The sequence below is a fragment of the Microbacterium saperdae genome (assembly GCF_006716345.1).
In the GTDB taxonomy this organism is placed as follows: domain Bacteria; phylum Actinomycetota; class Actinomycetes; order Actinomycetales; family Microbacteriaceae; genus Microbacterium; species Microbacterium saperdae.
Window position 1 is genome coordinate 392,143 of sequence record NZ_VFOX01000002.1, and the last position, 110,374, is coordinate 502,516.

Annotated in this window: 109 protein-coding genes, 1 tRNA gene and 2 pseudogenes (2 of these 112 running past the window's edge); 53 read left to right on the forward strand and 59 right to left on the reverse strand. The window is 68.0% G+C overall.

Translation table 11 applies throughout. The features are described 5' to 3' along the window. From FB560_RS16500 to FB560_RS16510, 3 genes and pseudogenes are all read right to left on the reverse strand, one after another. On the reverse strand, window positions 1–911 hold the 5' portion of the coding sequence (locus FB560_RS16500; protein ID WP_141873593.1) for an ISL3 family transposase. Its footprint begins 397 nt before the window's first position; only the first 911 of its 1,308 coding nucleotides appear in the window; its start codon is at window positions 909–911; its stop codon lies off the left edge, out of view. Window positions 912–1,328: 417 nt separating this feature from the next. Next, window positions 1,329–2,291, reverse strand: a complete 963-nt coding sequence (locus FB560_RS16505; protein ID WP_141873594.1) for an endonuclease/exonuclease/phosphatase family protein — start codon at window positions 2,289–2,291, stop codon at window positions 1,329–1,331. Between the two features lie 149 nt (window positions 2,292–2,440). After that, window positions 2,441–2,692 (reverse strand): annotated as a pseudogene (locus FB560_RS16510) (transposase family protein); the annotation flags it as partial. Window positions 2,693–3,257: 565 nt separating this feature from the next. Here FB560_RS16510 and FB560_RS16515 point away from each other — a divergent pair. From FB560_RS16515 to FB560_RS16535, 5 genes are all read left to right on the forward strand, one after another. After that, complete coding sequence (locus tag FB560_RS16515; RefSeq protein WP_170198189.1) at window positions 3,258–3,761, forward strand: RNA polymerase sigma factor; 504 nt, start codon at window positions 3,258–3,260, stop codon at window positions 3,759–3,761. A 391-nt stretch (window positions 3,762–4,152) separates the two neighbouring features. Next, on the forward strand, window positions 4,153–4,749 hold the full coding sequence (locus tag FB560_RS16520; protein WP_141873596.1) for a hypothetical protein: 597 nt from the start codon (window positions 4,153–4,155) through the stop codon (window positions 4,747–4,749). A 50-nt stretch (window positions 4,750–4,799) separates the two neighbouring features. Next, entirely contained in the window at window positions 4,800–5,300 is a 501-nt protein-coding gene (locus tag FB560_RS16525; protein WP_141873597.1) for a peptidase inhibitor family I36 protein, read from the forward strand. 183 nt (window positions 5,301–5,483) lie between these two features. Beyond that, window positions 5,484–6,158 carry a DUF6973 domain-containing protein gene (locus FB560_RS16530; RefSeq protein ID WP_141873598.1) on the forward strand — a complete coding sequence of 225 codons (675 nt, stop codon included), beginning with the start codon at window positions 5,484–5,486 and terminating at the stop codon, window positions 6,156–6,158. A gap of 68 nt (window positions 6,159–6,226) precedes the next feature. After that, complete coding sequence (locus FB560_RS16535) at window positions 6,227–6,673, forward strand: hypothetical protein (protein WP_141873599.1); 447 nt, start codon at window positions 6,227–6,229, stop codon at window positions 6,671–6,673. A 493-nt stretch (window positions 6,674–7,166) separates the two neighbouring features. Here FB560_RS16535 and FB560_RS16540 read toward each other — a convergent pair whose 3' ends face one another. Then, window positions 7,167–7,463: a hypothetical protein gene (locus FB560_RS16540; RefSeq protein WP_141873600.1), complete on the reverse strand. Its 297-nt coding sequence runs from the start codon at window positions 7,461–7,463 to the stop codon at window positions 7,167–7,169. Between the two features lie 62 nt (window positions 7,464–7,525). On the opposite strand from FB560_RS16540, the gene FB560_RS16545 reads away from it, so the two are divergent. Beyond that, the gene (locus FB560_RS16545) at window positions 7,526–8,131 is read left to right on the forward strand and encodes a hypothetical protein (protein ID WP_141873601.1); all 606 of its coding nucleotides are present in this window, start codon (window positions 7,526–7,528) and stop codon (window positions 8,129–8,131) included. 19 nt (window positions 8,132–8,150) lie between these two features. Then, entirely contained in the window at window positions 8,151–8,612 is a 462-nt protein-coding gene (locus FB560_RS16550; protein WP_141873602.1) for a hypothetical protein, read from the forward strand. 33 nt (window positions 8,613–8,645) lie between these two features. Here FB560_RS16550 and FB560_RS16555 read toward each other — a convergent pair whose 3' ends face one another. Beyond that, window positions 8,646–9,266, reverse strand: a complete 621-nt coding sequence (locus tag FB560_RS16555; RefSeq protein ID WP_141873603.1) for a hypothetical protein — start codon at window positions 9,264–9,266, stop codon at window positions 8,646–8,648. A 38-nt stretch (window positions 9,267–9,304) separates the two neighbouring features. Continuing rightward, window positions 9,305–10,132: a helix-turn-helix transcriptional regulator gene (locus FB560_RS16560; protein ID WP_141873604.1), complete on the reverse strand. Its 828-nt coding sequence runs from the start codon at window positions 10,130–10,132 to the stop codon at window positions 9,305–9,307. Between the two features lie 77 nt (window positions 10,133–10,209). Between FB560_RS16560 and ilvD the strand changes: the two genes are divergently transcribed. Continuing rightward, complete coding sequence (gene ilvD / locus FB560_RS16565; protein ID WP_141873605.1) at window positions 10,210–12,114, forward strand: dihydroxy-acid dehydratase; 1,905 nt, start codon at window positions 10,210–10,212, stop codon at window positions 12,112–12,114. A gap of 81 nt (window positions 12,115–12,195) precedes the next feature. Here ilvD and FB560_RS16570 read toward each other — a convergent pair whose 3' ends face one another. After that, complete coding sequence (locus FB560_RS16570; RefSeq protein WP_141873606.1) at window positions 12,196–12,774, reverse strand: helix-turn-helix domain-containing protein; 579 nt, start codon at window positions 12,772–12,774, stop codon at window positions 12,196–12,198. Between the two features lie 136 nt (window positions 12,775–12,910). Between FB560_RS16570 and FB560_RS16575 the strand changes: the two genes are divergently transcribed. After that, window positions 12,911–13,810 (forward strand): saccharopine dehydrogenase family protein, encoded by a 900-nt coding sequence (locus tag FB560_RS16575; RefSeq protein WP_141873607.1) that lies wholly within the window; start codon window positions 12,911–12,913, stop codon window positions 13,808–13,810. Window positions 13,811–13,921: 111 nt separating this feature from the next. On the opposite strand, the gene FB560_RS16580 is transcribed toward FB560_RS16575, so the two are convergent. Then, window positions 13,922–14,950: a LacI family DNA-binding transcriptional regulator gene (locus FB560_RS16580; protein WP_170198190.1), complete on the reverse strand. Its 1,029-nt coding sequence runs from the start codon at window positions 14,948–14,950 to the stop codon at window positions 13,922–13,924. 191 nt (window positions 14,951–15,141) lie between these two features. Between FB560_RS16580 and FB560_RS16585 the strand changes: the two genes are divergently transcribed. Next, window positions 15,142–21,165 (forward strand): GH92 family glycosyl hydrolase, encoded by a 6,024-nt coding sequence (locus FB560_RS16585; RefSeq protein WP_141873609.1) that lies wholly within the window; start codon window positions 15,142–15,144, stop codon window positions 21,163–21,165. 152 nt (window positions 21,166–21,317) lie between these two features. On the opposite strand, the gene FB560_RS16590 is transcribed toward FB560_RS16585, so the two are convergent. Next, entirely contained in the window at window positions 21,318–22,433 is a 1,116-nt protein-coding gene (locus tag FB560_RS16590; protein ID WP_141873610.1) for a M24 family metallopeptidase, read from the reverse strand. 62 nt (window positions 22,434–22,495) lie between these two features. Further along, window positions 22,496–22,945, reverse strand: coding sequence for a hypothetical protein (locus FB560_RS16595; RefSeq protein ID WP_141873612.1), 450 nt, complete (start codon window positions 22,943–22,945; stop codon window positions 22,496–22,498). A gap of 113 nt (window positions 22,946–23,058) precedes the next feature. Here FB560_RS16595 and FB560_RS16600 point away from each other — a divergent pair, with 113 nt between their 5' ends. Further along, window positions 23,059–24,651, forward strand: a complete 1,593-nt coding sequence (locus FB560_RS16600) for an amidohydrolase (RefSeq protein ID WP_141873614.1) — start codon at window positions 23,059–23,061, stop codon at window positions 24,649–24,651. Between the two features lie 44 nt (window positions 24,652–24,695). Beyond that, window positions 24,696–25,118: an NUDIX hydrolase gene (locus FB560_RS16605; protein WP_141873616.1), complete on the forward strand. Its 423-nt coding sequence runs from the start codon at window positions 24,696–24,698 to the stop codon at window positions 25,116–25,118. A 4-nt stretch (window positions 25,119–25,122) separates the two neighbouring features. On the opposite strand, the gene FB560_RS16610 is transcribed toward FB560_RS16605, so the two are convergent. After that, complete coding sequence (locus FB560_RS16610; protein WP_407662572.1) at window positions 25,123–25,644, reverse strand: aminoacyl-tRNA deacylase; 522 nt, start codon at window positions 25,642–25,644, stop codon at window positions 25,123–25,125. Beyond that, window positions 25,641–26,141, reverse strand: a complete 501-nt coding sequence (locus FB560_RS16615; RefSeq protein ID WP_141873618.1) for a DNA helicase — start codon at window positions 26,139–26,141, stop codon at window positions 25,641–25,643. The genes FB560_RS16610 and FB560_RS16615 overlap by 4 nt, the downstream gene beginning before the upstream one ends. 173 nt (window positions 26,142–26,314) lie before the next feature. On the opposite strand from FB560_RS16615, the gene FB560_RS16620 reads away from it, so the two are divergent. Beyond that, the gene (locus FB560_RS16620) at window positions 26,315–26,872 is read left to right on the forward strand and encodes a peptidylprolyl isomerase (protein WP_141873620.1); all 558 of its coding nucleotides are present in this window, start codon (window positions 26,315–26,317) and stop codon (window positions 26,870–26,872) included. 21 nt (window positions 26,873–26,893) lie between these two features. Then, window positions 26,894–27,781, forward strand: coding sequence for a rhomboid family intramembrane serine protease (locus FB560_RS16625; RefSeq protein ID WP_141873622.1), 888 nt, complete (start codon window positions 26,894–26,896; stop codon window positions 27,779–27,781). A 188-nt stretch (window positions 27,782–27,969) separates the two neighbouring features. On the opposite strand, the gene FB560_RS16630 is transcribed toward FB560_RS16625, so the two are convergent. Continuing rightward, window positions 27,970–28,209 (reverse strand): cell division protein CrgA, encoded by a 240-nt coding sequence (locus FB560_RS16630; protein WP_029264180.1) that lies wholly within the window; start codon window positions 28,207–28,209, stop codon window positions 27,970–27,972. A gap of 92 nt (window positions 28,210–28,301) precedes the next feature. On the opposite strand from FB560_RS16630, the gene FB560_RS16635 reads away from it, so the two are divergent. From FB560_RS16635 to FB560_RS16645, 3 genes are read left to right on the forward strand one after another with little or no spacing between them, the layout of a single operon-like run. Further along, window positions 28,302–29,096, forward strand: a complete 795-nt coding sequence (locus FB560_RS16635) for a class E sortase (protein WP_141873624.1) — start codon at window positions 28,302–28,304, stop codon at window positions 29,094–29,096. A 29-nt stretch (window positions 29,097–29,125) separates the two neighbouring features. Then, a complete protein-coding gene (locus tag FB560_RS16640) occupies window positions 29,126–29,281 on the forward strand; it encodes a DUF4175 domain-containing protein (RefSeq protein ID WP_141873626.1) in 156 nt (51 codons plus the stop codon). Then, window positions 29,278–29,910 carry an anthranilate synthase component II gene (locus tag FB560_RS16645; RefSeq protein ID WP_141873628.1) on the forward strand — a complete coding sequence of 211 codons (633 nt, stop codon included), beginning with the start codon at window positions 29,278–29,280 and terminating at the stop codon, window positions 29,908–29,910. Before FB560_RS16640 ends, FB560_RS16645 begins: the two co-directional genes overlap by 4 nt. Before the next feature lie 4 nt (window positions 29,911–29,914). Here FB560_RS16645 and pknB read toward each other — a convergent pair whose 3' ends face one another. From pknB to FB560_RS16680, 7 genes are all read right to left on the reverse strand, one after another. Further along, window positions 29,915–31,606 carry a Stk1 family PASTA domain-containing Ser/Thr kinase gene (gene pknB, locus FB560_RS16650; protein ID WP_141873630.1) on the reverse strand — a complete coding sequence of 564 codons (1,692 nt, stop codon included), beginning with the start codon at window positions 31,604–31,606 and terminating at the stop codon, window positions 29,915–29,917. Between the two features lie 41 nt (window positions 31,607–31,647). Beyond that, window positions 31,648–33,432 (reverse strand): protein kinase domain-containing protein, encoded by a 1,785-nt coding sequence (locus FB560_RS16655; RefSeq protein ID WP_229672939.1) that lies wholly within the window; start codon window positions 33,430–33,432, stop codon window positions 31,648–31,650. Then, window positions 33,429–34,883, reverse strand: coding sequence for a peptidoglycan D,D-transpeptidase FtsI family protein (locus tag FB560_RS16660; RefSeq protein ID WP_141873633.1), 1,455 nt, complete (start codon window positions 34,881–34,883; stop codon window positions 33,429–33,431). The genes FB560_RS16655 and FB560_RS16660 overlap by 4 nt, the downstream gene beginning before the upstream one ends. Before the next feature lie 67 nt (window positions 34,884–34,950). Then, on the reverse strand, window positions 34,951–36,336 hold the full coding sequence (locus tag FB560_RS16665) for an FtsW/RodA/SpoVE family cell cycle protein (RefSeq protein ID WP_141873635.1): 1,386 nt from the start codon (window positions 36,334–36,336) through the stop codon (window positions 34,951–34,953). After that, window positions 36,333–37,640, reverse strand: a complete 1,308-nt coding sequence (locus tag FB560_RS16670) for a PP2C family protein-serine/threonine phosphatase (RefSeq protein ID WP_141873637.1) — start codon at window positions 37,638–37,640, stop codon at window positions 36,333–36,335. The genes FB560_RS16665 and FB560_RS16670 overlap by 4 nt, the downstream gene beginning before the upstream one ends. A 7-nt stretch (window positions 37,641–37,647) precedes the next feature. Continuing rightward, window positions 37,648–38,172, reverse strand: a complete 525-nt coding sequence (locus FB560_RS16675) for an FHA domain-containing protein FhaB/FipA (RefSeq protein ID WP_141873639.1) — start codon at window positions 38,170–38,172, stop codon at window positions 37,648–37,650. Beyond that, entirely contained in the window at window positions 38,169–38,885 is a 717-nt protein-coding gene (locus FB560_RS16680; RefSeq protein WP_141873641.1) for an FhaA domain-containing protein, read from the reverse strand. Before FB560_RS16680 ends, FB560_RS16675 begins: the two co-directional genes overlap by 4 nt. Window positions 38,886–39,075: 190 nt before the next feature. Between FB560_RS16680 and FB560_RS16685 the strand changes: the two genes are divergently transcribed. The 5 genes from FB560_RS16685 (at window position 39,076) to FB560_RS16700 (ending at window position 41,204) form a co-directional block, all read left to right on the forward strand. After that, window positions 39,076–39,158, forward strand: a tRNA-Leu gene (locus FB560_RS16685). Between the two features lie 275 nt (window positions 39,159–39,433). Continuing rightward, window positions 39,434–40,024: a hypothetical protein gene (locus FB560_RS16690; RefSeq protein WP_141873644.1), complete on the forward strand. Its 591-nt coding sequence runs from the start codon at window positions 39,434–39,436 to the stop codon at window positions 40,022–40,024. After that, window positions 40,024–40,545 carry an RNA polymerase sigma factor gene (locus FB560_RS16695; protein WP_141873646.1) on the forward strand — a complete coding sequence of 174 codons (522 nt, stop codon included), beginning with the start codon at window positions 40,024–40,026 and terminating at the stop codon, window positions 40,543–40,545. The genes FB560_RS16690 and FB560_RS16695 overlap by 1 nt, the downstream gene beginning before the upstream one ends. After that, window positions 40,542–40,685: a hypothetical protein gene (locus FB560_RS20750; RefSeq protein ID WP_170198165.1), complete on the forward strand. Its 144-nt coding sequence runs from the start codon at window positions 40,542–40,544 to the stop codon at window positions 40,683–40,685. The genes FB560_RS16695 and FB560_RS20750 overlap by 4 nt, the downstream gene beginning before the upstream one ends. A 126-nt stretch (window positions 40,686–40,811) precedes the next feature. Then, the gene (locus FB560_RS16700; protein ID WP_170198191.1) at window positions 40,812–41,204 is read left to right on the forward strand and encodes a GreA/GreB family elongation factor; all 393 of its coding nucleotides are present in this window, start codon (window positions 40,812–40,814) and stop codon (window positions 41,202–41,204) included. A gap of 13 nt (window positions 41,205–41,217) precedes the next feature. On the opposite strand, the gene FB560_RS16705 is transcribed toward FB560_RS16700, so the two are convergent. The 5 genes from FB560_RS16705 to FB560_RS16725 form a co-directional block, all read right to left on the reverse strand. Beyond that, on the reverse strand, window positions 41,218–41,775 hold the full coding sequence (locus tag FB560_RS16705; RefSeq protein ID WP_141873650.1) for a GNAT family N-acetyltransferase: 558 nt from the start codon (window positions 41,773–41,775) through the stop codon (window positions 41,218–41,220). Between the two features lie 128 nt (window positions 41,776–41,903). Next, window positions 41,904–42,185, reverse strand: a complete 282-nt coding sequence (locus tag FB560_RS16710) for a DUF3892 domain-containing protein (protein ID WP_141873651.1) — start codon at window positions 42,183–42,185, stop codon at window positions 41,904–41,906. A 152-nt stretch (window positions 42,186–42,337) separates the two neighbouring features. Next, window positions 42,338–43,324, reverse strand: a complete 987-nt coding sequence (locus tag FB560_RS16715) for a hypothetical protein (RefSeq protein ID WP_141873653.1) — start codon at window positions 43,322–43,324, stop codon at window positions 42,338–42,340. After that, window positions 43,321–43,971 carry an RNA polymerase sigma factor gene (locus tag FB560_RS16720; protein WP_141873655.1) on the reverse strand — a complete coding sequence of 217 codons (651 nt, stop codon included), beginning with the start codon at window positions 43,969–43,971 and terminating at the stop codon, window positions 43,321–43,323. The genes FB560_RS16715 and FB560_RS16720 overlap by 4 nt, the downstream gene beginning before the upstream one ends. A gap of 44 nt (window positions 43,972–44,015) precedes the next feature. Further along, window positions 44,016–44,474: a hypothetical protein gene (locus FB560_RS16725; protein WP_141873657.1), complete on the reverse strand. Its 459-nt coding sequence runs from the start codon at window positions 44,472–44,474 to the stop codon at window positions 44,016–44,018. A gap of 14 nt (window positions 44,475–44,488) precedes the next feature. Between FB560_RS16725 and secA2 the strand changes: the two genes are divergently transcribed. Further along, on the forward strand, window positions 44,489–47,137 hold the full coding sequence (secA2, locus tag FB560_RS16730) for an accessory Sec system translocase SecA2 (protein WP_141873659.1): 2,649 nt from the start codon (window positions 44,489–44,491) through the stop codon (window positions 47,135–47,137). Window positions 47,138–47,313: 176 nt separating this feature from the next. Continuing rightward, entirely contained in the window at window positions 47,314–48,114 is an 801-nt protein-coding gene (locus tag FB560_RS16735; protein ID WP_141873661.1) for a siderophore-interacting protein, read from the forward strand. Between the two features lie 16 nt (window positions 48,115–48,130). Here FB560_RS16735 and FB560_RS16740 read toward each other — a convergent pair whose 3' ends face one another. Further along, window positions 48,131–48,724 (reverse strand): isochorismatase family protein, encoded by a 594-nt coding sequence (locus FB560_RS16740; protein WP_141873663.1) that lies wholly within the window; start codon window positions 48,722–48,724, stop codon window positions 48,131–48,133. A gap of 113 nt (window positions 48,725–48,837) precedes the next feature. Between FB560_RS16740 and FB560_RS16745 the strand changes: the two genes are divergently transcribed. Together FB560_RS16745 and FB560_RS16750 are read left to right on the forward strand one after the other, a co-directional pair. Then, the gene (locus FB560_RS16745; RefSeq protein ID WP_141873664.1) at window positions 48,838–49,791 is read left to right on the forward strand and encodes a GlxA family transcriptional regulator; all 954 of its coding nucleotides are present in this window, start codon (window positions 48,838–48,840) and stop codon (window positions 49,789–49,791) included. A gap of 288 nt (window positions 49,792–50,079) precedes the next feature. After that, window positions 50,080–50,412, forward strand: coding sequence for a hypothetical protein (locus FB560_RS16750; protein ID WP_141873666.1), 333 nt, complete (start codon window positions 50,080–50,082; stop codon window positions 50,410–50,412). A gap of 98 nt (window positions 50,413–50,510) precedes the next feature. Here FB560_RS16750 and FB560_RS16755 read toward each other — a convergent pair whose 3' ends face one another. Further along, entirely contained in the window at window positions 50,511–50,846 is a 336-nt protein-coding gene (locus FB560_RS16755) for a hypothetical protein (RefSeq protein ID WP_141873669.1), read from the reverse strand. A gap of 87 nt (window positions 50,847–50,933) precedes the next feature. Here FB560_RS16755 and FB560_RS16760 point away from each other — a divergent pair, with 87 nt between their 5' ends. From FB560_RS16760 to FB560_RS16785, 6 genes are read left to right on the forward strand one after another with little or no spacing between them, the layout of a single operon-like run. Then, a complete protein-coding gene (locus FB560_RS16760; RefSeq protein ID WP_141873670.1) occupies window positions 50,934–51,974 on the forward strand; it encodes a hypothetical protein in 1,041 nt (346 codons plus the stop codon). Next, window positions 51,971–52,375: a GntR family transcriptional regulator gene (locus tag FB560_RS16765; protein WP_141873672.1), complete on the forward strand. Its 405-nt coding sequence runs from the start codon at window positions 51,971–51,973 to the stop codon at window positions 52,373–52,375. The genes FB560_RS16760 and FB560_RS16765 overlap by 4 nt, the downstream gene beginning before the upstream one ends. Before the next feature lie 46 nt (window positions 52,376–52,421). After that, window positions 52,422–52,667 carry a hypothetical protein gene (locus FB560_RS16770; protein ID WP_141873674.1) on the forward strand — a complete coding sequence of 82 codons (246 nt, stop codon included), beginning with the start codon at window positions 52,422–52,424 and terminating at the stop codon, window positions 52,665–52,667. After that, window positions 52,664–53,644, forward strand: a complete 981-nt coding sequence (locus tag FB560_RS16775) for an SRPBCC family protein (RefSeq protein ID WP_141873676.1) — start codon at window positions 52,664–52,666, stop codon at window positions 53,642–53,644. Before FB560_RS16770 ends, FB560_RS16775 begins: the two co-directional genes overlap by 4 nt. Before the next feature lie 58 nt (window positions 53,645–53,702). Then, complete coding sequence (locus FB560_RS16780; RefSeq protein ID WP_141873678.1) at window positions 53,703–54,026, forward strand: PadR family transcriptional regulator; 324 nt, start codon at window positions 53,703–53,705, stop codon at window positions 54,024–54,026. Beyond that, window positions 54,023–55,027 carry a hypothetical protein gene (locus tag FB560_RS16785; protein ID WP_141873680.1) on the forward strand — a complete coding sequence of 335 codons (1,005 nt, stop codon included), beginning with the start codon at window positions 54,023–54,025 and terminating at the stop codon, window positions 55,025–55,027. The genes FB560_RS16780 and FB560_RS16785 overlap by 4 nt, the downstream gene beginning before the upstream one ends. A 27-nt stretch (window positions 55,028–55,054) precedes the next feature. On the opposite strand, the gene FB560_RS16790 is transcribed toward FB560_RS16785, so the two are convergent. From FB560_RS16790 to FB560_RS16835, 10 genes are all read right to left on the reverse strand, one after another. Beyond that, window positions 55,055–57,097 (reverse strand): iron ABC transporter permease, encoded by a 2,043-nt coding sequence (locus FB560_RS16790; protein WP_141874596.1) that lies wholly within the window; start codon window positions 57,095–57,097, stop codon window positions 55,055–55,057. Between the two features lie 86 nt (window positions 57,098–57,183). Next, window positions 57,184–58,242 carry an iron-siderophore ABC transporter substrate-binding protein gene (locus FB560_RS16795; RefSeq protein ID WP_141873682.1) on the reverse strand — a complete coding sequence of 353 codons (1,059 nt, stop codon included), beginning with the start codon at window positions 58,240–58,242 and terminating at the stop codon, window positions 57,184–57,186. An 11-nt stretch (window positions 58,243–58,253) separates the two neighbouring features. Then, a complete protein-coding gene (locus FB560_RS16800) occupies window positions 58,254–59,174 on the reverse strand; it encodes an ABC transporter ATP-binding protein (RefSeq protein WP_141873684.1) in 921 nt (306 codons plus the stop codon). A gap of 157 nt (window positions 59,175–59,331) precedes the next feature. Further along, the gene (locus FB560_RS16805) at window positions 59,332–60,192 is read right to left on the reverse strand and encodes a helix-turn-helix transcriptional regulator (protein ID WP_141873686.1); all 861 of its coding nucleotides are present in this window, start codon (window positions 60,190–60,192) and stop codon (window positions 59,332–59,334) included. Between the two features lie 25 nt (window positions 60,193–60,217). After that, window positions 60,218–61,171, reverse strand: a complete 954-nt coding sequence (locus tag FB560_RS16810) for a sugar kinase (protein ID WP_141873688.1) — start codon at window positions 61,169–61,171, stop codon at window positions 60,218–60,220. Beyond that, complete coding sequence (locus FB560_RS16815) at window positions 61,168–61,827, reverse strand: bifunctional 4-hydroxy-2-oxoglutarate aldolase/2-dehydro-3-deoxy-phosphogluconate aldolase (protein ID WP_141873689.1); 660 nt, start codon at window positions 61,825–61,827, stop codon at window positions 61,168–61,170. The genes FB560_RS16810 and FB560_RS16815 overlap by 4 nt, the downstream gene beginning before the upstream one ends. Next, window positions 61,817–63,046 carry a D-mannonate dehydratase ManD gene (gene manD / locus FB560_RS16820; protein WP_141873691.1) on the reverse strand — a complete coding sequence of 410 codons (1,230 nt, stop codon included), beginning with the start codon at window positions 63,044–63,046 and terminating at the stop codon, window positions 61,817–61,819. Before manD ends, FB560_RS16815 begins: the two co-directional genes overlap by 11 nt. 81 nt (window positions 63,047–63,127) lie before the next feature. Beyond that, window positions 63,128–64,522 carry an MFS transporter gene (locus FB560_RS16825; RefSeq protein WP_141873693.1) on the reverse strand — a complete coding sequence of 465 codons (1,395 nt, stop codon included), beginning with the start codon at window positions 64,520–64,522 and terminating at the stop codon, window positions 63,128–63,130. A 38-nt stretch (window positions 64,523–64,560) separates the two neighbouring features. Continuing rightward, a complete protein-coding gene (locus tag FB560_RS16830) occupies window positions 64,561–65,565 on the reverse strand; it encodes an L-idonate 5-dehydrogenase (protein ID WP_141873695.1) in 1,005 nt (334 codons plus the stop codon). Then, window positions 65,562–67,076, reverse strand: a complete 1,515-nt coding sequence (locus FB560_RS16835) for a mannitol dehydrogenase family protein (RefSeq protein ID WP_141873697.1) — start codon at window positions 67,074–67,076, stop codon at window positions 65,562–65,564. Before FB560_RS16835 ends, FB560_RS16830 begins: the two co-directional genes overlap by 4 nt. 172 nt (window positions 67,077–67,248) lie before the next feature. Between FB560_RS16835 and FB560_RS16840 the strand changes: the two genes are divergently transcribed. The 4 genes from FB560_RS16840 to FB560_RS16845 all read left to right on the forward strand — a co-directional run bounded on the left by FB560_RS16840 (window position 67,249) and on the right by FB560_RS16845 (window position 69,676). Further along, on the forward strand, window positions 67,249–68,190 hold the full coding sequence (locus FB560_RS16840; RefSeq protein WP_267901918.1) for a LacI family DNA-binding transcriptional regulator: 942 nt from the start codon (window positions 67,249–67,251) through the stop codon (window positions 68,188–68,190). Between the two features lie 96 nt (window positions 68,191–68,286). Beyond that, window positions 68,287–68,412, forward strand: a complete 126-nt coding sequence (locus tag FB560_RS21080) for a hypothetical protein (RefSeq protein WP_267901919.1) — start codon at window positions 68,287–68,289, stop codon at window positions 68,410–68,412. Window positions 68,413–68,522: 110 nt separating this feature from the next. Beyond that, entirely contained in the window at window positions 68,523–68,657 is a 135-nt protein-coding gene (locus FB560_RS21085) for a hypothetical protein (protein ID WP_267901920.1), read from the forward strand. Between the two features lie 173 nt (window positions 68,658–68,830). Continuing rightward, window positions 68,831–69,676, forward strand: a complete 846-nt coding sequence (locus tag FB560_RS16845; RefSeq protein ID WP_170198192.1) for a CPBP family intramembrane glutamic endopeptidase — start codon at window positions 68,831–68,833, stop codon at window positions 69,674–69,676. A gap of 6 nt (window positions 69,677–69,682) precedes the next feature. On the opposite strand, the gene FB560_RS16850 is transcribed toward FB560_RS16845, so the two are convergent. The 7 genes from FB560_RS16850 to FB560_RS16880 all read right to left on the reverse strand — a co-directional run bounded on the left by FB560_RS16850 (window position 69,683) and on the right by FB560_RS16880 (window position 76,612). Further along, window positions 69,683–70,633, reverse strand: coding sequence for a carbohydrate kinase family protein (locus tag FB560_RS16850; protein ID WP_141873703.1), 951 nt, complete (start codon window positions 70,631–70,633; stop codon window positions 69,683–69,685). Then, window positions 70,630–71,727, reverse strand: a complete 1,098-nt coding sequence (locus tag FB560_RS16855; protein WP_141873705.1) for a DUF2961 domain-containing protein — start codon at window positions 71,725–71,727, stop codon at window positions 70,630–70,632. The genes FB560_RS16850 and FB560_RS16855 overlap by 4 nt, the downstream gene beginning before the upstream one ends. 26 nt (window positions 71,728–71,753) lie before the next feature. Beyond that, the gene (locus FB560_RS16860) at window positions 71,754–72,620 is read right to left on the reverse strand and encodes a carbohydrate ABC transporter permease (RefSeq protein WP_141873706.1); all 867 of its coding nucleotides are present in this window, start codon (window positions 72,618–72,620) and stop codon (window positions 71,754–71,756) included. Continuing rightward, window positions 72,620–73,546, reverse strand: coding sequence for a carbohydrate ABC transporter permease (locus FB560_RS16865; protein WP_141873708.1), 927 nt, complete (start codon window positions 73,544–73,546; stop codon window positions 72,620–72,622). Before FB560_RS16865 ends, FB560_RS16860 begins: the two co-directional genes overlap by 1 nt. 50 nt (window positions 73,547–73,596) lie before the next feature. Beyond that, window positions 73,597–74,916 carry an ABC transporter substrate-binding protein gene (locus FB560_RS16870; RefSeq protein WP_141873711.1) on the reverse strand — a complete coding sequence of 440 codons (1,320 nt, stop codon included), beginning with the start codon at window positions 74,914–74,916 and terminating at the stop codon, window positions 73,597–73,599. Between the two features lie 83 nt (window positions 74,917–74,999). After that, window positions 75,000–76,025: a LacI family DNA-binding transcriptional regulator gene (locus FB560_RS16875; protein WP_170198193.1), complete on the reverse strand. Its 1,026-nt coding sequence runs from the start codon at window positions 76,023–76,025 to the stop codon at window positions 75,000–75,002. 137 nt (window positions 76,026–76,162) lie between these two features. Continuing rightward, entirely contained in the window at window positions 76,163–76,612 is a 450-nt protein-coding gene (locus FB560_RS16880) for a MarR family winged helix-turn-helix transcriptional regulator (RefSeq protein ID WP_141873714.1), read from the reverse strand. A gap of 115 nt (window positions 76,613–76,727) precedes the next feature. Here FB560_RS16880 and FB560_RS16885 point away from each other — a divergent pair, with 115 nt between their 5' ends. Both FB560_RS16885 and FB560_RS16890 read left to right on the forward strand, forming a co-directional pair. Then, window positions 76,728–77,918 carry an MFS transporter gene (locus FB560_RS16885; protein WP_141873716.1) on the forward strand — a complete coding sequence of 397 codons (1,191 nt, stop codon included), beginning with the start codon at window positions 76,728–76,730 and terminating at the stop codon, window positions 77,916–77,918. Window positions 77,919–77,950: 32 nt separating this feature from the next. Further along, the gene (locus FB560_RS16890) at window positions 77,951–78,784 is read left to right on the forward strand and encodes an aldo/keto reductase (RefSeq protein ID WP_141873717.1); all 834 of its coding nucleotides are present in this window, start codon (window positions 77,951–77,953) and stop codon (window positions 78,782–78,784) included. A gap of 63 nt (window positions 78,785–78,847) precedes the next feature. Here the strand turns inward: FB560_RS16890 and FB560_RS16895 are convergent, their stop codons facing one another. Then, window positions 78,848–79,666 carry a shikimate 5-dehydrogenase gene (locus FB560_RS16895; RefSeq protein WP_188895018.1) on the reverse strand — a complete coding sequence of 273 codons (819 nt, stop codon included), beginning with the start codon at window positions 79,664–79,666 and terminating at the stop codon, window positions 78,848–78,850. A gap of 1,231 nt (window positions 79,667–80,897) precedes the next feature. Here FB560_RS16895 and FB560_RS16900 point away from each other — a divergent pair. Continuing rightward, window positions 80,898–81,104, forward strand: a complete 207-nt coding sequence (locus FB560_RS16900) for a cold-shock protein (RefSeq protein ID WP_042540947.1) — start codon at window positions 80,898–80,900, stop codon at window positions 81,102–81,104. A gap of 107 nt (window positions 81,105–81,211) precedes the next feature. Here FB560_RS16900 and FB560_RS16905 read toward each other — a convergent pair whose 3' ends face one another. The 3 genes from FB560_RS16905 to FB560_RS16915 all read right to left on the reverse strand — a co-directional run bounded on the left by FB560_RS16905 (window position 81,212) and on the right by FB560_RS16915 (window position 83,959). Further along, window positions 81,212–81,877 (reverse strand): HAD hydrolase-like protein, encoded by a 666-nt coding sequence (locus tag FB560_RS16905; RefSeq protein WP_141873720.1) that lies wholly within the window; start codon window positions 81,875–81,877, stop codon window positions 81,212–81,214. 99 nt (window positions 81,878–81,976) lie between these two features. Next, a complete protein-coding gene (gene nucS, locus FB560_RS16910) occupies window positions 81,977–82,672 on the reverse strand; it encodes an endonuclease NucS (RefSeq protein ID WP_141873722.1) in 696 nt (231 codons plus the stop codon). 51 nt (window positions 82,673–82,723) lie between these two features. Further along, the gene (locus FB560_RS16915; RefSeq protein WP_141873723.1) at window positions 82,724–83,959 is read right to left on the reverse strand and encodes an MFS transporter; all 1,236 of its coding nucleotides are present in this window, start codon (window positions 83,957–83,959) and stop codon (window positions 82,724–82,726) included. 60 nt (window positions 83,960–84,019) lie between these two features. Here FB560_RS16915 and FB560_RS16920 point away from each other — a divergent pair, with 60 nt between their 5' ends. Next, window positions 84,020–85,081 (forward strand): LacI family DNA-binding transcriptional regulator, encoded by a 1,062-nt coding sequence (locus FB560_RS16920; RefSeq protein WP_141873725.1) that lies wholly within the window; start codon window positions 84,020–84,022, stop codon window positions 85,079–85,081. A 33-nt stretch (window positions 85,082–85,114) separates the two neighbouring features. Here the strand turns inward: FB560_RS16920 and FB560_RS16925 are convergent, their stop codons facing one another. After that, complete coding sequence (locus FB560_RS16925) at window positions 85,115–86,608, reverse strand: hypothetical protein (RefSeq protein WP_141873727.1); 1,494 nt, start codon at window positions 86,606–86,608, stop codon at window positions 85,115–85,117. Between the two features lie 211 nt (window positions 86,609–86,819). On the opposite strand from FB560_RS16925, the gene FB560_RS16930 reads away from it, so the two are divergent. The 8 genes and pseudogenes from FB560_RS16930 (at window position 86,820) to FB560_RS16960 (ending at window position 94,339) form a co-directional block, all read left to right on the forward strand. Beyond that, complete coding sequence (locus FB560_RS16930; protein ID WP_141873729.1) at window positions 86,820–89,768, forward strand: Na+/H+ antiporter subunit A; 2,949 nt, start codon at window positions 86,820–86,822, stop codon at window positions 89,766–89,768. Beyond that, a complete protein-coding gene (locus FB560_RS16935) occupies window positions 89,768–90,367 on the forward strand; it encodes a Na(+)/H(+) antiporter subunit C (RefSeq protein WP_229672948.1) in 600 nt (199 codons plus the stop codon). The genes FB560_RS16930 and FB560_RS16935 overlap by 1 nt, the downstream gene beginning before the upstream one ends. Continuing rightward, a complete protein-coding gene (locus FB560_RS16940) occupies window positions 90,364–91,917 on the forward strand; it encodes a Na+/H+ antiporter subunit D (protein WP_141873731.1) in 1,554 nt (517 codons plus the stop codon). The genes FB560_RS16935 and FB560_RS16940 overlap by 4 nt, the downstream gene beginning before the upstream one ends. Continuing rightward, the gene (locus FB560_RS16945) at window positions 91,914–92,498 is read left to right on the forward strand and encodes a Na+/H+ antiporter subunit E (protein WP_141873733.1); all 585 of its coding nucleotides are present in this window, start codon (window positions 91,914–91,916) and stop codon (window positions 92,496–92,498) included. The genes FB560_RS16940 and FB560_RS16945 overlap by 4 nt, the downstream gene beginning before the upstream one ends. Beyond that, window positions 92,495–92,764 (forward strand): monovalent cation/H+ antiporter complex subunit F, encoded by a 270-nt coding sequence (locus FB560_RS16950; RefSeq protein WP_141873735.1) that lies wholly within the window; start codon window positions 92,495–92,497, stop codon window positions 92,762–92,764. The genes FB560_RS16945 and FB560_RS16950 overlap by 4 nt, the downstream gene beginning before the upstream one ends. Next, window positions 92,761–93,150, forward strand: a complete 390-nt coding sequence (mnhG, locus tag FB560_RS16955; protein WP_141873738.1) for a monovalent cation/H(+) antiporter subunit G — start codon at window positions 92,761–92,763, stop codon at window positions 93,148–93,150. The genes FB560_RS16950 and mnhG overlap by 4 nt, the downstream gene beginning before the upstream one ends. Before the next feature lie 340 nt (window positions 93,151–93,490). Then, window positions 93,491–93,556: pseudogene (locus FB560_RS21215) on the forward strand (hypothetical protein); the annotation flags it as partial. A gap of 15 nt (window positions 93,557–93,571) precedes the next feature. Then, on the forward strand, window positions 93,572–94,339 hold the full coding sequence (locus tag FB560_RS16960; RefSeq protein WP_229672949.1) for a hypothetical protein: 768 nt from the start codon (window positions 93,572–93,574) through the stop codon (window positions 94,337–94,339). Window positions 94,340–94,390: 51 nt separating this feature from the next. Here the strand turns inward: FB560_RS16960 and FB560_RS16965 are convergent, their stop codons facing one another. From FB560_RS16965 to FB560_RS16995, 7 genes are all read right to left on the reverse strand, one after another. Then, complete coding sequence (locus tag FB560_RS16965) at window positions 94,391–95,152, reverse strand: alpha/beta fold hydrolase (RefSeq protein WP_141873743.1); 762 nt, start codon at window positions 95,150–95,152, stop codon at window positions 94,391–94,393. A 91-nt stretch (window positions 95,153–95,243) separates the two neighbouring features. After that, entirely contained in the window at window positions 95,244–97,901 is a 2,658-nt protein-coding gene (locus tag FB560_RS16970; protein ID WP_141873745.1) for a penicillin acylase family protein, read from the reverse strand. A gap of 135 nt (window positions 97,902–98,036) precedes the next feature. Beyond that, the gene (locus FB560_RS16975; protein WP_141873747.1) at window positions 98,037–99,872 is read right to left on the reverse strand and encodes a YhgE/Pip family protein; all 1,836 of its coding nucleotides are present in this window, start codon (window positions 99,870–99,872) and stop codon (window positions 98,037–98,039) included. Then, on the reverse strand, window positions 99,869–100,666 hold the full coding sequence (locus tag FB560_RS16980; protein ID WP_188895021.1) for a hypothetical protein: 798 nt from the start codon (window positions 100,664–100,666) through the stop codon (window positions 99,869–99,871). Before FB560_RS16980 ends, FB560_RS16975 begins: the two co-directional genes overlap by 4 nt. Then, window positions 100,663–101,292, reverse strand: coding sequence for a TetR/AcrR family transcriptional regulator (locus FB560_RS16985; RefSeq protein WP_141873749.1), 630 nt, complete (start codon window positions 101,290–101,292; stop codon window positions 100,663–100,665). Before FB560_RS16985 ends, FB560_RS16980 begins: the two co-directional genes overlap by 4 nt. Window positions 101,293–101,426: 134 nt before the next feature. Beyond that, the gene (gene argG / locus FB560_RS16990; protein ID WP_141873751.1) at window positions 101,427–102,860 is read right to left on the reverse strand and encodes an argininosuccinate synthase; all 1,434 of its coding nucleotides are present in this window, start codon (window positions 102,858–102,860) and stop codon (window positions 101,427–101,429) included. Window positions 102,861–102,911: 51 nt separating this feature from the next. Then, on the reverse strand, window positions 102,912–103,325 hold the full coding sequence (locus FB560_RS16995) for a winged helix-turn-helix transcriptional regulator (RefSeq protein WP_141873753.1): 414 nt from the start codon (window positions 103,323–103,325) through the stop codon (window positions 102,912–102,914). A 100-nt stretch (window positions 103,326–103,425) separates the two neighbouring features. Here FB560_RS16995 and FB560_RS17000 point away from each other — a divergent pair, with 100 nt between their 5' ends. The 3 genes from FB560_RS17000 (at window position 103,426) to FB560_RS17010 (ending at window position 106,430) form a co-directional block, all read left to right on the forward strand. Continuing rightward, on the forward strand, window positions 103,426–104,796 hold the full coding sequence (locus FB560_RS17000) for an MFS transporter (RefSeq protein WP_170198194.1): 1,371 nt from the start codon (window positions 103,426–103,428) through the stop codon (window positions 104,794–104,796). A 44-nt stretch (window positions 104,797–104,840) separates the two neighbouring features. Further along, window positions 104,841–105,632, forward strand: a complete 792-nt coding sequence (locus FB560_RS17005) for an NAD(P)H-dependent oxidoreductase (RefSeq protein WP_141873757.1) — start codon at window positions 104,841–104,843, stop codon at window positions 105,630–105,632. A gap of 90 nt (window positions 105,633–105,722) precedes the next feature. Then, window positions 105,723–106,430: a ZIP family metal transporter gene (locus tag FB560_RS17010; RefSeq protein ID WP_141873759.1), complete on the forward strand. Its 708-nt coding sequence runs from the start codon at window positions 105,723–105,725 to the stop codon at window positions 106,428–106,430. A gap of 60 nt (window positions 106,431–106,490) precedes the next feature. Here the strand turns inward: FB560_RS17010 and FB560_RS17015 are convergent, their stop codons facing one another. Beyond that, window positions 106,491–106,898 carry a pyridoxamine 5'-phosphate oxidase family protein gene (locus FB560_RS17015; RefSeq protein ID WP_141873761.1) on the reverse strand — a complete coding sequence of 136 codons (408 nt, stop codon included), beginning with the start codon at window positions 106,896–106,898 and terminating at the stop codon, window positions 106,491–106,493. Between the two features lie 204 nt (window positions 106,899–107,102). Between FB560_RS17015 and FB560_RS17020 the strand changes: the two genes are divergently transcribed. Together FB560_RS17020 and FB560_RS17025 are read left to right on the forward strand one after the other, a co-directional pair. Then, window positions 107,103–108,053, forward strand: coding sequence for an alpha/beta hydrolase (locus FB560_RS17020; protein ID WP_325058567.1), 951 nt, complete (start codon window positions 107,103–107,105; stop codon window positions 108,051–108,053). 84 nt (window positions 108,054–108,137) lie between these two features. Beyond that, on the forward strand, window positions 108,138–109,133 hold the full coding sequence (locus tag FB560_RS17025; RefSeq protein WP_229672951.1) for a hypothetical protein: 996 nt from the start codon (window positions 108,138–108,140) through the stop codon (window positions 109,131–109,133). A 20-nt stretch (window positions 109,134–109,153) separates the two neighbouring features. On the opposite strand, the gene FB560_RS17030 is transcribed toward FB560_RS17025, so the two are convergent. Both FB560_RS17030 and FB560_RS17035 read right to left on the reverse strand, forming a co-directional pair. Continuing rightward, the gene (locus FB560_RS17030; protein WP_141873766.1) at window positions 109,154–110,263 is read right to left on the reverse strand and encodes a hypothetical protein; all 1,110 of its coding nucleotides are present in this window, start codon (window positions 110,261–110,263) and stop codon (window positions 109,154–109,156) included. After that, window positions 110,257–110,374, reverse strand: the final stretch of a protein-coding gene (locus FB560_RS17035) for a hypothetical protein (RefSeq protein WP_141873768.1). 638 nt of this gene lie beyond the right edge of the window; the window shows 118 of its 756 coding nt (coding positions 639–756); the start codon falls outside the window, past its right edge; its stop codon occupies window positions 110,257–110,259. Before FB560_RS17035 ends, FB560_RS17030 begins: the two co-directional genes overlap by 7 nt.

Consider the following 110,374-nt stretch of genomic DNA (forward strand, 5'->3'; position numbering starts at 1 on the left):
TTCTTCCAGAGCGCGTACCGGGCGCCCTTCAAGCCTCGGGCCCGGTCGGACGCCGGTCGTGTCGGAGCGTCGTGGCGGGGCCGGCCGACGCTCCGGGCCGGCTCGGTGCGCGCTTGCCGGCGGGCGTCGTTCCACGCGCCTCGGCGAACCTCGTCCAGTGCCTCGGTGGCCCACTTCACGACGTGGAACGGATCCGCGCAGCGGATCGCGTTCGGGCACTTCTCCTCGACGACGGCACCGATCCAGTCCGCCCCGTCCGCGGACACATGCGTGATCTGCGCGCACCGCCCCTGCCCGGATGCTTCCAGCGCGTCGAAGAAGCCGCCCAGGGTGGCCTTGTCCCGGCCGGGCGCGGCCCAGACCAGCCGTCCGGTGTCGTGATCCACGACGATCGTGAGGTAGCGGTGGCCGCGTTTGTAGCTGATCTCGTCGATCCCGATCCTTCTCAGCCCCGCGAACCGGTCGTGCAGCTTCTCGGTGTCGCCCCAGACCCGGGTGATGATCGATCCGACCGTGCGCCACGCGATCCGCATCAGCTCGCACGCTGCGGTCTTCGAGCATTGCGTGGCCAGCCACGCGACCTGCTCATCGAACGTGATCGTGTGCCCGGCCGCGTGCCGAGCCCACGGCACCGCCCGCACCGTTGCGCCGTGCTCGGAGCAGAACACCCTGGGCGCGTCCGCTTCAAGGTAGACCGGGATCGTGCCCAGATCCAGAGCCCGCCACCGGCGTCGGCCTTCGCCCGGGTCATACCGCGGGCAGCGCCGCAGGCACCGCCCGCACCGACTCGACGCTGACCGTACCGGCCGCACGTGAGCGATCAGCACCCCCTCGTCCTGGTCGAACTCGACCTCTTCAACGACTGTCTTCTCGACGCCCAGTAAGGCGCACCATAGAGTGGCATTCCGCACGCCGTTCTCCGCACTCTGGTTCCTGTTTCTTGACAATCCAGAAACCTAGACGAGAGAACGGTGTGCGCCCGTTTCAGACCCACTCGACCACCCACGGAAGAGTCACAAGAGCCCAAAATCTTGCGGTTTCCACAGCCTTGCCGTCTTGCCATGCCTTCTGCGTGCCACTCGCGACGGAGATCGCTTCGGTCCCGTTGATGGGCACGAGTTGCACTAGGAGCATTTTACTCGTCGCAGCGGCAGAAGAGCTCCTTGCCAGCGATACGGTCTGGGCAAGGGTACCGAGGGAGAGCGCTTGACGACGAGGCCTTCGGTGTTGCTCAGCCGTTCTTCCGACCCCGCGCGTGGTGGCGGCAACGGGAGGAACTTCCAACTCGCGGTCGCCCAGCGCGGATGAGCCCACGCCCTCGTGGCTGGCTAGTTCCGGTCGAGGATCACGAAGATCGGCCTGTGATCAGAGCTCTCAGACCATCGCGTGCCCGGTGCATCGAGGACGCCGAACCAGGTGGGGAGCCAGTCGTCGCCGGCGAAGACGTGGTCGATCTGTGCTCCGAGTTGGGCGGGTAGTAGTGCGGGCCAGGTTCCCGATTCCGGCTGACCGAGCGTCGCCGCGACCTCCGAGCATGATCCGAGCCGGTCGCTTCCGAGATTTGCGAGCGTCGCGTTGAAGTCACCGACTGCTATGGCGTCTCCGCGGTCGCACCGATCCCGTACCCACGCGACATGTTGCCGCCAGAGATCGGCTCCCTCTGTGAGCATGGGGCGTTGCAGGTGGGCAACAGTGAGAAAAGGGGCATCGTGGCGTTCAGGCACGAGATAGATTCCGGCCCACGGAGGTGTGTCACCGTTGTGCATGGTGTATTTCCCCAACCGGTCAGCTATCAGAATCGTGGCCGAGGAGCCGTCCCACCCGTACACGCTCATCTCATTCGCCTCGGCAAAGGTCGCGAATCGACCCTCTGCGGTGCTCGTGAAATACTCCGGGAGCACGATGATGTCTGGGCGCGTTTGCTCCACGAGAACCATCAGGTCGTCGTCGACATCGCGTTGATCGGTGTTCCACGACAGAATCCTCAGTTCATCTTCGGAGTGGGCGGCGGGGACGTCACTGGCCGTACCTCCACCCAAAGTGATCAGGAACGGCAGGACAAGCAGCGCCGTGAGCACCGCGACGATAGCCGCCGCCCTGCGCCCGCTCATAACCAGAAGAGATATCGCGATCAGGGCTACGGCAATTGCCGCGACGAGGAGCGTCAACGACCGAAAAGCCACCAGCGCGAACACGAGGGGTGACGCCGTACCCCTACCTAGGATCGGGAGAGTTAGCGCGGCGAGCACGATGACCCCCGCGACAACGACGCCGGCTGTGGCGATCTTCACTCGTCTGCCTCCCCTTCAACAGCATCCGCAGTTCGGCGATCGGGCGTGTACGCCGACGCATCGCGACTCGTGCCTCATAATGGTAGGGCGCGAACCCTGGCGCTTCCCTGACTGCTGGCAGCGGGTCATCCGGGCCTATCGCCACCGGAGCAGAACACCCTGGGCGCGTCCGCTTCAAGGTAGACCGGGATCGTGCCCAGATCCAGAGCCCGCCACCGGCGTCGGCCTTCGCCCGGGTCATACCGCGGGCAGCGCCGCAGGCACCGCCCGCACCGACTCGACGCTGACCGTACCGGCCGCACGTGAGCGATCAGCACCCCCTCGTCCTGGTCGAACTCGACCTCTTCAACGACTGTCTTCTCGACGCCCAGTAAGGCGCACCATAGAGTGGCATTCCGCACGCCGTTCTCCGCACTCTGGTTCCTGTTTCTTGACAATCCAGAAACCTAGACGAGAGAACGGCGTGCGCCCGTTTCAGACCCACTCGACCACCCACGGAAGAGTCACAAGAGCCGGAAGTTTTGGCCACTTCTGCTCGCGCTTGCGGGCGTAGCACTGATTCTCGCTGGAGCAGGATGGGCAATCTACGAGGGGTACGCATCGGACGCGGAGATGCGGGCTGGCCGTGGCCTTCCTGCATTTGTTATGGGCGCAGTGGGCCTTGCCTGCTTGCTCAGTAGCGTCGTCGCAAGCATCAGAGGCTCACAGAGGCCACCCAAGCCACCTGAGTAAGCGACATGCCCTTCTGTTGCGGACGGAGATGGACGTCGCCTCCGCATAGTCTCCGTGTCTATCCAGACGTGGAAACGAGAGGTTCGCGAGCCGCGGTGGTGACCAACCCACCGTGCGCATAGGTACCGCCGCGGCTCGCGCACCCCTTCGTTGTCACACTTCGCCGTTGCGGGGCAACAGAGAAGATAGAAGACGGTGTCTGGCTGGGAGCTGCATGGAAAGGGAGGAGGTGGCGTGAAGAAGTTCTCGACGTTCTTCCGGGAGAACTACTCCTTTGTCGTCGGTGTTGCCGAACGTCGCCTCGACTCCGTTCAGGATGCGGAGGAGGTTGCGACGGAGGCGTTCCATCTCGCGTGGCAGCGGTACCAGGCGGGCGAGCCGCTGAGTGTGCCGTGGCTGTACGGGGTGGTGCGGAACCTGATCGGAAACGAGTATCGGCGGCGCGGTCGGCGGGCCTCGCTGCAACGCCAACTCAACCAAGATTTCGCGTTGAGTATCCCGGTCTCCGAAGACCTGTATGCGGATGTGCGGGACGCGGTCGAACGTCTCCCACGGATGCACCGGGAGGTGTTGAAAATGACCTACTGGGAACGCCTCACTGCGCGGGAGATCGCCGCTGTACTCGACGTCAACAGCGCCGTCGTGCGGGCCAGGTTGATGCGAGCCAGGCGTCTCCTGCGCACGGCGCTGAGCGACATCCAAGATCGGACCGATAGGGAGGTGCCCACTCGTGAATGATCTGCTGAGCACTCTGCTGCACGCCGCGGACCCTGGGACGGTGAAGCGCGGTGACCCGCTCTCCGAGCGCGGTCTGCGGGAGCTTGCCGCCTGCGAAGCTCGAGAAGAAGCTACGGCACGCTCGTCACGACGCACGTCGATCTTTTCCGCCCGTCGTTCGGTGCGGTGGCCGGTGCCTTTGGCTGCCGGGGGTGCGTTCCTTGTCCTGCTGTTTGTCGCGGTCTTCGCGGTGACAAGTGTGCTACGTCCCGTTCCGGCGGTCGCGGCGACCCCGCCGTTGCTTGAACTGGCGTCGGTTCCGCAGTCGGCTCCTGAGCTGTTGAAGGAGATGGAGAGTATGCGCCGCGCAGGGGAGCCGCCCGCCCGCACAATCCGGGTACAGAGTTGGGCGTTGAACACCTCGATCGCCGAGGACGGCACGATCGAGTCTTCGGTGGTGGAGCCGCAGTGGAGCGAAACGACCGTCCTCCCCGATGGGAGTATGCATTATCGGCTCATCGCTGCCGAACCGTTCCCCGGGCAGGACGATGACGGTCTGCCCGAGCCGGGCACGGTGCTCGTGGACGAAGTGTTCCTCCCCGGCGACTGGGATTCCCCGGTGGAAGAAGAACCTCCCACCCTTGTTGGTGACGTGGCCGAGTACCTGGTCGCGTTGACCGGCGAGGACACGCTCACCGCGGGGCAGACGATCCGTGAGATCAGCACGATCGTGTCGAACACCCTCCTCACCCCCGGGCAGGAAGCCGCACTCATCGGCTATCTGAGCACGCTGGGTGGCATCCAGGTATCGGGTTCCACGACGGACCGGCTCGGACGGACCGGGATCGTGTTCAGCGCGACCGACCGTGACCCCGGGCAGTTCGAAGACCGGCTGATCATCTCCCCGAGCAGCGGGCGCATCCTCGCCGTCGAAACCCTCTACATCGGCTCCGCCCGTACCGACATCGAATCCCCGGCCGTGATCGACTACACCGCCTGGGAACGCTAACCAACCCGACCCCTCGCTACACCATCATCGATAGAACGGATACCCGATCCATGCACCGTCCCCGCACGCTTCTCGCGACCGCTGCACTCGTCCTCGTTGCGCTGATCAATCCGACCGCCGCGTCGGCCACGACACCACCGGCCACTGCCATGCAGGAGCGTGTGGAGGACATCATCGACGAGTACGGCGGCGTGCAGACTGGATGGAATGAGGTGGCCTGGGACGAAGGCGCGATCATCCTCACCATCGACCCGGACGACAGCACTCTGGCGGGAACGGTGAGCGCGAGGGCGGAAGTTGCGCGGGACAACTGCGCGGCCGGGAAATACTGCGCGTACGGTAAGGCCGGTTACGGCGGAAACAAGCTCACCTACTCCGCTTGCCCTGCAACCCACACCTCCTTCAGCATCATCGGGTCCCCGCGTTCCATCAAGAACAACCGCACCTCCGGCACTGTCAAGGCATACAACGGCAGCACCCTGAAAACCACGCTGACCGCAGGCAACGGCAACTCCAACACCACCGGCGTCACCAAGATCACCTGCACCTAACACCCGACCGGGGTTCCGACTGACATCACACGGGTGGATCGTCGTTCCAACACCACGTGGACCATCGTTGGGACGCCGCTGTGAAGGGAATCGTAATCCGATGTCACATTCGGAACGTTCGCGGAAACAACCAGAGTGAAGAGTCTGCGCACCCAGCAGGCTCCGTCACGAAAGAGGAAAACCATGCGTGTGTCCCGCCTTGTTCGCTCGGCTGCCGGTGTCGTCGCCGCCGCCGCCCTCGTATTCACGGTGGTGTCGCCAGCTGCGGCCGCCGATGACGATCAGCAACAGCTCGTGGAAGAGGTCTTCGCCTCCGATGTCCCGCTGGAGACATTCGACGCTCTGAGCTACGACGAGCAGAGCCTGGTCATCGACGCCGTTACCCGCGACGGGCTGCCCGCCGATGTCACCGAAGCTGATGTCTTCGTCGGTGAAAGCACGAGCGTTCAGCCGTTCGCGTCGGGGTACAACGACCTTGTGATGAACGTGGTCGAGATGCTCGCATGCGTCCAGTTCGTCGACCTCGTCTCCTGCAATATCGCCAAGGGCAATGCGGATACGGCCGCCGCGGATGCAGCTAACCGGTTCTCGTCCACCTCGCTGCACAACGGTAAAGGCGACGCCTACCGGCATTGCTACTGGAACGCCCTGATGACCCGCCACATCGGCGCCAACGCGGCGATGAAGATCGCCGCGAACCACGAGTCTCTCAGTTCCGGCCCAGCGAAAGAGAAGACCATGGACACCTACAACAACGCCAAGGGCCGTACCGCAGGCAGCAACGCCAGCAGCGACTCCGCCGCCCGCAGCACCTGCTACACCTGGGCCAACAACGGCACCCTCCGCACCCTGAAGTAGTCGCCGGTGCCGGACCACCGCGACGGACAGTGGTCCGGCACTCTTCCAGAAAGGACTCGGCTGTGAGGATGAAACACGGCACCATGCTGACGGCAACGACAACCATCGCCCTCACTGTCACGCTCACCGGGTGCACCTCAAACGACAGCGACCTCGCCGCGCAGGTGCTAGACGCCATCCCGACGACCTCCGCAACGCAGGTGACGCTTGAGCTTGCCGAGATCCGTCCCGGCGGCTGGGACAGCTACCTGGTTGTCTGTCCCTACGAGACTCTCGAGTCCGTAAATGAACGGCTCGGGTTTACCTGGGACGACGGCCCCGACCTCACCCTCGATGATGCACACCAAATCCTCGTCCTCACCGATGCAGATGCCATCGAGGAATATGCCACGCTTGACCGCAACCGGATCGACCTCTGCACAACAGAACAATGGTCGCTGACCGAAAAAGCGACCCCCATCACTCTGATCGAACAAGATGGCGTATGGACAGGTTCGCCCCGCAACGATCGTTGAAGTTGTTAAGCTGAGACAGTGGCGAACGCCAACAGGCTCAGCTCCACAGTTACGTCTGTTCCAGAACGTCGGTCGAGGCTGTCAACGACTGTCATCGAGTCTTGGCCCAGACCGTACCTCGGTGAACGCCATACTGCTTCGTCAACATGAGCACGCTGACGCCGTCCGCGCGGGCTGTTCGCATAGCGTGCACTTCGCTGTCCGTAAGCCGTGTTCGAGGTCGTTTCTTTGGTTCCGCAGATGCCCCGATCAGGGCGTCATCGGCATCATCCTCGGACTCGGCATCTCCGCGTAGGCCTTGATTCCATGCGGAAACCAGCTTCTGAACCCGTGGTCGCCTGTTCCCGCAGCGTACCATTGCTTCCACACTGTGTTGAGACAGTTTGATCAAGGCTTCGAGCATCGCTCGGGGCCTTTTTCTTTTCCCCGACGCTGTTCCCGATCAGTCATCCACAGGTGTTAACAACTCTGTTAACAACTCGGGAGCCGACGATCAGCGTGACAACGAGCGGATTCTCGCGTTGTGGGCCACGATCGCGACGATCGCGACAGCCGGACCCGCCAACACGACGATGAGCGCCCACCAGCCGGCACTCTGCGCGATCAATGCGGCACCGAAGATCGTCAGAGCGGCCCCGAGTGCGCGCATCGCCACCGACCCGCGCGGCTCGCTCACGGGTCGAGTCCAGTAGGGAATCGGCGCGTCGCGGTTCGCGCGGACGGTGGCGAGCAGAGCTGCCAGGAACAGGATCACCCCGGCGAGAGCGATCGCGATGCCGAAGACGTTCATGCTTTCGACCGTATCAACCTCCGCTCTTGCGTGCCGCGAACGGCCCATGATCTGCTGGCAGCATGACGTTCTTCCCGCCGGACCCAGAGATCACCGAACCCGAGGAGAGCGAGAACCCGCAACCGCGGTGGTGGAGCAGTCCCCAGGGCGAGCTGCCCGCGCTGCTGCCGATCTCGGAGATTCTGGCGGTGACCGACCATCTCGCGATCGCACTGGTCGCCGTGGCGGTGTATAGCGACGGGGTGGAGTTCCGGGTGGATCGCCGCCTTCGCCGCAACGGACTGCCGATGACGGAATGGAACGAGCTGTGCTCGACGTTCATGGAGTACATGCCGTTCGCCGGCCCCTCGGGTCAGGCCGGGCGACTTCGCTACGGCATGGTGCTCGGCAACGGTGAGAAGGTGCTGGCCGACTCGCCGTACTCCGGCGCGGGTGACCCGATGTCAGAGCCGCACGGGTACGTCCTGAACAACCAGGGCCAGGGCGGTGGCGGCGGGGGCAGCACCTACTCCGGCGGCGACCAGCTCTGGCTCTGGCCTGTGCCTCCGGCCGGTCCGATCGAACTCGTGGTGCAGTGGCCCGCGCTCGGCGTCGAAGAGACTCGTGTGATGCTCGACGGTACGGCGATGCGCGAGCTCACCGACCGAGCGAAACCGTACTGGCCGTGAGCGCGGAGGGGAGACGACGATGACCGCGAAGAAGCGTCGAGTCGCTCAGGCCCGCACCGAGGCGGAGTCCGACACGAAGTCGGCAGACTCGTTGCGACAGGGCCAGTTCGCCGTCTGCGACGGGGTGGAGTATCGGCTGGGAACCCGAGGTGGCAGCTGGACGCTGCTGGCCACGAAGCCGTTGCCCGGTTTCACGAAGTTGCGCAGCGGCGTGTTCTTCCGGAAGATCGCGGCGGATGAGCAGATGGAGTGCTTCCGGATCAGTCATCGCGGGACGTATCGAGGGATCGATGTGAGCATCTACGGCAGTGACCGCGGACGAGTCATGGCCGTGACGAACGACATTCGCGCGAGTGGCGACGGTTTCGAACTCTTCGATCGCGACCAGTGGATGAAACTGATCGATCGGGAAGACGGTGACCTGCGCTTCCAGGAGGTTCGCACGTCGATCCCTATGCCGTGGCGGAAGAAGAGCGCCTGACCGGACGGCGCCTGACCAGACGGCGCCTGACCGTCAGCCGGTCACACCACGCTGACGGGCCTTGGCGTCGAGGTCCTTCGCGTCGAAGAAGCGGTCTCCGTCCACACGGAACGGCTCGGCGTCGAGCCAGATCGCATCGCCGTCGACCCGCAGCACGCCTACGTACATGATGCGGTCCTCGTCCGACGCCCAGATCGTCAGCAGCCGGTCGTCGGCCACGGCCTTCTGCATCGCCGAGAGTCCGGCGACGATCGTGTCGCCCTCACTCCGACCCGCGCGGATCGCATCCAACACCGGCTCGAGCGGGAACGCTGCGCTGACGCCGTGGATGACCGGATTCGTGAGCACCCCGCCGCCCTTGATCCGCCAGCGGCGGGCACCGATGAAGATCATCACGATGCTCACGACGAACACGACGGGAGGCAGGGCGAACGCCCCGGCGATCGCCAGACCGCTCCTGACCCGACCGCCGAGGAGATCGACGGTCGCTTCGGGGTTCAGATAGATCAGCAGCGCGAGCACCACCATGAGCCCCGCGATGATCCCCCATGTCATCGTCTTCTTCGGCGATCGCTCCGGCTGGAAGAGATCTCGACGGGTCGCGAACCAGGGGTACAGGTTGCGCGACTTCGAGCGCAGCGGAGTGAACGTCATCCGGCCATCCTCCCTCACCGCGCTGACACTCTCGAGTGTCAACGCACGCGTCGCCCGAACCGCTCTCGTGTCGCCTCGTCGGGCGTGTAGACCACGAGTTGGATCTCGGTCTGATCCGACGGGCGCAGCTGGTGGTGCTCGAAGACCAGGCGGCCGAGCTCGGGATGCTGGAACACGCGCTCGCGGGACTGGAATCCGCGGATGTCGTGGCTCTCCCAGCGCTCGCGGAATTCCGGGCTCGCCTCCACCAGGCGCGAAACGAGATCGCGATAGCGGGGGTCGCCCAGCCGAGGGCCCGCCTCGGCGCGGAACTCGGCCAGGAAGCGGCGGCTGGTGACATCCCAGTCGTCGAGCAGCTCGCGCACGGAGGGATCGGTGAAGATCAACCACAACAGGTTGCGCTGCTCGGGCGGGGTCTGCGCCACGTTCGGGTACAGGGCTTCGTAGGCCGCATTCCACCCGGCGACGCCCCAGTCGGGCGCGAGCGCGTAGGCCGGATGCTCCTCGAGTGCGTCGAGGAACCGCTGCACATGCGCCGGGGCGGTCTCGACGGCTGCTCCGCCCCCCGGTCGTGCCGGAGCGAAGCCTGCGAGCGTCAGCACGTAATCGTGCTCGGTCACCGTGAGGTGCAGCGTGGTGGCGACGGCATCCAGCACCTGGCGGGAAGGGTTGATGTCGCGCCCCTGCTCGAGCCAGGTGTACCAGGTGACGCTGACGCCGGAGAGGTAGGAGATCTCTTCGCGGCGGAGGCCGACGGTCCGGCCACGTCCCGCCGGAGGGAGCCCGAAGGCGGCGCGGTCGAGATGCTCGCGCCGGGCCCGCAGGAAGGCGCCGAGCTCACTCCGCTGCTGTTCGTCGCTCGCCATGGATACAAACCTAGTGCTCTCACTACTAGTGTCAGCGCCGTCTTCCTTCGAGTGCCGTCAGACGCCAGGGTGGAAGAATGCCCACCCCCCTTCGCTCCCGTACCGTCACGCACGGCCGCAACGCCGCAGGAGCCCGTGCCCTGTTCCGCGCCGCCGGCGTCAACCCCGCCGACTTCGGCAAGCCGATGATCGCCGTCGCCAACAGCTTCACCGAGTTCGTCCCCGGCCACACCCATCTGCAGCCCGTCGGGCGCATCGTCTCCGACGCGATCTCCGCTGCCGGCGGCATCCCGCGCGAGTTCAACACCATCGCGGTCGACGACGGCATCGCGATGGGCCACGGAGGGATGCTGTACTCGCTCCCCTCGCGCGACCTGATCGCCGACTCGGTCGAGTACATGGTCAACGCGCACCAGGCGGACGCCCTGGTCTGCATCTCCAACTGCGACAAGATCACCCCCGGTATGCTCATGGCCGCCCTGCGCCTGAACATCCCGACCGTCTTCGTCTCGGGCGGACCGATGGAGGCCGGACGGGCCACGCTCGTCGACGGCTCCGTGCGCACGCTCGACCTGGTCGACGCGATCTCCGAGGCCGCGAACGACACCGTGTCGGATGCCGACATGAAGCGCATCGAGGAGAACGCCTGCCCGACCTGTGGCTCCTGCTCCGGCATGTTCACCGCCAACTCGATGAACTGCCTCGTCGAGGCGCTCGGCCTCGCGCTGCCCGGCAACGGCTCGGTGCTCGCCACCCACACCGCCCGCCGTGCGCTGTACGAGAAAGCCGGCGAGGTCGCGGTCGAGATCACCCGCCGCTTCTACTATGACGACGACACCTCGGTGCTGCCGCGCGAGGTCGCGAGCTTCGCGGCCTTCGAGAACGCCATGGCCCTCGACATCGCGATGGGCGGATCGACCAACACGATCCTGCACCTGCTCGCCGCCGCGCACGAGGCCGGCATCAGCTTCGGGCTCGACGAGATCGATGCGGTCTCGCGCCGCGTGCCCTGCCTCGCGAAGATCGCGCCGAACCCGGCCTACGGCCGCATGTACTACATGGAGGACGTGCACCGCGCCGGCGGCATCCCCGCGGTCCTCGGCGAGCTGCGTCGCGGCAACCTGCTCGACGAGAACGTCAGCACCATCCACTCCCCGTCGTTCGAGGCCTGGTTGGACGACTGGGACATCCGCGGCGGCAAGGCGACGGATGCCGCGAAGGACCTCTGGTACGCAGCCCCTGGCGGGGTGCGCTCCTCGAGCGCGTTCTCACAGTCGGAGCGCTGGGCGGCCCTCGACGAGGATGCGGCGACCGGCTGCATCCGCGACGTCGAGCATGCCTACTCGGTCGACGGCGGTCTCGCGGTGCTCCGCGGCAACCTCGCGGTCGACGGCGCCGTGGTGAAGACCGCCGGCGTCGACCCCTCGATCCTGGTGTTCTCGGGTCCCGCCGTCGTGTGCGAGTCGCAGGAGGAGGCGGTCGCGAAGATCCTCGGCAAGAAGGTGCTGCCGGGCGACGTGGTCGTCATCCGCTACGAAGGCCCCCAGGGCGGACCGGGGATGCAGGAGATGCTGCACCCGACCTCGTTCCTCAAGGGCCGCGGCCTGGGCAAGGTGTGCGCGCTGATCACGGACGGCCGCTTCTCGGGTGGAACATCGGGGCTGTCGATCGGCCACGTCTCCCCGGAGGCCGCCGCGGGTGGTGTGATCGCCCTGGTGCAGGACGGAGACATCATCGACATCGACATCCCTTCGCGCTCGATGTCGCTGCAGGTGAGCGAGGCCGAGCTCGAAGAGCGGCGTGCCCGTCTGCTCGAGGGCCCCGGATACCAGCCCGTCGACCGCGCCCGGCCGGTGTCGCTGGCGCTGCGTGCCTATGCGGCGATGGCGACGTCGGCGGACCGCGGTGCCGTGCGCGACGTCGAGAAGGTCGAGCGCGCCCTGCGGGCGCAGGAGCTGCAGAGCGCCGCCGCCCTCGTGTGACGAGCGCGTACGGCTTCACTCACCGGTGAGGGGTCAGAACACGCCGCGCGTGCGCACGGGCGTACGGCGTGTCTCGACCCCTCACGCGGGCGGGGTCGAGAGCGTGCGGGTGATCGGACGCTCGCCGTCGGGGACGAAGAGGTGCAGGATCTCCACCGCCAGCTGATCGGCCGGGCCGAACCAGTGCGGGGTCGAGGAGTCGAACTCCACGTTCTCCCCCGGTTCGAGCAGGTGCTCCTGACTTCCGAGGATCAGCCGCAGGTGTCCGGCGAGCACATGGATCCAGGCGTGACCCTGGTGGCTCACCAGTGTGGGCTCGCGCGGCCCGAGCACATGCTTGAACGCCTGCACCCGACCGGGATATTGCGTGAGCGGCACGGCCACTCCTCCCGCGCTGAGCCGCTGCGGCTCCAGGTTCACTCGCGGGTCTCCGGTCTCCGGTGCGGCGATGAGCCGGTCGAGCGAGACGGCGAACGCGCGTGCGAGCGGGATCAGTGCGTCGAGTGTCGGCTGTCGGTGGCCGGTCTCGATCCGCGACAACGCGCTCACGGACAGGCCGGAGAGTGCGGCGACTTCGGCCAGGGTCATCCCCCGGGAGGAGCGCAGGCGGCGCAGACGCGGGCCGATGGCCTCCAGCACCGCAGCGGTCTCGGCATCCATGCCTGTCATCTTTGCAGAATCTGCAAACGAGCTGGATGCCGATGAACACGCGGTTCGACGATGGAATCCGCTCGCGGAACACACCGAGCGAGAAGGAGCGCATCATGACCGTACGACGTCCGTCCCCGAGCATCCGATGAGGGCACTGCTGCTGGGCGCCCGCGGCGCCGTCGGTGCCGTGATCCGCCGCGAGCTGGAGCGAGACGAACACACCGTGACCGCGGCCAGTCGCGCCGAGGCGGGCGGGATCCGCATCGATCTGCGCGGAGACCTCGCACCACTGGCCGTCCTCGCCGCCGACCACGACGTCGTGATCAACGCCTCCGGCATCGAGCGCGCCGACCTCGCGACCGCGACGGCGCGCACGCCCCTGGTCGACATCTCGGCCACCGGGAGCTACCTCGCCGCGCTGCGAGACGCCGCACGCGGACCCGTCGTGCTCGGCGCCGGACTCGCCCCCGGCCTGACCACGGTGCTCGCTGCCGCGCTCGACTCTCGTCCGCATGACCAGATCGACGTGCTCGTGATGCTCGGCAGCGGGGAGAAGCACGGGCCGGCCGCGGTCGCCTGGACCGCAGGACTCGTCGGCACCGACGTGCATCTGCCGCCCGAGGCCGGAAGGGTGCGCAACTTCCGCACGAGTCTGCGCGCTGAAGGGCCGGACGGTCGCACCCGCCGCTACCTGCGCGCCGACTTCCCCGACCACATCCTGTTGGCACCGACCGGGGCACCCGTCATCCGGTCGTACCTCACTCTCGGATCGGCGGCGATGACGGCATCCCTCGAGCTCGTGGGGCGTCTGCCCGCACTGCGCGGAGTGCTGTCGATCGCCCCGCACCTCGGCAGCGACGACTGGCATGTCGTGGCGCGCAATCGTCGCACGGGCGAGCGTCGGCAGGCCGCGGGCTCCGGACAGTCCGAGGCGACCGGCCGCCTCACTGCCCTCGCGGCCCTCCGCATCGCGGGCTCGGCACACGGTGCCGTGACGATGGCCGACCTGGTCACGGTCGACGAGGCCGGGGTCCTGCTGGGGTGAGGGGTCAAGACACGCCGTGCCTCGGCATCTGGCCAGGGCGTGTCTTGACCCCTCGGCGAGCTGGTTCGGGCGAGGTCGGTTCGCGGACTGGTTCGGGCGAGTCGCGCGGGCTCAGTCGGTCGATCCCACGGGCGCGACCGTCGAGCGCCGTGCGATGAGTTGCATCGGGATCACGACGCTCTCGTAGGCGCGTGTGCGATCGCTCAGGCGGGCGACGGCGAGGCGGGCGGCCTGGCGGCCCAGCGCCTCGACGTCGCCGGTGACGACGCTGATACCGAGCACCTGTGCCCACTCCGGTTCGTCGAAGCCGATCACGGCGGGTGATGACTGCGGATGATCGGCGATCTCCTCCATCACACCGAGGAGTATGCGGTTGTTCCCCGCGACCACCGCGGTCGGCGGCGTCTCGAGCGCGAGCAGTCCGCGCATGCACTCGCGCGACGAGGGCACGTCGTGGGCGTCGGTGCGCAGCAGCTCACGCCAGTCCGAGCCCTCGCCGTCGAGCACGTCGCCCATGCCGGCGAGGCGCTGGCGATACGTGGGAAGCCAGGCGTAGTCGCCGATGAACGCGATGCGGTGGTGGCCGGCGTCGATCAGGTGGCGGGCTGCCAGGCGTCCACCCTCGCGGTTGTCGAACACGACGGAATCCGCGTCGAGGTTCTCGGCGGGGCGGTCGACGAAGACGACGGGGATGCCGCGGGCCTGGAGCTGGGCGTACTCGGAGTGGTCGGTCATGGCGGAGACCGTGATCACCGCCTTGGTCTGGCGGTCGGCGAGGTCGTGGGCGACGCGCTGCTCCTGCTCGGCGGACTCGCGGGAGTTCGCGACCGAGAGGTGCATGCCGCGCGGACGGATCTCGTCTTCGATGGCCTGCGCGAGTGCGGAGTAGAACGGGTTGGTGAAGTCCCCGGTGATCAGTCCGATCGATTCGGCCAGTCGGCCGCTGGCGAGCAGGCTGGCGGCGGCGTTGCGCTGATAGTCGAGCTCGGCGGCGGCGGCCAGCACGCTCGCGAGGGTCTTCGCGCTCACATAGGACTCGCCGCCGAGGGCTCGCGATGCCGTCTTCAGACTGACGCCCGCGCGTGCGGCGACCTGCGCGAGGGTCGGTCGCGGCGCCGCCTCATCGTCTGTTCGTGTCATGCGTCCCCCTCGCCCGCCGGGGGCGGATAGCTCATTATCGCGGTCGCGCATCGGCAGATGCACCTTCCCTGCACCGCGAGTGCTGTGGTAGCGTCCTCATCGTATGACAGCGATGTCATATCGTCACGCGGTCTCATCGGAAGACCCGCGGCAGACGGACGACACACAGCAGTGGAGTTTGAGGAGCAACCATGAGGGTCCCCAGCCCGAGGAACGCACGACCCGCCCGCCGATCATGGGCGGCAGCAGGCGTCGCGGTGACGGTGAGCCTGGCCATGCTGACGCCGGTCCAGGCGTCCGCCGCGGCAGGCTCGACGTTCGCGTCATCGTTCGAGTCGGCTGATGCCGCACCCGCGCTGATCGGCACCGGCGATGCGGTCAACGTCACCGGCAGCCAGTTCGCCCCCGGCAGCGTGCTCGGCGGCGTCACCGCCGTGACGGCATCCGCCCAGAACACCCCGAACGAGGGCGCGGCCTTCGTCGCCGACGGCAACGCCTCCTCGAAATGGCTGGCCTTCACGAACAAGGCATGGGTGCAGTACCAGCTCGCGCAGCCGCAACCCATGGTGCGCTACACCCTCACCTCCGGCAACGACGAGCCCGATCGCGACCCGAAGGACTTCCGGGTGCAGGGCTCGAACAACGGCACCGACTGGGTGACCGTCGATGAGCGCAGCGGCGAGATGTTCAGCGGGCGCGGCGAGACCCGCTCCTTCACCCTCGCCACACCGAGCGTCGCGTACACCTACTACCGCCTCGACGTGCTCGCCACCAAGACGCCCAGCAAGAACATCGTGCAGCTGGCCGGCTGGGAGCCCATCGCCGTCGACGGCGCGACTCCCGAGCCCGCCGACCTCAAGCTGCAGATCGGCAACGGCCCCACCAGCTCCGACACGGCCAAGACGGGTGTCGGCTTCTCCGGCACCAAGGCCCTGCAGTACACCGGACGCCACCTCGCCGCCGGACCCGCCTCGTCGACGAGCGTCCTCTACGACGACGTCGACCTCGCGGTCGCGGATGACAGCGAGCTGTCGTACCTCGTCTTCCCTGTGCTCGACGGCGAGCAGACGTATGCCGCCACGTTCGTCGCGGTCGACCTGACCTTCGACGACGGCACCTCCCTCTCCACCAGCGGAGCGGTCGACTCCTACGGCTACGGCGCGAACGCGCGGCAGCAGGGGCAGGCGAACGTGCTGTGGCCGAACCAGTGGAACAAGGTGACGGTCGACCTCGGCCAGTTCGCCGGACGCACGGTCGACGACATCCTGTTCACCTACGACCACCCCGGTACCGACGTCAAGGGCGTCGAGGTCCCCACCGGTGAGACGGCCTTCAGCGGATGGCTGGATGACGTCGCGATCGGTGCAGCGGAAGAGATCGACCCCGCCGACGGCCTCGTCTCGTACGTCGACACCCGCCGCGGCACGAACTCGACCGGCGGATTCTCGCGCGGCAACAACCTGCCCGCGACCGCGTGGCCGAACGGCTTCAACTTCATCACCCCGATGACCAACGCCGACAACGTCGGAACGATCTACCAGTACCAGCGGGCCAACAACGCGCAGAACCTGCCGGCGCTGAACGGCATCGGCTTCTCGCACCAGCCGAGCATCTGGATGGGGGACCGCAACCAGATCGCCGTGCTCCCCGCCGCGAATGCGAACCCCACGTCGTCGCTGAACGACCGCAAGCTCACGTTCCACCACGAGAACGAGACCGCCCGGCCGGACATCTACGGCGTCGAGTTCGACAACGGCATCAACACCGAGGTCACCGCGACCGATCACGGCGCCATCTACCGCTTCGAGTTCACCGGCGACGCCAGCTCCGTGCTGATCGACCAGCTCGTGGACAGCTCGAAGCTCACCATCTCGGGCGACACCGTCAGCGGATGGGTCGACGGCGGTTCCGGCTGGCCGGGACGCACCCGCATGTTCGTGTACGGCACGTTCGACCGCGAGCCCACGGCATCCGGTGCCACCACCCGCGGCGACCGCAACGGCACCGCCCGCTACGCGGCATTCGACACCACCACCGACCGCACGGTCGAGCTGCGCCTGTCGTCGTCGTTCATCTCTCAGGACCAGGCCGAGGCCAACCACGGATTCGAGCTCGAGGGCGTCTCGTTCGACCGGGCTCACAAGGCAGTCCGCGATGCGTGGAACGAGCGACTCAGCGTCGTGCACGACGTCAAGGGCGCGAGCGACACCCAGCTGGTGACGCTGTACTCGAGCCTGTACCGCCTGAACCTGTACCCCAACTCGCAGTTCGAGAACACGGGCACCGCGACCAAGCCGGTCTACAAGTACGCCAGCCCGGTCTCCGCGACCAGCGGATCGGCGAGCGACACCCAGACCAATGCCAAGATCGTCGACGGCAAGATCTACGTCAACAACGGCTTCTGGGACACGTATCGCACGGCCTGGCCGCTCTACTCGCTGCTCTACCCCGATGTGACCGAGGAACTGGTCGACGGCTTCGTGCAGCAGTACCGCGACGGTGGATGGGTCGCCCGTTGGTCCTCCCCCGGCTACGCCGACCTCATGACCGGTACGAGCTCCGACGTCGCATTCGCCGACGCCTACCTCGCCGGTGCCCTGAGTACCGACACCGCGCTCGAGGCCTACGACGCCGCCGTCAAGAACGCGACCGTGCTCCCGGCATCCAACGCCGTCGGACGCAAGGGTCTCGGGCAGTCGATCTTCCTCGGCTACACCGAGGCGAGCACCCACGAGAGCGCGTCGTGGGGACTCGAGGGATACATCAACGACTTCGGCATCTCGGAGATGGCGAAGGCCCTCTCCGAGGACCCGAAGACGCCGACCGACCGCGTCGCACAGCTGAAGGAGGAGGCGACCTACTTCGAGGCACGTGCTGAGCACTACGTCGAGATGTACAACCCGGAAGCGGGCACGTTCACCTCGCGCAACGCCGACGGCAGCTGGACCTCCGGTGCCGACTTCGACAAGAAGGCCTGGGGCGGTGCCTTCACCGAGGCCAGTGCCTGGACCTTCGGATTCCACGCGCCGCACGACGTCGACGGACTCGCCGCGCTGTACGGCGGACGTCAGGAGCTGGTCGACGTGATGCACGACTTCCTCACCACTCGCGAGAAGGCCGACTACTCCGGTATCCACGAGGCACGGGAAGCGCGTGATGTGCGACTCGGCATGCTCGGCATGTCGAACCAGATCGCGCACCACATCCCCTACGTGCTCGCCGAGGCGGGCGACCCCTCGGGGGCGCAGGAGCTGATCCGCGACATCCAGGACCGCCTCTTCGTGGGTTCCGACATCGGCCAGGGCTACCCGGGCGATGAGGACAACGGCGAGTTCTCGGCCTGGTACGTGTTCTCGGCCCTCGGCTTCTACCCGCTCGAAGTGGGATCGGGGAACTACACGATCGGCACGCCGCTGTTCGACAGCGCGACCCTCTCGATCGGTGACACCGACCTCGTCATCAACGCTCCCGGAGCGTCGACGGGCAAGGACTACGTCGCCGGAGTCAGCATCAACGGCACGGCCATCGATCAGACCACGTTCGACGGCGACCTGGTGCGTGAGGGAGGAACGCTCGACTTCACGATGAGCGCGACGCCGTCGACGTGGGGCACCAAGGACCTGGGCGAGAAGCTCGAGGTCCCGACCACGCTGGTGGATGCCACCAAGGTCGGCCGCGGCACGCTCACGGCGACCGACGGCACCCCCGTCGGCTCGCTGATCGACGACAACATGAACTCGAAGGTCACCTTCGCGGGAGACTCGACCGAGCTGGTGTGGACCTCGCAGTCCGGACCGGTCTCGATCGGGCAGTACACCCTGACGAGTGCTGCGAAGGCGGATGCCCCGTCGAGCTGGACGCTCGAGGGCTCCATCGACGGCCAGACCTGGACCGAGATCGACAGCCGTGACGGCGAGACGTTCACGTGGGACACCCAGACCCGACCGTTCACGGCCCAGGGCGCGGACGGCTACACGAGCGTGAAGCTCACGTTGACCTCGAAGAGCGAGGCGCTGTCGCTGTCGGAGATCGAGCTGTTCGCGTCCGCATCGGCTGCTGACGGACTCGCGATCTCGGCCGGCGCCCCGCAGCGGGTCAAGGTCGACACCGAGTTCTCCGGTTCGCTCGCGACGATCGTCGGGACCGAGACGGAGGCCTCGGGCTACGCCGTCACGGTCGACTACGGAGACGACACCGAGGTGACCGATGTGAAGCTGGCACGGGATGACCTGGGTGGCTGGAAGGTGAGCGCTCCGCACACCTTCACGGCTCCCGGCACGTACTCGGCTGGGGTCACGGTGCGCGACTCGAGCGGCGCGGTGGCCCAGACCACCGCGACCGTCACGGTCTACCGGGACGAGACGCTGGTCGGCGCCTTCAACAACGTCTGCATCGGCGACCTCGGGGTCACCGCGGCCAACTGCGATTCGCAGGGCCACGGGTACTACCGCGACAAGCTCGCAGCCGACGGCTTCGTGCAGGGCGAGACCCTGACGATCCCCGGCACCGAGCTGACGTACGACCTCCCGGAGGTGGCGGCGGGTGCGCCCGACAACATCACCGGCGAGGGCCAGACCGTGCGCCTGTCGCTCGGCGCGGGTGCCACGCAGCTCTCCTTCATCGGTACGGCGACCGAGAGCAACCGCGACTCGCAGGCCGTGCTGCACTTCACCGACGGCACCACGCAGACGGTGACGATCAGCCTCGGCGACTGGGTCGGGGCATCCGGCAACCCCTACAAGCAGAACACCGTGCTCACGATCTCGGAGGGTCGTCTCTCCGGAACGGGTGCGGAGTCGGGAGGAGCCAAGAACACGGCGATCTACGCGACCGCGCCGATCGCACTCGATGTCGATGACAAGGGGGCCCCGAAGGTCGTCGAGTCGCTGACGATGCCGAAGGAGACGGGTTCGTTGAACGACGGACGCGTGCACGTCTTCGCGATCGGCTCGGACGGCGACCGCTCGGCCGCTGCACCGCTCAACGTCGAGCCCGGCACGGTGCCGGGTCAGATCGCCGGCGAGGCGTTCGACGCGACGCTCGCCACGGTCACCGGAGGCACCGCAGACAACACCGCGATCGTCAATTGGGGTGACGGTTCTCCCGTCGCCGCGGTCGAGATCGAGGACGGCGCCGTCGCCGCCGGCCACACCTACGCCACGGCCGGCACCTTCACGGTGACCGTCACGGCGGATGACGGCGTGCAGTCGGCGGATGCGACCCTCCAGATCGCGGTCGAGGAGCCGGAGCCGGAGTACGCCCCGGAGATCGCGGCACCCGAGGAAGCCCACCCGGGCGATTCGGTCGAGGTCACCGGCACGGGCTTCGCCCCGGGCGAGGACGTATCGATCCGCATCGACGACGAGGAGCCCGTGGTCGTGAAGGCCCGCGACGACGGCTCGATCCGTGGCGACATCGTCGTGCCGGAGGATGCCGTGGACGGCGATCACCCCGTGGTGGCTCTGGGCGACGTGTCGAACGTCGAAGCCCGGACGTCACTCCGGGTCACCGCCGAGACCACGGCGCCGCAGAGCACCGCGGTCACCCTGACCGCGGGCACCGACGATGCGGTCGCCGGCGAATCGGTCGCACTCACCGCGACGGTCACCCCGGCCGACGCGGCCGGCAAGGTCGACTTCTTCGAGGGCGACACCGTGGTCGGCTCGGCCACCGTCACCGCGGGCACGGCGACCGCCGATGTGCTGATCGCGACCTCGGGAACCCACACCTTCGTCGCACGGTTCGTGCCGTCCGACCCGGAGGCCTTCGGTGGCTCCGAGTCGACGCCGCTCACGCTCGAGGTCCGCGGCACCCCGGTGCTCGAGGCCGAGCTCGTGATCGGTGCGAAGAGCGTGGTGCAGGGCGGCAGCGTCGAGGTCATCGGCCGCGGCTTCGCCTCGGGTGAGAAGGTCACCTTCACACTGCACTCCGACCCGATCCGCCTCGGCGAGGTCACGGCAGACGGAACCGGAGCCTTCCGGGTGCAGCTGACGGTGCCGGCATCCGCTCCGGTGGGCGCTCACACGCTCATCGCGGAAGGCGCTGACTCCGGCCTGAGTGCCGAGGGTGCCCTCCGGGTGACCGCGGCGGCCGGTGGCGGCGACGGCCTGGCAGGCACGGGCGGAGCGATCCCCCTGACGCTCATCAGTCTGTTGCTGGCGCTGCTCGCCGCCGGTGGCGTGCTCGTCATCCGCCGGCGTCGCGTGGAGTCCTGACCCCCAGGGACTCCGCACGACGAAGCCGCCCATCCCGTTCCCCGGGGTGGGCGGCTTCTTCGTCGTCCCTGTGGCGGTGAGCGGTCACGACACGCCGCGCCATCGCATCCCGCTACGGCGTGTCTTGACCCCTCGTCGGCGGGATCGGTCGGTCAGACCGAGGTGAGCGTGTGCGGCGCGACGTTCAGGCGCTCGCATCCTTCGGCCGTCACGACCACGATGTCCTCGATGCGCGCACCCCACTCACCGGTGAAGTAGATGCCGGGCTCGATGCTGAACGCCATGCCCTCGCGCAGCACCAGGTCGTTGCCGGGGGCGATGTAGGGCTCCTCGTGCACCGAGACTCCGATGCCGTGGCCGGTGCGGTGCAGGAACGCCTCCCCGAGCCCCGCCGCGGCGAGCACGTCGCGGGCGGCGGCATCGACCTCCGCGGCGGTGGCGCCGGGACGAGCCGCATCGACCGCGGCCTGCTGCGCGCGCACGAGCACGCCGATGCGCTCGGCGGTGGCGGGATCGGGCTCCCCCACGGCGTAGGTGCGCGTGCTGTCGGAGTTGTAACCGCTGGGCACCGCGCCGCCGATGTCGACCACCACGATGTCGCCGGCCTGGATCACGCGGTCCGAGACCTCGTGATGCGGATCCGCACCGTTCGGACCCGAACCCACGATCACGAACTCGACCGTGCGGTGGCCCTCGGCCACGATCGCCTCGGCGATGTCCGCCGCCACCTCGCGCTCGGTGCGACCGGCGCGCAACCACTCCGGCACACGACGGTGCACGGCATCGATGGCCTCACCCGCGCGGCGAAGCTCTGCGATCTCGGCGTCATCCTTGACCATGCGGCTCTCGCGCAGCACGGGGGTGGCGAGTTCGAGCGTCACGCCCAACCGCTCCCCGATCGGGATCACGTGCAGCGCGGGCAGGGCATCCGAGACGCCGACCCGCGTCGCAGTGCCGATCGCATCGGCGACGAGGTCGTAGGGCTTCTCGCCGTCGACCCAGTCCGCAAGGCGCAGTCCGAGTGCGCCGACCGCGGTCGAGCGCACCTTCGCGAGCTCCATCCGCGGGACCACGACGGTCGGCGCGAGCCCGGGGCCGAGCACGAGTGCGGTCAGGCGCTCGATCGTGTCGCCTTCGACGCCCACCAGGTACTGCAGGTCCGGACCGGGACCGACGATGATCGCGTCGAGTCCGGCATCGGCGGCGAGGGCGGCGGCGCGGTCGAGGCGGGCGGCGTACACAGACGAGGAGAAGGGCAGGGTGCTCACGGCGTCCACGCTACTGCGCGGTATCGCCGCTGTCTCCGCCCTTCTCGTGCAGGCCCGTGTCGTCAGCTGATCGCGAGACGAATGCGGTCCGCGAGCAGCTTTCGGTTCGCAGATGTCAACTCGAGCAGGGCGTACGCGGTCGGCCACATCGTGCCGTCGTCGAGGTTCGAGATGGGCTCGAAGCCGAAGGTGCCGTAGCGCACCTTGAACTTGCTGGCCGGCTGGAAGAAGCAGAGCACCTTGCCGTCCTTGCCCCACCCCGGCATCCCGTAATAGGTGCGCGGCATGAGGTCGGGGGCGACCTCCGTGACCAGCTCGTGCAGCGCGGTGGCGAGCTTCTTGTCGTTCTCGTCGGACAGCTTGTCGATGGCGGCCTTCAGGTCGGCCTCGCCCTCGGCGCGCTGCTCCTCCGGGGTCTTCTTCGCGCGCGACCGCCGGGCCTTGGCCTCCTTGGCGGCTGCCTGCATGGCCTCGCGCTCTTCGGCACTGAAGTTCTTCTCGTTGTCGGCCACGGCCGTTCCTTTCGCGATGCGATCTGTGATGACTTCAGAGTACGGACGCCGCCGCTCGCTGTGCTTCTCGATTCGTGATCGATCGGTTCTGGCATCCCTGCCAGACTGACGCCATGACGACTGTCTTCACCGGCCGTATCCGTCCGTTCTCCCCCCTGATCGACACGGAGGTCGAGGCGATGGCCGTCGAGGACGGTCGAGTCGTACGGGTCGGAACGACGGCGGGTCTGACCGCGCGGTACCCGGATGCCGAGACGGTCGCCCTAGCGGGATGGGTCATGCCGGGCCTGATCGAGCCCCACGGGCATCCTTCGTTCTCGGCGATCGTGCTCTCGGATCTCGTCGTCGACATCCGCCCGGTCGTCGTGCCGGATGCGACGGGCGCGCTCGCGACGATCGGACAAGCCGTGGCCGACGCCGAGGGAGCGGTGTTCGTGAACGGCTGGGATGCCCTGCTGCAGCGCGGGCTCCCCGACCCCGACATGCGCTTCCTCGACGAGCTCGCCGGCGCCGTACCGCTGGTCGTGATCCACAACTCGGGTCACTCGGCCTACTTCAACGCGGCTGCCGCGGTCGCCGCGGGCATCGACGCATCCACGCCGGATCCGGTCGGCGCCTCTTTCGGTCGTGCCGACGACGGCGCGCTCACCGGCGTCGCGCTCGAGGCCGCCGCCGTGGAGATGGTCCTCGCTCCCCTGCTCGCCACCGCGCAGCAGCACATGCCGGCGTTGCTCACCGGGCACCTGCGGGATCTCGCCGCGCGCGGGGTCACGACGGTCTCGGACCTGTCGTGGAACGCCGAGCTCAACCCGCTGATCGCGGCGCTCCAGACGCAGGGACAGCTGCCGGTGCGGTTGCGCTGGTACGAGATGTCGCGTCCGGGTGGGGTGGCGGCCGCACGCGGAGCGGACGATCCCCTGTTCCGACAGACCGGGGTGAAGACCTGGTCGGACGGTTCCCCGTGGATCGGCAACATCGCCACGTCGTTCCCCTACCTCGATACGCCGGCCACGCGAGATCTGGGCCTCGAACCCCTGCACGTCGGCGAGGCGAACTACACGGCCGATGAGCTCCTGGCGATCGCCGAGCCCTATGCCGTCGGCGGATGGCAGCTCGCCTGCCACGCGCACGGCGACCGTGCGATCGACGCCACCCTGGACGTGTACGAGCAGATCATCGCGCGCCACGACCTGCGCGACCATCGATTCCGGCTGGAGCACTGCGGGGCGATGACACCAGCGCAGTTCGTGCGCGCGGCGGATCTGGGCGTCACGGTCAGCCTCTTCGTCGACCACATCACCTACTGGGGCGAAGTGCTGGTCGACGACCTGTTCGGTGCGGAGCACGGCGGCGCCTGGGCGGATGCCGGAGCGGCATTCGCGGCCGGACACCGCGCGACCTTCCACAACGACGGGTGGGTGACCCCGAACGAACCGTTCCGCAACATGGCCGTCGCCGAGACACGCACCACGCGCAACGGCTTTCGTATGCCCGGCGGCACGCCGGTCACGCGCGAGCAGGCGCTCCTCGCGCACACGGCGAACGCCGCCTGGCAACTGTTCAGCGAGCACGAGGTCGGAGCGCTGACGCCTGGGCTGTTCGCCGACTTCCTGGTGGTGGACCGGGATCCGGTCGCCGTGTCGGCGGAGGAGCTCGCGCAGACCGTCGTCGTGTCGACCTACCTGGCCGGACACCGGGTGGTCTGACTCACGGACCGTGAGGGGCCGGATCGGGGTCTAGGGTGAAAGCTATGGACCTGCGTGTCGCGGCTTACGCGGTCGTCACCGATGACGACGGCCGGCTCCTGCTCGCGCGCTGGACCGAGGGTCGTCGCGTCGCCTGGACCATGCCCGGTGGCGGACTCGAGCCGGGCGAGCCCCCGGAGGATGCCGTGCGCCGCGAGCTCCGCGAGGAGACGGGGTACAGCGTCAAGGTCGGTGAGCTGCTGGGCGTCCACTCCCGGGTGATCCCGGCGACGCAGCGGGTGCAGAAGGCGGCGGAACCGTTGCACACCCTGCGCATCGTCTACCGGGCGCAGGTCACGGGCGGCAAGCTGCGGTTCGAGACCGACGGCTCCACCGACATGGCCGAGTGGTTCTCGCGTCGCGCGGTCGCCGATCTGCAGCGGGTCAAACTGGTCGACATCGCGATGCGGATGGCCGGAATCTACTGACCGGTCAGTCCCGACGCTCCTCCGGAACGGAGATGTCGGCGACGGTCGCACCGTACGCGGCGATCAGATCGTCGGCATCGACGAACAGGCTGTAACCATGAGCCCCTGCGCCCATCGCGATGCGCTTCCCGACGATCGACTCGTCGGCGTAGATCGGCCAGTCCGTCGTGCTGCCGATGGGCACGATGGTTCCGCGCTCGTATCCGGTGGCGGCGAGGGCGAGTTCGGCTTCGGGCAGGCGCAGCTTGTTCACGCCGACGAGGGCGCGCAGCTTCGGCCACGAGATCGAGCGTCCGCCGGGGATGAGCGCGAACAGGTACGTGTCATCCGCGCGCTTGACGACCAGGGTCTTCACGATGCCGGACGGGGGGATGCCGAGCAGCTCCGCCGCCTCGAACAGGCTGTTCGCCTGCGGACGCTCCCTGATGTCGATCGCCAGGCCGCGTGCCGCAGCGGCATCGCGGACCCGGGCGTGCTGATCGCCCCCGTCACCCGAAGGTGCGGAGGCGAGATCAGTGGAACTCACGCGTCGGGTGCGGACAGCGGGTCATCGGCGACCCAGAGCTCGTCGTCGGCACGAAGGGCCTGCCATGCGGCGTACAGCACGCCGACGGCGGCTGCGGCACCCAGGATGATCGCGACGACCGAGCCGAGACCCGGGCCGCTCTTCTGAGGCTTGGTGGCCTTGCGCACCTGCTTCTCGATGCCGAGGCGCTTCGCGTTCGCGACGTCCCAGGCAGTCAGTGCGCTGCCGACGACTCCGCCGACGATCGGGACGACCCTGTCGTCGACGACGTGCTTGCCGAAACTGACACCACGGTCCACCACCGGGGCGACCCGGCGGTTGTAGGTGTCCTGGACCACGGGCAGCACCTGCTCGCGACCGAGGCTGCCGAGCTGACGGCTGGCCTCGCGGGCGACATCGGCGGCGTGGCCGACCAGAACCTGCTGCGACTCCCAGAGCTGGGTCGCGTCGTTCTGCAGTCGGCGCAGTTCCTTCTTCCGCTTGCGGCTGAGGCTCACGATGTTCTCCTGTCGATTGGAGGTGCGGGTTCCCCATCTTGCCAGAAGAGGCTGGATGCAAGGCGGGAAAACACCTACCCCTTGCCAACTCGCAGACCACGATGTACCTTCAGTCCCCCTGTTCGGGCACGGGAACAAAGCCAACTCATGGGAAGCTCTGCGAGAATGAACGCATGCCTCACGCCTCTCACGTCGCAACCCTGCACACCAACCACGGTGACATCGTCATCAACCTCTTCGGTGACCACGCCCCGAAGACGGTCAAGAACTTCGTCGGCCTCGCCGACGGCACCCAGGAGTGGACGCACCCCGCCACCGGCAAGCCGGGCGAGGGTCCTCTCTACAAGGACGTCGTCTTCCACCGCATCATCCCGAACTTCATGATCCAGGGCGGAGACCCGCTCGGACAGGGCGTCGGCGGCCCCGGCTACAACTTCGACGACGAGATCAACAACGAGCTGAACTTCAACGCTCCCTACATCCTCGCGATGGCCAACGCCGGCCTGCGTCGCAACGCCATCACGGGCAAGCCCGAGGGCACCAACGGTTCGCAGTTCTTCATCACCACCGACCCGACCCCGTGGCTGCAGGGCAAGCACACGATCTTCGGCGAGGTCGCCGATGACGCCTCCAAGGCCGTCGTCGACGCGATCGGCGCCGTCGCCACCGGTGCGGGCGACCGCCCCATCGAGCCGGTCGTGCTGCAGTCGATCGACATCGTCGCGGCCTGACGACACCTTCGGCCGATCCGGATGTCGACGCCTGAGTTCACGAGCAATCGCGACAACTTCTGCTACCGGCATCCGGATCGGCAGAGCTTCGTGCTCTGCCAGCGCTGCCTGCGCACCATCTGCCCGGAGTGCCAGACACCGGCACCCGTCGGGGTCATCTGCCCCGAGTGCATGCAGGAGCAGCGCAAGAACCGCACCCCCGCGCAGAAGCGCGCCGAGCGTCGCTGGGGCGGCGGCGGATCCATCGCCGCGGCTCGCAGCGGCAAGCCGGTCGTCACCTACGCGCTGCTCGCGATCACGTCGTTCATCGGGCTGCTGCAGCTGATTCCGGGGCTCGGTCCTCAGATCACCGATGCGCTCCTCTTCGCGGCGCCTTATCTCTACCCGAGCATCTCGCCGTACCCCTTCGAGCCGTGGCGCCTGCTCACTGCGGTGTTCGTGCACGGCGGGTTCGTCCACCTGGCCTTGAACATGCTCGCGCTGTGGATGCTGGGCCAGAGCCTCGAGCCGATGCTCGGCCGCGCCCGCTACCTCTCGCTGTATCTGATCAGCGGCCTGGGCGGCTCCGTCATGGTCGCGGTCCTCGCCCCCACCACCGCGACCGTCGGTGCCTCCGGCGCCGTCTTCGGCCTCATGGCTGCGCTGTTGATCATCGGTCGCCACATCGGCGCGAACGTCACCGGGATCCTCGTGATCCTCGGGATCAACTTCGCCTTCGGGTTCTTCGTCGGCGGCATCGCCTGGCAGGCGCACCTGGGTGGCGCGATCGTCGGTGCCCTCATCGCCTTCATCTACACCCGCACCAAGCGACGAGAACAGCGCATCTGGCAGATCGTTCTGCTCGCCGTGACCGTGGTCGCGCTGCTCCTCGTCGTGTTCCTCGTCCCCCCGCTGATCCTTCTGTCGTGACCCTTCCGTCCTGATCCCGAGTTGTTAACAGGGTTGTTGACCCCTGTGAATAACACCGGTGTAATTCTCCCCAGGCTGTGGAGAGATCTGTGGATAACTTGTTGAGGGCTTGTGGGGTTCTGGGGAGTGGATACGCGAAGGGCCCCTCGCATCGCGAGGGGCCCTTCGGGAAAGTCGTGGAGTGCGGGTCAGCGCCAACGGGTGGTCATCAGGAAGCCGATCAGGGCGATGCCCAGGCCGATCGCCAGGTTCCAGTTGTCGAGACCGGGAATCGGGAACTGCATCCCTGAGATGTAGAACACGAGGATCCACGCCAGACCCAGCAGCATGAAGCCGATCATCACCGGCTTGAACCAGACGGCGTTCGGAGCCGCCTCGCCCTCGGCGCGCTCGACGACGGGCTCTTCACTCTTGCGCTCTCGTGCCATTCCGTCATTGTACCCAAGAGTGCTGTCTCGAATCGATGTCGGGTCTCCCTCTCCTCGGCATCCGTTCAGCACCGAGCGATAGGATCGCGGCCATGACTGCATCCGTCGCGCCTGGGGGGCGACGCCCGCGTCGTTCCCGGCCACGGTCCCGGGCGACGTTCGCGAGCGTTCTCGGCGAGCTCCTGCTCACCGCCGGCGTTCTCGTGCTGCTGTTCGTCGCCTGGCAGATGTGGATCGGCGACATCATCATCAGCGCCCAGAAGAACGAGGAGGGTGCTGCGGTCTCCGCGGCGTGGGCTGCGGCCCCTGCGCCCGAGCTCCCACCCCTGATCGAGAAGGACGACGGTACGACCGAGTACGAGCCGGTCATCCCCGCCGTGCCCGCCGACACCGAGGAGCTGGGGCGCATGCACGTGCCGCGGTTCGGTGCCGACTACAACTTCGGCATTTACGGCGGTACCAGCCGCGCACGCACGCTCGATGATCTCGGCATCGGCGTCTACACGAACTCGAAGATGCCCGGCGAGGTCGGCAACTTCGCGATGGCCGGTCATCGCACCACGTGGGGCAAGCCCTTCAATCAGCTCGACAAGCTGCAGCTGAACGACGCGATCGTGGTCGAGACGCCCGACGGCTGGTTCACCTACCGATTCCGCACCCTCGAGTACGTGAAGCCGACGCAGACCGACGTGCTCGCCGACGTGCCGCAGGTGCCCGAGGTGCAGACGGGCGAACGCTACATCACCCTCACCGCATGCTCGCCGCTGTACTCGCTCGCCGAGCGCATCGTCGCCTACGGGGTCTTCGAGAGCTTCCAGCCCCGGGCCGAGGGGCCGCCGAAGGCGTTGACCGATCCGCCGCCTCCCCCGGCCGCACCGTCGGTGTAGGTTGTGGAAAGCGACGAGGGAGAAGACTGATGTACGCCGGACTCTGGCGCCTGTTGCCCGGCCCCTGGTGGGTGCGACTGCTGATCGTGCTGATCGTCGTCTCCGCGGTGCTCTACGCCCTGTTCTACTACGTGTTCCCCTGGGTGAGCCCGATCATCTCCCCCGGTGAGATCGACCTCGAATGACCCGTGTGCTCGTGGTCGACAACCACGACAGCTTCGTGCACACCCTGGTCGGTTACCTGCACGAGCTCGGCGCGACGACCACGATGATCGAGTCGGATGCCGTCGACACCCTCGGTCTCACGCGGCTGCTGCCCGACTTCGACGCCCTGATGCTCTCGCCGGGACCGGGTTCTCCGGCTGACGCCGGGGTATCGCTCGAGGCCGTGCGCCTCGCCGCACGCACCCGCATGCCGCTGCTCGGCGTGTGCCTGGGACATCAGGTGATCGGTGCCGCGTTCGGTGCGCCCGTGACCGAGGCACCGGAACTGATGCACGGGATGGTCTCATCCGTGCATCACGACGACTCCACGCTCTTCGCCGGGCTGCCCTCGCCGGTCGACGTCGGGCGCTATCACTCACTCGCGCTTGCCGAGGCGGATCTTCCGGCGGAGCTGAGAGTGACGGCGCGCACGGAGAGCGGCACGGTGATGGGCATCTCCCACACCGACCTGCCGATCCACGGTGTGCAGTTCCACCCGGAGAGCGTGCTCACCGACGGCGGCTACCGACTGCTGGCGAACTGGCTCGATTCGCTCGGAGACTCGTCCGCCGTCGAGCGCGCCGAAGCCCTGCACCCGCTGTCGCGCTGAACCCCTACTCGCCTGTGCAGTAGCGGAGCTCGACCGGTGATCCGATCGGGACGTCGCCCGGCGCCACCGACATCGAGACGACGGTCGGAGGATCCGTCGCCGGGCAGTCGGCCGACTCGACGGGAGTGGCGGTGAGTCCGAGCGACTCCAGGTTCGTGGTCGCCGCAGCGAGGGTCCATCCGGCGAGGTCGGTCAGAGTGACCTTGCCGCTGGCCACGACCAGATTGACCACCGTGCCGGGAGCGACTTCGTCGGCTTCCTGCTCGCTCGCAGAGATCACGGTGTCCGCCGCGATCGATTTGTCATTGCGTTGGATCACCGTGCCCAGTTCGAGCCCGGCGGCGGTCAACGCCTTCTTGGCATCCGTGAGCGACATCCCCTCGAGCTGGGGAACCGTCGACGTCTCGACGCCGGAGGACACGTAGAGAGTGACCGTGTCACCCTCACTGACGGTCTCTCCGGCCTCGGGATCGGTGCGGATCACATTGCCTTCGGTGATGTCGGTACTGGTCTCGACCACCAGCTTGGTCGTGAGGTCGAGGTCCGACAGGTCGGACTGCGCCCGCTCGGATGAGACGTTCACGAGGTTCGGCACGACACGGGACGTGGTGGGCACCTCGGGAGGACGCATGCTGATGGTCCAGACCCAGAAGAGCACGGAGGCGAGGAGCACGGCGAGGAGAGCCACACCGGCCCAGATCCAGGCGACGGGCGGACCCGACTGCGTGCGGGCCATGGTCGTGTCGGTGCTGAGCTGCCGCAGGGAGCGTGCGGTCTCCTGCGCCTGGCGGGGGCTCGGGCCGTACAGCTCGCTGGTGAGGGCGCCGAGCTCCTTGCGGCTCGGCGCGTGGCCGCTGGCCGCGCTGTCGAGAGCGGCGCGGAAGTGTGCGGCATCCGGGTAGCGCTGGTACGGGTCCTTCGCGAGCGCGCGCAGCACCACGGGGTCGAGCGCGCCGGGGGCGTCTTCGTTGACCTCGGTCGGGGGGAGCGGCGTCTCGCTCACGTGCTGGTACGCGACGGCGACCGGCGACTCACCGCGGAAGGGCTGGCGTCCGGTGAGCAGCTCGTAGAGCACCACACCGGTGGAGTAGAGGTCGGCGCGGGCATCGACCGGCTCGCCCTTCGCCTGCTCGGGTGAGAAGTAGGCGGCGGTGCCGATGATCTGCGTGGTCTCGGCGACGGTCGACGATGAATCCGACACCGCGCGGGCGATGCCGAAGTCCATGACCTTGACCTGGCCCTTGTCGGTGACCATGACGTTGCCCGGCTTGATGTCGCGGTGCACGACACCTGCGCGGTGCGAGTAGTCGAGCGCCTCGAGGATGCCGTCGGTGTAGCGGACGGCGTCCTCCACCGGCACGGGGCCTGAGGCGATGATGTCCTTCAACAGCGTGCCGCTGATGAGTTCCATCACGATGTAGGGAGGGTCGTCCGACGAGCTGTCGGTGTTCGAAGGGTCGCCGGCGTCGTACACGCGCACGATCGACGGGTGCGACATCCGTGACGCGGCCTGAGCCTCGAGACGGAACCGGGTGCGGAACGCGGTGTCCTTGGCGAGTTCGGGGTCGAGGATCTTGATCGCGACCTCGCGGCCGAGCGTCAGATCCTGGCCGCGGTAGACCTTGGCCATTCCCCCGCGCCCGATGAGCTCGCCGACGCGGTACCTACCCGCGAGAACGCGTGACTCTGTGGACACGAACTACCCCCTGGCAAAACTGATTCTGAGCTGGAATAAGGCTACCCGTTGCCGTTGCCGTTGCCGTTGCCGTTGCCGTTGCCGTTGCCGTTGCCGCCGTCACCCTCACCCTCGCCGGGGTCGACCACCGGAGCGGTGATCGTGACCGACAGTGGCGGCGATGCGTCAGACGTGCGCTGGTCGCCACCCGAGCACATTCCCTGGTAGCTGGCGATGAGCTGCTTGCCCACAGCGTCACCGACCACGACCTGCGCATTGCGCTGGCTGGCCGGGAAGTTCGGGCCACCGGCGGCGAAGGTGCCGTTGGTGAGCGAGACCACGTAGCCGGAGAGCGTCGTTCCGCTCGGGCAGGTGAATCCGGTTCCCCAGGCGATCGTCACCGTGCTGCCGGCGACCGGGTCACCCGTGATCGTGGGGATGTCGCTCGGCACGGGGAGAGCCGTGCGGGCGGCGTACACCGTCAGCGTGATCGCGCGCGTGACGTCGACATTTCCGGAGGGTTCCACGTTGTACACGCGGCCGACCTCGGCATCGGTGGGTGCCGGGTCGCCGTTCACGCAGGTGATCTCGCTGTTGAAGCCGTTGTCCTTGAGCGTGGCCGTCGCGGTCGCGCAGTCCATGCCCTGGAGGTTGAGCGCGCTCACGTCGACGCGGGTCGGCTCAGGATCCGGTGTGTCGGAAGGAGTCGCCGGTGGCGTCGTCTGCGAGGTCGTCGGCGTACCGGAGGGCTTGTCGTCGCCGTCGCCCTGGTTCATGAGGGCGAAGACCGTGCCACCGAGAACGATGACGAGCAGCGTGATCAGGGCGACGAGCGGCCAGGTCCACGGACTGCGCTTCTTCTTCTCGGTCTCTTCCTCGGTGCCGTCGCCCGTGGGCAGCTGCGCCGTCGTCGGAAGGATGCGCGTGGCACCGTCATCGCCGGTGGCGGTGAGGAGACGCGTGGCGTCGTCGTTCGCCGCGATGCCGCCGGTGGCGATCGCGGGCACGGCGATGGCCGCGGAGTTGAGGTCACCGCGACGCAGCGCCTGTGCGGCGCGCGCGACGGTCGCCGAAGACGACGGGCGGTCGCTCGGCTTCTTGGCGATCATCGCCATCACGAGGTTCTGCACCGGGATCGGCACGGTCGGCGGGAGCGGCGGCGGCTGCTCGTTGATCTGCGCCATCGCGATCGCGACCTGCGATTCACCGGTGAACGGACGCTTGCCCGCCAGGCATTCGTACGCCACGATGCCGAGCGAGTACGTGTCGGTCGCGGGGGAGGCCGGGTGACCGGATGCCTGCTCCGGCGACAGGTACTGCACGGTTCCCATGACCTGACCGGTGGCCGTCAGCGGCACCTGGTCGGCGATGCGCGCGATGCCGAAGTCGGTGATCTTGACGCGGCCATCCGGAGTGATCAGCAGGTTACCCGGCTTGATGTCGCGGTGCACGAGGCCGGCGGCGTGGGCCGCCTGCAGTGCGGATGCCGTCTGGGCCACGATGTCGAGCGTCTTGTCGGCGCTCAGCGCGCCGTCGCGCTCGAGCACGGTCGACAGAGCCTCACCGGGCACGAGCTCCATGACGAGGTACGCGCTGCCGTTCTCCTCGCCGTAGTCGAAGACACTGGCGATGCCCTCATGGTTCACGAGTGCCGCGTGACGTGCTTCCGCACGGAAACGCTCGAGGAACCCGGGGTCCCCCATGTACTCGTCCTTGAGGATCTTGATCGCGACGGTACGTCCGATGACGTGATCCGTCGCTTCCCACACCTCGCCCATGCCGCCGATCGCGATTCGCGACAGCAACTCGTAGCGACCACCGAACGACACACCCTGCGTCGGCCTCATCTGCCCAGCACCGCCTCTATGACCTTCTTCGCAATCGGAGCGGCGATCGTGTCGCCGGATCCTGATTGTCCCTGACCGCCGCCGTCCTCGACGACGACTGCTACTGCGACCGCCGGGTCGTCCGCGGGGGCGAACCCCGTGAACCACAACGTATGCGGCTTGTTTCCGTTCTCGGCTGTACCGGTTTTACCCGCCACGTTGACCCCGTCTATTCTTGCACCCTGCGCCGCGCCCGTAGAGACGCTCGCGACCATGGCGGCAGTGACCTCGTCGGCCGTGTCCGCGTCCATCGCGCGGCCGAACTCGCTGTTGTCGAACGCGCGGATGACCGAGAGGTCGTCTCCGATCACGGCGTCGACCATGTGCGGGTTCATGACGACCCCGTCATTGGCGATTCCCGCTGCGACCATCGCGATCTGCAGGGGGGTCGCGGTGACCTGCCCCTGTCCGAAACCGGTCAACGCGGTCTGCGCATCGTCGAGCCCACGGGGGTAGCTGGACGGCGTCGACGTGAGCGGCGTGTCGAAGCTCTTGTTGAAGCCGAACTTCTCGGCCATCTCGCGGATCGCGTCGTCGCCGAGTTCGACGGCGAGTTCCGCCATCGGGATGTTGCAGCTCAGGCGGATCGCCTCGGCGATCGTCACCGTGGCGCCGGGCCCGCAGGCACTGCCCCAGGCGTTGGACACCTTGCTGGACGAACCGGGGAGTGTGTACGAGGCGGGGTTCGGAAGCGTGGACTCGGGGGTCCAGTCGCCGCTCGCGAACGCGGCAGCGGCGACCACGATCTTGAAGGTGGATCCGGGTGGGTTCAGGTCGCCGGCGATGGCACGGTTGGACAGCGGCTTCGAGGGGTCGGCGGCGAGCTGCGCGTAGGCGGAGTTCGCGGCATCCGCATCGTGGGTCGCGAGCAGGTTCGTGTCGAAACCGGGCGTCGAGACCATGGCCAGGATGCGTCCGGTCTTCGGCTCGATCGCGACGACGGCGCCCGTGAGGCCGTCGAGCGCCTCGTAGGCCGCGCGCTGGGCCGCCGTGTCGAGCGAGAGCTCGACGCTGAAACCGCGCTGCGGCTGACCTGAGATGATGCGCTCGATCTCGGCGAAGAACGCGTTGGAACCGGTGCCGGACAGATCCGTGTTCATGGCCTGCTCGATGCCCGTCCGGGAGTCCAGAGCCGCATTGAAGTAGCCGGTGACCGGTTCCCACATCGCGGCATCCGCATAGACGCGCTGGAACTGGTACTGGTCGTCGCTGGGTACCGAGGTCGCGATCGCGGTGCCGTTGACGATGATCGATCCGCGCTGGATCTCGTAGCTGTCGAGGCGCGTGCGCTTGTTGTTCGGGTTCTGCGCCAACGCATCGGCCTCGACGACCTGGATCCAGCTGGTGGCGGCGAAGAGCGCGATGAACATGAACAGCATCACGATGCTCAGACGGCGGAGTTCACGGGTCATGAGGCGTCACCCCCCGCTGCGCAGAGGATCGAGAAGGAGGGGAGCTGGCCCGGAGCCTGTCGACGGGTCATCCGATCACCACCCGGGGCTGGCGGCGGACGCCGTCGGAGATGCGCAGGAGCAGCGCCACGATGAGCCAGTTGGCCACGAGCGAGGAACCTCCGGCGGCGAGGAACGGGGTCGTCAAGCCGGTCAGCGGGATGACCCGCGTGACGCCGCCGACCATGATGAACACCTGCAGCGCGATCGTGAACGAGAGGCCGGTCGCGAGCAGCTTGCCGAAGTCATCCTGACCCGCGAGGCCGATGCGCACCCCGCGGCTCACGAACACCATGTAGAGGCACAGGATTGCGAAAAGGCCGATCAGGCCGAGTTCTTCGCCGAGGCTGGTGATGATGTAGTCACTGTGCGCGAGGGGGGTGACCTCGGGTCGGCCCTGGCCCCATCCGGTGCCGATCAAGCCGCCGCGCGCCAGGCCGAACAGGCCCTGCATCGGCTGGTAGCCCGCGACGTCGGGGTCGACGTAATTCGGGTCGAACAGGAACAGCCAGTTGATGAAACGGCCGCGCACGTAGCTGAGGATCTGGGTGGCCACGGCGACGCCGGCGACCACGAGACCCAGACCGATCACGACCCAGCTGGTCTTGCCCGTCGCCACGTAGAGCATCGCGACGAACATCCCGAAGATGAGCGTTCCGGTGCCGAGGTCGCGCTGCAGCACGATGATGCCGAGCGAGATGACCCAGACCACGAGCACCGGTCCGAGCTCGCGCATGCGCGGCCATGTCATGCCGAGGAAACGCGTGCCGACCGAGGTGAGGCTCTCGCGCGTGCGCACCAGGTAGCCGGCGAAGAAGATCGCGAGGCAGATCTTCGCGAGCTCGCCGGGCTGGAAGGCGAAGACACCGCCCAGCGACACCCACACCGCCGCGTTCGCATCGGCGATGCGCAGTCCCGGTACGAAGGGCAGCAGCAGGAGCAGGATGCCGGCGAGGCCGAAGATGTAGGTGTAGCGGAAGAGGATGCGGTAGTTGCGCAGCGCGATCACGACCGCGATGGCGCCCGCGAGAGAGATCGCCGTCCACGCCAGCTGCTTGGTGGAATAGGCATCCCAGCCGGTGTTCTTGAACGCGATGTCGATGCGGTAGATCATCGCGATGCCGAGTCCGGTGAGCAGTGTGGCGATCGGGAGCACGAACGGGTCGGCGTCGGAGGCCACGGCCCGCAGCACGAAATGCAGCGCGAACGCCAGCACGGCCAGGCCGCCGCCGATCCCGAGGACCACGGGGTCGATCACACCGAGCGCGCCGAGCTGCACGAGGGTCAGCGATGCCCCGGCGATGGCGCACGCGAACAGCAGCAGCCAGAACTCACGGTTGCGCTGCGTCTGGGGCAGGCGGATGCGCTTGAGCGCCTTGATGACGCTGGTGTCGGCGGAGACGTCGGTACTCATCCGTCACCTCCGGCCGGGGTCTCGGTCGGCATCGGCATGGGCGATGGCGTCGGAGAGGGCGTCGGGAGGGCGTTCGCATCGGCCCCGGCCCGCAGCCGGTCGACGATCGCCATCGCATCCGACAGCGATCGGGCCGAGATCGTGCGCTCCACGGAGGCGCGCTGGTACTCGGGCAGGTTCGCGAGCAGGATGTCGGTGTCCTGCACCGGCGTCGAGAGGGTGATCGGCCCGATGTTCTGCTGCACACCCTGGAAGATCACGACGCTGTCGTCGTCGGCGCCGATGAAGTAGCGCGTCTGCGTCCAGCTGTAGGCGGCGAACGCCGCGAAGCCGAGCATCGCGATGACCACGAGCACGCCGGCGATCCAGCCCAGGCGGCGACGCTTCGCGCGTCGGCGGTCCTCTTCGATGAGCTCCTCGAGGTACTCCGCTGCGGGCTCGAAGTGGCTCGGTTCGTTCGCGGCCTGGCGCACGGGGTGCAGCCAGTTCGAACGGGCGGGACGGGCGGAGGGCACGAGCAGGCCGGAGGGGTTCGAGGCGGCTCCGACGATCGTCGGGGTGCCGGAGGAGAGCGGATGCTGTCCGCCCACGTCGACCAGCACGATCGTGACGTTGTCGGGCGCTCCGCCGTCGAGGGCCTGCTTGAGCAGGTTGTCGGCCGTGCGGCCCGGGGCGAGGCCCAGGCGCATGGCCTTGAGCACACGGGTCTCGTCGACCACGCCGGAGAGGCCGTCGGAGCACAGCAGCCAGCGATCGCCGGGCTGGGTGTGCATCACGAACAGGTCGAGCTCCGGATCGGAGTCCATGTCGCTGAGCACGCGCATCAGCACCGAGCGGCGCGGGTGGTAGCGCGCCTCCTCGGGGGTGATGCGACCGGAGTCGACGAGACGCTGCACGAAAGTGTGGTCAGCCGTGATCTGGGTCAGCGCGTCGTCGCGGTAGAGGTAGATGCGGGAGTCGCCGATGTGGCCGATGACGGCGTAGTCGTCGACCATGATGATCGCGCTGACCGTGGTGCCGAGGCCCGCGAGTTCCGGACGCTCCTTGGCGGCGCGGATGAGGTCTCCGGCGGCGGTGGTGACGGCGGCCTGCAGCGATGCCTGCGCGTCTTCGGTGGACGCGTAACCCTGGTCGAGGGGCTCGAGTCGCTGGATCGCGATGCTCGAGGCGACGTCGCCGCCGGCGTGGCCGCCCATGCCGTCGGCGACGGCGAACAGGTTCGCCCCGGAGTATCCGGAGTCCTGGTTGTTGGAGCGGACCTTCCCGGTATGGGAGATCGCAGAGCTCGAGCCTTCGAAGACCATGCCGGGGTCAGGCTCGCAGCTCGAAGGTCGTGGCGCCCACCTTGATGGGCGTGCCGAGCGAGAGGTTGACGGGGGAGCCCGAGACCCGCTGACCGGCGACGAAGGTGCCGTTGGTGGAGTCCAGGTCCTGGATGGCCCAGCTGTCGCCGCGCAGCATGAGGCGCGCGTGGTGGCTGGAGGTGTAGTCGTCGCGGATCACGAGGGCCGACTCGCTGGAGCGTCCGATCGTGAGGGAGTCGGCGCCGAGAGGGAGCTCCAGCCCGGCCTTGGGGCCGGACGTGATCACGAGGCGCTTCGCGGTGGCGATCGTCGCGGGACCCGTCGAGGGCTTCGCGGATGCCGGCCGCGGAGCCTGCACGGGAGCCGGAGTCGCGCTCGCCGCGGGAGCACCGCCCGCCGTCGCCTCGACGGGGAGCTTGCGCACCTTGACGCCGAACAGGTCGGCGCGCAGCGAGTAGATGACGCCGAAGACGAAGAACCACAGCACGACCAGGAAGCCGATGCGCAGCAGAAGAAGGACGAGTTCACTCATGACAGGGCTCCGAACGCCCGGGTGGAGTCATCCGTCGGGCGCGAAGGCGTCGCGACCGGGACGATCTTGAACACCAGGTCGGTGCGGCCGATCGTGATCGTGGTGTCGGAGGGGAGCGCGGCTTCGCGCAGCTTCTGCCCGTTGACCTTGGTGCCGTTGGTGGAGCCGAGGTCGCGCATCATGGCGCGCTCGCCGTCCCACAGGATCTCGGCGTGCTTGCGGCTGGATCCGGCATCCGCGATCGTGATGTCGGCATCCGTTCCCCGGCCGATGACCGTGCGGGCGCGGGTGATCGAGTGACGGCGTCCGTCGACATCGACCACGGCCTGCCAGCTGACGCGGCCTTCGACCGTGCCGGAGCTGACGCGCACGGTGCCGGTGGCGACCTTGTCATCCGCTTCGAGAGAGATCGCGAGCGGACCGGCGAAGCTGTACCCCTGTGCCTTGGAGTGCTTGGTCAGGAGGGCGTGCAGTTCGTCGGTCAGCGCGCCGCCGAGCCCGCGCATGCGATCCGCGTCGTCGGGGCTGAGACGCACGACATAGCTGTTGGGCGCGATGATGCGGTCGCGGCTCACGACCGCGGCTTTCGTATCGGCCTCACGCCGGAGCGCCGAAGCGATCTCCACCGGCTGGATGCCGCTGCGGAAGGTCTTCGCGAAGGCGCCGTTCACGGCGCGCTCGAGACCCTTCTCAAAGCTGTCAAGTAGTCCCACTGGGCTCCTCTGGCATGCCAACTGGTAGGGACATCGTAGCCAGGTGACCTGGAAGTGCGCCCCGCAGCGGCGTCGTTGAGCGAAATCCGGGCGCGTCCCCGACCCCGAACCGCCGGATGCCGCGCTGATTTCTCGGCGGTCCAGACGCGTGATATCCTCGCAAAGTTGAGTTCTTCGGAACGAGACGCTCGCGCGAGTGGCGGAATGGTAGACGCGCTGGCTTCAGGTGCCAGTGTCCTTATGGACGTGGGGGTTCAAGTCCCCCCTCGCGCACAGCGAGATGAAGGGCCCGGTCCGGTTGGATCGGGCCCTTCATCGTTCTCGGGAGACATCCGTCGCCGGTCGCAGAATCGCCGATTCGCGCTCCTTCAGCTCTTGTTCCCGTCTGCGTCAGGTGTGGGGCCGGCGGAGGCGACCTCGATGCCCGGCCAGTCGCGGAACACGCTGCGACCCTGCTCGCCATCGTCCGATCTCCTGCCGCCGTGGACAATCCTCCGCGCTCGCGACATGTACAGGGTGTAGGTGTTGACGAGCGAAGGGCATGAGCCATGGACGAGAACGACCTGGAAACGCGACTGCGGGCTACGGCCCCCACGGTGACCGGCCCGCTGGGGCTGTCAGCGCATCGGCAGCGCATCCTGACCGACCTTCGATCGCGGCGCCGTCGTGCGACGAGGCTCTGGACCGGTGCCGCCGTGGCCACGGTGGTGATGGTGGGTGCAGGGTCCGTCGCCGTCGCGGGCAACGGCATGGAGACCCCCTGGGGGTGGACCGCTGACAACGTGTTCTCGATCCCCGGCCCCGACGGCAAGACCTGCTTCGCCGGCATCCAGGTCCACGCCGAGGGCGTGCCGGATGACGCGGAGATCGTTCTGACTGCTCGCGACATCGTCGCGTCGATCGAGCTCACCGACCTCGACACGTCGGATCGCGAAGCCGAGCTCGCCGCCGAGATCGGCACGCCCTTCGACGACGGGTCGCCCGGCACGGTGTTCTACACCCCCGAGGAGATGAAGCAGTCAGCGGTCCACGAGGCGGTCGCGGAGATCCTCTGGGCAAAGCTCGATGCCAGGGGACTGACCAGTCCTGAGGAGAACGTCCCCGTGAGCCTGTTCTCCGAGAACCGCGGCTGCAACTGATGCGGAGCAGGGCAGCGCAGACGGACCTGTTCGACGAGCAGATCCGCGCCAACGAGGCCGACCTGTTGGCCTACTTCCAACGCCGAACGCCCAACGGAGCGGATGCCGCGGATGCCTTCGGGGAACTGCTGCTGATCGCTTGGAAGCAACGCGGGAAGATCCCCTCCGAGGCGATCGCGGCGCGCATGTGGTTGTTCGGCGCCGCACGGAACGTCCTCCAGAATCAGCGGCGGTCCACGCAGCGCGCATCCGAGGCGGTGCAGCGTCTCGCCGACACGATGCGCGTGCTCGTGCCCGAGTTCTCCCGCGATGAAGACAGCGTGATACTGCGCGCCGCGATCCAGGACCTGCCGCCGGAAGATGCCGAGCTGATGAAGCTCGTCTACTGGGACGGTTTCCGCTCGCACGAGGCGGCGGCGATCCTCGGGCTCAACCCCTCGACGGCACGCTCCCGGATCGCCAAGTCGCTCGGCGAGCTCCGGCGCGTGTTCGTCGTGGACGTCGTCGGCCCGAAGCAGTGAGCACCGGCAGGCATCCCGTGCCGCAGCGCGACATCGACCCCGCAGACCTCTTCCTTCCTCCGACGGAGCCCATCGACATCACCTGGATGCAGGCGGCGCTCGCCGGCACGCTCCCTGAGGATGTTGACTTCCCGCGGTGACTCGATATGGTCGGTGGTTACGCCTGCTGGCCTCCAGCAGGGAAACCGACGCAGGTCTGTGAGCGACCGGGGCCCGACTTCGCCCCGTGCACCACGCCTGCGTCGCTGTCTATCGAAGGATCTGCCATGACTTCACCCGCCGTGTGGATGCCGCCTGCCACCCTTGCCGCCCTCCAGGCCGAGATCGCGACCCTGGAAGCCCAGGGGAGCGAGGCGACTCTCTCCGACAAGGCTCGTGCGGTGGAGCTGCGCGCGCTCGTGCGGAACGCGGACGTCGCGGTGAAGCCCAACGACGGTCTCGTGGAGCCCGGGATGCTCGTCACCGTCGGGTTCGCCGATGGCAGCACGGACACCTTCCTCCTCGGCGAACGCACCGTGCTGGCCGATGATCGTGCCCTCTCGCCGCGCTCGCCGCTGGGTGCTGCCGTCAACGGCAGATACGTGGGCGACGACGTCACCTACACGGCGCCCAATGGCCCTGCGACCGTCTCGGTGCTCGCGGCGGAACCCGCCGCCTGACCGCGGGAACGCGCTACGCCGGGCCCACGGCCTTGCCGAGGAAATGGTCGGCATACGGCGACGTGCTGAACGGCTCGACCGGCACGTAGCCCGCGCGTTCGTAGAGCCGACGCGCTTCGACGAGATCTTCACGCACGGTGAGCCGCAACCGGTGCAGTCCGCGTTCGGCTGCGATCGTCTCCAGCTCTCCGAGCAGCGCGCGGGCGGCGCCCGATCCGCGAGCGACCGGATCGAGAAAGACCCGGGTGACCTCACCGACGCCAGGGGCGACCACACGAACTCCTGCGCAGCCGAGTACGCCCGCCGGCGATTGCGCGAGGACGAGGTACCCCGTCTCGCCCTGGAGGTCGTCGCTCGGTTCGTCACTCATCGCGCGAGCGACCTCTTCCGACGTCGCCGGTCGACCCCAATACCTGCTCACGATGTCGGCGAAGAACCGGGTCAGCAGCGACGTCGCCTCCGCGGCGCGGGGGTCGACCACCGTGAACGTGAGGCTCGGCCGGTCATCACCGTCGCGCTCGGGGGAGCGTGCGGGATCGTGGGGGATCGGGTCTGCAGAGGAGAACGGCACCCGTCGACTCTAGGCGCGCGCCTTGCGACTGACGGAGATCACGCCGGTGTCTGACTCCGTGACCGGCCGGCATCCCTATCGTGTGAGCGAGGCCTGGTGCAGAGGCCGCACCCGCCCGATGGCTGCGCCTAGAACGTGTCGAGGTTGACGAGGTTGTTGGCGCCCAGACCATCCGCATGGGTGCGCAGGTAGGGGCTCCCTCGGCCCGGTCTGACGACGGCGACTCGCACGCGGTCCGCGCCGGAGCCCACGTGGGCCTCGCCCCCCTTGACCTCGAGCCAGGCGACGAGCGACGGCTTGTCGATCTCGCCGACCTTGCCGGATTCCGGGTTCACCCACCGGTACCGGACGATCTCATCCGCCGTACGGGCCGTGCTGCCGAACCGTACTCTCGTGATCTCGATTGCCATACCTGCCACCCCGTCGCATCGCCGCGGCTGTCGCGGACGCTCTCCAGTCTTCGTGAGGCACGCGACCTCGACGTGCGGGCCGGGTGCAGCTCTTTCGTTGCTCCTGCGGAATCCTTACCGAATTCGCCTCACGGTGCGGGGGCGCATCGAGCTCAGCGCCCGGCATCCCACATCGTGTACGAGATCACGCCCACGGGGAGCGTGTCGAGCGGCTCGGTCAGCTCGCTCTCGGTGCCCACCATGCGGCCCGTCTCGACGGAGAGGAACACGGTCTCGACCCGCTCGGGGATGGTCGACGCGACACGGAGGCCGATGACGTCGCGCCCGAGGCGGTCCGTCGTCTCACCGAGCACCTGCACGTCGCCGGTGTCGGCCAGCAGGCGCAGCAGCGTCGCATGCTGCTCATCGCTCAAGGTCCAGTACTGCATCAGCCCGGTGATCGCGGCGAGCAGCTCGCCGGATGACGAATCCGGGGTGGCGCCGAACACGGCCAGCGCGGCCTCGAGCTCGGCAGGCGAACTTCCGGAGAGGTTCGCCGCTTCGGGGGCCAGTGTGAACTCCTCCGGGGGGATGACGACCTCGTCGATCAGGTCTCCGGGCTGGTACTCGCTCGGTTCGACACCGGCGGGCCGCTCGGCATCCGACCAGTACGGGTCACCGGCGACGATGGTGCTCGTGGCCGTCTCACCCGGGGCCCACACGAAGGTGATGTCCTGAGGGACGACCTCGACGTGGCCCTCCTCCATGTCGACGCTCCAGCCCCAACCGACGGAGTGGACTCGCGACTCCTGTTCGACGTCTGGCGGAGCGAGCAACGCCTGCTCGGCATCATCCACGACCTGGGCGAGCGAGCCGGAGGACCGGTACTCGAGCGGCGGCGGAGTGAGCGCCACTGCCTGCCCGGTCGGAGCGAAGACGTTCGCGGCGACCACGGCTGCCACCGCGACGGTCGCGACAGCGGTCGTGAGTCCGGCCCAGAGGAGCGTCTTGCGCGGGCGCGTCTTCCGGGGGCGCGCGGTTCCCCGGATGATGCCCTCGCGGATCGCGATGTGCGCGGCGGAGAGCCCGGCGGCATCCTGTTTCGGCGCGGGGTTCGCTGCCCGCAGGAGCCGGTCGAGTTCGTCATCGGAGACGTTCATGATCCTTCGCCACCGCTTTCCAGCTGCGCGCGGAGTTTCGTGCGCGCACGGGTGAGCATCGTCCAGACGGCGCTCTGACTCGTCCGCAGCACTTCGGCGACCTCGCCGGCGCTCAGGTCATCCCAATACGTGAGCACGACGATCTGTCGCTCGCGGGCGCTGAGGGTGGTGAGCGCCGTGCGCAGTGCCAGCACCTCCATAGGATCCAGCTCCTCCGACGGGCTTTCGAGCCCACGGACCAGGGCTTCGAGAGCCCGATCACGGGAGCGGTCGCGTCGGGAGCGATCACGCAGCTTGTTGTTCGCAGCGCGGAGGAACCAGGTGAGAGGCATCGGCCGGTCGGCGTCGAGCTTGCGCCAGGCCACCGTGAAGATCTCCGCGGTGATCTCATCGACCTCGTCGTCGTCGTCGATGTAGCACTCGAGGTGTCGGTGCACCCGCGGCCAGTAGTCGTCGAAGAGGCGCCGGAACACGACATCCTTGAGTTCCGTCCCCTGCGGATGCGCGGCGCGGGTCGACTCGCTCTTGTGCCGACGTCGGGAAAGCCGGCGGGCGCCCGTCGACCGGTCGGCGGAGGGGGAGGCGCCGGCGAAGGCGATGCGCAACGTACCGACGACCCCGAACGAGAACATGGGGACCTCACTCACGATGGCTGGCACTGCTCGACCAGGCTATCGGCGCAGGCGCAGCGTCATGGCAGGCAACGCAGGTTCGTGGTGCCACCCGACACGTTCACGGATGCTCCGGCGCCGGCGGATCCGAGCACGGTGCCGGCGGCGTTTCGCGCCTGCACCGTGCCGGATGAGCGAGCGTTGGCGATCGAGCCAACGGTGCTCAGTGCCGCGGTACTCACCGTCGTGCACGAAGTCCAGCTGAGCTTCGTGCCTCCCCTGTTCGCTCCGGCGTATGCACAGTACGATCCGGTGGCGCAGGAGCCGACGGCGCGGGCGTCGGGCGAGGGAACAGAGAGTTCCATGCCCAGATCCGGCCAGACCACGGTGTGCTCATCGACGACGGTGCCCCCCGGCACTGCATCGATGGCGTATTGAACGTCGGGGTGAAGTGCGGGTTCTTCGCTCGCCTGCGCAGGCGTCGCGATCCCCATCGCGAGAACCGTGCCCAGGGCAAGGCTGAGGAGCCTCTTCTTCATGCTCGTCCGTTCGGGTGTCGAGAGATGCTGATGATCCTCTTTCCATCACACCGCTGTGCGGCAGCTGGTTGCGACGGGGAGCACGCACCTTTTCGGATGACGAGCGACTTCCTTACCGACGACTTTCTTGTGGCATCGAGACGTTGCACACTCGGGACTCCGCGAGATTCGACGTTGGATTCGTGAAGGCTGGGACTACTCGTCATTCGGGCTTGTGCAGGCCCAGGGGCGGGGGCTTGATGCCGAGGCCGGCCAATGAGTTGGCGCGGGGGAGGATGTCACCATGTTCATGTTGTCGCGAGTTGAATGACCGGACTGAACCTTGCTCGGTGCCCGAGCGGCGCGGTGCGCGGGGGTCACGCGCGGAGCTGACCTCGAAGAAGGGACCTTGCGTGGAAACGCCGAAATGGCTTCGAAGAGCGCTCGACCTCCCAGGCGCTACATCGTTTGCATCGTTGGAGCCTTTGGCGGATCAGGCGATCTCACTGCGAGAGGAGCTGCGCGATCTCTCGGGAGCGGATCTCATCCAGCGGGCTCAGGTGGGCGATGGAGCTCATGCGCAGGTGCTTGCGGTCGCCGCAGAGGCGTCTCGACGCGCGCTCGGCGTCGTGCCGTTCCGTGAGCAGATGTTGGCCGCTGCGGCGATGCTCGCGGGCTTCGCTGTGGAACTGGACACGGGAGAAGGCAAGACGCTGGCAGGCGCCTTGGCCGCGGCGGGGTTCGCGCTCAAAGGGCGATCGGTTCACGTGATCTCCGTCAACGACTATCTCGCTCGGCGGGATGCTGCGTGGATGGGCCCGCTGTATGCGGCACTGGGCCTTTCGGTGACGGCTGTCGAGGAATCGACGGGCACCGAGCAGCGGCGCGCTGCGTACAGAGGCGATGTCGTCTACGTGAGCGTCAGCGAAGTCGGCTACGACGTGCTGCGTGACCGGTTCTGCATTCATGAAGACGACCGGGTGTCTCCGGCGATGGATGTCGCCATCGTCGACGAAGCCGATGCCGTCATGATCGACGAGGCGATCATCCCTCTCGTCCTCGCGGGCACTGCGGCGATCCCCGAAGGTGATGTGGCTCAGTCTGCATCGCTCGTCCTCGACCTCGAGGACGGTGTCGACTACCTGGTGGACGACGACGGTGCCACGGTGACATTCACCGACAAGGCTCTCGACGAGCTCGAGTCGCAGCTCGGCGGCATCAACCTCTATTCTCCGGAGAACATCCCCACCCTGACCGGTCTCACGCTGGCCCTGCACGCGAAAGTGCTGATGCGTCGTGACGTCGATTACATCGTGGACGGCGACGATCTTCGACTCGTGAACACGACTCGTGGGCGGGTCGCTGAAGGGCAGCGGTGGCCAGACGGGATGCACGCCGCCGTGGAGGCGAAAGAAGGGCTCACCTCGAGCGGAGCGGGCATCGTGCTCGATCAGGTGACCGTGCAAGATCTGCTTGTGACATACCGGACTCTGCTCGGCATGAGCGGGACCGTGCTGGACGTCTCGGAGGACTTGCTGGAGTTCTACAGCCTGCGCTCCGGACGGGTCGAGCGACGGCTGCCACTGGCGAGGTCAGACGAGCCCGACATCATCGTCGACACGGAGGCGGATGTCTTCGAGGCTGTGGTCGATGTGGTGCAGCGCTGCCACGAGGACGCCCGGCCTGTGCTCGTGGGGACGCAGAGTGTCGCCGCGTCTGAGGCCATTGGGAAACTCTTGACGGCCCGCGGCCTCGACGTTCGTGTGCTCAACGCGAAGAACGACGAGGCGGAGGCATACACCGTCTCGCGTGCGGGCGAGCTGGGCGCCATCACGATATCCACCCAGATGTCGGGCAGAGGCACCGACATCGTGCTCGGTGGCGTGGATGGAGCTGACCATGAAGCTGTCGCGTCAGTCGGCGGGCTCATGGTCATCCAGGTCGGGTTGTATCCTTCGCGCCGCTTGGATGCGCAGTTGCGTGGGCGGGCGGGAAGACAAGGCGACCCCGGGGGTTCCCTGCGCATCGCGAGTCTGCAGGATGTTCTGATCGCCACGACGGCGACCAGAACGATCGCCTCGCAGATCGAACGGCCCGCGCGACTCACCCGCAAGCGCAAGGAGTACATACTGGACGTCGCGCAGGACATTTCCGAGGCAGTTCGCGCCGACCAGCACCGGGCCACCTGGGGATATCACCGGGCCATCGCGCTGCAGCGATCTGCGGTATTGAGGGAGCGCGAGGCGCTCATCTCCTCGGACTCGACGTTGTGGGCCCGTCTGGGAAGAGTTCCCAGGGACGAGGACGACGACGACTTCACGACGGCCGTCCGCGAAGTCGCAGTATCCACGATGGATGACCTCTGGTGCGACCATCTTGCGATGCTGCAGGAGACAAGAGACGGGATTCATCTCCGCGCGCTGGGCGGGCAGAACCCACTCGATGAGTTCCATCGCATCGCTTTGATCGCGTTCGACGGCTTCTTCGAACGCGTCTACCAGGCTGTGGATCGACTTCTCTTCGCGACGGGAGAGCTCGATGCGCAGGCCGCCGCGGCAGCTGCGCGGCTGCGACGACCATCGGCGACGTGGACGTACATGATCACGGACAATCCGTTGGGAGACGCGGCGTCCCGAGCAGCCGAGTCTTTGCGCACGATGTGGGCGGACCGGCGGCGACGATGACGTTCCGATGGATCACTTCCGGGGTTTCGTGGTGGGGCACGAGTAAGACACTCGCCACGTCGAATATCTTGTTGGCGCCAACTCGCGTGCAGTGAATGTCTCTGCCGCGCCCGGGCCTGACCCGCCTGGGGACCGGCAGACTGGGGGAGGACCATCCGCAGACTTCCGGAGACGTGATGAATCAAGAGCAGCCCCGCAAAGCGCCCAGCCAGGCCGTCCTCACCGTGCAACAGGTGGAACAGGTGAGCCCTGATCTGATCCGGATCACCGCGGGAGGTGACGGGTTCGCCGATTACAACGACAACCTCTTCACCGACAAGTACGCCAAGGTCCTCTTCGCCGACCCGCGTCACGGGCTGACTCCTCCTTATGACCTGGCACAGTTGCGCGCCGAGGAACCCGAGAAGCTGCCCACTCGACGGACCTACACGATCCGTGCGGCCGACGCCGAGGCGCGGCAGATCGTCATCGACTTCGTCGTGCACGGCGACGAGGGTGTCGCCGGCCCCTGGGCTCGCGCCGCTCGGCCGGGCGACACGATCGTCGTCAGCGGCGCCGGTGGCGGATACCGTCCCGACGCCGCCGCCCCCTGGCACCTGCTCATCGGAGACCACACGGCTCTGCCGGCGATCTCCTCCGCCGTCGAGGAGATGGATGCCGCCGCGCAGGGTCATGTGCTGCTCACCGTCGCCGATCCGGCGGACCGCATCCTTCCCGCCCTCCCGTCGGGTGTGAGCATCCGGTGGACCCAGAACGACGATGAACTCCTCGCCGCGCTCGCGGAGCTGCCCTGGTCAGAGGGAACCCCCGGGGTCTTCGCGCACGGTGAGCGCGGAACGATCAAAGAGGTTCGCGCCCTGCTGAAGCAGCGTGAGGTGCCGCGGGAGTCCCTGTCGATCTCGGCATACTGGGCGCGCGGTCGCGCAGAGGATCAGTTCCAGGCTGAGAAGCGCGAGCCGATCGGGCAGATCGAGTAGCCGACGGCGGGGCCCCTCAGCGCAGGTCGGACACCGTCGCGACCACGGTGGCGTAGAGGTCGGCGATGCCGGCCAGCGCCGAGCGGTGCAGCTGCTCCGCCGACACATCCCCCGCGACCGAGGGCAGGCTGCGGGTGGCCGTCGCGGCGGCGACCACGGTGGGGCGGTTTCCGCGGAGGAAGGCGCCCTCGGTCGTGTACGTCACGCACATGTGGGTCATGAAGCCGGCGATCACGATGTCCTCGTGGCCCGCGGCATCCACGCGGTCGCCCAGGTCGGTGCCGACGAACGAGTTCGGTGCGTGCTTGATCACGACGGCCTCGCCCTCGATCGGGGCGACGCGGTCGTGGATCGCACCGATGTCCTCACGGATGTCGTACGCGGATCCGGCACCGCCGTCGTGCTGCACGTGGATGACGGTGGCTCCCGCCTCCCTGGCCTTCGCGAGCAGTTCCGCCGCCGCGTCGAGAGCGGCATCCCAGCCTTCGAGCTCCATCTCGCCACGGGTGTACGTGTTCTGGAAGTCGACGAGCACGACGGTCGACGTCGCCAGTTCGGCGGGGCTGTCGACGACGCCGCTGAGCGAGCGGAGGGTGGCTGACGTGGTCATGCGGGGTGTCCTTTCGAAGCGGTCGACACTAGTCTGGGTGACCCGAACTGTTCTTGATAGATGGATTCGGGTCACGTGCCGTCGGTTTCGGGGCGACCTGTTCAGGAGGATGCATGAGCGCACCGCGTGTCACGGTGATCGCCGTGGAGGGCATCAGTCCGTTCCACCTCTCGGTGCCGTCGCTGGTCTGGGGCGGTGAGACCCCGGTGGGGGAGATCGAGCCGTGGCCCATCCAGGTCGCCGCGCTGCGCGCCGGCACCCTGCGCACCTCCGCCGATTTCGACATCGACATCAAGCACGGGCTCGAGGCCGTTCGGGGCGCGGATGTCGTCGTGGTCCCCTGGTGGGGGCAGCCCGAGACCGCCGCGCCGGATGAGCTGTCGGCCGCGCTGCGCGATGCGCGGGATGACGGCGCCGAACTGCTCGGCCTCTGCCTCGGCGCCTTTCCCCTCGCCGACAGCGGCGTGCTGGACGGGCACACGGCCACGACGCACTGGAAATGGGCGGATGTCTTCCGGGCCCGCTTCCCGCTGGTGACGCTGGAACCGGATGAGCTGTACGTCGACGAGGGGCGGATCATCACCGGCGCCGGTGCCACGGCAGGGATCGACGCCTGTCTGCACCTGTTGGCGCGGAAGGAAGGGCAGCGCGTCGCGAACCGGGTTGCCCGGCGGATCGTCGCGGCCCCGCATCGCTCCGGCGGGCAGGCGCAGTTCATCGAGCGACCGGTTCCCGAACCGGGCAGTGATCCACTCGCGGAGGCGATGCGCTGGAGTGCGGCGAACCTGGACGCAGACCTGTCGATCGACAGCCTCGCCGCCCATGCGCATCTGAGCCGGAGCTCGTTCACTCGCGCGTTCCGGGCTCGGACCGGCACGACGGTCGCGAAGTGGGTGCTCGGGCAGCGGCTCTCGGCGGCGCGGGAGCTGCTGGAGACCACCGCACTGCCGATCGACGACGTCGCGTCGACCGCCGGCTTCGGTGGTGCCGCGCTGTTCCGCCAGCATTTCGTCACCGCTTTCGGGGCGACGCCGAGTCAGTACCGGGCGGCGTTCCGCTCGCGGTGAGGGGGCCGGCGGTCGATTGCTCCGGTCGCTCTCCGTGGCCGAGAACGCCTGGTCTCAGACGGTCCATGCGATCGTCTTCGCCCACGGGTTCTACGAATGGCCTGGGTAAAAGGGAGACAAGACGTCCCTGGGTCATGTCGACGACGAAGCAGCCCGTGGGCTGGTGATCGCAGTAGGGTGTGCATCCATCACACCCTGCTATCCACAACTCATACACGCAGTATGCGAACTCGGTCGCCGGTTGGATCCAGTACACGCTGACCTCGCAAGACTAGGCCCAGGAGAATCATGAACGACCAGCGCAGCGCACAATCGCAGATCGGTGACAACCTGGCGTGGGTGAGCCTCTTCGTGGCGGTCGTGTCTGCGCTGGTCGTCTTGGCGCGGACCCTCGAGATCGCTGGCTGCTCCAATCAATGTGACTACCCGACACCCGAGACCATAACCCGCGGATTCTGGATCACTGACCTGATCGTCTTCATCCTCACTACAAGCGCGTACTTCTTCACAAGATCGCGACTCCGTTTGGCCTGGCTGCTCCCGGCAGCTGGTATCACGATCACACTGATCGCCTTGCTCATCACGAATCTCGTGATGAATAGCGCGATGCGCCTCGGCTAGTCACCTGCCCTTGAGCGTGGGTGGTCGTCGATGCGGTCCTAGGTGAGCTACGACGCGGTTCTGGTCTGCTGGCGACCATCGCGGTGAGCCAGCCCAGCTCAGCGATCGCGCAGAGCGGCAGCGATCAGCCCGCGCACCTCGGCTGAGGTCGAGTCCGTCGCGTACGGCTCCCAGCGATCGAGCTGCTCGAGGGTCCACTCCCAGTGCGCGGTGCGCAGCACGATCGGCAGCGGATGGCGCTGCGGCGGCCATCCGTACTGATCCCGCTCGCCGTCGAATGCAGCGGACGCGCGCCACCCCGCATCGCGGACGCAGGAGCCGACCATCGTCGTCTCGATCACCGCCTCGACCGCATCGATGGCCATGCTGTTGTCGACGCAGCCATCGACCCGCCACCAGAGGTGGACGGGGATCTCGATCGTCAGATACTCCATGTCTCCATCTTGCCCCGGGGTTCTTGTATCGCGCTTAAAGTACAAGTTGTGGTAGACATATGACACAACTTGGAGATCGGAGACGACATGTCGCAGAGTGATGCCCCCTTGTTCGGCCTGATGGACCTGGTGAGAGCGGCGTTCTCGCTGCCGCTGTTCTCGCTGTTCCTCGCCGCGGTGATCGTCGGCGCGATCCTGATCTTCGCGACACGTCCGCAGGTCGCCCTCCGCCCGGCGCCGGGCGGGAGCGCGGAGGTGATCCGATCCGTCCAGACGCGCTACCGCATCGAGCGTGTGGCGCTCGCGATCACCGCGGTCCTGGTCATCGTCGTCTTCGCCGTCGAGAACGTGCTGCGCGGCTATGTCCTGCACCTGGGGGAGCTGCTGCCGTGGTGGCGCTTCGCGACGGCGATCTTCGTCGCCGCGCTCGGCCTCGGCGTCGTGGCGGCGATCGAGGTGCGTGGTGCCACGCCCGCGGCGGTCCCCTTCCTGTCCGGTGCGCGACGCACGTGGACGAGCTTCGGCCCGCGCGTCGGTCTCATCGGGGGAGTGGTGGTGCTGGTCGCGATCCTGGTGACGTCGATCGCCGCGGGGCTGGCCGCCTATGCCGACAGCCGAGGGGACTCCGCATGGCTGGAGATCCCGATCCCCAACGAGGAGACGATCGATCCTCTGCGACTGCATTTCTACGGGTGGACCTATGGGGCGCCTGTCCTGATCTGCGCCGCCCTTCTGGCGGCGGCCACCTGGGGCGTGCTCCATGCCAACGCCTCGCGGCCCTACATCCGCCCGGAGGCGGTCGCCGCCGAGAAGGACGCGCGTCGTGTCGTGGCGCGGGATGCCGTGCGCATCGCGACCGCGGCGATGCTCTTGGGCCTGGCGGGTGCGTGGCGACTGATCGCCAGCGCCGGCACCGCGTCGGGTCTCGTCATCGACGGGAAGAACGACGGCGCCCCCTACGAGGTGATCTGGCGCTACGCAGAACTCGCAGCCGCGGCGGGCTGGGCTGCGCCGGTCCTCGAAGTCCTCGCTTTCGCCCTGCTGTTGCTGGTCGCGGTGCGGATCCGTGCCCCCAAGGTCCCGGCGGAGGCCGAGGCTGCCGTGGCCGATGCCGAGGTCGCGCGATGACCGCGTCTCCGATCCTGTCCGCGGCGGACGAGGGGAGTCCTACGCAGGACATCTATCGCCAGCTGCGCGGACTCATCGTGTCGGGCCAGCTCGGAGCGAACGAACGCCTCCCGACTGTGCGCCAGATGGCGACCGATCTCGGTGTCGCGGCGGGCACGGTCGCCAAGGCGTACAAGATGCTCGAGCACGACGGCCTCGTGGTCAGCCGCACAGCTGCCGGCACGCGGGTCGCGGAATCGGCGGGGCTGCTGCCGGCATCCGTGCTGAAGCACGTCAGGGATCTCGTGGCTGAGGCGGCATCGACCGGCGCCGGCCAGGATGACGTGATCGACGTGCTGCGCGCGGTCTGGCGGGCCGAGACGGGGCTGGCGACGGAGGGTGAGAGCGTGTCTGACCTTTAAGCAACCAAAGTTGACATTCAGGATCTTAGCAACGTAGGTTGACGACATGGAATCCGTTCAGGTCGCCGACATCGCCGCTGACACATCCGACCCTCGCGCCGGCTTGCGCGCCGTCGCCTCGTTGCGACGTCTCGCTGACACGCTCGAACTGCGGCAGGTCGAAGCGGCGTTGCGCGCGGGGATCAGCTGGCAGGGCATCGCCGACGCGCTCGGGGTCACGAGGCAGGCCGTGCACAAGAAGCATGCGAAACGGATCGATCCCTCGATCGAGATCCCGAGGAGGAACGCATGAGCAAGCTCACCCGTGCCGCCGCGACGAGCCAGACCCTCTCGCTGGCGGCGATGGAGGAGGCGTCCCGGTTCGGCGTGCGGGATGCCGACATCGAGCACCTCTTCCTCGCGCTGACCATCGACGCAGGGATCGGCGGACAGGTGCTGCGCAGCCTCGGGATCACCCTCGATACGACGCGTGCGGCGATCGAGAAGCAGCAGGCCGACCAGCTGGGTTCGCTCGGCGTGCAGGCGGACAGCGCAGGGGGACGCATCGTCTATCAGGAGACCGGCGGCTACGACTGGACCGAACGCGCACTCGCCGTGATGAGGGTCGCCGTCTCGGGAGATCGCGGGGGTGATTCCGCTGCGGTCCTGCGTGCGCTGCTCGCCGAGCCCAGTGGCCTGATGGCGGATCTTCTCGGGCGGTTGGACGTGGAGCCCGATCGCATCGCTGCCGCGCTCGACGACGCCGCACTGCTGATCGCGGAGCATCCGAACGCAGCCGACCAGCCGCCGACCATCCATGGCTCGCACACGGCGTTCGTACCGGCGGATCCGGAAGCAGTGTGGAACCTGCTCGCCGACGGCGGGCGCCTCGCGGAATGGGAGCCGACCATCGGGGAGGTCGTCGCACAGGATGCCGCGACCGGTCGCTGGGAGGCGCGGACGCGCACGGTGGGTTCCGGCGGCAAGCCGCTGAAGATCCGCGACGGCATCCGTCGGCAGTACGCCGAGTCCGTGCGGCGTGAGCGACCGTCGCACGCGACGTGGCACTTCACGTACCCGGATGAGCCGCGGTCGAACGCGCGCGTGGTCGCGATCGACATCGAGCCGGCCGCAGGTGGGGCGCAACTGCGCCTCTCGTTCGGATGGGAGCTGCACGCGAGTCGTCGCCGCCGGAGGGTCATCGGGGCGCTGCTCAAGCCGGCCTTCCGCTTCCTGTGCTTCGTGCAGCTGACCCAGATCGCCGGGGGCATCAGTCGCGCGTTCCGGTGACTTCTCGCGTCGAAACCGTCCCTCGCGCCGCTTGTTCTTTATATATAGAATAAGCAGCATGACGAAGCTGACGCGGGTGACGGCACCCACTCTCGACGTGGTGCAGGTGCTGCTCGGTTCCGCGGACCCGATCTGGGGTCTCGCGCTCGCGAAGGCTGTGGAGCGCGCGCCGGGCACGGTGTACCCGATCCTCTCCCGGCTCGAGGAGCTCGGCTGGATCGTGGGCGACTGGGAGGGCGAGTCTGACCATGCGGGGCCGCGCCGCCGGTACTACCGCCTGACGGATGAGGGGCGCGCAGAAGCTGCCGCACTCGTCGCCGCACGCGCTCGCCGCGTCGTGGCCTCGCCCACGCCGCGACTCGCCTTCGGGGTCTCGGGATGAGCGGTTCCGAGACGCTCATCCGCATCGCCGCAGCCTTCCTGCCTCGGTCGCGGCGGGAGATACGTCGAGAGGAATGGCTCGCCGATCTCGCCGGCGCGGAGGAGCTCGGCATCCCTCGCAGACAGGTGGCACTCGGCGCGCTGCAGGCCGCGCTGTCTGAAGGCGTGAGCTCTCGGCGGGGAACCTTCACGCGGCGACGGATCTTCGCGATCGTGGCGATCGGCGTCGGTGCGGTCGTGGTGGGTGCTCCGGCAGCGGCGATCGCCGTGATGCTCGTCTCCGATGCACGCGGTGTCGTGACGGTGGAGGCCACAGACGACGGCGATCGGGAGGTGTTCTGGCGGGACTACCCCGGGATTCCCGAGCTCGACCCCGAAGAGATCCTCTCCGGACCCACCCTGGAAGAAGGGGAGGCGGAGGGGCGTGCCCTGCTGGAGGAGATCGAGACCGCACTGACCGCGGAGTTCGGTCTCGAATGGGCGGCGCCATCCACCGGGAACGGCGACCAGGTCGCCTTCCCCGCGGAGAACTTCTACGGTGGCCCCTCGATGCTCAGCACCCTCAACGTGTCGGGGCGGCAGTCCACCAGCGTGCCGGCGACCTGGGCTGAGAAGGAACGGGCGCTGGAGATCATCGCCAGTATCGCGGCACGGCACGGCTTCACCGAGCTGACGCTCGATCACGACTCCGACAACATGACGGCGGCCGACCTGAAGCAGGCCTTCGGCGGGGTGACCCCGGAAGAGTCGGTCATCATCTCCGGAATGGTGGAGGGCCCGAAGGGGCAGTGGCTCATGTTCACCATGCAGGATCTGTCGCTCGACCGCGACGGGCGCTTCACCGAGGATGCCGAAGCCTCGGCGGAGTACGGTTCCCTCCCGAACTCGATCTCGGTCATGTACGGCGCGAACGGACTGCTGCCAGGTGCTGACCGCGCGGAGTTCGAGCGCCGGCTCGCGCCCTACGTGGGCCTGGACCGCCCGACGCCGCTGGAGAGCTGAGCGTGACCCCTCGGGGCGCCGGTGACCTCAGTCGCGCATCCGCCGCAGCAGCCACACGAAGTACGGGGCGCCGACGAGCGCGATCATGAGTCCGGCCGGGAGCTGCGACGGCGCGATCAGCGTACGACCCAGGGTGTCGGCCACCAGCACCAACAGCCCGCCGAGCACCATCGCGACCGGGATGACGCGGCCGTGCCTGGCGCCGACCAGGGTGCGTGCGAGGTGCGGTGCCACGAGACCGACGAAGCCCACGGTGCCGACGGCGATGACGGCGACCGCGGCCAGCACGGCGGCGAGGGCGAGCACGCCCAGCCGGGTCCGCTCGGGAGGAACCCCGAGGATGCGCGGAGTGTCCTCATCGATCGCGAGCAGATCGAGCTCGCGGCGCATGCTCAGCAGGATCGGGATCGCGATGAGCAGCACGATCGCGACGGGCAGCACATCGGGCAGCGAGCGGCCGTACGTGGTGCCGGAGAGCCAGGTCAGGATGCGCGGCGTCTCCCAGGGGTCGGAGCGCAGCAGCAGGAAGGCCGTGACGGCACTGATCGCATAGCTGCATCCGATGCCCACCAGCACGAAACGGTCGGGGAGCAATCCACCGCGCCAGGCGAGCAGGGCTATCAGTCCGAACGTGAGCAGGCCGGCGACGATGGCCATCGTGATGAGCGCCGGGCGTCCGCCGCCGCCGAATCCGGTGGTCACGACGATCACGGCGCCCAGCCCCGCTCCGGCGGTGATACCGAGCAGTCCCGGCTCGGCGAGCGGGTTGCGGACAGTGCCTTGCACGGCCACACCGGCGAGGGCGAGAGCGGCGCCGGCGAGCACCGCGGCCGCGATCCGGGGTGCGCGTTCGTCCAGCGCACGCGCCACGAGGTCGGGCGCGCTGTGCTGTATCCAGAGCAGGATGTCGCCCGTGCGCAGCCACAGGCTGCCGGCGAGCAGGGCGATCACGACCGCCGCGAGCAGCAGGGCAGTGGCCACGAGTGCCACCACCAGGAAGCGCCTCCGGGTGCGCAACGTCGAATGGATGGTGCGGATCGCCCGAGCCGCCCCGGCGTCGCGCATCCGCAGCGCGAGGATCACGATGACGATGCCACCGAGAAGGGCGGTCGGGATGCCGGTGGGGATCGAGGTCGCCCCCTCGGCGCCGAGGATCGCGCGCAGGGCGACGTCGGCGAGCAGGATCAGGAGTGCGCCGAGGAGTCCCGCGGTCGGGACGAGGAAGACGTGTCGCCGGAGCGCCGGCACCCGGCGGGCCAGCAGCCGAGCGAGAACGGGAGCGCCCAGACCGACGAACGCGATCGGGCCGGCGAGGGTGACCGCGGTGCTGGTGAGGAGCACGGCGCACAGCACGGCGACCATGCGTGTGGAGCGCACAGGCACCCCGAGCGAGGAGGCGGCGTCATCGCCGAGTCCGAGCACGTCGAGGCGACGGGAGAGCAGGAGGGCGATCAGGAGAACCGCGACGATCATCGGTGCTGCGCGCACGGATGCGTCGATGTTGAGCTGTCCGAGCGAGCCGCTGCCCCAGGCGAACAGTCCCGTCGTGTTCTCCTTGAACAGGATCAGCAGCATCGCGGTGCCGGCGTCGAGCGCCATCGCGATCGCGGAGCCGGCCAGGATCAGGCGCGTGGTGGAGGTGCCGGCCGCGCGTCCGGTCAGTCCGAGCACGAGGGCTGCCGCGAGCAGTCCGCCGACGAAGGCCACCCCGCTCGATGCCCACAGCGGCACGGACAGCCCGAACGCGGCGACGGCGGTGAGGGCGAAGTACGCCCCGGCGGTCACGGCGAGCGTGTCGGGCGAGGCGAGCATGTTGCGGGTGACGGACTGCAGCAGCGCGCCGGCCACGCCGAGCGCGAAGCCGACCGCGACACCCGCGAGCAGTCGCGGCAGCCGGGAGCCGGTGAAGATGTCGTTGACGGACACCCCGCCGACGCTGACCTCCTCGCCGTTCAGCGCGCGGAGCAGGTCTCCCGCGCCGACACCGGACGTGCCCTGGGTCAGATGCCAGAGACCGACGGCCGCGACGGCGACGATCAGTGCGAGAAGGAGGCCGAACCCGCCGAGCATCACCCGGCGGTTCGACACGCTCTCGCCACCGGCCGGCGCCTCCGTGTCGGAGGACCGGCCGGTGGTGGTGAGAAGGGTCGGTGAGGTCACTTCCCGACGATGACGTCGACGAAGGCGTCGATCGCCTGCTCGCCGGAACGCGGTCCGCCGGCGCCCCAGACACCCGGGGGGAACTCGAACGCCCGGCCCTCCTTGACGGCCGGCAGGGAGGTCCAGATCGAGCTCTTCTCGAGCTCGGTGACGTAGCTCTCCGCCGTGCCGTCGTTGGAGTAGATCAGGTTCGCGGAGCCGACAGCAGTGAGACCCTCGATGTCGGTCTGCGCCAGACCGTAGGCGGGATCGACCCCGCCGCTGCCGTAGGAGTCGTTGATCTCATCGGTCCAGGCGCCGGTCAGACCCAGCTCCTCGCCGAGTTCCGTGAACAGCGCACCCTTGCCGTAGGGGCGGATGACGACGTTGCCGCTCTCGATCCAGCCGTCGAAGAACACGAAGTCGGTCGTGGCGAGGTCGGCGTCGGCGACCTCGGCCTTCGCATCGGCGAGGTGCTGGTCGAACTCCGCGAGAACCGCGTCCGCGCGCTCGGTGCGCCCCGTCGCCTCGCCGATCAGCGAGAACACGTTCTTCATGTTGGCGATCTGACCGGTGCCGTCGGCGCCGATCGTCGCCAGCACCGGGATGTCGCGCTCTTCGAGCTTCTTCAGGAGCTCGTCGTCGGCGCTGTACGCCTCGATGATGATCAGGTCGGGGTCGGTGCCGTAGAGGGTGTCGAGGTCGGGCTCGCCGCGCTCTCCCACATCGGTCACGCTGTCCGGAAGCGGCTCGGCGCTGACGTAGGTCGTGTAGTCGGCGGTCGACGCGGCCCCGACCGGCGTCACGCACAGCGAGAGGAGGTCCTCGGTCTGCTGCCACTCCAGCACGACGACCCGCTCGGCGGGCTTGTCGAGCTCGACCGTGCGGCCGAGGCTGTCGGTCACCGAGACCGGGCCGGTCGCCGTGGTCGTCGTGTCGTCGGTGCAGCTCTGCGACGAGACGGCGTCGGTGGTCGTGTCGCTGCCGGCGCTGATGTCGGTGGTGCCGCAGGCGGTCAGCGTGAGCGCGGCGACGCCGGCGACGGCGAGGGCCGCGAGGAGGCGGGGGCGGGGCATGGGTTGTCCTCTCAGGAACGGTCGGTGGAAGGGGAGGCGGGAGGGACGGATTCGTGGAGCCGCGCCGTGTGGCGTCCGACCGGATCGATCCGCAGGCGTCCGGTGCGTGGGTCGAGGTGCACGTCGACGGCCAGTTCGTAGGCCGCGCCGATGTTCTCTGCCGTGAGCACCTCGATCGGGGTCCCGGAGGCGAGGATGCGCCCCGACGTCATCAGGAGCAGGTCGTCGGCGATGCGGGCGGCATGGTCGAGGTCGTGCAGCACGACGCCGACCGCGACGCCGTGCACGTCGGCGAGATCACGGATCAGGTCGAGTGTCTCGACCTGATAGCGGAGGTCGAGGTGGTTGGTGGGCTCGTCGAGCAGCACCACGCCGGTCTCCTGCGCGAGGCATGCGGCGAGCCACACCCGCTGCAGCTCGCCGCCGGAGAGCTCGCCCGCCGCTCGCTCGGCCATGCCGCGGACGCCGGTCGCGTCGAGTGCGGCGTCGACGGCCGCGCGGTCCTGGTCGCTCATGCCCGAGAAGCGGCGGCGGTAGGGGTGGCGTCCGAACGTGACGACCTCGCGCACGCTCAACCCCTGCGGTGCGACCCGTGACTGCGCGAACAGTGTGACCTGTTGGGCGAACTCGCGTGCGCTCAGCGCCGACACCGCACGTTCCTCGGCATCCGTCGCCCCGCCGCCGAGCGCGACATGTCCAGCGGTGACCGCGTGAAGTCGCGCCAGGCCCCGCAACAGCGTCGACTTGCCTGATCCGTTCGGGCCGACGAGGGCCGTCACACGTCCGGGCAGGAGTTCGACCGAGACGCCGTCGACGACCGGCTGCCCGCCGAAGCCCAGAACCAGCGCCGTGCCGGCGAGGCGGGCGGCGACGCGCGCGTCGGCGGGGTCGGGCGTCTGTGCACGGGTGGTCGAACGGGGGGCGTCAGCCATGAGGGAACCCTGCGTCGGGAATCGGGAGGGGTGCAGGTCCCTTCGACCGGACAGCGGAACGCACGACGGAGTCGTTTTTAGGGTTACCTTGCCTAATCAGGCTAAGCCGCGCCTCCGGCGTCCGCAATCGAGGCTCTACGACAGCCGATACGGCGTTTCAGACAATCGCGTCGGATGCGGTCCGCGCGAGATACGCGCCCGGCGTCGTGCCCATCACTCTCTTGAACGATGCGATGAACGTGCTCGACTGCGCGTAGCCCATCAACTCCGACACCTCCTGCACCGCCAGGCCCTCCGCGAGGAGCGACAGCGCATGGTGGACGCGCAGCGCCTGACGCCACTGCAGGAACGACAGCCCGGTGTGCGTGCGGAAGAGGCGGGCGACGGTCCGCTCACTGATCCCGATGCTGTCCGCCCACTCGCCGAGCGTGCGCTCATCCGTGGGATCGTCCAGGAGCGCGGAGACGATGGGCCCGACCCGTTCGGCGTGCGGCACATGCAGGCTCAGCTGCTGCGGCGACGGCAGCAGCACGTCGAAGACCACGGCCTCCGCCCGCATCCGGGCGCTCTCGCTCAGGTCCTTCCGCTCCAGATGGGTGAGCAGCGAGGCCAGCACCGGCGTCACCTCGATCGTCGTCGCGTGCGCGAATTCGACAGCCGAGCGGGCGGGGTCGAAGAGCGCGTCGTAGAGGACGGTGCGCGCCGTCGTGCGGCCGGAGTGCACCGTGCCGGCGGGTATCCACAACCCATGGCCATCGGGAACCGTGACGATCGAATCCGCCAGGCGCACCGTCATGGTTCCTCCGCGGACCCAGACCAGCTCATGGAGCGGATGCGTGTGGGGATCGAACTCCAGCGGCGCCTCGACGAACACGCTCTCCGACAGGATCGCGAACGGCGCGGGGACCACGTGCGGCACCTGGATCTCGTGCAGCACGACGGTCTTGTCCTCGCGACGCCACGCGCCGCGGGACTCCGTCTCCCCGTGCGCGTCGGTCACCGTCTGCGCCTCGTCCATGTGCCGAGTCTACGAAGGCGCGGTCTCAGCGCCGCACCGGATCGGCATCGCCGAGGAGGAACCCTTCGAGCTCGCGCGACGTCGGCGCGGCCTCCCAGTCGCCCGGCACCAGGCAGGCCATCGCCCCGCACGCGTTCGCGCGGCGCAGAGTCGCGTCGTGGTCGAGGCCGGCGAGCAGGGCGCTGAGGTACCCGGCGACGAACGCGTCACCGGCGCCGACCGTGTCGACCACGTCGATCACGAACCCGGGCGACGACACGACGGCATCGCGGGTGTACACGGCCGCGCCGTCGGGACCGAGCTTGACGACGACCGCTTCGCACCCGGCGCTTCTGAGCACGACTGCAGCTTCACCCGGCGCCGCGTCCGGATACAGCACGCCGAACTCCTCGGCCCCGCCGAACACGATGTCGGAGCGCTCGGCGATCTCACGGAGCACAGGACCTGCGACGGCCGCCGCGGCCAGCCTCGACCGGTAGTTGATGTCGAAGCTCACGGTCACCCCCGCGCTCTTCGCGCGGTCGATGGCGGTGTGCACGGCGCCGCGGGCCGACTCCGACAGCAGCGGCGTGATACCGGTGACGTGCAGCAGTGTCGCCTCCTCGACCCAGCCCTCGGGCAGATCGGATGCGCGCACCCGCGAGCCTGCCGATCCGGCCCGGTAGTAGTGGACGGCGGTCGACGACGAGGACGGCTTCTCCTTGACCATGAGGCCGGTGGGAGCATCCGCATCGACGACCGCGCGCACGTCGACGCCCTCGCCGCGGATCTCGCGCAGTACGCGCTCGCCCATCGACTCGTCGCCGATGCGGCCCAACCACGACACGGCCACGCCGAGTCGAGACAGACCGATCGCGACATTGCTCTCCGCCCCGCCGATGCCGAACCGCAGTTCGGACGCGTGGCGCAGCGACCCGATCTCCGTGGTGCGCACGAGCGCCATGGTCTCGCCGAGCGTGACCACCGAGGGTCGGGTCATCGCGCGCAGACCGCGACGAAGGCCTCGGCCCGGTCACGCAGTGCGCCGAGATCGCCGCCGCCGAACGCGTCGCCCAGCAGCGGACCGCCGACGCTCACCGCGACCGCACCCGCGGCCAGCCACGCCTCTGCCCCCGCCAGGTCGACGCCGCCCGAAGGCACCGCGACGATGTCGGGGAACGGGCCGCGCAGATCCTTCAGATACGAGGGGCCGACCTGACCGGCGGGGAACACCTTCACAGCCGAGGCGCCCGCCGACCACGACGCGAAAAGCTCGGTGGGGGTGAGTCCGCCGGGAACGATCGGCACGCCGGCATCCGTCGCCTGCTGCACGAACGACGTCGAGGTGATCGGGGTGACGAGGTAGCGGGCTCCGGCGTCGACCGCGCGGGCGAGGTCCTCGCTGTTCGTCACGGTGCCGACACCGAGGTCGGCCGCTCCGTCGTACCGTGCGAGCAGCTGAGGCAGCCGGTCGAACGTGCCCGGCGTCGTGAGCGTGAGCTCGATGCTGCGGATGCCCGCGTCGATCAGCACGTCGAGCACCGGCTCGTAGTCCTCTGCCCGCTGCGCGCGGGCGACGACGATCAGCCGGGACTCGACCGTGCGCGCGGGCAGCGCGACCCGCGTCCGGGTGGAGGGGCGGAGCTCACCAGTCATGCACGGTCCCGTCGAGCAGACGGTTCACCGGCAGGTAGGCCTTGGTGTACTCGTATCCGGATGCCGCGTCCTCGTCGAGTTCGACACCCAGGCCGGGCTGCTCGCCGGGGTGCAGGAAGCCCTTGTCGAACGTGAACGAGGTCTGGAACACCTCGAGCGTCTTCTCGTTGTGCGGCATGTACTCCTGGATCCCGAAGTTGTGGATCGCGAGGTCCAGATGCAGAGCGGCGGCCATGCCGACGGGGGAGATGTCGGTGGGCCCGTGGATGCCGGACTTGATGCCGTAGATCGCGGCGAAGTCGAGCAGCTTCTTCATCGCCGTGATGCCACCGGTATGCGTGACGGCCGAGCGCACGTAGTCGATCAGGCGCTCGGTGATGAGGGTCTGGTAGTCGTACACCGAGTTGAACACCTCGCCGATCGCCAGCGGCGTGGTGGAGTGCTGGCGCACCAGGCGCAGCGCGGACTGATCCTCACCGGGCGTGCAGTCCTCAAGCCAGAACAGGTCGTAGGGCTCGATGTCCTTCGCGAAGCGTGCGGCCTCGATCGGCGTCATCCGGTGGTGGCCGTCGTGCAGGATGCGCAGGTCGGTGCCGAAGTCCTCGCGGATCTGCGAGAAGATCCCCGGCATGTGGTTGAGGTAGTTGCGGGTGTCCCACCGCTCTTCGCTGGGACGGCCGTTCTCGACGCGCTTGGCGGGCTCGTAGTCGTAGCGCACGCCGGGGCCGGTGGCCGAGACGCCGTAGATCTGGCCGAGGCCGGGAACACCGGTCTGCACGCGCACGGCGGTGTAGCCGAGCTCTTCGTAACCGGTGATCGCGTTCTTTAGCGCGGCGTAGTCCGTGCCGGAGGCGTGGGCGTAGACCCGCACGCCCTCACGGCTCGCGCCGCCGAGCAGCTGGTACAGCGGCATCCCGGCCTTCTTGGCCTTGATGTCCCACAGCGCCATGTCGACCGCGGCGATCGCGGCCATCGTGACGGGTCCGCGGCGCCAGTACGGTCCGCGGTAGAGGTACTGCCAGGTGTCTTCGATCCGGTCCTCGTCGCGGCCGATGAGCATCGAGGCCACGTGATCGGCGAGGTAGGAGGCGACCGCGAGCTCGCGGCCGTTGAGCGTGGCGTCACCCCACCCGACGATGCCGTCGGAGGTCGTGATCTTGAGCGTGACGAAGTTGCGTCCGGGGCTGGTGATGTTGACGTCGACGAGATCGATGGTCATGGCAGAGGTTCCTCAGGAGTGGGGGTGGGATGCGGGGTGCGACCGTTCGGGCGGCCGCACCCCGAGTGGGTGTCGGTGCGATCAGATCGCGTCGCGCGGATCGGTGAGATCGCGGCCGGCGACCTCGGGCATCCAGATCGATGCGATCAGCGCGCTCAGCGTGAAGATGAAGAGCATGATGATGATCGGGATGAACGAGCCGGTGACGGCCGAGACCCACGCGGCGGCGATGACGGGACCCGCACCGGTCGCGATGATGGCGGCGATCTCGCGGGCCATCGCCGTGAACGTGTAGCGGTTCCGGGCGCCGAAGAGCTCCGGGAGCGTGAGGTTCTCGAGCGACGCGAAGCTCATCACCGCGAGGTTGTGCAGCACCACGTAGCCGATGAAGACCTGCAGCGTGACACCGCTGCTGATCATGAGCATCGTCGGGATGATGATGATCAGCGCGATGACCGCCCAGATCATGTACATGCGCTTGCGGCCGAACTTGTCGCCGAGCCAGCCGGACAGCGGCACGGTGATGAACGCGACGAGCGACGAGACGATCACGGCGTTGACGCCGATCGAGCGGTCGAGCAGCAGCACCACCGTGATGTAGCTGATCAGGTACGTCTGGATCATGCCGGAGTTGCCGGCCTGTCCGAAGCGCAGCAGGAGGGCGATCGAGAATGCCTTCCAGGGCTTGCGCTCCATCGCCTCGAGGGTGCGCACGTCGCCAGTCTCGGTGGCGAGCTGGATCGTCTCCTCGCGGGAGAGCGCCTTGCCGTCGACGACGTCATCGCGTTCCTCGAAGACCGGGGTCTCCTTGAGGTTGAAACGCACCCAGATCGCGAAGAGCATGATGATCGCGCTGCCGATGAAGGGGATGCGCCATGCCCAGTCGATGACTTCCTGCTCGCTGTATGCGACGAGGAGGATGGCCCAGATACCGGAGGCGAGCAGGGTTCCGCAGTTGGTGCCGAGGGCCACGAGCGAGGCGATGATGCCGCGACGCTTCGCCGGGGCGTACTCGGCGAGCATGACGCCGGCGCCCGAGATCTCCGCACCGGCGCCGAAGCCCTGCGCGATGCGGAGGAGGACGAGCAGGATCGGCGCGAGGACGCCCACCTGGTTGTACGTCGGCAGGAAGCCGATGAGAGTCGTCGCGAGACCCATCAGCAGGATCGTGTAGAACAGCACCTTCGTGCGTCCGGTCTTGTCACCGAGACGAGCGAAGAAGAACGCGCCGACCGGGCGGGCGACGTAGCCGACGCCGTAGGTCGCCATCGCCGCGACGACCGCCACGGCGGGGTTCTCGGAGGAGAAGAACAGATCGGCGAACACGAGCGCAGCGGCCAGCGAGTAGAGCTGGTAGTCCATGAACTCGAGGGCGGTGCCGAGCCACCCGGAGATGGCGGCGCGGACGAGGTCTTTGACCGACCTCTTCGCGGTGGGATCGTCGACGGCCTGCGCCGTCGTCTGCGGTTCTGACATGGGAGGTACTCCTTTGGACCAGGAACGGGTGGGTATCGCTAGAGGGACAGCAGGACCTTGGCCGAAGCGGACGAGTCGCGAGCGAGCTCGAACGCGCGCACGGCGTCGGATGCGGGGATGATGTGGGAGATGACCGGGTCGAGGGCATCGGACTCGGCGAGCATCGCCACCGCGTCGTCGATCTCGGTCGAGAAGCGGAAGGCGCCGCGGATCGTGAGCTCCTTCGCGAGCAGAGGTGCGAGGTTGACCCCGATCTCCGCGTTCGGGAGCATGCCGACCTGCACGATGGTTCCGGTGCGGCGCGTGGCCCGGACGGCCTGCGTGAGCGCGACGCCGACGCCGGAGCACTCGAAGACCACGTCGTACGACTCGTTCTCGATCGTGTCGCGACCGACCAGCGAGAGCTCGGTCGCGCCGAGTGCCTGCGCGCGGTCGAGGGGTTCGGTGCGCACGTCGCTGGCGCCGACGACGCCTGCTCCGGCGTGCACGGCCGCGGCGACCACGAGCAGACCGATGGGCCCGGCGCCGATGACCAGCACGCGGCGGCCGGTGAGGTCTCCTGCGAGTCCCGCGGCGTGCAGGGCGACCGCCAGCGGCTCGGCGAGGGCGGCCCGCTCCAGCGGCAGGTTGTCGGGGAGCACGCGCACCATGTGGTCCTCGACGATCAGCAGCTCGGCCGCGCCACCCTGGCGGTGCGGAGTGGTCGCCGCGCTGCCGAAGTAGTCGCCACCGGGGCGCAGGTGCGGACGGTCCTCGAGACCGGGCAGGGCGGGGCCGTAGCGGGCGGGGTGCACCGTGACCGGAGTCCCTGGCGCGAGGCGCCCTGACGGGTCGAGGTCGACGACGCCCGAGAGCTCGTGACCGGGGATGAGGGGTTCACGGATCGTGTACTCCCCGTTCGCGCCGTGGAAGTAGTAGTGCAGGTCCGATCCGCAGATGCCGACGAAGCCGACGCGCAGCCGCACCTCACCGTCACCGGGCTGAGGGACCTCGCGGTCCTCCCACTGGATGTCTTCCTTGCCGTGGATGACGAGCGCCTTCATCGTCGCCCCTCCTTCATGATCGTGTGCGATGCCGAGACGGCGTCGGAGATGGCCGCGTCGATGCCAGGACCGCGGATGATGTCGATCAGTTCACCGACGCGGGTGATGAACGCGTCCTGTCCCGCGAGTTCATCACCGAACAGCTGCAGTCCGGCGATCACACGCTCGGCGAGGTCGCGTCCGTGGCGTGCGGTCGCGGCGAGGGCGGCGAGACGCTCGCGCGCGGCATCCGTCATGGCGGCGGCGTGCAGACCGGGGTCGAAGCCGGGCAGAGGTGCGAGGCACGACAGATAGCCGGCGACGGTCAGCGCGATCAGGTGCGGCATCTCGCCCTCGCGCAGAGCGAGCAGGGCGGGCTCGGGAATGCGCTGGCGGAGCTTGACCGAGCCGTCGGTGCCGACCTGACTGGTGCGGTGGCCGAGTGCGGTGTTGCCCCAGCGCTCGAACAGCTGGCTCTCGTACTCGCGGATGTCGACACCGGAGGGGACGTCGACCGACGGCTCGTACTCGCCGCGGAGGATCGTGCGCGCCGCATCCTCGATCTCGTCGAGACGGATGGCTTCGGGGATCGTCGCGACGCCGCGCAGTGCTCCGAGGTAGGCGATGAGGGAGTGGGTGCCGTTGAGGAGCCGCACCTTCATCTGCTCATAGCGTCCGACCTCGTTCGTGAAGACCGCGCCGCCGGCCTCCCACGAGGGGCGGCCGCCGGCGAACCGGTCTTCGATGGCCCACATCGTGAACGGCTCGGCGGGGACCGGAACCTCGTCGCGCACGCCGAGGAGCGTGCTCACCTGTTCGCGCAGCTGCGCCGTGGTGGAGGGCACGATCCGGTCGACCATGCTGGAGGGGAAGCTGACCGACTGATCGAGGAAGGCGAGGGTGTCTGCGCCTTCCCCGCGGGGGAGCGCGTCGAGGAACTCGCGCACGAGCTTCTCGGTGTGGGCGCCGTTGGCAGACAGGTTGTCGCAGCTGAGCACCGACAGGGGGGCGCCACCGGCGGTGGCACGGGCCTGCAGGCCGCGGGCGAGCTGGCCGATCGTGGAGCGTGGTGCCCCACCGCGCAGGTCGGCCTGCACGGTGGGGTCGTCGAGGTCGAGTCGCTGGGTGGCTGCCGAGTAGCTGTAGCCGTTCTCGGTGACGGTGAGCGTCACGATGCGGATGCCGGGATCTGCGAGATGCGCGACGACGCGCTCGGGCTGGGCAGCGCCGACGAACGCGTCGGTGTGCACCCCGGGGACGGTGAGCGAGGTTCCGGACGGGGAGATCGTCGCGACGGAGTAGAGGAAGTCCTGCGCGTGCATCGCATCGACGACAGCGCGAGAACGCGACGCGACGCCGACGATGCCCCAGTCGCCGCCGGTGCTCTGCAGTGCGGCGGCGGTGTAGACCGCCTGGTGCGCGCGGTGGAAGCTGCCGAGTCCGAGGTGCAGGATGCCGGCGCCGGAGGGCGACGCGGGAAGTGATGCCGTGCCGGGCGACATGCGGCCGAGCGTGGGGGCCTGGATGCTCATGGGGTGTTCCCCTCACGGGCTTCGGCGCACCACTGGGGGTGATCGGCGATGATCGTCATGTAAAGAAGTGTGTATGAGTTGTACAAACTTGTCAACCTGTTTTACATCGACGACGGGGATCGTAGGATTGCGGGATAACCGGAAGGCGACAGTGGCAGCGACATTGACGGACGTGGCGAGGCGCGCAGGCGTGTCCATCGCCACGGCATCCCGTGCCTTCGGTGAGCCGGAGCGGCTGGCGGAGGGCACGCTCGAGCGCGTGCTGCAGGCCGCGACCGACCTCGGCTACTCCACGCCGCAGTCGGCCGTCGCCACGCGCACGTTCGGCGTCGTGGTGCCGGACGTCGCGAACCCCGTCTACGCGACACTGCTCAAGGCGATCCAGGGACAGGCGTGGCACGGTCGCCACCGCATCGTGCTCTTCGACGCCGATGAGGACCTGCGGCGCGAGCGCGAGCAGATCGAGCAGGCCCGCAAGCTCGACGGCATGCTGCTGTGTTCGCCCCGACTGCCCGACGCCGAGGTGCTGGCACTCGTCGGCGACACCCCCTACGTCGTCGTCAACCGCCAGATCGACGGCGCGGCCTGCGTGCTGATGGACACCGAGCATGGACCCACGCAGGCGATCGAGCACCTCGTCGCGCTCGGCCACACGCATATCGCCTATGCCGCGGGACCGCGCGGCTCCTGGGCGGATGTGCGCCGCGCCGACACGATCGCTCGCGCCTGTGAGCGCCACGGCATCCGTCTGACCCCTCTGAGCCATCATGCGGCATCGATCCAGGGTGGCCGCGCGGCTGCCGCACCCGCAGCCGCGAGCGGTGCCACGGCGGTCGTCGCCTACAACGACCTCGTCGCACTCGGTCTCGAAGCCGGGATGATCGAGCTCGGTCGGCGCTGCCCCGCCGACATCAGCATCGTCGGGATCGACGACATCGACCTCGCCGGAGCCGTGACCCCGGCCCTCACCACGGTGCGGATGCCGATCGAACGCAGCGGCGCGCTCGCGGTCGACCTGCTGCTGCAGGCGATGTCGGGAGTCGTGATCAGCGACATCGTGACGCTCGGCTCGCAGCTGATCGTGCGTGCGTCGACGGCGGCGCCGTCGGCCTGACGCGCGTCCGAGCCCTCACGACTCGATGGCCCTTCCTTTTCCGGCGCGTCCGTACGACCCTGGAGAGGAGAGACCCGTCGAGGAGTGGAGTGCACGATGTCGAATCCAGATGCTCTGATCAACAGCTACGAGGACTTCTCCGGCCTTCCGGAGGTGCCGGAGGAGCCGGAGGTTCCGGAAGAGGTCGAGGAGCAGATCAAGCTGGCGCGCGAAGACGAGTGAGCGCAGACGATCGGGATTTTTTTCCTGTTCAGCGGTAATTTGACTTCCCCTGGGAAGTGGCTATGGTCGGGAGTGTCAGCCGCCAGCCAACAAGGGGAAGCGAGTTTCAGATGTCCAAGAAGTCACCGCAGGCACGCGACGGCAAGAAGGTTCCGCAGCTCTCTCTGAAGGAGAAGCGCCTCGCGAAGCGCTCGAAGCAGGAGCCTGAGACGTTCATCAAGCCGCGCAAGAGCGCGACCGCCTGATCGGCGCGGGTCGCGGGATCTGACGAGCCCGGCCTTTGCGGCCCGAGGAGCGTCTGGTCCCGCGACGCGGATGCCGACTCGGGGACACGCCGGTATATCGCGTGTGGACACCACCTTCTCCAGCCGTCAGGATGAATCGGACGGTCGCACCGGTGACCGGAGGGGTGGAGAGCATGGCGGACTTCTGGCAGACGCGCGACGGCTTCTGGCATCGGGGCGGATGGTGGCGTGCGCTCCTGGTCACTGCCGCCTATCTCGTCGTCTACCTCGGCGTCGGACAGCTGGTCGGGCTCACTCTCGGTCACCTGATCGTCGACGGCGGCCCCTTCGCGAGTGTCACGAACGTCGCGATCGAGCTGCTTCTCCCGATCGGGGTGGGCGCAGTCGTCATCCTGGCCTTCCTGGCCGTCATCGGCTGGATCAAGCCCGTCTTCGCGCGGCAGCCGATCGACGGACGTCCGTGGATGTGGATCGCCGTCGCCGTGGTCGCGTATCCGATCATCCTCCGCTTCATCGGGATCGACTACGGTGCCTTCCCGGCCGGAGTGGTCGTGGTGTCGCTCATCACGGGCCTGTTCATCGGCATCGCCGAGGAGCTGGTGACCCGTGGAGCCGGCGTGGCGCTGCTGCGCAAGGCCGGCTACAAGGAGCTCGTCGTCGCGGTGCTCTCCTCCGCGCTCTTCGCTCTGATGCACCTCGTCAACGCGATCGGGACCGGCTTCACCCCCACGATCGCCATCCTGCTGGTCTACACGTTCTTCTTCGGCATCTGCATGTACGTCATCATGCGGGTGACCGGGAGCATCGTCTGGGCGATCGTGATGCACGGTCTCACGGACCCGACCCTCTTCCTGTCGACCGGCGGTATCGACACGGCGGCCGAGGGCGCGCAGAACATCTGGTTGGTCATCGCCGCCACCGGCAACTGGGCCGTGATCCTGTTCGGCATCGTGGCGCTGTTCCTCATCCGCGGGCGCGTGCTGCCGGCGGCCGAGAAGGCACCGACGCTGCCCGCGTGACGCGCGTCAGATGAGGCCGCTCCTCGAGCTCGCAGCGGTCATCTCGTCCTGGAAGGGCGGATCTGCCCCCGGCCGAGACACGGTGATCGCCGCAGCATCGGTCGCGAACTCCAGAAGCTCCCGGATCTCTCCTGCGCCGACGGCGCGCAGACGATCCCGAGCTGCTGCGTTCGCATATCCCCTCCTCAGCAGTGCAACGATGAGGGCTCCCATGAAGGCATCGCCCGCGCCGACGGTGTCGACAACGTCCACTCGGCGAGCTTCGCTCGTGACCGTGAACGCGGAAGTCACGGCGGTGGCCCCTTCTCCGCCTCCCGTCACCACAACGAGTGCCGGACCGCGGGCGAGCCATTCCGAGGCGCTGCGCAGCGGTGAGCGCTCGGGGTAGAGCCAGCGCAGGTCGTCATCGCTCGCCTTCACGACGTCGGCGGAGGAAACCATATCCTCCACGTCGCGAACCGCCCCGGCGTGGTCGGGCAGAAGCGCAGGACGCACGTTGGGGTCATATGTCGTGAGCGAATGTGCTCGTGCAGAGGCCAGCATCTCCTGCACCTGAGTGCTCCCGGGTGGCAATATGGCCGCGATCGAACCAGCGTGCACGATACCGGGGTCGATATCGTCGATCGGCGGCTGGGAGAGCTTCCAGCACAGGTCGAACTCGTAGGTAGCCGAACCATCAGGTCCGAGATCAGCAACCGCTGTCCCCGTCCGATCCAACCGGGTGCGGCACGTCTCGACTCCTGCCTCATCTAGCCATTCCCGGATACGTGAGCCGTGGTCATCGTCTCCGAACGCCGTGAGGAGATGAGAGCTGGCGCCGAGTCGCGCCACTGCGAGCGACACGTTCGCAGGACTTCCGCCGGGCGCCTCGTGGATGACGACCCCGTCTCTGCGGACGATGTCCATCAGGGCCTCCCCGATGACGACGACGACCTCCGATAGCCGGGTGCCGGTCATCGTGGAGTGCGTTCCCGTGCGGAAGGGAGTGCCGGAAAGGGCGCTCCCACGGTGTCCTGATACCAGTACGCCGTGGTCGAGATGTCGTCGGCACGCTCGAACAGGCCGTGGTCCCAGGTGCCGATCTGCTGCACAGTGACGGCGAGCCGTTCCTGGAAGAAGATCGGATCGGGGAGGTGCCAGCGGTACATCCCGTGCATCGGCAGCATGGGCGTCCAGAACTCCGAAGCGCGGGTCTCGTCCTTCGCGCTGGCGAACGGGTACCCGAAGTAGGGAGCGCTGAACGTGATGGGTTCGGGCTCCGACTCGGCGCTCAACTCGTTCTGAAAGGCCCACGCGCCGCCGGCGTAGTCCTCGAGACCTGTGCTGCAGAGGGAGGGCAGATCGCCGTCGTCGTCGACGTAGAACTTCACCTCGCCCTCGCCCCACCAGTAGCGCTGCAGGGAGGCTAGGGCGACGTAGGTCCCGACATAGGTACCCGTGCCGCGGATGCCGTCGACGATCACATGGTCCTCGCCGAGCGCAGTGGTGCCGTTACTACGCCGCCACTGCGCGTGGAAGTACCCCGGCCACTCCTCGAACCGGTCGCCTGTGGTGTAGTCGATCTGGAAGAACACGTGGCCGATGTCGCCCTTGTGCTCGCTCGTGATCTCGATGCGTGCGCCGGTGCGGAATGGCATGGGGAAGTAGGAGTTCATCCCGCTCGTCGGCGCCACCACGATCGGCTCGGAGGTCACGAGGGTGCGCGCGCCGAATCCGTTGCAGAAGAAGTCGCCGAGCGGCACCTCGACCTGCGGATGCTCTGCGCCGTCCCAGTAGGCGCGCAGGACGAGATCGCGGAGTACGAACGGCCCCGCCTCGGTGGCGTCGGTGACGGTGATCCAGATGTGGCGGATGACTCCTCCGCCGGAGATGTCGGCCAGGGTAATGCTCTCGCCGGCGGGCAACTCGTACCAGGCGCTTCCTTTGCGGCCGGGGCCGAGTACGGAACTGGCCGCACCGGCTGAACCAGGGGCTCCCGTCGGGTTCTCGGCGTTGATCGTGTGGCTGCGGATCGTGCCGTCGTTGCGCAGGCGATTCCAGGAGTTGGACATCGTGTGGGGTTCCTTTTCGGTGGGTCTTACTTCACTGCTCCCGCGGTCACGCCGCGAGTGATGGTGCGCTGGAAGATGAGGAAGAAGATGAGTGTGGGGATCAGGGAGAGGAGTGAGCCGGCATTGACGACCGTGATGTCGATGGAGTGCTGTCCGCGCAGCGTCGACAGCGCGATCGGCACGGTCTGCGACGCCGGATCGGCGAGCAGGATCAACGGGATGTAGAACTCGTTCCACGACCAGATGAAGATGAACACCACCAGGACCGTAAGAGTGGGACGCACGATCGGGAACACGACGGTCCAGAGGATCCGCCAGCGGTTCGCGCCGTCGATCGCAGCCGCTTCCAGCACCTCACGGGGGAATGTCGACATGACGCTCGAGAGGATGTAGGTGCCGTAGGCCGCCCACAGGATTGTGAACACGATGATGATCGACCAGACGGTGTTCAGGGTCTTCGTGGCCTGTGCCCCGTAGAACAGCGGGTAGATCAGCGCTTCGTGCGGCACCATCGTCGCGATCAAGAGCACCGCAGTCACTGCCGTGCGGGCGCGAATCCGTCCGATCCCGATGGCGTAGGAGGCAAGCAGGGCGAGTCCGGTGCCCGCGAACGCGATGATCGTCGAGCTGAAGATCGAGTTCCACAGCGCCAGCGGAAAGTTCACGCGCGCGAGATAGCTCGTGAACGCGTCGAACGTGAACGTCGTCGGCCACGCCAGAGGACCGTGCGCCGAGTAGTCGGCGCCCGTCTTGAATGCGTTGAGCACGAGCAGGAGGAACGGGGACGCCATCACGATGGCGACGAGGATGGCGACGCTGAGCATGATCCAGTTCGTCCTGGTGCGGCGCGGCCTGTTGGATGCGGTCGGATCGATGAGCGGCAGAGATGACATCAGCTGAGCTCCTTTCTGTTCTCGCGGTGCTGCCAGACGAGCATCACGGTGGCGACGACGAAGATGACGATCGACATCACGGTCGCGATGGTCGATCCGTAGCCCACTCGGGATAGCTCGAAGAAGTTGCGATAGGCGTAGTACGAGGGCACCGTCGTCGACTCCTCGGGGCCGCCTCCGGTGAGGATGAGGATCGGTGCGAAGACCTTGAGGGCAGCGATCGTCGCGGTGAGGACGACGACGAAGATCTCCGGTCGGATCTGTGGGATGGTGATCGCCTGGAAACGTCGCCACCATCCGGCGCCATCGAGTTCGGCCGCCTCATACAGCTCAGGATCGACGCGTTGCAGCGCAGACATGAAGATCACGACGGGATACCCGATCTGCAACCAGATCAGCATCAACATCACGGCGTAGATCGCGATGTCCGGGTTGCCGAGCCAATCCGGCGGGCTCATGATGCCGAGACCCTTCAAAGCCAGGTTGATCGAGCCGTTTTGCGTGTCGAGGATCCAGGCCCAGATGAAGCCGGCGACAGCGATGGGGAGAATCTGCGGGACGTAGTAGGTGGCGCGCAGTACAGCGATCGCCTTGTCGCCGAAGCGCCGACCGAGGTAGTCGAAGAGCAGCGCGGCGAGCAGGATCCCGATGATGGTCGGGACGACGGTGATCGCGACGATCATCGCCAGCGTGTTCTGGAAGGATCGCCAGAAGGTGTCGTCGGAGAACAGGGCGATGTAGTTCTCGAGGCCCGCCCAGCGCATCGGCGCCTGTCCCCCCTTCCAGTGGAAGAGGCTGGTGTAGACGTTCATCACGAACGGCGCGGCGACCACGATGATGAAGCCCGCGGCCAGCGGCAGCAGGTAGAGCCAATACGATGCGCGTCGGTCGATCGGCCTTCGTGTGAGAGCGGTGCTCGACGGCATCGCATCCTCCTTTCAGTGGGGGCCGCCGTCGCCGACGGCCCCCGGTTCGGTCAGCCGGCCAGAGCCGTCTCGCGTCCTTCGTCGTAGAACTTCTGGAGCTTGTCGGTGTACTCGTCTGCATCCTCGTTCCGGTTGGACATGGCCTGCATGTTCGACTGGATGAAGTCCAGGAAGCCCGGTACGGGGTAATCCGGGTAGAACGCCAGCGAGTCGTTGGCGAGCAGCTCGTTGAAGCGTTCGGTGTACTCGCGCGTCAGCTCGTCCTCGATCGTGGAGGCGTCTCCGGCGAGCGGAAGCCCTCCGAGCTGGCCGATCTTGTTCTGCACTTCTTCGCTGAGCGTGATGTCGATCCAGTCGTATGAGAGCTCCTTGTTCTTGGCGTTCGCAGGCACGCCCCACAAGTGACCGCTCGACCCCATCTGCAGGTTCGCGCCCGGAAGGGTGAAGTAGCCCCAGTCAAAAGTGGCCTGCTCACGGATGCGCGCGAACTCGCCCTGGTTCCAGATCAGCATCGCTTTGTCTCCGCTGAGGAAGTTGACTGTGGCCTGCTCGAAGTTGAGGCCGCCCAGCTCTTCGCCGACATAGCCCTTGTCGATCCAAGACTGGAAGCGATCGGCGGCCGTCTTCCAAGGAGCCTTCGAGAAGTCGACCGGTTCGCGGAGGAACATGAAGTCGTCGATGCCTGCGCGATCAGCTTCTGCCGCCACGAGCGAGTACCAGATCCACATCTGGTTGAAGCCCTGACTTGTCGACGCGGATGAAGAGATGGGGGTGATGCCCGCCGCGACGAGAGCATCCATGTTCGCTTCGAATTCTTCGAGCGTGGCCGGTTGCTCGGTGATGCCCGCTTCTGCGAACAGCTCCTTGTTGTAGTAGAACATCACGTACTCGCCGATGTTCGGTACTCCGTACCAGTTGCCGGATCCGGCGAGTCCCTGCTCGTCATACTGAGCGAACGCCTGCATGCCGCCGGTGACCTTCTCGTCCCAGCCGTATTCGGCGACCTGGTCATCCAAGGGTGCGAGGAGTCCCTGCCCGGCGAGCTGTCCGCCGTCCGCATTGCCCTTGTTGAACTCGATCACATCCGGCACCTTGTCGCCGGTGAGGGTGATCTTCGCGTTCTGCCGCATGGCGTCGAAGCTCGTGGTCTGGAAGTCGACCTTCACATCCGGGTGCTTCTTCTGGAAGATCTCGAGCGCGAGCTGCCAACCCTGGCCCTGCGCGCTCTCCGGATTCTCGTACTGCAGGATCGTGAATGTATCGCTTCCGGCGTCGTCGGCGGACGAGCCGCACGCCGCGAGTGACATCGCCACGGCGGCGGCGGCGATGCCTCCGGCCATGCGCAACGTGATGCGCTTTACGGTTGTCATTCTTTCCTCCATGGGTGGGTGGGTGGCGCGAAGGGCGCGCCGAATACCGGCGATGCGGTGCGTCGCCGGAAGTGAGAGGGGGATCAGCTGGTGTGAGGGGTCACCGAGCCGCGGATGATGAGTGGGCACCGGATCTGTGCGGACTGCGGGGGCCCGATAGCCGATCCGTGGATGCGATCGACCGCGCGTTTCGCAGCCCATGCGCCCATCTCGCGGTGGGGGAGCTGCACGGTGGTGAGACCCGGACGCAGCGCTTCGGCGATGAACTCCTGGTCGTCGAAGCCGATCACGGACAGGTCTCCCGGGATGCTCAGACCGAGATCTGCGCACACCTGGTAGGCGGCGAACGCGATCTGATCCGAGAAGCAGAACAGAGCGCTCGGCCTTCTTGCGGAAGACAGAAACTCTCGCAGCGGCTCGACCGCGTTCGCAGTGCTGGGATCTGCGAGTTCGAGTACGAGCTCCGCGTCGTACTCGACGGCGTGCTCCCTGAGCGCGGCCCGATATCCCTCGAAGCGGAGTTTCGATGCAATGAATCGATCGCCCGACACGGTGCAGAACCCGATGCGAGTATGGCCGGCCTCCAGCAGATGGCGCACGGCGGCGGACGCGCCTCCTGCTTCGTCCGGAACCACGGAGTCGGCGGCAGCGGGGTCGTCGGGTATGCCGTTGAGGATCACCACGGGGATCGTGGGAGGGATGGGCGGAAGGGGCACGACCCGGTGATACTCGGCAGCCAGGATCATGGCTTCGATATCGCGCTGCAACAACGACTTCGTGGACTGGGCGACGAGTTCAGGGCGGTTGGCGGTGTCGATGAGCATCGCCAGGTATCCGGCATCCCAGGCGGAGGTCTGCACGCCCTCGAGCATGCGACCGGCGAACGGGATGCTCGCGACGCCGTCGGAGAGCAGGCCGATCGTGTGCGTGCGTCTGGTGCGGAGTCCGCGAGCCAGCACATTGGGGATGTAGCCCATCTCAGCGGCGACCGCGCGGATGCGCCGTGCTGTGTCGGCGTTCACGCGCCCCTCATCGCGATCGTTGAGCACGAGCGAGACTGCTGAGGCGGAGACGCCGACGGCGGCAGCGAGATCCTTCAGCGTGATCATCGAATGCTCCTTTGACATCAATCGTTTGACTGACGACCCGATTAGCGGGGGTCAAACGTTTGATGTGAAGCTATGTGCGTCAAACGCGTTGACGCAAAGCGCGTTATGCGACTGTTACCGAATTACTCTCGCATGGATCAGGTGAGCGCGGGGCTGCCCTGCAGCGCGTGCACGACCGGCGCGAGTTCGGGCTGCGTGATCGCTTCGCCGAGGGTGCGTTCCAGTGCCTCGTCGTGGATGGGATGCGCCTTCTCGTAGAGTGTCCGTCCCGCCGGCGTCAGCTCGGTGTAGATGCCTCGGCGGTCGTCGAGGCACAGGATGCGGGTCAGCAGCCCGCGGTCCTCGAGTCGGGTGACCAGGCGGGTGGTGGCGCTGGGGCTCAGCGCGGTGGCGCGCGCCAGCTGCTGCATCCGCATGTGCCAGCCGTCCTGGCGGCTCAGGGCGTCGAGCACCGTGTACTCGACGACGGAGAGTCCCGCCGACGAGGCGAGAGCGCGTTCCAGCTCGGCCTCGATGATGCCGTGCAGCGCGGCGAGAGTGCGCCATCCGCGCGCGCGGATCTCGACGGCGTCGTCTGAGATGCCCATGAGTGACCTCCAGAGATAGTTGCTTGCGTAAACTACTTGCGCGTGCAATCATTATGTCTCGGACGCAAAATCCCGCGTCTGCAACTACTTTAGCAGAGGATCTCGGAGCACACCCATGCCACTCGGACTCATCGCACTCGCCATCGGCGCCTTCGGAATCGGACTCACCGAGTTCGTCATCATGGGGCTGCTGCCCGAGGTGGCCGCCGACTTCGGCGTCACCGAAGCGACCGCGGGATGGCTGATCTCCGGGTACGCCCTCAGCGTCGTGGTCGGTGCACTGCTGCTGACGGCGGCGACCACACGACTCCCCCGCAAGCCGGTGCTCCTCGGACTGCTGGTGCTGTTCATCGCCGGCAACGTGCTCACCGCGCTCTCGCCGGACTACGGCGTCGCGATGGCGGGACGGATCGTCGCAGCCCTGGCGCACGGCGCCTTCTTCGGAATCGGTTCCGTCGTGGCGGCCGACCTCGTCGCCCCGGAGAAGAAGGCCCGCGCCATCGCGATCATGTTCACCGGGCTGACCGCGGCCAACGTCTTCGGCGTGCCCTTCGGTACCTTCCTCGGCCAGCAGTTCGGCTGGAGGTCGACCTTCTGGGTGATCTCCGTCATCGGCGTCGTCGCTCTCGTCGGCATCGCCGCGCTGGTGCGCGCCCCTCGGAGCAGCGAAGCAGCCGTCAGTCTGCGTCGAGAGCTCTCGGCCTTCCGATCCGGACAGGTCTGGCTCTCGCTGCTGGTCACGATCCTCGCCTACGGCGGCATGTTCGGCGCGTTCACCTACATCGCCTACACGCTCACGAGCGTGACCGGATTCGCGTCCGCGGCCGTGCCGTGGCTGCTCGTGCTGTTCGGCCTCGGCCTCGTGGCGGGCAACGCGATCGGCGGGCGTCTCGCCGACCGTTCGGTCGATCGCACGCTGGTCGGCTTCATCGCCGCGCTCGCCGTGGTGCTCGTCGCCTTCGCGCTCCTCGCCTGGTCGCAGCCGGCGACCATGGTCATCCTCGTGCTCATGGGCGGGTTCGGTTTCGGCACCGTCCCCGGCCTGCAGAGCCGCATCATGCATTACGCCGGAGGCGCCCCGACGCTCGCCTCCGGTGCGAACATCGGCGCATTCAACGTCGGCAACGCGCTCGGCGCCTGGGCCGGAGGCGTCGGCATCTCGGCGGGCCTCGGCTACGTGTCGCCCATCTGGATCGGCGCCGCACTCACGACATCCGCTCTCGGTGTGATGCTCGTCGCCGTCTTCCTCGCCGCACGCACCCGTCCCCGCACCGACACGGCGAGCTTCGCCACTGTCACGGCGTGACCACCCACTTCCCCGAAAGAGAAAGAACGAGCATGACCACTCCCCCCATCCCCACCCTCACCCTCAACAACGGGCTCGAGATGCCCCAGCTCGGCTTCGGCGTCTTCCAGGTGCCCGATGACGAGACCACGGATGCCGTCTCGAGCGCTCTGGAAGCCGGCTACCGCAGCATCGACACCGCAGCGATCTACGGCAACGAGGTGGGTGTCGGTCGCGCGATCGCCCAGTCCGGGCTGCCCCGCGACGAGCTGTTCGTCACCTCGAAGGTCTGGGTCGACGATCACGGCTACGACGCGGCACTGCGTGCCTACGACCAGTCGCTGGTGCGCCTCGGGCTCGACCGTCTCGACCTGTTCCTGATCCACTGGCCGACCCCCGCCCGCGACACCTACGCCGAGACCTGGCGTGCGCTCGAGCGTCTGTACTCCGATGGACGGGTCGGCGCGATCGGCGTCTCGAACTTCGAGCCCGAGCATCTCGCGCGCATCATCGGTGACACGGGCATCGTGCCAGCGGTGAATCAGGTCGAGCTGCATCCCGCTCTGCAGAATCGGGCGGTCGTCGCCGCGAACGAGAGCCGAGGCATCCTCACCGAGGCCTGGAGCCCGCTGGCACAGGGCGCGGTGCTCGGTGAGGCGGCCATCGTCGCGATCGCCGAGCGCCATGGCAAGACGCCCGCGCAGGTGGTGCTGCGGTGGCACCTGCAGCAGGGTCGTGTCGTGATCCCGAAGTCGGTGACCCCTGCGCGGATCGCCGCGAACCTCGACGTCTTCGACTTCGTGCTCTCGCCGGAGGAGCTCGCGGCGATCGACCTGCTCGAGCGCGACGGCCGCACCGGGCCGCATCCCGCACAGTTCAACGGCTGAGCCCTCGACGACGACGGCCCCCACGAGCATGACTGCTCGTGGGGGCCGTGCGTCGTCGGCGCGCTACTGCGCGCGCATGTACTCCTCTGCAGCCCGCACCTGCTCGGCGGACGGACGGATGCCGGTGTAGAGCACGAACTGCTCGAGGGCCTGCAGCGTCGCGACCTCTGCGCCTGTGATGACGGTCTTGCCTGCCGTGCGCCCGGCCTTCACGAGAGGGGTCTCCGCCGGCAGCGCGACGACATCGAACACCACCGACGATGCGGTGATCGCGGCGTCCTCGAACGAGAGGGCGTGCTCGTCGGGCCCGCCCGCCATGCCCAGGGGAGTCACGTTCACCAGGATGTCGGCCTCCAGCCCCGCGGCATCCGCCTGCCATCCGAATCCGTACTGCGCGGCCAGCGCGCGGCCGAGATCCTCGTTCCGGGCGACGATCGTCACCGCGGTGAAGCCGGCGTCCCGGAACGCGGCGGCCGTCGCCTTCGCCATGCCTCCGGAGCCGCGCAGCAGCACGGAGCACGCCGGATCGAGGCCGTTCCGCTCGATCAGCTGCGCGATCGCGGAGTAGTCGGTGTTGTACGCGACCAGAACCCCGTCGTCGTTCACGATCGTGTTGACGGAATCGATCGCGGTCGCCGAGGCGTCCATCCGGTCGACCAGAGCGATCACGTCCTCCTTGTACGGCATGGAGATCGCACACCCGCGGATACCCAGGCCACGCACGCCGGCGATCGCGTTCGCGAGGTCCGTCGGCGCGAACGCCTTGTAGATCCAGTTCAGCTCGAGCGCCTCGTAGAGGTGGTTGTGGAAGCGGGTTCCGTTGTTGCTCGGGCGCGCTGACAACGAGATACAGAGCGTCATGTCCTTGTTGAGCATCGTCACCGCTCCAGGCTACTCGTGGGACCGCGCCGCACACCGGTTCTCGGCACCCCTGCGCGGCCGGATCATCGGGACCGGAAATCGGCGTATCGCCGCAGAATCCCCGGGAATCACCGTGGAGAGCCCGGCGTAACCAAGGCGAGATGACGGCGCTCTTTCCGCTCGCTCGCTGTGTTCCCTAACGTGCTCGGTAGTCAAGGGACGCGATCCGCGGCCGGCCCGACGGCCGCGCGATCCGCTCCCGAAATGATCCGGGGAGACGACATGGACGCACTTATGCGGCGCACGGTGCAGACCGGGAGACGGTCCCCACGCCGTCGTCCCCGAGAGGGTGGCCTCTCCCCGGCCGCCCTCTCACCCGTGCGCTGGCGCATCGCCGGCACGCAGTCATCCCGGTGCGGATGACGTCGCGCCACGCGCGCACCCAGAGCCGGCACCGCCCACGAGGCATTCCAACTCTCCCTCGCCTCGGGGCGGTGCCTACCCTTCAGCGACGGCCGACGCGGCATCGGGCGTGACCGATTCGGTTTGATGGCCGCCGCGCGTCGTCGCCGGACGTCGCCCAGCCGTGCGAGAAATTCGCCCCTGGCGCTGCCGGCGTCCGCGGATTCGGGGGAGACGGGCGAACGGAGGTGCCTCCGTGCTGTAACGCCCTGTCTCCTCCCGAAACCTGCGATCCTCGCGGATCTTCTCCCCGACCTTCGCGGATCTCGCCGCCTGGACGAATCGTCCGTGGCGAGATCGTGCATCCTCCCCTATGGTGAAGGTGCATGCACAAGGGGATTCGATCGTCTCCGTCACCCCCAGATGACGGGCAGCCTTCCCCAGAGGCAGGACGATCCGTGCATGCGATTGGGCCCTCTCGAGTAGTTCAGTCCCCAATGGACTATTCGAGGGGGCCGCTATCGAACATCTTCTCACCTTTTTTGCGATTTGTCCCCCAAAAGGGGGACAAGAGTCTGGAAAAGGGGTTAGGGTTGTTCCTGACGCACCCTCCGGTCGTCTTCGGCCCTCATCGCTCCCCCCGCGGTGAGGGCCACACCATTTTCTGGGGCTCGTGTCGACGCCGACCCGCCCCCATCGAGCACCCTCAGCGGATGTCGGTGAGATTCCGCTCGTGCAACATTTGGGTTACCTTCTGGCCGCGGCTATTCCCTTGGGGGCCTCCTCCACTAGCGTTAGCGATGTCGGGGCATACCTGCGTCGGCTTCTTCACCAGCAGAACAGGCAGTACATGAGCACCCAGGGCACGGTCAAGTGGTTCAACTCGGAGAAGGGCTTCGGCTTCATCTCCCCCGACGACGGCGGCGCTGACGTTTTCGCGCACTACTCCGCCATCGAGTCATCCGGCTACCGGTCTCTCGAAGAGAACCAGCGAGTCGAGTTCGACGTGGCGCAGGGCCCCAAGGGCCTGCAGGCTGAGAACATCCGCCCCCTTTGAGGCGGACAATGCACTGAACTCCCCGACCGGAATCCGCATCAACGCGGCATCCGGCGGGGAGTTCTGTGCTTTACGCGGCTGATCCGGGCCCGTTGCGCGTGCGACGATCAGTGCAGGAGCAGTGCGCGGAGCTCGTCGACGGATGACGCGCGGAACGCCGCATCGTCGCCTTCGTGCAGCTCGCTGAAGCCCCACTCCACGAAGATCACGGGCACGCCGTTCGCGTTGCCGCCCTCCACGTCGTGGTGGCGGTCCCCGATCAACACCGGGCGCGACACGTCGGCACCGAGTGTGCTCAGTCGGCGCAGCGCCTCGGCCACGATGTCCGTCTTCGAGGCCAGCGTCGACTCGTCGGGCGTGGCGCCGACCGTCGTGAGGAACGAGGAACGCAGCTCGAAGTGGTCGATCAGCGCATCGACCTGATTCTCGGGCTTCGAGCTCGCCGTCGCCTGGGGCACTCCCGCCGCATGCAGATCGTGGATGAGATCGGTGACGCCCGGGTACGTGGCCACATCGGTCGTGTAGCCGTCCGCCTTGCCGAGCGTGCGGTAGAAGGAGACCGCCTCGGCCGATTCCTCCGGAGTCATCCCCGCCTGGTCCTGGAAGGACTGGAACATCGGCGGACCGATCCAGTGGATCAGCTCCTCGCGGGTGGGCGCCGGCTTACCGAAGTGCGTGAGTGCGACGTTCAGACGACGGAGGATGCCGATCGAGGCGTCGACGATGGTGCCGTCGACGTCCCACAGCACGCAGGAGTAGGGGGAAGAGGCCATGTCTTCCAGCCTATGGGCTCCACGCGTGCCGCCGACTCGTCCTGCACAGGTGTGCAGCGCCTGTTCGTCGAAGCCCTCGCGATCCGGTGACCCGGGCGTTCAGAACAGCCGGGGGATGCCGGACTCGATGCCCTTCATGTCGTCGTAGTCGAGCACGAGGCAGCGGATGCCGCGGTCCTCGGCGAGCACACGGGCCTGCGGCTTGATCTCCTGTGCGGCGAACACGCCCTGCACGGGAGAGAGGTGCGGGTCTCGACCCAGCAGCTCCAGGTACCGCGTGAGCTGCTCGACGCCGTCGATGTCGCCGCGGCGCTTGATCTCGACCGCGATCGCGGCACCGTCCGCATCCCGCACCAGCAGATCGACGGGACCGATCGCCGTGGGGTACTCGCGGCGCACGAGCGTCGCGCCCTCCGAGATCCGATCGACCTGCTCCGCAAGCAGTCGCTGCAGGTCGGCTTCGACACCGTCCTTCTGCAGGCCGGGGTCGATGCCCAACTCGTGCGAGGAGTCGTGGATGATCTCGTAGATCTGCACGCGCAGCGCGTCGCCGGTCTTCTTGTGGGTCACACGCCACACCTCGACGACGCCGGCGCTCGCCTCTTCCTCGCCGGGATCCTCGGAGGACAGCGAGCAGGGAGGGCTCATCCAGTTCAGCGGCTTGTAGCTGCCGCCGTCCGAGTGCACGAGCAGACTCCCGTCACCCTTGTGCACGAGCAGACGCGTGGCAAGCGGGAGATGGGCATTGAGTCGACCGGTGTAGTCGACCGAGCAGCGGGCGATGACGAGACGCACCCGTCGAGCCTAACGGCATCGGCGGCCGGGCTCGCACGACGACGGGGTGGCTCAGCCGCTCGTCGTCGCCCCCGGGGTCTTCTCGTCGTCCCGGAGCGGGCGCGCGGCTCCCGAGAACAGGCCGGACGCCACGACCAGCACGACCAGGATGTACAGGGTGTTCAGCAGGCCGATGTGCTCGCTGATGAAGCCGAGCACGGGAGGTCCGCCGAGGAACGCCACGTAGCCGATGGTCGCCGCCGCGCTCACGCGGGCCGCCGCCTTCGCGGGATCGTCGGCTGCGGCCGACATCCCGAGCGGGAAGCCGAGCGATGCGCCGATGCCCCAGAGCGCCGCGCCCACGAGCACGAGAGGAAGGTTCGGGGCGAGGATGAAGAGCAGGATGCCGGATGCGGCGGCCACCGCGAGGATGCGCAGCACGGCCACGCGGCCGAAACGGTCGACCAGCGGTCCGCCGAAAAGACGCACCACGGTCATCCCGACGGAGAACACTGCGAGAGCGATCGCGCCCGTCCCGGTCGTGAAGCCGTGGCCCTGTTCGGTGCCCAGGGCGATCCAGTCGTTCGCGCCTCCTTCCGCGAACGCCATGCCGAGCATGACCACGCCGAGCAGGTAGGTGCGAGGTTCACGCCAGGCTTCGAGGGCGACGTGCATCCGCGCCCGCCAATGCGGCTTCTCGGACGGCCCCGGGTCGAGCGCCGCCTCCCGCGCGGGCACCTGAGAGAAGCAGACGAAGGCGAGCACGGCGATCAGCGCCCCCATGATCGACGCGTGCACCGCGACGGTGAGGGAGAGCAGCGCGGCGAGAGCCCCGAGGCCCGCGCCGATGACGGTGCCGAAGCTGAAGAACGCGTGGAACACGGGCAGGATCGTCTTGCCCATCTGCTGCTCGATCGCCGTGGCCTCGACGTTCATCATCACGTCGAGGCTGCCGTTTCCGAAGCCGAACAGCACCATGCCGATGAGAACGATCGGAACCGACGCGAAGACCGTCGATCCCAGCCCGACGAGGGTGATGCCGACCGCGAACAGCAGGATCGTCAGGAGCATCCCTCGGCGCGCACCGGTGCGCGCCATGACGGCCGGGCTGGTGGAGATGCCGATGATCGATGCCGTGCCCATGCCCAGGAGGATGAGCCCGACTTGCGCGTTGTCGAGTGCGAGATCCGCTTTGATGCTCGGGACCCGCGAGGCCCAGGTGGCGATCGACAGGCCGCTCGCGAAGAAGATCGCGAAGATGGCAGCCCGCCACCGGACGAACTGGGAGCGGGTGAGAGCGGATTCCATGTCGCACAGCATATCGAATCGATTCGACTCCGGGGAGCCGGAGGGAGCTATCCTCGAAGTATGAGCAGTCAGGAGACGCCGCGTCGTGCGACGATCGCGGACGTCGCGCGCGAGGCGGGCGTCGCGACGTCGACCGCATCCGTGGTGTTCAGCGGGAAGGCCAAGGTCGCGGCCGCGACGCGGGAGCGCGTCCTCGCCGCCGCCGCGGAACTCGGCTATGCCGGACCGGATCCCCGCGCGGCCTCGCTGCGGCGCGGTCGCAGCGGCATCGTCGCGGTGGTCCTCGAGGGCCATCTGCGGGCGGCGTTCCTCGATCCGGTCACGACCGCGATGATGGACGGCCTCACAGACGGCCTCGCCGAGCTCAGCGCCGGCATCCTGCTGATACGGGACGAACCCGGTGAGGACGGCTCGGCACTCGCGAGTGCGCCGGTCGACGCCTTCGTGCTCATCGGATGCTCCGGCCGCACCCGCGCCTCGCTCGAAGTCGTGCGCGGTCGCGGGCTCCCGGTCGTCGTGATCGAAGGGGATGCCGGCGGCGACATCCCGCGCATCACCCTCGACAACGCGGCGGCGGCCGCCGATGTGGCGCGCCATGTGCGTGATCTCGGTCACCGTGACGTGGCGCTGGTCACGCTCTCCCTCGACGCCGAGCGTGAACGCGGTCTCGTGACTCAGGAACGCATCGCCACGGCCACCGTCGACGTGACGATCGATCGCCTCGCCGGGATGCGTGAGGTGTTCCCCGACGCGCCCGCGATCTCGGCCTCCGGAAGCCTCATCGACGAGGGGGCGATCGTCGGACGGATGCTGCTCGCCGACCCCGCGACGCGGCCCACGGCGGTTCTCGCGCAGAGCGACCTGCTCGCGGTCGGCGTCATCCGTGCGGCGGAGGAGCTGGGGCTGCGCGTGCCCGAAGACGTCTCGGTGGCCGGTTTCGACGGCATCGCGGTCGACGGGCTCGGTCCGCAGCTGCTCACCACCAGCGTGCAGCCCGCGGTCGAGAAGGGGCGCGCTGCCGGCGAGCAGGTCGCCCGGATGCTGCGGGGTGAGCCGGGGATCACCCAGCACCTGACGTGCCGCTTCCGTGAGGGCACGACGACGGCTCCCCCCTCTCGCTGATCCGCCGAACCGCCCGTCTCCTGCAGGGAGAGCTCAGCTGTGCTGCGGTCCGAGCGGCAGCGGCGTGTTCGCGAAGTCGAGGATCCGGTACCGGCCGCAGTCGACCACGCCGTCGGGCACGACGTCGAGCGGAAGCTGCCACGCCACGGTCTGCGCATCCTCGATCAGGAACGACACCTCGCCGACGTCGAAGTCGGTGCGGTTCACCAACCAGGCGTATCCGTTGAGCTGGTGATCCACCTGCACGAGCCGTGCCGGATCGTCGAGGTGCAGCTTCGGGAGCCGCACGGTCCAGAACTGGCCGGCGCCCGTGCGGCCGGAGGCGTCGACCCAGCCGGTCACGCAGGTGAGGTCGGCATCCGGGGCCTGTGCGGCGGAGGCGAGACGCGGGATGCTGACCACGGATCCGGCCAGCAGCATGACGGCGATGGCCGCGAAGACCGGGCGGAGTCGCGGGATCGAGAGTGCACGAGGAGCCGCGACGAGGGCGAGCACCGGAGCGAAGGCCAGGGGCTGAAGGTAGCGGGCGGCGTGGGTGCCGAGCGCGATCGCGCCGAGAACCACCAGCACGGGGATCACCCATGCCGCCAGAGCGACGACGCGTTCGGCAGGCTCGTGGACGCGGATCGACCTGATCGCAGCGAAGACGAGCAGCGCCACGGTGAGGAGGGTGCCGATGACGCCCAGCGGGGTCGTCAGGCGGTCTCCGAGGAGATGGGAGTAGTACCCGACGGACTGCACCCAGAGCTCGGGCTGGGCATAGCCGGCGCCGGTGTTCGCGATCCATTCCGAGAACGGAATGCGTCCGAGGAAGCCGATCGCCGTGCCGCCGACCAGCACGGCGAGGGAGAGCAGCATCCGCGATCGGGAGGCAGGGCGCAGCGCGAGCACGGCGAGGACGACGATGAGTGGAATGGTCGCCCACACCGCGAAGAGCGGGTTCGACAGCGTCGCGAGCGCCGCCACGGACGCGAGCGGGACGAGGAGACCTGCTCCGCGCTTCTCGTGCGCGACGAACCGGCGGATCAGGCCGACGGAGAGCACGACGGCGATCACCGTCGTGGAGTAGTAGGTCGTGGTGAGCAGCAACGAGGCGAGCTCGAGGGCGTCGCGCGAGGCAGAGGTCTCGGTCACCGCGAGCAGGCCGAACACCGCCGTCGCGATCAGCGCCCATGTCACGGGGGAGGTGCCGCTGCGCCGCCGACCCGCCACCAGTCGCAGTGCGCCGTAGAACATCAGCAGGTTGACCACCGCGCTCGCAGCGAGCACGCCGTTCACGTCGAATGGCAGGAGCAGATCGAGGCCGGTGAACACCGCAGTCTCGGGAAGGAAGAGCACGCTCGACAGGGCCCAGTGCGAGGGTCCGCCCGACGAGGAGGACTGCGCGAACAGCGCCACGATCAGCGAGTCGCCATCGCGGAACAGCAGCTCGGAGCGAGCGGAGGCCGCCATCTGCCCGCTCACGATCAGGGCGAGAGCCGATGCCGCGAGCCACCCCATCAGCTCGCGCACCCACACCCGTGTCATGTCCGATACTCTGCCACGGCCTGCATTCGCGTCTGAATGATCTCTTTTCACCGATTTGGTTAGGCAGAATGCTGCGTCAGGACGGCGAAACGAGCCATTTGATCGAGTCGGCGGCGGATACTGCGGACCGGAGAGCCCCGATCGCCCGGTAAACTAGGGGTGACCTGCCCGCCTGCGCCATCTGGCCGACGAGCCCCAAGGAGCCGCGTATATGCTGACGCTCCTCGCCGTGTTCCTCCTCGGGTCGCTGTTGATGCCCGTTCTGGTGCGCTGGCTCGGAGCTCAGGCCTTCGCGATCGCGGCTCTGGTTCCCGCGGCCGCATTCGTGCATGCGCTCGTCATGACGCCTCAGGTCCTCGACCCGGAATCGTCTCCCTACGTCTCCGTCGCGTGGATCCCGCAACTCGGCTTGAACATGTCGATGCACATGGACGTGCTCGGGTGGGTGCTCACGCTGATCGTGACCGGGGTCGGCGCCCTCGTGCTGCTCTACTGCCGCTGGTACTTCCACGACGACTCCGCCGGGATCGGACAGTTCTCCGCCGTTCTGCTCGGCTTCGCCGGTGCGATGTACGGACTCGTGCTCACGGACGACCTCGTGATGCTCGTGATGTTCTGGGAGGTGACGAGCATCCTCTCGTACCTCCTGATCGGCCACTACCGGCGCCGTGCCGCCAGCCGTCGTGCCGCGCTGCAGGCGCTGCTGGTGACCACCCTCGGCGGTCTGGTGATGTTCGTCGGCGTCGTCCTCCTGGTCGTGGATGCCGGTACGTCCAGCATCCGCGAGATCCTCGCGCTCGCCCCCACCGGGCCGATCGTGGATGCCGCGATCGTGATGCTCCTGATCGGGGCGATCAGCAAGTCTGCGCTGTTCCCCTTCCACTTCTGGTTGCCCGGCGCCATGGCGGCGCCCACGCCGGTGAGCGCCTACCTGCACGCGGCGGCCATGGTGAAGGCCGGGATCTACCTGATCGCCCGCTTCGCTCCGATCTTCGCCTTCAGCGCTCCGTGGCGACCGATCGTGATCACGCTCGGCATCGTGACGATGCTGCTCGGCGGAATCCAGGCGCTGCGCGAGACCGACCTCAAGCGCATCCTCGCCTTCGGCACGGTCAGTCAGCTCGGCTTCTTCGCCGTGGTGGTCGGCTACGGAACGCAGGCTGCGGCTCTCGCCGGGCTCGCGCTGGTCATCGGGCACGCACTGTTCAAGTCGGCCCTGTTCCTGATCGTCGGCGTGATCGACCGCCAGCTGTCGACCCGTGACATCAACGAGCTCTCCGGTGTCGGCAGACAGGCCCCGGTGATGGCCACGGCCGCGTTCATCTCGGTGGCATCCATGGCCGGCGTCGCCCCGACCATCGGCTTCGTGGCCAAGGAATCCACTCTCACCGCGCTCCTCGACGATGCACTGGCCGGCTCGCCGTGGGGTCTGGTCGCCATCATCGGCGTCGTTCTGGGTTCCATGCTCACTGCGGCATATGGTGTCCGTTTCCTGTGGGGAGCCTTCTGGACCAAGCGCGATGCGCAGGGTGGCCGGATGCCGACCACCGCGTGGCCCGACCCTCCCGTCGGCTTCCTCTCGGCCCCGATCATCCTGGCCGGCGTCACCCTCGCCGCTGGTATCGGTGCACCGGCTCTCGACGTCGCACTGCACGGCTACGCGGTGACGGCCACCCCCGGACTCGACCCGGCGACCGGAGAGGCGACCGAGGGCCCCGGGCATCTCGCGCTCTGGCACGGCTTCGAACCGGCACTCGGCATCTCGATCCTCTCGATCCTGCTCGGCTTCGGGCTGTTCCTCCTCACCCGCCGCACCGGCTGGGACCGCAAGCCGCGACTGCTGCGCTTCACGGCAGCGGATGTCTACTACCTCGTCGTCCGCGGCGTCGACCGGCTCTCGGTGCTCAGCACCACCCTGACGCAGCGCGGTTCGCTGCCCGTGTATGTCGGCACGATCTTCGTGGTGTTCGTCGCTGCCGAGGTCACGGCACTCGTGGCGAGCGACATCGACCGATTCCAGCTGTCCGCCTGGCACACCCCTGCGCAGATCGTGGTGGCGCCGATCATGGCGGCCGCCGGTATCTTCGCCGTCCGCGCGCAGAAGAGGTACACCGGTGTGGTGCTGGTCTCGGTGACCGGACTCGGCATGGTGGCCCTGTTCGCGACCAGCGGCGCCCCCGACCTCGCCCTCACGCAGATCCTCGTCGAGACCGTGACGATGGTCACCTTCGCCCTCGTGCTGCGGCGGCTGCCCGCGCGCATGGGCGAGCACAACGCCTCGGTCGGCCGCATCCCCCGAGCACTGCTCGGCATCGGCGTCGGCCTCACGATGGCACTGATCGCCGTCGTCGCCACCCAATCCAGGGTCGCCGACCCGATCTCGGCCGCGTTCCCGAAGCTCGCCTACGAGATCGGGCACGGCAAGAACGTCGTCAACGTCGCCCTGGTCGACCTGCGTGGCTGGGACACCATGGGCGAGCTGTCGGTGCTCGTGCTCGCCGCGACCGGTGTCGCCTCGCTCGTGTTCGTCACGCATCGCGCCGATCTCCTCGCCGCGACCAGGACCCTGCCCCGCGCGACGCGCAAGGCCGCGCGCAGCCGGCCGCTGGTCGAGACCACCGAGGGCATCCGCTTCCAGACGACCGAGAACCAGGCCAGCCCGCGCGCCTGGCTCGTTGGCGGCCAGAAGATGAAACCGGAGAACCGGTCGATCCTGCTCGAGGTGATCGTCCGCATCCTCTTCCACACCATCATCGTGGTGTCGATCTTCCTGCTCTTCGCCGGCCACAACCTGCCGGGCGGCGGGTTCGCCGGAGGTCTCGTCGCGGGAATGGCGCTGGTCATGCGCTACATCGCCGGTGGACGCTGGGAGCTCGGCGCCGCCGCTCCGACGGATGCCGGACGCCTCCTGGGCGCAGGTCTGATCCTCGCCGTCGGTACCGCCGTCATCCCGCTCTTCTTCGGCCTCGCGCCGCTCACCAGCTCGTTCTGGGAATGGGAGATCCCCGGCATCGGGCACATGGAGTTCGTCACCTCGACCATCTTCGACATCGGCGTGTACCTCGTCGTGATCGGACTCGTGCTCGACGTGCTGCGCAGTCTCGGCGCTGAGGTCGACCGGCAGGCGCAGGACATGCGCGAGCGGGGGGTGAGCATCTGATGGATGTCTCCCTGACCCTGATCGTGATCATGGCCGTGTTGTTCGCATGCGGCGTCTACGCGATGCTCGAGCGCAGTCTCACCCGCGTGCTCATCGGCTTCCTGTTGCTCGGCAACGCGACCAACCTGCTGCTGCTGATCGTGATGGGCGTGCCGGGCAACGCGCCGTTCTACGACGCCGAGGGCAGTGTCAGCGACCCGCTGCCACAGGCGTTGACCCTCACGGCGATCGTCATCACGTTCGCCGTCTCGGCATTCCTGCTCGCCCTGATCTACCGCTCCTGGCAGCTCGGCCAGGCCGACACCGTCGAGGACGACGAAGCAGACATCGCCCTGCGCGAGCGCACGGATGCCGACGAAGACCTCATGGACGACGAGAGCGACACGGCAGACGACGAGGCCACGACCGACTTCGTGGGTGTGCAGACCGCGCCGATCACGGTGCTCCACATGCGAGATCACTCGGCCATCCAGGATGACGCTCCGACGGATCTGCCGTCGCGGCCGTACACCGGGACGGATTCCGACGATGCCCGGCCAGAGAGTCCTTCGCCCGGTTCAGGATCCGCACAACGAGACGAAGGGGAGGACCGCACATGACCGCGCTCGTTCCCCTGCTCGTCGGACTGCCCTTGCTCGGCGCCGCCATCACGCTGATCTTCGGCCGCAACGCCCGCCTCCAGGTCGTCGTCACGGTGTTGACCCTCGCCGCGGTCTCGGTGATCGCCGCCGTGCTGCTCGTGGTCGTGGATGCCGGTGAGCCGCTCGCCGTCTCGGTCGGAGGGTGGCCGGTGCCGTTCGGCATCGTGCTCTACGTGGACCGGCTCGCCGCGCTGCTGGTGCTCATCTCGAGCATCGTGCTGCTCGCGGTGCTCCTCTTCTCGATCGGCCAGGGAGTTGCGGACGGCACGGACGAGACGCCGATCTCGATCTTCAACCCCTCGTACCTGATCCTCGCCGCCGGCATCTTCAACGCCTTCATCGCGGGCGACCTGTTCAACCTCTACGTCGGCTTCGAGATCCTGCTCGTCGCCTCGTACGTGCTGATCACCCTGGGCAGCACGGAGTCACGCATCCGCACCGGCGCGGTCTACATCGTCGTCTCGCTCGTCTCGTCGATCCTGTTCCTCGCCGCGATCGCCATGATCTACGGTGCTCTCGGCACTGTGAACATGGCGCAGATCGCCGAACGGATGACGGAGCTGCCGCAGGAGACGCAGCTGGTGCTGCATCTGATGCTGGTGATCGCCTTCGGCATCAAGGCCGCGATCTTCCCCGTCTCCTTCTGGCTGCCCGACTCCTACCCGACGGCGCCGGCTCCCGTCACCGCGGTGTTCGCCGGCCTGCTGACGAAGGTCGGCGTATACGCGCTGATCCGCACCGAGACGCAGCTGTTCGCCGACAACGACATCGACACGCTGCTGCTGATCGTGGCGCTGGCGACCATGATCGTCGGCGTCCTCGGTGCGGTCGCGCAAGCCGAGCTCAAACGCATCCTGTCGTTCACCCTGGTCAGCCACGTCGGATACATGATCTTCGGGCTGGCGATAGCGACACCGGCAGCGATCGGCGCGACGGTGTACTACATCGTCCACCACATCGTCGTGCAGACGACGCTGTTCCTCGCGGTCGGTCTCGTGGAACGCCGAGCAGGCAGTACATCGATCCTGCGGGTGAAAGGGCTGCTCAAGGTCGCCCCGGTGATCGCCGTGCTCTACTTCGTGCCCGCCATCAACCTCGGCGGTCTGCCTCCGTTCTCCGGTTTCATCGGCAAGTTCGCGCTCTTCGAAGCGGCGGCATCCGTCGGCACCCCGCTCATGATCGTGCTGATCGTCGGTGGCATCGTGACCTCGCTCCTCACGCTGTATGCGCTGATGCGCGCCTGGAACCTCGCCTTCTGGCGCGAGGAGGAGGACTCGAGCGAGACCGAGGGGCGCATCTCCTACCTGGGCAACGCACCGGCCGCCGACGAGCAGCAGGAGCGGCGCCGGATCCCCAAGATCATGACGTATGCCACGGCAGGCATGGTCGCGGTCACCGTCGCACTGACGGTCTTCGCCGGTCCCCTCTACGCGCTGTGCGACCGCATCGGAGCCACGCTGCTCGATCCGGTCAGCCTGGTGCAGCTGCAGGATGAGGTGGACGGATGATGGAACGCACCCGCCGTCACCTCTGGCGCGACATCGGCTCGCAGCTGCCGTTCCTCGCCTGGCTCGTCGTGCTCTGGATGCTGCTGTGGGCGCAGTTCACCGTGCTGTCGTTCCTCACGGGTCTCGTCGTGGCGATCTTCGTGACCCGCGTGTTCCGTCTGCCCACAGTCGCTCTCTCCGGCCGGATCAACGTCTGGTACGCGGCGCTGTTCGTCGTGCAGTTCCTGTTCGCGGTGCTGCAGGGGGCGCTGTACGTGACCGTGCAGGTGTTCGACTTCCGCCGTCAGCCCGGTGCCGCGATCATCGCCGTGCCGCTCCGCTACGCCGACGACCTCGTGATGACGCACGTGGCCGTCACCTCTTCGCTGATCCCCGGGTCGCTCGTGGTCGAAGCCGATCGCGACCGCCGCATCCTCTACCTGCACGTGATCGGCGTTCGCAACGCCGCCGATGTCGAGAAGCAGCGCGAGGGCGTGCTGGTCTGGGAGCGTCGGATCGTGCGGGCGCTCGGAAGCCCCGCGCAGTACCGTGCTCTCAGGGCTGATGAGCGTGCCGGATCGACGAAGGGCGGTGTCCGATGAACGTGCTCCTGATCCTGATCCTGATCGTGTTCGGCGTCGCCGCGATCCTCACCCTCATCCGCATCGTGCGGGGGCCGTCGATCCTGGACCGCGCGGTGGCCTCCGACGTGCTGTTGACCGAGGTCATGTGCGTGATCGGCGCGGAGATGGCCATCAACGGGCACACCCGCAGCATCCCGGTGCTGTTGATCATCGCCGCGATCGGGGTGTTCGGCTCGATCGCCGTCGCGCGTTTCGTCGCGAGAAGGGACAACACGACACCATGAACGTGTTCGGTCTGTTGATCCCCGACGCCGTGATCGACGTCGCGGTGCTCGTTCTCATCCTGCTCGGCGCACTGCTCTGCCTGTCGGCCGCGGTCGGACTGCTCCACTTCCGCGATGTGCCCTCCCGCCTGCACGCGGCCACCAAGCCCCAGGTGCTCGGCCTCGTGCTGATCTGCCTCGCGGTCGCTCTGTCGCAGCGCAGTGTGGGCGGCATCCTGCTCGGGCTCGTGCTGGTCGCTCCGATCGTGCTGATGCAGTTCGCGACCGCACCGCTCTCGGCGCACATGGTAGGACGTCAGGCCTATCGCAACGGCACCATGGAGCACCGCACCCTGGTCGTCGACGAGCTCGCGGATTCGAAGCAGACCCCTCCCGGCGCCGGGTAGTTCCCGGCGTCTCCCGGTGGACGGGCAGTGGGGCCGGCAGTCGTCCCGGTTCCACAACTCCGGAGATTCGGCTGCGTTCGCGATCAGACTGCCCCCGGGCGGGGTGAACAGCGTGGATCTCCGGAGTTATGGCATCCGTACCTTTGAGAGGGCACCCGACCTTTCCTGCAAAGGCGCGCGAGGATAATCTCCCATCCACAATCGGCCGGATCGCTCTCCGCCGCCCGTCTCCCTGGGCAGTCTTTCCGGCATGCCCCATGACAACAGGAAGCCGCATGCGCTGCTTGCGGAGCTTCGGACCCTATCGATCATTCCGCGTCACGTGCTCATCAGTTCAGGGATGTCGACCCATGACATCACGTCGGCGGTCCGATCAGGACGGCTCATGCGGGTGCGGCGAGGGGTGTATACGCTTCCGAGCATGCCGGAACCGATCATTGCGGCGGTACGGCTGGGCGGTCGCATCTCCTGCCTCACGCTTCTTCAACTGATAGGGGTGTTCGTCCACTCGTGCAGGGAGCCGCACGTGCATGTCCCACCCCACCTCTCACGCAGTCGTGGGCGCAGGCAAAGGGATCTCCTGGTGCATTGGGGCACTCGCCTGGACGAAGGCGAACCGCACATGGTCTCGATTCGAGACGCGGTACTCCAATCCGTTCGATGTCAGTCCCCACGGGCATCGATCGCGACGCTCGACAGCGTTCTGCATCACGGATTGTTGAGGCAGGAGGACCTCGTCCAGATCTTCACGAACCTTCCGCTGCGCTACCACCCGCTTCTGGCTCTCGTAGACGCATCGGCGGAGTCGGGGCCCGAGACCTACCTGAGACTGATCCTCCGCTCGCTCGGGCTGCGGTTCGAGACCCAAGTTCATCTCCCCGGTGTCGGACGCGTGGACTTCCTCGTGGAAGGGTGGCTCGTCATCGAGTGTGACAGTCGAGCGTTTCATCAGGGGTGGGACAGACAGGTCAGAGACCGCCGGCGGGACATCGCCGCCGCCCGGCTCGGCTACGTCACGATTCGACCGCTGGCCAGCGACCTTCTGGAGGCGCAGGCGCGTGTACGGTCCGATCTGCAGGCCGTGGTCGACGCCTTCGGCTCCCGGCTCTCAGGCCGCGCAGCTCCACAACTCCGGAGAAAGAGTGCACAAAGGCGCGATACGTCGGCGTCATCGGGGCACCGACGCTGAATCTCCGGAGTTATGGAGCGCGAATGCGGGAGCGGTTCCGGCGGAGCGGCGTCAGAGTGCGTCGGCGAAGCGCTGGATCAGGCGCGCGGCGGGCTCGGAGTCGCTGATCAGCGTGCCGTGGCCGTGGTCCGGGATCACCTGGAGGTCGGCGCCCGGGATCTCGTCGATGATCTCCTGGCACCAGCTCATCGGCGCGAGCGGGTCGTCCTCGCCGCGCAGAACGAGCACCGGCACGTCGATACGTGCGAACGCCTTCTCGGGCTCGTGCACGATCGTGGCCTTCATCTTGCGCACCAGATGCGGGCCGCCACGCAGATACTCGCGCGCACCGCGCCACAGCACCTCGGGCCGCTCGCCCATCAGGTCGCGCAGCAGGTAGGTCGCCTGGGCACGGATGTTGCGGGCCGCCTTGTTCACCGTGGGGCCGGCGAGGATGACGCCCTCCACGAGAGACGGATGACGTGCCGCGAGCTCCGCCGCGATCTGACTGCCCATCGAGTGGCCGATCACGACCACTCTGCCCGCGTCGAACTCACGCAGGTACGCCGCGACGAGGTCGGCGTGCCGCTCCATCGTGAACGTGCGAGAGGGCTCCGGCGCCTCTCCGAAACCGGGAAGGTCGAACGCGATCATGCGTCCCTTCAGCTTCTGCACGACGTCGAGATAGACGCTGCGACCCATGCCGATGCCGTGCAGCAGGATGAACGTGTGCGCGCCCTCGCCGAAGGTCTCGGCGATCAGGCTGGCGCCGCTGCGCTCGAACTCGACGAGGGTCACAGGGACGCCCTTCGGGGCGAGGAGACTTTTCGGCACCCGTCAACGCTAGTCGACGCAGCAGGGAGGACCCTTCGACAAGCTCAGCGTCTCCGCCGTGCAGTTCCTGGGCCCGGGCGCGGCGCCCGGCTCAGCCCTTCGGTGACAGCACCAGGGTGTCGACCGTTGCCGCATCCACCGCCTTCGCCGAGAACGCCCACGGCTTCTGCACACCGGCGGCCCAGTCGGCCGTCTGGTCGATGTAGTGCTCGTGGTAGGCATGGCCGGAGGCCCCCGTGAGGTGGTTCCAGGTGGAGGCGTCGAAGTCGGCGAGGTCGACCACCATGCGCATCGAGGGAACGGTCGTGGTGGCGTAGCTCTCGCCGAGCTCCCATCCGGTCGCGTTGACCACCGAGGCGCCGCCGCTGACGGGGAACGGGCCCCGGTTGAAGAGTGCTTCGACGGGGGCGATGCCCGAGGAGCCCAGAGTGTCGCTGGTCAGAGTGATCGCATGCAGCGAACCCCAGTTCCACCGGGCGACCACGTCGCCCTGGAGGCCGGAGAGCTCGTCGTAGGCCTGCTCGGCGGAGAGCGCCAGCATCTGCTCCATCCCATCGACGTCGATCTTGTCGTTCGTCCAGAGCGGGTCGGCCGGGTTGTCGAGCATCTCCGACACGACGGCGAACAGGCGTCCCTGGTGGCTGATCGGCAGCGGCTGGTCGCGCTGGGCGAAGATGTTCTGCACGAGGTTCGACCACAGCACGTTCGCGTACGCGGCGCCGGCCGAGGATGCCGCGTTCTGCGCATCCCAGGTGCGCAACAGCTCGACGGCTTCCTTCGGTCCCTTTCCGGAGACGTCCACGTCGCCGAGTGCGGACGCCAGCTGCTTGCCGATCCACATCTCGTTGTCCGTCTGGATGTCACGCATGTCCTGCGCCGTGAGCGGGGCCACGGCCGCCCGTCGTTCGATCAGGTGGGCGATGCGCGCTGCGCGGTAGCCGTAGTCCCAGTCCCTCGAGAGGAAGTAGTCGTAATCGTCGGTCACGATGGCGTTGTTCGCGGTGACGATGTAGCCCGAGCTCGGGTTGTACGACACCGGCAGCTCCTCGAACGGGATGAAGCCGGTCCAGTCGGAGCTGCTGTCCCATCCGGGCTGGGGGAGCCAGCCGTCGCCGGCGCCGCGGATCGGCAGGCGACCGGGCGTCTGGTAACCGATGTTGCCCTCGGTGTCGGCGTAGATGAGGTTCTGCGCCGGCACATCGAAGAGGGACGCCGCGTAGCGGAAGTCCTCGAAGTCCTGTGCGGTCGACAGGGCGAAGATCGCGGTCGCGGCGGTGCCGGGGTCGAGCGCGGTCCACCGCAGGCTCACGGCGTACTCGTCGTCGGATTCCTCCGTCGTCGGACCCGGTTCTGCCCCACCGGCCGCGAGTCCGGGCAACGGGTCGTCGGCGATCGCGGTGAAGTCATCGGTCAGGCCCGAGATGATCGGTCCGTGCACGGTCGAGCGGATCGTGAGCTCGATGTCGTCCCCGCCGGCGACCTTGATGGTCTCGGTGCTCTCCTCGAGCGGCACGAGAGCGCCGTCGCGCCAGTACTGGTCTCCCTCGATCCGCTCGACGTAGAGGTCGGTGACGTCGGTGGTGAGGTTCGTGAATCCCCAGGCGACGGTCTGGTTGTGGCCGATCACGATGCCGGGGAGTCCCGAGAACGAGAAGCCGCCGACGTCGAACGGGCATGCCTCGTTCACGGTCGAGCACTTCAGCTGCACCTGGTACCAGACCGAGGGGAGGGAGGCGCCGAGGTGCGGGTCATTGGCCAGCAGGGGCATGCCGGTCTCGGTGAGCGATCCGGAGACGACCCACGAGTTCGATCCGATGCCTTCGCCGACCTCGCCCACCAGGATGCTCGCCGCTTCGACCACGCTCGAGGTCTCTTCCCAGTCCAGGGTGGTCGTCGCCAGCTGGATGTCGCCGTCCTGCTCCGGCACGGTCGTGAACGCCGCTTCGGCGTCGGTGTCGAGCGTGGGCACGGTCGAGATCTTGGGGACGATGACCGGGTTCTCGTCGAACGGGTAGTCGGGATAGAGCTTCTCGAGAATCGTCGAGGTGGCGACGGCAGGATCGGCGGTTGGACCGGCGTCGAGTTCGGCGGCCAACAGCGCCCGCTCGGACTCGTCCTCGACGTTGCCCCGGAGGTCCCAGGCCATCGCCTTCAACCATGCCACCGAGTCCGCAGGTTCCCAGGGCTCAGGGGTGTAGTCGGGGTTCTGCATGCCGATGACGGCATACTCGAGCGAGAGCTCGGCACCCGAGCGCGACGCGAGGTAGGCGTTGACACCGTCGGCATAGGCCTCGTAATAGCTGAGCGTCTTCTCGTCCATCGCGGCGACCTCGGCCTCGGCGACCTTGCGCCATCCGAGCGTGCGCAGGAAGGCATCCGTCCCGGCCTGCGACTCGCCGAACATCTCGGCGACACGGCCAGAGGTGACGTGGCGCCGGAAGTCCATCTCGAAGAAGCGGTCCTGCGCGTGCACGAAGCCCTCGGCGAAGAACAGGTCGTCCGTGGAGTCTGCGGTGATGGTCGGGATGCCGCGGTCGTCGCGCTGCACGGTGACCTCGGCAGCGAGCCCGTCGAGCGTCACGGTGCCGGAGGTCTGCGGGAATGAACGCTGGATGGTCCAGGTCACGAAGAATGCGGCGGCCACGGCGATCACGATGATGGCGGCCAGCACCAGGAACGCGATGCGCCCGATGCGAGGGCCCCACGCGCGGCGCGCGGGTACGTCGATGGGCTGCGAGTCTGTCGTCATCGTCGAGAACTCTTTCGGGGTAGTGCGAGGAGGACTCAGTTCCACCGAGGCCGGGTACGCGTTTCGGGGACGCGCTCTCGCATCTTATACACACGCGTCCTCGTGCGGGGAGCCGCGCCCCCCGCACGAGGGGTCTCATCCGATCAGGCTCGGCTGCAGATCACGCAGGGTGCGACGGTGCGTCATGCGGGTGACCCCGAGCATCGCGAACAGCAGCGCCCCGATGAGCCACATGCCGAGCACCGCGAGATCCCAGCCTGCGCGGCCGAGGTTCCCGCCGTACATGAGCTGACGCATCGCATCGACCACGTAGCCCAAGGGCAGCACATGGTGCAGGGCCGCGAGGGGTGCCGGCAGCGTCTGCCACGGGAACGTCCCGCCGGCCGTCACGAGTTGAAGAACCATCAGCACGAGCCCGAGGAACTGCCCGACTGATCCGAGCCAGACGTTCAACGCGAGGATGATCGCCGCGAACGTCGCGGAGGCGAAGATCATCACCCCGAGGGTGCCCAGCGGATGGTTGAACGTGAAGCCCAGCGTGATCGCGAGGATGCCCATCAGACCGACCATCTGCACCGCGCCGAGCATGGCCGGCGTCAGCCATCCGGCCAGCGTGATCCGGATCGGCGAGTGCAGGGCCGTGACAGCGCGGCGCGAGATCGGCTTGACGATCAGGAACAGCGCGTAGATGCCGATCCAGGCCGAGAGGGCGGCGAAGAACGGAGCGAGCCCTGCGCCGTAGTCCTCGGCGGACGCGACCTTGTCGCTCGACACCGTGACCGGATCGGCGATGGTGTCGGCCTGCAGGGTGCGCAGCTCCGGAGTGGATGCCGGAATCGCGTCGACGCCGTCGGAGAGCCCGTCTCGCAGTTCGGCGGTGCCGGATGCGAGAGTGCTCAGGCCGTCGCGCAGCTGCGCCGCACCATCGTTCGCCGCGGCGGCGCCGGTGGCGACGGTGCTCGCTCCTGCGGCGAGGTCGGAGGCTCCGGAGGCGAGGGATGCCGCACCGGCGGCGAGCTGGTCTACCTTTCCGACCGCGGCCTGCACCTTGCTGTTGCCGTCCTGCAGACGCGTGGCCAAGGGGTCGAGCCGGGCGAGCACCTGGTCGATCTCCTCCTGGCTGAGGCCCTGCGCTGTCAGGGCGTCGGCGATGTCGGTGCGCACCTGGGGCAGCGCGTCGGCGGCCTGCTGCACGGCAGAACCAGCGCGATCGGCGACGTCGGCGAGCTGTCGGTTACCTGCGCTCACCTGCTGCGCTCCGGAGGCCAGGGTCTGCGCCCCGGAGGCGAGCTGCGCGGTTCCTGCGGCGAGCTGAGCGGTGCCGTCCGCGAGCGTGGAGCTTCCGGACGCGGCGGTGTTCGCGCCGTCCGTGAGCTTCGTGGCGCCGTCCGTGGCCGTGATCAGGTTGTCGCGCACGTCGCTCAAGCCCGTCAGCAGGCGCTCGGCCGCCTCGCTGCCGACCATCTCCGCGACCGAGCTGCGGATCTTCTCGACCGCCTGCGTGCCCATGGATGACGCCAGGTAGTTGTTCGCGTCGTTCGTCTCCAGGTCGATGCGGGCCTGGTGCGGGTCGTCGCCCGCGGCGGAGGTGAGTGCGGTGGAGAAGTCCGAGGGGATCGTCACCGTGAAGTCGACCGTGCCGTCGCGCAGTGCGGTCGCTGCTTCGTCGGCCGACATCCGCTGCCAGTCGAAGGCATTGCCCTCGATCAGGTTCTCGGCCACATCCTCGCCGTAGTTGACGGTGTCGCCGTTCGGCGCCTCGGTGCCGGTCGTGGGTGCAGGGGCGCCCTCGTCGGCGACCACGAGTGCGACGGGCACGTCGGGGAACTTCGCGTAGGGATCCTGGTTCGCCCAGAGGTACAGGCCGCCGTAGAGGATCGGCACGCACACGAGCGCGATGAGCGCGATGACGCCCATCTTGCTCGCGGTGAGACGCCGCAGCTCGGCGGCGATCATCGCGGGAACCTTCATCGTGCGGCTCCGTTCTCGGTCGTGTCGGTGTCGGTGTCGACGACCTCGGCTGCGTCGACAGGCTCGGCAACCCCGTCGTCGGGCTCCGCAACCCGGGGTTCCTCGACAGGCTCGTCGGCCGACGGATCCGCAGGATCCGCATCCTCTGGCGCATCGAGGGCCAGTGGCTGCACGGGACCGGAGGCGTTGATCGCCTCGAACTCCTGCATCCGTTCGAGGGCGACGGCGGCCGAGCCTCCGATGATCACGAGCATCGCGTACCCGCGATCGGCGAACTCGCCGGCGATGCGCCACCAGCCGTCCGGACTTCCGCCATGGCGGTCGGGCGCGACCAGCACGACGCCGTCGACGCCCTCGCGCAGGACGGCGAGCTCGCACAGGATGCGCACGCGCGCTGCGGGATCGACGTTGCCGATCGGGGTCGAGGCGAGCTCGTCGTAGCCGAGCTGGGTGAGCCAGCGCCGTGCATGCAGGGGCGTCGCGCCGACGCCCGCGAACATGAGCTCCTCGCCGACGACGCCGGCGAGGGTGATGTCGGGGTGCGGATCGCTGACATCGGGGGAGTCGACCAGCGCGATGCGACGGCGAAGTTCTTTCGGGTTCGCGGTGTCGTCGATGGTCACCCGGCCGGTGTCGGGCTTCATCCGTCCGCTCGCGATGAGGCCGAGCACCGTGGGGCGCTGCTCGGTCTCGGCGAGGGCGAAGCGCACGGCCCCGCTGTGGAACTCCAGGCTCATCGGGGGGAGCGCCTGCCCGGCGCGGCCCTTGCTCACCTCGTGCAGTGTGATCCTCATGCGTCTGCCTCCGTGTTCGATGGTGCACCGACCGCGGGGTGCGTGGCGAGCAGTTCGTCGGCTTCGCGCCACGACAGCCCGGCGATGCTCAGCACCGTGCGGACGGCGATGCTGGCGGCTTCGGTGCTCGCGGCATCCGTGCGGGAGACGACCGTGCGGGCCATCTCCTCGATCAGGCGGGCGAGCGTGGGTGCGGTGAGGTCGGTGCGGAAGCTGCCGTCCTCCTGACCTCTCCGCACGAGTGCCGCGAGCGTGCGACGCAACGGTGCGAGTGCGGCGCCGGTGTGCTCGACGTGCGCCTCGTCGAGCGCGAGGGCGGCGGCCACCTGCACGTGCGCAGCCTCCTGCCAGAGCAGGGCGGCGAGGCGGGCCAGTGCGAGGCGGGCGTCGTCGTCGGTCACGGTCTCGGCGATCGCGTTGAAGCGCTGGGCGCCGTTCGCGATGAGCTCGCGGATCAGGGCGTCGCGGTCGTCGAAGTGGCCGTAGAGGGTGCGACGCGAGAGGCCGGCGCCGCGGGCGATCACGTCGATCGAGGCATGGGGGTCGACGGCGAGGGCGGTGCGGGCGGCCGAGAGGATGCCGGCGCGGTTCTCGACGGCGTCGCGGCGGGGTGCGCGGGTGGTCATGGGCCCATGGTACTTATGGTGCACAGTAGTGTGCAAGATAAGCCGAGGACTCACAGCATCCTCGTATCCGGGCCGGGGCAGGACGCACAAAGGGGGCGGATGCCGCAGCATCCACCCCCTCCTGGGAAACCGTGTCAGTCGGTGCCGGAGTCGAAAGCCGCCCCTTCGGAGGCCGTGTCGACGGCATCCGCCAGGGTCTCGTCGATCTCCTCGACCGAACCGGTGATCTCGCCGGACTCGCCGGCGGTCACGCGTCCGACGAGCTCGCCGGTCGCGCCGCCCACGAGGCCGAGGCCCGCGTACTGCTCGAGGCGGGCACGCGAGTCCGCGATGTCGAGGTTGCGCATCGTGAGCTGGCCGATGCGGTCGACCGGGCCGAAGGCGGCGTCGCCGACACGCTCCATCGAGAGCTTGTCCGGGCCGTACGACAGGTTGGGCGAGACGGTGTCGAGGATCGTCCAGTCGTCGCCGCGACGCAGGCGGATCGTGACCGAGCCCGAGATCGTGAGGCCGACCCAGCGCTGGATCGACTCGCGCAGCATGAGCGACTGCGGCTCGAGCCAACGCCCCTCGTACATCAGGCGGCCCAGGCGGCGGCCCTGCTCGTGGTAGGTCGCGAGGGTGTCCTCGTTCAGGATGCCGTTGACGAGGCGCTCGTAGGCGATGAACAGCAGCGCCATGGCCGGAGCCTCGTAGATGCCGCGCGACTTCGCCTCGATGATGCGGTTCTCGATCTGGTCGCTCATGCCGAGGCCGTGGCGTCCGCCGATCGTGTTGGCCTCCTGCACCAGCGCGACCGGGTCGGTGTACTCGACGCCGTTGATCGCGACCGGGCGACCGGCCTCGAAGGTGACCGTGACGTCTTCGGTCTCGATCGCGACGGACGGATCCCAGAACTTGACGCCCATGATCGGGTCGACGGTCTCGAGCGAGACGTTCAGGTGCTCGAGGGTCTTGGCCTCGTGCGTCGCGCCCCAGATGTTCGCGTCGGTCGAGTAGGCCTTCTCGGCGGAGTCGCGGTAGGGGAAGTCGCGGGCGACGAGCCAGTCGCTCATCTCCTTGCGGCCGCCGAGCTCGGTCACGAAGTCGGCGTCGAGCCACGGCTTGTAGATGCGCAGGCGCGGGTTGGCGAGCAGGCCGTAGCGGTAGAACCGCTCGATGTCGTTGCCCTTGTAGGTCGAGCCGTCGCCCCAGATGTCGACGCCGTCCTCCTTCATGGCGCGCACCAGCAGGGTTCCGGTGACCGCGCGCCCGAGGGGCGTGGTGTTGAAGTACGTCCTGCCGCCGGAGCGGATGTGGAAGGCGCCGCAGGAGAGGGCGACGAGGCCCTCTTCGACCAGGGCGGTCTTGCAGTCGACCAGTCGCGACGCCTCGGCGCCGTACTCCAGCGCGCGGCCGGGGATCGACTCGATGTCGTCCTCGTCGTACTGACCGAGGTCGCCGGTGTAGGTGAAGGGAACGGCGCCCTTCTCGCGCATCCACGCGACGGCGACGGAGGTGTCGAGTCCTCCGGAGAAGGCGATGCCGACGCGCTCGCCGACGGGAAGAGACTGGAGGACCTTGGACATGCTTCCCAGTCTATCCGCGGCGTGTCGGGTGTTTCGGACGCTCGAGCGCGGTCAGCCCACGACGGCGGCGTCGAGGTCGTCGAGGTGCTCGGCCTCGGCGGTCAGCCGTGCAAGCTCGCGCCGCTGGTGCGCGGCATATCGACCGCCCCAACTGGTCAGCGCTTCCACGAGGGGCATCGATCCTCGACCGAGGTCACTCAGCCGGTACTCGACCTTGGGGGGAACCTGCCGGTAGACCATCCGGACGACGAGCCCGTCGTCTTCCAGCTCACGCAGCTGGCGGGTGAGCACGCGGGCGGTCGGCTCGCCGAGCAGTCTGCCGAGCTCACCGAATCGGAGCACCTCGTGCTCGTCGAGAAGGCTGAGGATGCTGGGCTTCCATGCCCCGCCGAGCACAGCGACCGAGATCTCCGCGTCGCAGGCGTCGCCCCAGCCCCGAATGATGCGCTCCGTCTTCTCCCTCATCGCTTCCACCTTCCTTCGCGCTTCATAGTATCCGAAGTGTAAGTATGTACCTCAAATGACCGTACTTGTCAGAAGCGTACCTCCGCCCGAGACTGAGATGGTGACCTTCTCGACCTCCACGCCGACCGCTCGACCTCGCACGACCCGCCACCCGTGGCTCGCCATGATTCCGCTGCTCCTCGGCATCCTGATCGGCGCGCTCGCGATCAGCAGTGTGTCGACCGCGCTGCCGGCCATCCGAGAAGACCTCATCCTCAGTGACAGCGGCGCCCTCTGGCTCGTCGACGTCTACGCACTGTCGCTCGCTGCGACCCTCATCGTCGCCGCACGGATCGGTGACGCGTTCGGCCGCAAGCGGATCGTGATTCTCGGACTCGCAGGCTTCGCCGTGCTCAACGTCGTGGGTGGATTCGCGCAAGACGGGATGGTGCTGATTGTCGTGCGCGCGCTCCTCGGTGTCGCCGAGGCCTTCGTCGTGGCGGGGGTGGTCGCCACGATCGGCGCCCACTATCAAGCGCGGCAGCGGGTCCTGGCCTACGGCCTGTGGACCGCGACCTTCGGTGCGGGCAGTGCCCTGGGTCCCGTGCTCGGCGGGGTCGTCACGGAAGGCCCCGGATGGCGGTGGCTGCTCCTCGGGAGCGTGCCGCTCGCGGTGCTCGCCGGTGTGCTCGCGATCTGGCTCGTGCCCGACTCCCGCAGCTCTCGTCCGCCGTCGTGGGACGCACTGAGCATCGGGTCGTCGATTGTGGCTCTCGGTGCCCTGGCCTTCGCGCTGCACGAGGTGCTCGCCGCTCCCATCCCTGCCGCCGTCGCCGGAGCCGTCGCGGTCGCGACCCTCGTCTCCTTCATCCGACGCCAGCGCATCCTGCAGGAGCCGCTCATCGACATGCGGCTGTTCCAGGTACCCGGTTTCAGTCCTGCCATCGTGCGCATCGTGGCGAGCGGCGGCGTCTCGTCGGCGACCGTGCTCCTGGTGAGTCTGCACCTGCAGGACGCCAGGGGGCACAGCGCGGCAGAGGCGGGGCTGGCGATTCTTCCGCAGGCGGTCGCGATCGCGCTGGGCGGCGTGCTCGCTCCGCTGTTCCTGCGATGGCTGAGCTCGCCCACGCTGACGGTGCTCGCTCTCGTGGTGCAGGGCGCGGGACTGGTCTGGCTGTCGACCGGGGTCGCACTCGTCGTGATGCCGCTGGTGCTCGTCGGCCTCGGATTCGGTATCACGGCGACGCTCGCAGCGACGACGCTCTTCGACGTCACGACCGAGGATGATGCCGGTCAGGTCGGGGCGATCCAGGAGGTCGGATTCGCGCTCGGCGGCGGCCTCGGCATCGCTGTGCTCGGAACGATCGCCTCGATCGTCGGGCCGGGGGGCTTCACGGTCGCTCTCCTCGTCGCGGCGGTGGCGGTCGTGGCCGCGGCCCTCCTGCCGCTGTGGAGACGCACATCGACGGATGTCGTCCCCGCGCCTCGCTGACGCGGCCCCTCGCCGATGCCGCCCCACTGAAGAAAGGTTCACCCTTGTCGCACCCACGTGCCACCGTCCACTGGATCTACGCCCACCCTCAGGAGAGCTCCTTCAACGCGCGGCTGTTCCGCGACGGTGTCGAGGCGCTCTCGCGCGACTACGACGTCGAGACCACCGATCTCTACCGACAGCGGTTCGACCCCGTCCTCGCCGGTCCTGACCTGGGCGACCCGCAGGGGAGGGACGGGAATGTGGTCGAGCTGATGGGGGAGGTCTACGCGGGCGGGCAGGTGCCGCCCGACGTGGTCGAGGAGCAGCGCAAGCTCCACGCAGCCGACCTCGTCGTGATCCAGTTCCCGCTGTGGTGGTACGGACCCCCGGCGATCCTCAAAGGGTGGTTCGATCGTGTGCTCACGAACGGGTTCGCATACGGCCCGGTCGACCCGGACACAGGTCTCCCTCTCCGCTACGGCGATGGTCCTCTGGCCGGACGCCGTGCCCTCGTGATCGTGACGGCCGGTGAGGACGAGCGCTCCATCGGCAGACGGGGTGTCAGCGGGGACCTCGACTCGCTGCTGTTCCCCCTCACTCACGGAACCCTCTGGTACACGGGGATCGAACCACTCGATCTGCACGTCGTCCACGACGCGGACAGCCTCGGGCGCACCGAGATCGACCACGAGAGCGCCCGCCTGCGCGAACGGCTCTCGGGGATCGCCGACGAATCGCCGAGCAGCCCCTATCGCCGACTTCGCGACGGCGACTACCACGGCATCCGGGCGCTCCGAACGGATCTGCTCCCCGGTCGCACCGACCTCGGCATCCATCGAGTGCGGAGCGACTGAGCGGAGCGGAGCCGGGCAGCGGGCGACGCGCAGGAGGCATCTGCCGTTTCCGCCAGAGCGGTGGCAGAGTGGCCGTGAAGGAGGCGGCACATGGGTGGAGCGATTCTCTGGGGCGTGGTCGCCGCGGCGCCGCTGTTCATCGGCGCCGTGCTCGCACTGCTCCGGAAATGGCCGCCCCGCTGGCTCGGGATCGTGCTCGGCTTCGGCGCCGGCGCACTCATGGCCTCCATCGCGTTCGAGCTGTGGGAGGAGGGGCTCGACCTCGCAGGTCCCATCCCCCTCGTGGCCGGCGTCGCGGCCGGAGCGATCAGCTACTACATCGCCGACCGCATCCTCGACGCCAGAGCCGCGAAGACCAAGGCGAAGGCGGGCGGTGGCCAGCTCGCGGTCGGCGCCCTGCTCGACGGCATCCCCGAGCAGCTCGTGCTGGGCATCGGTCTCGCCTCCGGGGAACCGGTCAGCATCGCGCTCGTGGTGGCCATCCTGGTCTCCAACCTGCCCGAGTCGATCGGCTCCGCGGCGGACCTCCTCGAGGACGGGATGGCGAAGTCGCGAGTGCTGCTGCTGTGGGCAGGGGTCGCCGTGATCTGTGCCCTCGCGACCGTCGCCGGCTTCGGATTGGCCAGTATCACCGGCGACGACTTCCGCTCGGCCGCGAGCGGTTTCGCGGCCGGCGCGCTGCTCGTGATGCTGGTCGATTCCATGGTCCCCGAGGCGCAGTCCAAGGCGAAGGAGTCGACGGGACTCGCGACCGTGCTGGGCTTCGCGCTCGCCGCCGGGCTCGCTCTCGCCCCCTGACGACCGCAGTGACCACCCCCACGCGGTGGCGGTCAGCGAGGAGGATCGCTCAGGCGACGATCAGGTCTTTCCGTGCGTCTGGTCGCGTCGCACGCTGCGGCCCGTGATCTTCTCGACGCGGAACGTCAGGGGCAGGTCGCGCTCGCTGTCGGCCCACGGGTTCACGCGAGCCCTGGCGCCGGGGACCTTCTCCTCGGGGACCCGCGAGAGGGAGCCGTGCATCAGAACGCTCCAGGCGGTGCTGCCGAGGGGGTCGTGGTAGTCCACCTCGAACGACACATCCGCCGGCTCCCGCGTCAGCTCACCCAGCAGACCGTCGGGAGCGGTGCGGAGCAGCAGGTCGTGACCGGACACGACGAAGTTCACGGGAAGGATCTGCACCCGCCCCTCGTGGACGAAACCGACCCGGCCGATCGTGGTCGTGGTCAGCAACTCGTAGGACTGCTGTTCGTCGAGTACTCGGATCATCGGCATGCGCCTTCCCTCTGGCGCCAGTGTATCCAGCGGGGAGCGGCACTTCGAGGGGTTCCCACGCGATCGGAGCGGGGCACCCCGCCACCCGGCGGACTCTGCCGCACGGAACGGCCCCGCCTGGCGGGTTACGCTCGGGGGCGACGTCGGGGAGTCTGGCGGGACGCCGCCGCAGTGGCGACCGAGAACAAAGGAGTTCTGATGACCGAAACGACCCTCCGCCCTCCGTTCGACCCGGAACTGGAGGCCGCCCTGGCTCTGGTCGGCGACCAAATGCCCGCGACGCTGACGGCCGAGATGATCCCGCTGATGCGGCAGAACCCGGTGGCCGGTGAGGACGAGATCTTCCGGGCGCTCGACGAGCGCGGCTTCACCCGTCGCGACGTCACCATCGCGGGCCATGAGGGCGAGGAGATCGTCGTCTCGGTGATCGCGAAGCAGGGACGCACCGGCACCGGGCCCGGCTTCTTCCACACGCACGGCGGCGGCATGATCATCGGCAACCGCTGGCTCGGGGTCACCGGGTTCCTGGACTGGGCCGAGCGGTTCAACGGTGTGATCGTCACGGTGGAGTACCGCTTGGCGCCGGAGTTCCCCGACCCGTATCCGGTCGAGGACTGCTACGCCGGTCTGGTGTGGACCGCCGACAACGCCGCCGAACTCGGCATCGACCCGAACCGCATCCTGATCGGGGGCGGCAGCGCCGGGGGAGGTCTCGCCGCCGGCACCACCCTGCTCGCCCGCGACCGCCGCGGGCCCGCACTCATCGGGCAGCTGCTGATCTACCCCATGCTGGACGACCGCGACGAGAGCGTCTCGACGCAGCAGATCGACGGTATCGGCGTGTGGGACCGCGGCTCCAACATCACCGGATGGACCGCACTTCTGGGCGACCGCAAGGGGACGGACGACGTGTCGATCTACGCCGCTCCGGCGCGCGCGACCGACCTCACCGGACTGCCTCCGGCCTTCATCGACTGCGGCAGCGCCGAGGTGTTCCGCGATGAGGACGTCGCCTACGCCACCAAGCTCTGGGAGGCCGGCGTCCAGGCCGAGCTGCATGTGTGGGCCGGAGGCTTCCACGGCTTCGACATCTTCGCCCGCATGCCGCGGTCGCCCAGGCGATGCTCGCCGCGCGCGACGACTGGGTGAACCGCCTGCTCGGCTGACTCCCGCACCCTACGGGGTCGCCCGTCGACCCCGTAGGGTGGAATCCCCCGCGCGATGGAGCCCGACATGCAAGATCTGCTGGGGCGGCTCACCGCCCTCGACCCGGATGCGAGCGAGACCCTCAAGGTCGTCTCCTACTTCGACACCCTCGTCGCGCGTGCGGTCGGCACCGAGAGCATGCTGCGGGGTGCGGCCGTGCTGAGCGGTGCGACCGTGGGACAGCGCGACGCGCGTCAGATCATCCGGGTGCGAGCCGACGGGGTCCGCATCGATCCGGTCGACCCCGGCGACAGGTGGATGCTGCGCGACAGCGGCCCGGATGCCGTCGCCTGGATCGAGCGCGAGGGCGAGCCCCACACCAACGACGCCATGATCCTGGAGCGGCTCACGCTCGCGCTCGGCATTCTCCGCGCCCGCCGCGCCGGAGATGCGGAGAGCGCGGTCGAGCTGGTGATCAGCTCCTTCGCGGGCGAGGGTGAGCGGGCATCCGCTCTGTCGCGACTGCGCCTGGTCGCCGCGCCGATGCGGGTGATCGCCTCTCCGCCGGATCCCGCGCCGCTGCCCCGGCATCCCTCCGCGGTCGTGGCCACGCGTCACGGACTGACCAGGGCCACGATCGTCCCCGCCGGCACCGCGACGGATGACGTGTGGGCCGCGTCGAGCGACCTGCGCGTCGGCATCGGCACCGCGGGCCCCGGAGAGCACCTGCCGGGTTCCTGGGCAGAGGCCCTGATCGCCGTGCGCCTCACGACCGTGTCAGAGCCGGTGGTCGCCGCCGACGACCTCGGTGCCTTCCTGTTGATCGCCGGTTCCGCGGACTCCGGTGCGCTGCATCCGGACGCCGCGTCGCTCGCCCGGCTGGATGCCCGCAGCCGCGAACTGCTCGACGCGGTGGTCGACGAGCAGAGCGTGCGCGCCGCCGCCGTGCGCCTGGGACGCCACCACTCCAGCGTGCAGGACCGTCTGACCGCGTTGATCGAGCAGCTCGGCTACGACCCGCGCACCCCGCGGGGGCAGATGCGCTTCGTCACCGCCCGCATGCTGCTGCAGCTCGCCGGCTGAGACGCCGCGGCGGCCGGTCGTCACTCGAACCCGGGGTACTCCTGCAGCTTCTGCTCGAACTCGGCGCGGTCGGCCTCGCTGAGCACAGCGCTCGCGATCACCATGAGCTGCAGCCCCTCGAGCGGCTCGCCGGTCCGGGCGTTCTGCGCCTCCCTGGCGATGCGGAAGTCCCCGGTGGGATCGTTCGACAGGTCGTAGATGTTGGCGTAGAACCGCATCGGGTCCGGGTAGTTCTCGGTGTAGTACTCCCAGGTGTGCTGCGTGCGGGGGTCATCGCTGCCGTAGAGCTTCGCGATCATCGTCGGATCGATGCCGGAGTTGGTCGGATCGTTGAAGCTGTAGAGGTTCCACAGACCGTGCTCGATCACGACCTGGTCGATGATCCGCATGACCTCGACCTTGCGCTCCGGGTCTTGGATCGGCTCGTTCGTCGACCATCCGACCGAGGTGTACTCGATGAGCATCGATTCGCCGCCGTAGCCGTTGCGCTCCGGGCGCAGATCCTCGTCTCCCACCTCCGTCCAGGTGTAGCCGAAGCGGTCGCTGAGGCGGGTGCGGATGTCGGCGAACAGGCTGTCCGCGTCGGCGCGCACCTCCTCGAGGGACTGCTGGGCGAGCACGTTCTGCGAGTCGGTGCCCTTGATCCCCGGGTACGCCTCCGCGTGCTTCTGCTCCTCGGACTTCACGCCTTCGTAGTTGCCCGATGCGGAGGTCTGCAGGGCGCTCATGCCGCCGACGGTCGCGACGTTGAAGATGATCGTGACGACCAGGGCGATGGCGCCCAGCATCCTGCCTCTGCGGGAGACCAGCGCCGCCACGATCACCGCGACGACGATGAGCTGCAGAGTGAGCATCGTCACGCCGTACAGGATGTCGGTGCCACCGGCGAACAGGGTTCCGAACAGGATCAGCACGAACAGGATGGCGGACAGCAGGGCGATCCAGCCGATCGCATTCGCGGGCTGCTTCGCCTCGGGAGCGCCCGGGTCGACGGCGGGGAGGGGGGGAACCCACGATGCCGGCGCCTGCTGGCGGCGGGCGTTCTTGTACCCGCCGGGCGGCGGGACGGGAGGGGCGCCCTCGGTGCCGGCGACGTAGCGCGCCCGCTGCTTCTCGTGATCCATCACCATGGCTTGTCCGTTCCCGAGCCGCCGGGGTCGTCGCCGTTCTGCTGCTGGTCGCGTTCCTGCGTGCCCTGCTCCAGCTTGTCCTGCAGTTCCTGCAGCTTGTCCTCCGACGGC

What these genes read in the sequence shown, in the direction of transcription:
- FB560_RS16525 (WP_141873597.1), top strand. Translation starts at nt 4,800, where the DNA reads ATGCACCGTCCCCGCACGCTTCTCGCGACCGCTGCACTCGTCCTCGTT.
- FB560_RS16530 (WP_141873598.1), top strand. Translation starts at nt 5,484, where the DNA reads ATGCGTGTGTCCCGCCTTGTTCGCTCGGCTGCCGGTGTCGTCGCCGCC.
- FB560_RS16535 (WP_141873599.1), top strand. Translation starts at nt 6,227, where the DNA reads ATGAAACACGGCACCATGCTGACGGCAACGACAACCATCGCCCTCACT.
- FB560_RS16540 (WP_141873600.1), bottom strand. Translation starts at nt 7,463, where the DNA reads ATGAACGTCTTCGGCATCGCGATCGCTCTCGCCGGGGTGATCCTGTTC.
- FB560_RS16545 (WP_141873601.1), top strand. Translation starts at nt 7,526, where the DNA reads ATGACGTTCTTCCCGCCGGACCCAGAGATCACCGAACCCGAGGAGAGC.
- FB560_RS16550 (WP_141873602.1), top strand. Translation starts at nt 8,151, where the DNA reads ATGACCGCGAAGAAGCGTCGAGTCGCTCAGGCCCGCACCGAGGCGGAG.
- FB560_RS16555 (WP_141873603.1), bottom strand. Translation starts at nt 9,266, where the DNA reads ATGACGTTCACTCCGCTGCGCTCGAAGTCGCGCAACCTGTACCCCTGG.
- FB560_RS16560 (WP_141873604.1), bottom strand. Translation starts at nt 10,132, where the DNA reads ATGGCGAGCGACGAACAGCAGCGGAGTGAGCTCGGCGCCTTCCTGCGG.
- ilvD (WP_141873605.1), top strand. Translation starts at nt 10,210, where the DNA reads ATGCCCACCCCCCTTCGCTCCCGTACCGTCACGCACGGCCGCAACGCC.
- FB560_RS16570 (WP_141873606.1), bottom strand. Translation starts at nt 12,774, where the DNA reads ATGGATGCCGAGACCGCTGCGGTGCTGGAGGCCATCGGCCCGCGTCTG.
- FB560_RS16575 (WP_141873607.1), top strand. Translation starts at nt 12,911, where the DNA reads ATGAGGGCACTGCTGCTGGGCGCCCGCGGCGCCGTCGGTGCCGTGATC.
- FB560_RS16580 (WP_170198190.1), bottom strand. Translation starts at nt 14,950, where the DNA reads ATGACACGAACAGACGATGAGGCGGCGCCGCGACCGACCCTCGCGCAG.
- FB560_RS16585 (WP_141873609.1), top strand. Translation starts at nt 15,142, where the DNA reads ATGAGGGTCCCCAGCCCGAGGAACGCACGACCCGCCCGCCGATCATGG.
- FB560_RS16600 (WP_141873614.1), top strand. Translation starts at nt 23,059, where the DNA reads ATGACGACTGTCTTCACCGGCCGTATCCGTCCGTTCTCCCCCCTGATC.
- FB560_RS16605 (WP_141873616.1), top strand. Translation starts at nt 24,696, where the DNA reads ATGGACCTGCGTGTCGCGGCTTACGCGGTCGTCACCGATGACGACGGC.
- FB560_RS16620 (WP_141873620.1), top strand. Translation starts at nt 26,315, where the DNA reads ATGCCTCACGCCTCTCACGTCGCAACCCTGCACACCAACCACGGTGAC.
- FB560_RS16625 (WP_141873622.1), top strand. Translation starts at nt 26,894, where the DNA reads ATGTCGACGCCTGAGTTCACGAGCAATCGCGACAACTTCTGCTACCGG.
- FB560_RS16630 (WP_029264180.1), bottom strand. Translation starts at nt 28,209, where the DNA reads ATGGCACGAGAGCGCAAGAGTGAAGAGCCCGTCGTCGAGCGCGCCGAG.
- FB560_RS16635 (WP_141873624.1), top strand. Translation starts at nt 28,302, where the DNA reads ATGACTGCATCCGTCGCGCCTGGGGGGCGACGCCCGCGTCGTTCCCGG.
- FB560_RS16640 (WP_141873626.1), top strand. Translation starts at nt 29,126, where the DNA reads ATGTACGCCGGACTCTGGCGCCTGTTGCCCGGCCCCTGGTGGGTGCGA.
- FB560_RS16645 (WP_141873628.1), top strand. Translation starts at nt 29,278, where the DNA reads ATGACCCGTGTGCTCGTGGTCGACAACCACGACAGCTTCGTGCACACC.
- FB560_RS16655 (WP_229672939.1), bottom strand. Translation starts at nt 33,432, where the DNA reads ATGAGGCCGACGCAGGGTGTGTCGTTCGGTGGTCGCTACGAGTTGCTG.
- FB560_RS16660 (WP_141873633.1), bottom strand. Translation starts at nt 34,883, where the DNA reads ATGACCCGTGAACTCCGCCGTCTGAGCATCGTGATGCTGTTCATGTTC.
- FB560_RS16665 (WP_141873635.1), bottom strand. Translation starts at nt 36,336, where the DNA reads ATGAGTACCGACGTCTCCGCCGACACCAGCGTCATCAAGGCGCTCAAG.
- FB560_RS16670 (WP_141873637.1), bottom strand. Translation starts at nt 37,640, where the DNA reads ATGGTCTTCGAAGGCTCGAGCTCTGCGATCTCCCATACCGGGAAGGTC.
- FB560_RS16675 (WP_141873639.1), bottom strand. Translation starts at nt 38,172, where the DNA reads ATGAGTGAACTCGTCCTTCTTCTGCTGCGCATCGGCTTCCTGGTCGTG.
- FB560_RS16690 (WP_141873644.1), top strand. Translation starts at nt 39,434, where the DNA reads ATGGACGAGAACGACCTGGAAACGCGACTGCGGGCTACGGCCCCCACG.
- FB560_RS16695 (WP_141873646.1), top strand. Translation starts at nt 40,024, where the DNA reads ATGCGGAGCAGGGCAGCGCAGACGGACCTGTTCGACGAGCAGATCCGC.
- FB560_RS16700 (WP_170198191.1), top strand. Translation starts at nt 40,812, where the DNA reads ATGACTTCACCCGCCGTGTGGATGCCGCCTGCCACCCTTGCCGCCCTC.
- FB560_RS16710 (WP_141873651.1), bottom strand. Translation starts at nt 42,185, where the DNA reads ATGGCAATCGAGATCACGAGAGTACGGTTCGGCAGCACGGCCCGTACG.
- FB560_RS16715 (WP_141873653.1), bottom strand. Translation starts at nt 43,324, where the DNA reads ATGAACGTCTCCGATGACGAACTCGACCGGCTCCTGCGGGCAGCGAAC.
- FB560_RS16725 (WP_141873657.1), bottom strand. Translation starts at nt 44,474, where the DNA reads ATGAAGAAGAGGCTCCTCAGCCTTGCCCTGGGCACGGTTCTCGCGATG.
- FB560_RS16735 (WP_141873661.1), top strand. Translation starts at nt 47,314, where the DNA reads ATGAATCAAGAGCAGCCCCGCAAAGCGCCCAGCCAGGCCGTCCTCACC.
- FB560_RS16740 (WP_141873663.1), bottom strand. Translation starts at nt 48,724, where the DNA reads ATGACCACGTCAGCCACCCTCCGCTCGCTCAGCGGCGTCGTCGACAGC.
- FB560_RS16745 (WP_141873664.1), top strand. Translation starts at nt 48,838, where the DNA reads ATGAGCGCACCGCGTGTCACGGTGATCGCCGTGGAGGGCATCAGTCCG.
- FB560_RS16750 (WP_141873666.1), top strand. Translation starts at nt 50,080, where the DNA reads ATGAACGACCAGCGCAGCGCACAATCGCAGATCGGTGACAACCTGGCG.
- FB560_RS16755 (WP_141873669.1), bottom strand. Translation starts at nt 50,846, where the DNA reads ATGGAGTATCTGACGATCGAGATCCCCGTCCACCTCTGGTGGCGGGTC.
- FB560_RS16760 (WP_141873670.1), top strand. Translation starts at nt 50,934, where the DNA reads ATGTCGCAGAGTGATGCCCCCTTGTTCGGCCTGATGGACCTGGTGAGA.
- FB560_RS16765 (WP_141873672.1), top strand. Translation starts at nt 51,971, where the DNA reads ATGACCGCGTCTCCGATCCTGTCCGCGGCGGACGAGGGGAGTCCTACG.
- FB560_RS16770 (WP_141873674.1), top strand. Translation starts at nt 52,422, where the DNA reads ATGGAATCCGTTCAGGTCGCCGACATCGCCGCTGACACATCCGACCCT.
- FB560_RS16775 (WP_141873676.1), top strand. Translation starts at nt 52,664, where the DNA reads ATGAGCAAGCTCACCCGTGCCGCCGCGACGAGCCAGACCCTCTCGCTG.
- FB560_RS16780 (WP_141873678.1), top strand. Translation starts at nt 53,703, where the DNA reads ATGACGAAGCTGACGCGGGTGACGGCACCCACTCTCGACGTGGTGCAG.
- FB560_RS16785 (WP_141873680.1), top strand. Translation starts at nt 54,023, where the DNA reads ATGAGCGGTTCCGAGACGCTCATCCGCATCGCCGCAGCCTTCCTGCCT.
- FB560_RS16790 (WP_141874596.1), bottom strand. Translation starts at nt 57,097, where the DNA reads ATGCTCGGCGGGTTCGGCCTCCTTCTCGCACTGATCGTCGCCGTCGCG.
- FB560_RS16795 (WP_141873682.1), bottom strand. Translation starts at nt 58,242, where the DNA reads ATGCCCCGCCCCCGCCTCCTCGCGGCCCTCGCCGTCGCCGGCGTCGCC.
- FB560_RS16800 (WP_141873684.1), bottom strand. Translation starts at nt 59,174, where the DNA reads ATGGCTGACGCCCCCCGTTCGACCACCCGTGCACAGACGCCCGACCCC.
- FB560_RS16805 (WP_141873686.1), bottom strand. Translation starts at nt 60,192, where the DNA reads ATGGACGAGGCGCAGACGGTGACCGACGCGCACGGGGAGACGGAGTCC.
- FB560_RS16810 (WP_141873688.1), bottom strand. Translation starts at nt 61,171, where the DNA reads ATGACCCGACCCTCGGTGGTCACGCTCGGCGAGACCATGGCGCTCGTG.
- FB560_RS16815 (WP_141873689.1), bottom strand. Translation starts at nt 61,827, where the DNA reads ATGACTGGTGAGCTCCGCCCCTCCACCCGGACGCGGGTCGCGCTGCCC.
- manD (WP_141873691.1), bottom strand. Translation starts at nt 63,046, where the DNA reads ATGACCATCGATCTCGTCGACGTCAACATCACCAGCCCCGGACGCAAC.
- FB560_RS16825 (WP_141873693.1), bottom strand. Translation starts at nt 64,522, where the DNA reads ATGTCAGAACCGCAGACGACGGCGCAGGCCGTCGACGATCCCACCGCG.
- FB560_RS16830 (WP_141873695.1), bottom strand. Translation starts at nt 65,565, where the DNA reads ATGAAGGCGCTCGTCATCCACGGCAAGGAAGACATCCAGTGGGAGGAC.
- FB560_RS16835 (WP_141873697.1), bottom strand. Translation starts at nt 67,076, where the DNA reads ATGAGCATCCAGGCCCCCACGCTCGGCCGCATGTCGCCCGGCACGGCA.
- FB560_RS21080 (WP_267901919.1), top strand. Translation starts at nt 68,287, where the DNA reads ATGTCGAATCCAGATGCTCTGATCAACAGCTACGAGGACTTCTCCGGC.
- FB560_RS21085 (WP_267901920.1), top strand. Translation starts at nt 68,523, where the DNA reads ATGTCCAAGAAGTCACCGCAGGCACGCGACGGCAAGAAGGTTCCGCAG.
- FB560_RS16845 (WP_170198192.1), top strand. Translation starts at nt 68,831, where the DNA reads ATGGCGGACTTCTGGCAGACGCGCGACGGCTTCTGGCATCGGGGCGGA.
- FB560_RS16850 (WP_141873703.1), bottom strand. Translation starts at nt 70,633, where the DNA reads ATGACCGGCACCCGGCTATCGGAGGTCGTCGTCGTCATCGGGGAGGCC.
- FB560_RS16855 (WP_141873705.1), bottom strand. Translation starts at nt 71,727, where the DNA reads ATGTCCAACTCCTGGAATCGCCTGCGCAACGACGGCACGATCCGCAGC.
- FB560_RS16860 (WP_141873706.1), bottom strand. Translation starts at nt 72,620, where the DNA reads ATGTCATCTCTGCCGCTCATCGATCCGACCGCATCCAACAGGCCGCGC.
- FB560_RS16865 (WP_141873708.1), bottom strand. Translation starts at nt 73,546, where the DNA reads ATGCCGTCGAGCACCGCTCTCACACGAAGGCCGATCGACCGACGCGCA.
- FB560_RS16870 (WP_141873711.1), bottom strand. Translation starts at nt 74,916, where the DNA reads ATGACAACCGTAAAGCGCATCACGTTGCGCATGGCCGGAGGCATCGCC.
- FB560_RS16875 (WP_170198193.1), bottom strand. Translation starts at nt 76,025, where the DNA reads ATGATCACGCTGAAGGATCTCGCTGCCGCCGTCGGCGTCTCCGCCTCA.
- FB560_RS16880 (WP_141873714.1), bottom strand. Translation starts at nt 76,612, where the DNA reads ATGGGCATCTCAGACGACGCCGTCGAGATCCGCGCGCGCGGATGGCGC.
- FB560_RS16885 (WP_141873716.1), top strand. Translation starts at nt 76,728, where the DNA reads ATGCCACTCGGACTCATCGCACTCGCCATCGGCGCCTTCGGAATCGGA.
- FB560_RS16890 (WP_141873717.1), top strand. Translation starts at nt 77,951, where the DNA reads ATGACCACTCCCCCCATCCCCACCCTCACCCTCAACAACGGGCTCGAG.
- FB560_RS16900 (WP_042540947.1), top strand. Translation starts at nt 80,898, where the DNA reads ATGAGCACCCAGGGCACGGTCAAGTGGTTCAACTCGGAGAAGGGCTTC.
- FB560_RS16905 (WP_141873720.1), bottom strand. Translation starts at nt 81,877, where the DNA reads ATGGCCTCTTCCCCCTACTCCTGCGTGCTGTGGGACGTCGACGGCACC.
- FB560_RS16915 (WP_141873723.1), bottom strand. Translation starts at nt 83,959, where the DNA reads ATGGAATCCGCTCTCACCCGCTCCCAGTTCGTCCGGTGGCGGGCTGCC.
- FB560_RS16920 (WP_141873725.1), top strand. Translation starts at nt 84,020, where the DNA reads ATGAGCAGTCAGGAGACGCCGCGTCGTGCGACGATCGCGGACGTCGCG.
- FB560_RS16925 (WP_141873727.1), bottom strand. Translation starts at nt 86,608, where the DNA reads ATGACACGGGTGTGGGTGCGCGAGCTGATGGGGTGGCTCGCGGCATCG.
- FB560_RS16930 (WP_141873729.1), top strand. Translation starts at nt 86,820, where the DNA reads ATGCTGACGCTCCTCGCCGTGTTCCTCCTCGGGTCGCTGTTGATGCCC.
- FB560_RS16935 (WP_229672948.1), top strand. Translation starts at nt 89,768, where the DNA reads ATGGATGTCTCCCTGACCCTGATCGTGATCATGGCCGTGTTGTTCGCA.
- FB560_RS16940 (WP_141873731.1), top strand. Translation starts at nt 90,364, where the DNA reads ATGACCGCGCTCGTTCCCCTGCTCGTCGGACTGCCCTTGCTCGGCGCC.
- FB560_RS16945 (WP_141873733.1), top strand. Translation starts at nt 91,914, where the DNA reads ATGATGGAACGCACCCGCCGTCACCTCTGGCGCGACATCGGCTCGCAG.
- FB560_RS16950 (WP_141873735.1), top strand. Translation starts at nt 92,495, where the DNA reads ATGAACGTGCTCCTGATCCTGATCCTGATCGTGTTCGGCGTCGCCGCG.
- mnhG (WP_141873738.1), top strand. Translation starts at nt 92,761, where the DNA reads ATGAACGTGTTCGGTCTGTTGATCCCCGACGCCGTGATCGACGTCGCG.
- FB560_RS16960 (WP_229672949.1), top strand. Translation starts at nt 93,572, where the DNA reads ATGCCGGAACCGATCATTGCGGCGGTACGGCTGGGCGGTCGCATCTCC.
- FB560_RS16970 (WP_141873745.1), bottom strand. Translation starts at nt 97,901, where the DNA reads ATGACGACAGACTCGCAGCCCATCGACGTACCCGCGCGCCGCGCGTGG.
- FB560_RS16975 (WP_141873747.1), bottom strand. Translation starts at nt 99,872, where the DNA reads ATGAAGGTTCCCGCGATGATCGCCGCCGAGCTGCGGCGTCTCACCGCG.
- FB560_RS16980 (WP_188895021.1), bottom strand. Translation starts at nt 100,666, where the DNA reads ATGAGGATCACACTGCACGAGGTGAGCAAGGGCCGCGCCGGGCAGGCG.
- FB560_RS16985 (WP_141873749.1), bottom strand. Translation starts at nt 101,292, where the DNA reads ATGACCACCCGCGCACCCCGCCGCGACGCCGTCGAGAACCGCGCCGGC.
- argG (WP_141873751.1), bottom strand. Translation starts at nt 102,860, where the DNA reads ATGTCCAAGGTCCTCCAGTCTCTTCCCGTCGGCGAGCGCGTCGGCATC.
- FB560_RS16995 (WP_141873753.1), bottom strand. Translation starts at nt 103,325, where the DNA reads ATGAGGGAGAAGACGGAGCGCATCATTCGGGGCTGGGGCGACGCCTGC.
- FB560_RS17010 (WP_141873759.1), top strand. Translation starts at nt 105,723, where the DNA reads ATGGGTGGAGCGATTCTCTGGGGCGTGGTCGCCGCGGCGCCGCTGTTC.
- FB560_RS17015 (WP_141873761.1), bottom strand. Translation starts at nt 106,898, where the DNA reads ATGATCCGAGTACTCGACGAACAGCAGTCCTACGAGTTGCTGACCACG.
- FB560_RS17020 (WP_325058567.1), top strand. Translation starts at nt 107,103, where the DNA reads ATGACCGAAACGACCCTCCGCCCTCCGTTCGACCCGGAACTGGAGGCC.
- FB560_RS17025 (WP_229672951.1), top strand. Translation starts at nt 108,138, where the DNA reads ATGCAAGATCTGCTGGGGCGGCTCACCGCCCTCGACCCGGATGCGAGC.
- FB560_RS17030 (WP_141873766.1), bottom strand. Translation starts at nt 110,263, where the DNA reads ATGGTGATGGATCACGAGAAGCAGCGGGCGCGCTACGTCGCCGGCACC.